This window comes from Shewanella morhuae, from assembly GCF_003028295.1.
In the GTDB taxonomy this organism is placed as follows: Bacteria; Pseudomonadota; Gammaproteobacteria; order Enterobacterales; family Shewanellaceae; genus Shewanella; species Shewanella morhuae.
On record NZ_PYSG01000003.1, the window covers coordinates 115,343 to 230,685 of the forward strand.

Annotated in this window: 97 protein-coding genes, 6 tRNA genes, 9 rRNA genes and 5 pseudogenes (2 of these 117 running past the window's edge); 23 read left to right on the forward strand and 94 right to left on the reverse strand. The window is 45.6% G+C overall.

The features are described from left to right. From aroB to C9I43_RS15125, 7 genes are all read right to left on the reverse strand, one after another. A protein-coding gene (aroB, locus tag C9I43_RS15095) for a 3-dehydroquinate synthase (RefSeq protein ID WP_107884303.1) crosses the window boundary here: on the reverse strand, window positions 1–19 show its 5' end (the start). 1,058 nt of this gene lie to the left of the window's left edge; 19 of the gene's 1,077 nt are visible here — the first part of the coding sequence; it begins with the start codon at window positions 17–19; its stop codon lies off the left edge, out of view. Between the two features lie 9 nt (window positions 20–28). Beyond that, complete coding sequence (gene aroK, locus C9I43_RS15100; protein WP_076500830.1) at window positions 29–544, reverse strand: shikimate kinase AroK; 516 nt, start codon at window positions 542–544, stop codon at window positions 29–31. 216 nt (window positions 545–760) lie between these two features. Further along, on the reverse strand, window positions 761–2,812 hold the full coding sequence (locus tag C9I43_RS15105; RefSeq protein WP_076500831.1) for a type IV pilus secretin PilQ: 2,052 nt from the start codon (window positions 2,810–2,812) through the stop codon (window positions 761–763). Between the two features lie 21 nt (window positions 2,813–2,833). Beyond that, a complete protein-coding gene (locus C9I43_RS15110) occupies window positions 2,834–3,361 on the reverse strand; it encodes a pilus assembly protein PilP (protein ID WP_076500832.1) in 528 nt (175 codons plus the stop codon). Beyond that, window positions 3,361–3,984 carry a type IV pilus inner membrane component PilO gene (locus tag C9I43_RS15115; protein ID WP_076500833.1) on the reverse strand — a complete coding sequence of 208 codons (624 nt, stop codon included), beginning with the start codon at window positions 3,982–3,984 and terminating at the stop codon, window positions 3,361–3,363. Before C9I43_RS15115 ends, C9I43_RS15110 begins: the two co-directional genes overlap by 1 nt. After that, window positions 3,981–4,565, reverse strand: a complete 585-nt coding sequence (locus tag C9I43_RS15120) for a PilN domain-containing protein (RefSeq protein WP_076500834.1) — start codon at window positions 4,563–4,565, stop codon at window positions 3,981–3,983. The genes C9I43_RS15115 and C9I43_RS15120 overlap by 4 nt, the downstream gene beginning before the upstream one ends. Further along, window positions 4,553–5,632, reverse strand: coding sequence for a pilus assembly protein PilM (locus C9I43_RS15125; RefSeq protein ID WP_076500836.1), 1,080 nt, complete (start codon window positions 5,630–5,632; stop codon window positions 4,553–4,555). Before C9I43_RS15125 ends, C9I43_RS15120 begins: the two co-directional genes overlap by 13 nt. 187 nt (window positions 5,633–5,819) lie before the next feature. Between C9I43_RS15125 and C9I43_RS15130 the strand changes: the two genes are divergently transcribed. Further along, on the forward strand, window positions 5,820–8,345 hold the full coding sequence (locus C9I43_RS15130; RefSeq protein WP_107884305.1) for a penicillin-binding protein 1A: 2,526 nt from the start codon (window positions 5,820–5,822) through the stop codon (window positions 8,343–8,345). Between the two features lie 112 nt (window positions 8,346–8,457). Here the strand turns inward: C9I43_RS15130 and argH are convergent, their stop codons facing one another. The 5 genes from argH to argC all read right to left on the reverse strand — a co-directional run bounded on the left by argH (window position 8,458) and on the right by argC (window position 13,956). Further along, complete coding sequence (argH, locus tag C9I43_RS15135; protein ID WP_107884307.1) at window positions 8,458–9,825, reverse strand: argininosuccinate lyase; 1,368 nt, start codon at window positions 9,823–9,825, stop codon at window positions 8,458–8,460. 120 nt (window positions 9,826–9,945) lie between these two features. Then, window positions 9,946–11,184, reverse strand: coding sequence for an argininosuccinate synthase (locus tag C9I43_RS15140; RefSeq protein WP_006083550.1), 1,239 nt, complete (start codon window positions 11,182–11,184; stop codon window positions 9,946–9,948). A 59-nt stretch (window positions 11,185–11,243) separates the two neighbouring features. Continuing rightward, a complete protein-coding gene (locus C9I43_RS15145; protein ID WP_107884309.1) occupies window positions 11,244–12,149 on the reverse strand; it encodes an ornithine carbamoyltransferase in 906 nt (301 codons plus the stop codon). A 12-nt stretch (window positions 12,150–12,161) separates the two neighbouring features. Further along, complete coding sequence (argB, locus tag C9I43_RS15150; protein ID WP_011848138.1) at window positions 12,162–12,944, reverse strand: acetylglutamate kinase; 783 nt, start codon at window positions 12,942–12,944, stop codon at window positions 12,162–12,164. A 31-nt stretch (window positions 12,945–12,975) separates the two neighbouring features. Continuing rightward, window positions 12,976–13,956 (reverse strand): N-acetyl-gamma-glutamyl-phosphate reductase, encoded by a 981-nt coding sequence (gene argC / locus C9I43_RS15155; protein WP_107884311.1) that lies wholly within the window; start codon window positions 13,954–13,956, stop codon window positions 12,976–12,978. Between the two features lie 614 nt (window positions 13,957–14,570). Here argC and ppc point away from each other — a divergent pair. After that, window positions 14,571–17,240 carry a phosphoenolpyruvate carboxylase gene (ppc, locus tag C9I43_RS15160; RefSeq protein ID WP_107884313.1) on the forward strand — a complete coding sequence of 890 codons (2,670 nt, stop codon included), beginning with the start codon at window positions 14,571–14,573 and terminating at the stop codon, window positions 17,238–17,240. Further along, window positions 17,240–17,782 carry a YceB family lipoprotein gene (locus tag C9I43_RS15165; RefSeq protein ID WP_107884315.1) on the forward strand — a complete coding sequence of 181 codons (543 nt, stop codon included), beginning with the start codon at window positions 17,240–17,242 and terminating at the stop codon, window positions 17,780–17,782. The genes ppc and C9I43_RS15165 overlap by 1 nt, the downstream gene beginning before the upstream one ends. A gap of 103 nt (window positions 17,783–17,885) precedes the next feature. Here C9I43_RS15165 and C9I43_RS15170 read toward each other — a convergent pair whose 3' ends face one another. The 8 genes from C9I43_RS15170 to C9I43_RS15205 form a co-directional block, all read right to left on the reverse strand. After that, complete coding sequence (locus C9I43_RS15170; RefSeq protein WP_107884317.1) at window positions 17,886–19,160, reverse strand: CinA family nicotinamide mononucleotide deamidase-related protein; 1,275 nt, start codon at window positions 19,158–19,160, stop codon at window positions 17,886–17,888. Between the two features lie 275 nt (window positions 19,161–19,435). Next, window positions 19,436–19,551: ribosomal RNA gene (gene rrf, locus C9I43_RS15175) — 5S ribosomal RNA — on the reverse strand. Between the two features lie 182 nt (window positions 19,552–19,733). Continuing rightward, a 23S ribosomal RNA gene (locus tag C9I43_RS15180) occupies window positions 19,734–22,637 on the reverse strand. A gap of 371 nt (window positions 22,638–23,008) precedes the next feature. Beyond that, window positions 23,009–24,551: ribosomal RNA gene (locus C9I43_RS15185) — 16S ribosomal RNA — on the reverse strand. Together the 16S, 23S and 5S rRNA genes form the textbook arrangement of a ribosomal RNA operon. 539 nt (window positions 24,552–25,090) lie before the next feature. Beyond that, complete coding sequence (locus tag C9I43_RS15190; RefSeq protein WP_107884320.1) at window positions 25,091–25,678, reverse strand: TlpA family protein disulfide reductase; 588 nt, start codon at window positions 25,676–25,678, stop codon at window positions 25,091–25,093. After that, a complete protein-coding gene (nrfF, locus tag C9I43_RS15195) occupies window positions 25,675–26,154 on the reverse strand; it encodes a heme lyase NrfEFG subunit NrfF (RefSeq protein ID WP_107884322.1) in 480 nt (159 codons plus the stop codon). The genes C9I43_RS15190 and nrfF overlap by 4 nt, the downstream gene beginning before the upstream one ends. Beyond that, a complete protein-coding gene (locus C9I43_RS15200; protein ID WP_076502284.1) occupies window positions 26,151–26,705 on the reverse strand; it encodes a DsbE family thiol:disulfide interchange protein in 555 nt (184 codons plus the stop codon). The genes nrfF and C9I43_RS15200 overlap by 4 nt, the downstream gene beginning before the upstream one ends. 11 nt (window positions 26,706–26,716) lie before the next feature. Beyond that, window positions 26,717–28,696 (reverse strand): heme lyase CcmF/NrfE family subunit, encoded by a 1,980-nt coding sequence (locus tag C9I43_RS15205; protein WP_107884324.1) that lies wholly within the window; start codon window positions 28,694–28,696, stop codon window positions 26,717–26,719. 404 nt (window positions 28,697–29,100) lie between these two features. Between C9I43_RS15205 and ccmI the strand changes: the two genes are divergently transcribed. Further along, complete coding sequence (ccmI, locus tag C9I43_RS15210; RefSeq protein WP_107884326.1) at window positions 29,101–30,351, forward strand: c-type cytochrome biogenesis protein CcmI; 1,251 nt, start codon at window positions 29,101–29,103, stop codon at window positions 30,349–30,351. A 67-nt stretch (window positions 30,352–30,418) separates the two neighbouring features. On the opposite strand, the gene C9I43_RS15215 is transcribed toward ccmI, so the two are convergent. Then, window positions 30,419–30,718: a c-type cytochrome gene (locus tag C9I43_RS15215; protein WP_076502291.1), complete on the reverse strand. Its 300-nt coding sequence runs from the start codon at window positions 30,716–30,718 to the stop codon at window positions 30,419–30,421. Window positions 30,719–31,035: 317 nt separating this feature from the next. Between C9I43_RS15215 and ccmA the strand changes: the two genes are divergently transcribed. The 8 genes and pseudogenes from ccmA to C9I43_RS15255 form a co-directional block, all read left to right on the forward strand. After that, window positions 31,036–31,683, forward strand: coding sequence for a cytochrome c biogenesis heme-transporting ATPase CcmA (gene ccmA, locus C9I43_RS15220; protein ID WP_076502293.1), 648 nt, complete (start codon window positions 31,036–31,038; stop codon window positions 31,681–31,683). A gap of 10 nt (window positions 31,684–31,693) precedes the next feature. After that, a complete protein-coding gene (ccmB, locus tag C9I43_RS15225) occupies window positions 31,694–32,380 on the forward strand; it encodes a heme exporter protein CcmB (RefSeq protein ID WP_006079706.1) in 687 nt (228 codons plus the stop codon). A gap of 1 nt (window position 32,381) precedes the next feature. Continuing rightward, a complete protein-coding gene (locus C9I43_RS15230) occupies window positions 32,382–33,128 on the forward strand; it encodes a heme ABC transporter permease (RefSeq protein WP_076502295.1) in 747 nt (248 codons plus the stop codon). Beyond that, window positions 33,128–33,325, forward strand: coding sequence for a heme exporter protein CcmD (gene ccmD, locus C9I43_RS15235; RefSeq protein WP_076502297.1), 198 nt, complete (start codon window positions 33,128–33,130; stop codon window positions 33,323–33,325). The genes C9I43_RS15230 and ccmD overlap by 1 nt, the downstream gene beginning before the upstream one ends. Further along, complete coding sequence (gene ccmE / locus C9I43_RS15240) at window positions 33,325–33,813, forward strand: cytochrome c maturation protein CcmE (RefSeq protein WP_107884328.1); 489 nt, start codon at window positions 33,325–33,327, stop codon at window positions 33,811–33,813. Before ccmD ends, ccmE begins: the two co-directional genes overlap by 1 nt. Window positions 33,814–33,980: 167 nt before the next feature. Continuing rightward, window positions 33,981–34,094: pseudogene (locus C9I43_RS15245) on the forward strand (IS630 family transposase); the annotation flags it as partial. Window positions 34,095–34,158: 64 nt separating this feature from the next. Next, window positions 34,159–35,361, forward strand: a pseudogene (locus C9I43_RS15250) (IS3 family transposase). 7 nt (window positions 35,362–35,368) lie between these two features. Next, window positions 35,369–35,820, forward strand: a pseudogene (locus tag C9I43_RS15255) (IS630 family transposase); the annotation flags it as partial. A gap of 92 nt (window positions 35,821–35,912) precedes the next feature. Here the strand turns inward: C9I43_RS15255 and C9I43_RS15260 are convergent. From C9I43_RS15260 to C9I43_RS15275, 4 genes are all read right to left on the reverse strand, one after another. After that, window positions 35,913–37,072 (reverse strand): IS3 family transposase gene (locus C9I43_RS15260; RefSeq protein WP_107884330.1). Its coding sequence is split into 2 segments (ribosomal slippage): window positions 35,913–36,811 and window positions 36,811–37,072, totalling 1,161 coding nucleotides; the frame shifts between segments, so codons are not numbered across the junction. A 339-nt stretch (window positions 37,073–37,411) separates the two neighbouring features. Beyond that, a 5S ribosomal RNA gene (gene rrf / locus C9I43_RS15265) occupies window positions 37,412–37,527 on the reverse strand. Between the two features lie 183 nt (window positions 37,528–37,710). Beyond that, window positions 37,711–40,615, reverse strand: a 23S ribosomal RNA gene (locus tag C9I43_RS15270). Between the two features lie 371 nt (window positions 40,616–40,986). Further along, a 16S ribosomal RNA gene (locus C9I43_RS15275) occupies window positions 40,987–42,529 on the reverse strand. 886 nt (window positions 42,530–43,415) lie between these two features. Here C9I43_RS15275 and C9I43_RS15280 point away from each other — a divergent pair. The 3 genes and pseudogenes from C9I43_RS15280 to C9I43_RS19265 form a co-directional block, all read left to right on the forward strand. Beyond that, window positions 43,416–43,924: pseudogene (locus C9I43_RS15280) on the forward strand (IS630 family transposase); the annotation flags it as partial. Between the two features lie 91 nt (window positions 43,925–44,015). Continuing rightward, window positions 44,016–44,711: an IS1595 family transposase gene (locus C9I43_RS15285; protein WP_107884332.1), complete on the forward strand. Its 696-nt coding sequence runs from the start codon at window positions 44,016–44,018 to the stop codon at window positions 44,709–44,711. A 72-nt stretch (window positions 44,712–44,783) separates the two neighbouring features. Beyond that, a pseudogene (locus C9I43_RS19265) lies at window positions 44,784–44,963 on the forward strand (IS1595 family transposase); the annotation flags it as partial. 98 nt (window positions 44,964–45,061) lie between these two features. Here the strand turns inward: C9I43_RS19265 and rplQ are convergent. From rplQ to C9I43_RS15515, 45 genes are all read right to left on the reverse strand, one after another. Next, window positions 45,062–45,454: a 50S ribosomal protein L17 gene (gene rplQ, locus C9I43_RS15295; protein WP_076502238.1), complete on the reverse strand. Its 393-nt coding sequence runs from the start codon at window positions 45,452–45,454 to the stop codon at window positions 45,062–45,064. A 40-nt stretch (window positions 45,455–45,494) separates the two neighbouring features. Then, complete coding sequence (locus C9I43_RS15300) at window positions 45,495–46,484, reverse strand: DNA-directed RNA polymerase subunit alpha (protein ID WP_107884336.1); 990 nt, start codon at window positions 46,482–46,484, stop codon at window positions 45,495–45,497. A gap of 24 nt (window positions 46,485–46,508) precedes the next feature. Next, window positions 46,509–47,129 (reverse strand): 30S ribosomal protein S4, encoded by a 621-nt coding sequence (gene rpsD, locus C9I43_RS15305; RefSeq protein ID WP_076502242.1) that lies wholly within the window; start codon window positions 47,127–47,129, stop codon window positions 46,509–46,511. Window positions 47,130–47,161: 32 nt separating this feature from the next. Beyond that, window positions 47,162–47,554 carry a 30S ribosomal protein S11 gene (gene rpsK / locus C9I43_RS15310; protein WP_006083577.1) on the reverse strand — a complete coding sequence of 131 codons (393 nt, stop codon included), beginning with the start codon at window positions 47,552–47,554 and terminating at the stop codon, window positions 47,162–47,164. 15 nt (window positions 47,555–47,569) lie between these two features. Next, the gene (rpsM, locus tag C9I43_RS15315; RefSeq protein ID WP_006083578.1) at window positions 47,570–47,926 is read right to left on the reverse strand and encodes a 30S ribosomal protein S13; all 357 of its coding nucleotides are present in this window, start codon (window positions 47,924–47,926) and stop codon (window positions 47,570–47,572) included. Between the two features lie 117 nt (window positions 47,927–48,043). Beyond that, on the reverse strand, window positions 48,044–48,157 hold the full coding sequence (gene rpmJ / locus C9I43_RS15320; protein ID WP_006083579.1) for a 50S ribosomal protein L36: 114 nt from the start codon (window positions 48,155–48,157) through the stop codon (window positions 48,044–48,046). Between the two features lie 21 nt (window positions 48,158–48,178). After that, window positions 48,179–49,519 carry a preprotein translocase subunit SecY gene (secY, locus tag C9I43_RS15325; protein WP_076502243.1) on the reverse strand — a complete coding sequence of 447 codons (1,341 nt, stop codon included), beginning with the start codon at window positions 49,517–49,519 and terminating at the stop codon, window positions 48,179–48,181. A gap of 7 nt (window positions 49,520–49,526) precedes the next feature. Further along, window positions 49,527–49,961: a 50S ribosomal protein L15 gene (gene rplO, locus C9I43_RS15330; protein ID WP_076502245.1), complete on the reverse strand. Its 435-nt coding sequence runs from the start codon at window positions 49,959–49,961 to the stop codon at window positions 49,527–49,529. A 3-nt stretch (window positions 49,962–49,964) separates the two neighbouring features. Beyond that, window positions 49,965–50,147, reverse strand: coding sequence for a 50S ribosomal protein L30 (gene rpmD, locus C9I43_RS15335; RefSeq protein ID WP_006083582.1), 183 nt, complete (start codon window positions 50,145–50,147; stop codon window positions 49,965–49,967). Window positions 50,148–50,153: 6 nt separating this feature from the next. Continuing rightward, window positions 50,154–50,657: a 30S ribosomal protein S5 gene (rpsE, locus tag C9I43_RS15340; RefSeq protein ID WP_076502247.1), complete on the reverse strand. Its 504-nt coding sequence runs from the start codon at window positions 50,655–50,657 to the stop codon at window positions 50,154–50,156. Between the two features lie 11 nt (window positions 50,658–50,668). Continuing rightward, complete coding sequence (rplR, locus tag C9I43_RS15345) at window positions 50,669–51,019, reverse strand: 50S ribosomal protein L18 (protein WP_006083584.1); 351 nt, start codon at window positions 51,017–51,019, stop codon at window positions 50,669–50,671. 10 nt (window positions 51,020–51,029) lie between these two features. Continuing rightward, complete coding sequence (gene rplF, locus C9I43_RS15350; protein ID WP_107884338.1) at window positions 51,030–51,563, reverse strand: 50S ribosomal protein L6; 534 nt, start codon at window positions 51,561–51,563, stop codon at window positions 51,030–51,032. Between the two features lie 10 nt (window positions 51,564–51,573). Then, a complete protein-coding gene (gene rpsH, locus C9I43_RS15355) occupies window positions 51,574–51,966 on the reverse strand; it encodes a 30S ribosomal protein S8 (RefSeq protein WP_076502251.1) in 393 nt (130 codons plus the stop codon). Between the two features lie 24 nt (window positions 51,967–51,990). Next, window positions 51,991–52,296, reverse strand: coding sequence for a 30S ribosomal protein S14 (rpsN, locus tag C9I43_RS15360; RefSeq protein WP_006083587.1), 306 nt, complete (start codon window positions 52,294–52,296; stop codon window positions 51,991–51,993). A 10-nt stretch (window positions 52,297–52,306) separates the two neighbouring features. Beyond that, window positions 52,307–52,846, reverse strand: coding sequence for a 50S ribosomal protein L5 (rplE, locus tag C9I43_RS15365; protein WP_076502255.1), 540 nt, complete (start codon window positions 52,844–52,846; stop codon window positions 52,307–52,309). Window positions 52,847–52,858: 12 nt separating this feature from the next. Next, the gene (gene rplX / locus C9I43_RS15370; RefSeq protein ID WP_076502257.1) at window positions 52,859–53,173 is read right to left on the reverse strand and encodes a 50S ribosomal protein L24; all 315 of its coding nucleotides are present in this window, start codon (window positions 53,171–53,173) and stop codon (window positions 52,859–52,861) included. A gap of 11 nt (window positions 53,174–53,184) precedes the next feature. Continuing rightward, window positions 53,185–53,553, reverse strand: coding sequence for a 50S ribosomal protein L14 (rplN, locus tag C9I43_RS15375; RefSeq protein ID WP_076502259.1), 369 nt, complete (start codon window positions 53,551–53,553; stop codon window positions 53,185–53,187). Between the two features lie 180 nt (window positions 53,554–53,733). Next, entirely contained in the window at window positions 53,734–53,982 is a 249-nt protein-coding gene (gene rpsQ, locus C9I43_RS15380) for a 30S ribosomal protein S17 (RefSeq protein WP_006083591.1), read from the reverse strand. Continuing rightward, the gene (gene rpmC / locus C9I43_RS15385) at window positions 53,982–54,173 is read right to left on the reverse strand and encodes a 50S ribosomal protein L29 (RefSeq protein ID WP_006083592.1); all 192 of its coding nucleotides are present in this window, start codon (window positions 54,171–54,173) and stop codon (window positions 53,982–53,984) included. Before rpmC ends, rpsQ begins: the two co-directional genes overlap by 1 nt. Further along, window positions 54,173–54,583: a 50S ribosomal protein L16 gene (gene rplP / locus C9I43_RS15390; RefSeq protein ID WP_076502261.1), complete on the reverse strand. Its 411-nt coding sequence runs from the start codon at window positions 54,581–54,583 to the stop codon at window positions 54,173–54,175. Before rplP ends, rpmC begins: the two co-directional genes overlap by 1 nt. Before the next feature lie 11 nt (window positions 54,584–54,594). Continuing rightward, on the reverse strand, window positions 54,595–55,287 hold the full coding sequence (gene rpsC / locus C9I43_RS15395) for a 30S ribosomal protein S3 (protein ID WP_011787574.1): 693 nt from the start codon (window positions 55,285–55,287) through the stop codon (window positions 54,595–54,597). A gap of 9 nt (window positions 55,288–55,296) precedes the next feature. Continuing rightward, window positions 55,297–55,629 carry a 50S ribosomal protein L22 gene (gene rplV, locus C9I43_RS15400; protein WP_006083595.1) on the reverse strand — a complete coding sequence of 111 codons (333 nt, stop codon included), beginning with the start codon at window positions 55,627–55,629 and terminating at the stop codon, window positions 55,297–55,299. A 15-nt stretch (window positions 55,630–55,644) separates the two neighbouring features. Next, window positions 55,645–55,923, reverse strand: coding sequence for a 30S ribosomal protein S19 (rpsS, locus tag C9I43_RS15405; protein ID WP_006083596.1), 279 nt, complete (start codon window positions 55,921–55,923; stop codon window positions 55,645–55,647). Window positions 55,924–55,937: 14 nt separating this feature from the next. Further along, entirely contained in the window at window positions 55,938–56,762 is an 825-nt protein-coding gene (gene rplB / locus C9I43_RS15410; RefSeq protein WP_076502263.1) for a 50S ribosomal protein L2, read from the reverse strand. A gap of 16 nt (window positions 56,763–56,778) precedes the next feature. After that, on the reverse strand, window positions 56,779–57,081 hold the full coding sequence (gene rplW, locus C9I43_RS15415; RefSeq protein ID WP_076502267.1) for a 50S ribosomal protein L23: 303 nt from the start codon (window positions 57,079–57,081) through the stop codon (window positions 56,779–56,781). Continuing rightward, entirely contained in the window at window positions 57,081–57,686 is a 606-nt protein-coding gene (gene rplD / locus C9I43_RS15420) for a 50S ribosomal protein L4 (protein WP_076502265.1), read from the reverse strand. Before rplD ends, rplW begins: the two co-directional genes overlap by 1 nt. Window positions 57,687–57,703: 17 nt before the next feature. Next, entirely contained in the window at window positions 57,704–58,342 is a 639-nt protein-coding gene (gene rplC, locus C9I43_RS15425; protein ID WP_006083600.1) for a 50S ribosomal protein L3, read from the reverse strand. A gap of 30 nt (window positions 58,343–58,372) precedes the next feature. Beyond that, window positions 58,373–58,684 (reverse strand): 30S ribosomal protein S10, encoded by a 312-nt coding sequence (rpsJ, locus tag C9I43_RS15430; RefSeq protein WP_006083601.1) that lies wholly within the window; start codon window positions 58,682–58,684, stop codon window positions 58,373–58,375. A gap of 339 nt (window positions 58,685–59,023) precedes the next feature. After that, complete coding sequence (gene tuf / locus C9I43_RS15435) at window positions 59,024–60,208, reverse strand: elongation factor Tu (RefSeq protein WP_107884340.1); 1,185 nt, start codon at window positions 60,206–60,208, stop codon at window positions 59,024–59,026. Window positions 60,209–60,277: 69 nt separating this feature from the next. After that, window positions 60,278–62,374 carry an elongation factor G gene (gene fusA, locus C9I43_RS15440; RefSeq protein WP_107884342.1) on the reverse strand — a complete coding sequence of 699 codons (2,097 nt, stop codon included), beginning with the start codon at window positions 62,372–62,374 and terminating at the stop codon, window positions 60,278–60,280. A 78-nt stretch (window positions 62,375–62,452) separates the two neighbouring features. Then, window positions 62,453–62,923 (reverse strand): 30S ribosomal protein S7, encoded by a 471-nt coding sequence (rpsG, locus tag C9I43_RS15445; protein WP_076502219.1) that lies wholly within the window; start codon window positions 62,921–62,923, stop codon window positions 62,453–62,455. 81 nt (window positions 62,924–63,004) lie between these two features. After that, window positions 63,005–63,379, reverse strand: a complete 375-nt coding sequence (gene rpsL, locus C9I43_RS15450) for a 30S ribosomal protein S12 (RefSeq protein ID WP_006083605.1) — start codon at window positions 63,377–63,379, stop codon at window positions 63,005–63,007. Window positions 63,380–63,558: 179 nt separating this feature from the next. Beyond that, complete coding sequence (gene rpoC / locus C9I43_RS15455) at window positions 63,559–67,776, reverse strand: DNA-directed RNA polymerase subunit beta' (protein WP_076502221.1); 4,218 nt, start codon at window positions 67,774–67,776, stop codon at window positions 63,559–63,561. A gap of 82 nt (window positions 67,777–67,858) precedes the next feature. Then, window positions 67,859–71,890, reverse strand: coding sequence for a DNA-directed RNA polymerase subunit beta (gene rpoB / locus C9I43_RS15460; protein WP_107884344.1), 4,032 nt, complete (start codon window positions 71,888–71,890; stop codon window positions 67,859–67,861). A 242-nt stretch (window positions 71,891–72,132) separates the two neighbouring features. Next, a complete protein-coding gene (gene rplL / locus C9I43_RS15465; protein ID WP_076502225.1) occupies window positions 72,133–72,498 on the reverse strand; it encodes a 50S ribosomal protein L7/L12 in 366 nt (121 codons plus the stop codon). 54 nt (window positions 72,499–72,552) lie between these two features. Further along, complete coding sequence (gene rplJ / locus C9I43_RS15470) at window positions 72,553–73,053, reverse strand: 50S ribosomal protein L10 (protein ID WP_076502227.1); 501 nt, start codon at window positions 73,051–73,053, stop codon at window positions 72,553–72,555. A gap of 268 nt (window positions 73,054–73,321) precedes the next feature. Beyond that, window positions 73,322–74,023, reverse strand: coding sequence for a 50S ribosomal protein L1 (gene rplA, locus C9I43_RS15475; protein ID WP_076502229.1), 702 nt, complete (start codon window positions 74,021–74,023; stop codon window positions 73,322–73,324). A gap of 4 nt (window positions 74,024–74,027) precedes the next feature. Beyond that, window positions 74,028–74,456 (reverse strand): 50S ribosomal protein L11, encoded by a 429-nt coding sequence (rplK, locus tag C9I43_RS15480; RefSeq protein WP_076502231.1) that lies wholly within the window; start codon window positions 74,454–74,456, stop codon window positions 74,028–74,030. A 126-nt stretch (window positions 74,457–74,582) separates the two neighbouring features. Next, window positions 74,583–75,137, reverse strand: a complete 555-nt coding sequence (gene nusG, locus C9I43_RS15485) for a transcription termination/antitermination protein NusG (protein WP_076502234.1) — start codon at window positions 75,135–75,137, stop codon at window positions 74,583–74,585. 9 nt (window positions 75,138–75,146) lie between these two features. Continuing rightward, window positions 75,147–75,518 (reverse strand): preprotein translocase subunit SecE, encoded by a 372-nt coding sequence (gene secE / locus C9I43_RS15490; RefSeq protein ID WP_076502236.1) that lies wholly within the window; start codon window positions 75,516–75,518, stop codon window positions 75,147–75,149. 267 nt (window positions 75,519–75,785) lie between these two features. Next, window positions 75,786–76,970, reverse strand: a complete 1,185-nt coding sequence (gene tuf, locus C9I43_RS15495; protein WP_107884340.1) for an elongation factor Tu — start codon at window positions 76,968–76,970, stop codon at window positions 75,786–75,788. Between the two features lie 117 nt (window positions 76,971–77,087). Next, window positions 77,088–77,163 (reverse strand) — tRNA-Thr (locus C9I43_RS15500). Between the two features lie 8 nt (window positions 77,164–77,171). After that, window positions 77,172–77,245 (reverse strand) — tRNA-Gly (locus C9I43_RS15505). 37 nt (window positions 77,246–77,282) lie between these two features. Then, window positions 77,283–77,367, reverse strand: a tRNA-Tyr gene (locus C9I43_RS15510). 9 nt (window positions 77,368–77,376) lie between these two features. Then, window positions 77,377–77,452 (reverse strand) — tRNA-Thr (locus tag C9I43_RS15515). Between the two features lie 233 nt (window positions 77,453–77,685). Here C9I43_RS15515 and coaA point away from each other — a divergent pair. Beyond that, window positions 77,686–78,636: a type I pantothenate kinase gene (gene coaA / locus C9I43_RS15520; RefSeq protein WP_107884346.1), complete on the forward strand. Its 951-nt coding sequence runs from the start codon at window positions 77,686–77,688 to the stop codon at window positions 78,634–78,636. Window positions 78,637–78,646: 10 nt separating this feature from the next. Here the strand turns inward: coaA and birA are convergent, their stop codons facing one another. The 7 genes from birA to C9I43_RS15555 all read right to left on the reverse strand — a co-directional run bounded on the left by birA (window position 78,647) and on the right by C9I43_RS15555 (window position 86,381). Further along, the gene (gene birA, locus C9I43_RS15525; protein ID WP_107884348.1) at window positions 78,647–79,609 is read right to left on the reverse strand and encodes a bifunctional biotin--[acetyl-CoA-carboxylase] ligase/biotin operon repressor BirA; all 963 of its coding nucleotides are present in this window, start codon (window positions 79,607–79,609) and stop codon (window positions 78,647–78,649) included. After that, window positions 79,602–80,627, reverse strand: coding sequence for a UDP-N-acetylmuramate dehydrogenase (gene murB, locus C9I43_RS15530; RefSeq protein ID WP_107884350.1), 1,026 nt, complete (start codon window positions 80,625–80,627; stop codon window positions 79,602–79,604). Before murB ends, birA begins: the two co-directional genes overlap by 8 nt. Before the next feature lie 196 nt (window positions 80,628–80,823). Then, window positions 80,824–80,939: ribosomal RNA gene (rrf, locus tag C9I43_RS15535) — 5S ribosomal RNA — on the reverse strand. 183 nt (window positions 80,940–81,122) lie between these two features. Further along, window positions 81,123–84,027, reverse strand: a 23S ribosomal RNA gene (locus tag C9I43_RS15540). Window positions 84,028–84,400: 373 nt separating this feature from the next. Next, window positions 84,401–84,476 (reverse strand) — tRNA-Ala (locus C9I43_RS15545). Window positions 84,477–84,613: 137 nt separating this feature from the next. Next, a tRNA-Ile gene (locus C9I43_RS15550) sits at window positions 84,614–84,690 on the reverse strand. 148 nt (window positions 84,691–84,838) lie between these two features. Then, window positions 84,839–86,381, reverse strand: a 16S ribosomal RNA gene (locus C9I43_RS15555). 670 nt (window positions 86,382–87,051) lie between these two features. Between C9I43_RS15555 and C9I43_RS15560 the strand changes: the two genes are divergently transcribed. Further along, window positions 87,052–87,513: an RNA-binding protein gene (locus C9I43_RS15560; protein WP_076501317.1), complete on the forward strand. Its 462-nt coding sequence runs from the start codon at window positions 87,052–87,054 to the stop codon at window positions 87,511–87,513. A gap of 36 nt (window positions 87,514–87,549) precedes the next feature. On the opposite strand, the gene murI is transcribed toward C9I43_RS15560, so the two are convergent. Then, window positions 87,550–88,374 carry a glutamate racemase gene (gene murI, locus C9I43_RS15565; protein WP_076501318.1) on the reverse strand — a complete coding sequence of 275 codons (825 nt, stop codon included), beginning with the start codon at window positions 88,372–88,374 and terminating at the stop codon, window positions 87,550–87,552. A gap of 230 nt (window positions 88,375–88,604) precedes the next feature. Between murI and trmA the strand changes: the two genes are divergently transcribed. Beyond that, window positions 88,605–89,702, forward strand: coding sequence for a tRNA (uridine(54)-C5)-methyltransferase TrmA (trmA, locus tag C9I43_RS15570; RefSeq protein WP_107884353.1), 1,098 nt, complete (start codon window positions 88,605–88,607; stop codon window positions 89,700–89,702). Between the two features lie 114 nt (window positions 89,703–89,816). Here the strand turns inward: trmA and fabR are convergent, their stop codons facing one another. Continuing rightward, window positions 89,817–90,431 (reverse strand): HTH-type transcriptional repressor FabR, encoded by a 615-nt coding sequence (gene fabR, locus C9I43_RS15575; protein WP_076501320.1) that lies wholly within the window; start codon window positions 90,429–90,431, stop codon window positions 89,817–89,819. Between the two features lie 144 nt (window positions 90,432–90,575). On the opposite strand from fabR, the gene C9I43_RS15580 reads away from it, so the two are divergent. The 3 genes from C9I43_RS15580 to mnmH all read left to right on the forward strand — a co-directional run bounded on the left by C9I43_RS15580 (window position 90,576) and on the right by mnmH (window position 93,946). After that, entirely contained in the window at window positions 90,576–91,682 is a 1,107-nt protein-coding gene (locus C9I43_RS15580; RefSeq protein WP_107884355.1) for an acyl-CoA desaturase, read from the forward strand. A 96-nt stretch (window positions 91,683–91,778) separates the two neighbouring features. Beyond that, window positions 91,779–92,837 carry a selenide, water dikinase SelD gene (selD, locus tag C9I43_RS15585; RefSeq protein ID WP_107884357.1) on the forward strand — a complete coding sequence of 353 codons (1,059 nt, stop codon included), beginning with the start codon at window positions 91,779–91,781 and terminating at the stop codon, window positions 92,835–92,837. Next, window positions 92,837–93,946, forward strand: a complete 1,110-nt coding sequence (gene mnmH / locus C9I43_RS15590) for a tRNA 2-selenouridine(34) synthase MnmH (protein ID WP_076501451.1) — start codon at window positions 92,837–92,839, stop codon at window positions 93,944–93,946. Before selD ends, mnmH begins: the two co-directional genes overlap by 1 nt. A 102-nt stretch (window positions 93,947–94,048) precedes the next feature. On the opposite strand, the gene C9I43_RS15595 is transcribed toward mnmH, so the two are convergent. The 10 genes from C9I43_RS15595 to C9I43_RS15640 form a co-directional block, all read right to left on the reverse strand. Further along, window positions 94,049–95,908, reverse strand: a complete 1,860-nt coding sequence (locus tag C9I43_RS15595) for an MFS transporter (RefSeq protein ID WP_107884359.1) — start codon at window positions 95,906–95,908, stop codon at window positions 94,049–94,051. Between the two features lie 99 nt (window positions 95,909–96,007). Further along, on the reverse strand, window positions 96,008–96,451 hold the full coding sequence (locus C9I43_RS15600) for a GNAT family N-acetyltransferase (protein WP_076501454.1): 444 nt from the start codon (window positions 96,449–96,451) through the stop codon (window positions 96,008–96,010). 7 nt (window positions 96,452–96,458) lie between these two features. Beyond that, window positions 96,459–97,271: a 3'(2'),5'-bisphosphate nucleotidase CysQ gene (gene cysQ, locus C9I43_RS15605; RefSeq protein WP_076501330.1), complete on the reverse strand. Its 813-nt coding sequence runs from the start codon at window positions 97,269–97,271 to the stop codon at window positions 96,459–96,461. 67 nt (window positions 97,272–97,338) lie between these two features. Continuing rightward, entirely contained in the window at window positions 97,339–97,890 is a 552-nt protein-coding gene (nudE, locus tag C9I43_RS15610; RefSeq protein WP_107884361.1) for an ADP compounds hydrolase NudE, read from the reverse strand. Between the two features lie 235 nt (window positions 97,891–98,125). Next, window positions 98,126–105,511 carry an Ig-like domain-containing protein gene (locus tag C9I43_RS15615; protein WP_373455355.1) on the reverse strand — a complete coding sequence of 2,462 codons (7,386 nt, stop codon included), beginning with the start codon at window positions 105,509–105,511 and terminating at the stop codon, window positions 98,126–98,128. Further along, complete coding sequence (locus C9I43_RS15620; RefSeq protein WP_107884363.1) at window positions 105,508–106,617, reverse strand: TIGR03032 family protein; 1,110 nt, start codon at window positions 106,615–106,617, stop codon at window positions 105,508–105,510. The genes C9I43_RS15615 and C9I43_RS15620 overlap by 4 nt, the downstream gene beginning before the upstream one ends. A gap of 2 nt (window positions 106,618–106,619) precedes the next feature. Further along, window positions 106,620–107,843, reverse strand: coding sequence for a S8 family peptidase (locus C9I43_RS15625; protein WP_107884366.1), 1,224 nt, complete (start codon window positions 107,841–107,843; stop codon window positions 106,620–106,622). Between the two features lie 161 nt (window positions 107,844–108,004). Then, window positions 108,005–108,550 carry a phage tail protein gene (locus C9I43_RS15630; protein ID WP_107884368.1) on the reverse strand — a complete coding sequence of 182 codons (546 nt, stop codon included), beginning with the start codon at window positions 108,548–108,550 and terminating at the stop codon, window positions 108,005–108,007. A gap of 10 nt (window positions 108,551–108,560) precedes the next feature. Next, window positions 108,561–109,091, reverse strand: a complete 531-nt coding sequence (locus C9I43_RS15635; RefSeq protein ID WP_107884370.1) for a phage tail protein — start codon at window positions 109,089–109,091, stop codon at window positions 108,561–108,563. A 25-nt stretch (window positions 109,092–109,116) separates the two neighbouring features. Then, the gene (locus tag C9I43_RS15640) at window positions 109,117–109,668 is read right to left on the reverse strand and encodes a phage tail protein (RefSeq protein WP_107884372.1); all 552 of its coding nucleotides are present in this window, start codon (window positions 109,666–109,668) and stop codon (window positions 109,117–109,119) included. An 85-nt stretch (window positions 109,669–109,753) separates the two neighbouring features. On the opposite strand from C9I43_RS15640, the gene C9I43_RS15645 reads away from it, so the two are divergent. After that, window positions 109,754–110,260, forward strand: a complete 507-nt coding sequence (locus C9I43_RS15645; RefSeq protein ID WP_107884374.1) for a GNAT family N-acetyltransferase — start codon at window positions 109,754–109,756, stop codon at window positions 110,258–110,260. On the opposite strand, the gene C9I43_RS15650 is transcribed toward C9I43_RS15645, so the two are convergent. The 4 genes from C9I43_RS15650 to C9I43_RS15665 form a co-directional block, all read right to left on the reverse strand. Further along, window positions 110,238–110,528: a DUF6916 family protein gene (locus C9I43_RS15650; protein ID WP_107884376.1), complete on the reverse strand. Its 291-nt coding sequence runs from the start codon at window positions 110,526–110,528 to the stop codon at window positions 110,238–110,240. The genes C9I43_RS15645 and C9I43_RS15650 overlap by 23 nt on opposite strands. An 89-nt stretch (window positions 110,529–110,617) precedes the next feature. Continuing rightward, window positions 110,618–111,733, reverse strand: coding sequence for a sulfotransferase family protein (locus C9I43_RS15655; RefSeq protein ID WP_107884378.1), 1,116 nt, complete (start codon window positions 111,731–111,733; stop codon window positions 110,618–110,620). After that, the gene (locus C9I43_RS15660) at window positions 111,730–113,763 is read right to left on the reverse strand and encodes a phytanoyl-CoA dioxygenase family protein (RefSeq protein ID WP_107884380.1); all 2,034 of its coding nucleotides are present in this window, start codon (window positions 113,761–113,763) and stop codon (window positions 111,730–111,732) included. Before C9I43_RS15660 ends, C9I43_RS15655 begins: the two co-directional genes overlap by 4 nt. After that, window positions 113,741–114,340, reverse strand: a complete 600-nt coding sequence (locus tag C9I43_RS15665) for an aspartyl/asparaginyl beta-hydroxylase domain-containing protein (protein WP_107884382.1) — start codon at window positions 114,338–114,340, stop codon at window positions 113,741–113,743. Before C9I43_RS15665 ends, C9I43_RS15660 begins: the two co-directional genes overlap by 23 nt. A 156-nt stretch (window positions 114,341–114,496) precedes the next feature. On the opposite strand from C9I43_RS15665, the gene yrfG reads away from it, so the two are divergent. Further along, on the forward strand, window positions 114,497–115,159 hold the full coding sequence (gene yrfG, locus C9I43_RS15670) for a GMP/IMP nucleotidase (protein WP_107884384.1): 663 nt from the start codon (window positions 114,497–114,499) through the stop codon (window positions 115,157–115,159). Between the two features lie 76 nt (window positions 115,160–115,235). On the opposite strand, the gene C9I43_RS15675 is transcribed toward yrfG, so the two are convergent. Next, window positions 115,236–115,343: the end of a type II secretion system protein N gene (locus tag C9I43_RS15675; RefSeq protein WP_107884386.1), read on the reverse strand. It continues 654 nt past the right edge of the window; 108 of the gene's 762 nt are visible here — the last part of the coding sequence; the start codon falls outside the window, past its right edge; its stop codon occupies window positions 115,236–115,238.

The following is a 115,343-nucleotide window of genomic DNA, read 5'->3' on the forward strand; positions in this document are numbered from 1 at the left end:
CAACCTGAATTTGCTTCATAAAGTCTACCTAAAAACCTAATTGCTCAATGATTTGATTGGCGACAATCTTCGCGCTTTGATCATCGGTTTTGACAATCACATCAGCAATTTCTTCGTACAATGGATTACGGATCTCTGCAAGATTCTCCAACACTTCTCGAGGATCATCCACTTGCAATAATGGGCGTCGCTTGTCTCTTTGAGTACGAGCAACCTGTTTGTCGATAGTCGTTTCCAGATAAACCACAATGCCACGTGCAGACAGATGATTACGGATATCTTTGCTTTGTACTGAACCACCACCGGTGGCAAGGACGATACCTTGTTTTTCAGACAAATCAGCAATAACCTGAGCTTCACGAACACGGAAGCCTTCTTCACCTTCGACGTCAAACACCCAAGCAATATCAGCGCCCGTGCGTTGTTCAATCTCTTGATCTGAATCGTGGAATTCTAAATGCAGCATTTGCGCCAGATGACGACCAATTGTGCTTTTACCTGCGCCCATAGGGCCTACCAGAAAAATATTACGTTTTTCAGCCATTTCTTGTACGTCGGAATCTTATTGAAAAGTATGCCTATATCGACTTAATATCAAGCCGACCTATATGTTACCTTGCTCTTATGAGACTAGACCGTGGATTATCTCAGTTTAGGGTCTACTATGGCAAGTCATGTGCGCTATTTATGCAAAGAATTGTATAACTTCAAGAATAAAGCCAGCATCTATTGCTGGCTTTATTCAATACATAGCAAGTGCTTAGATCTTTTCCCCAACTATTTTAGGGGTAACAAAAATAAGTAACTCTTGGCGCTCATTTTTATCAGTAGTATTGCGAAACAGGAAACCGACTAATGGAATATCACCCAGAATAGGTACTTTACTCACACGGCTGATCAGGTTTTGTTGATAAATACCGCCAAGGACGATGGTCTCACCATTATCTACCAGCACTTGAGTACCGATTCGCTGGGTATCAATTGCAACCGCAGGACCCGTTGGTGTATCGACCGTCTTCCCTTGAGAATCTTGCGTAATTTCGAGATCTAAAATAACACGATTATCAGGGGTAATTTGCGGTGTGACTCGCAGCGATAGCACGGCTTTCTTGAAGGTAACCGAAGTTGCACCGCTTGACGTTGACTCGACATAAGGGATCTCAACACCTTGCTCAATATAAGCCGACTTCTGGTTAGACGTGGTAATACGAGGGCTGGCAATAATTTCACCTTTGTTTTCTTGCTCAAGTGCACTCAGCTCTAGATCAAGAATAGTGCCGTCAGCAAGCTTAGCCACGTGGAAAGCGATACTTGCAGGATTAGTCACTGCCGCAGGTAAGTTAACGTTTAAGCGTTGATCTGGTGTGGGAATAATGCCATTAGCAATATTTTGCGCCCCTTCCAAAGTCCCTGAAGTTCCTTTACTACCCTGTTGATCGGTTACGCCCCAACGAATACCTAAGTCTTCTGAAACGTCATCTTTCACCGTTACCATGCGCGATTCAATCAACACTTGGCGTATAGGGATATCAAGCACTTCGACTAATCGATGGATATTTTCAATCGTTTCTGCAGTATCTTTTATCAACACGGTGTTAGTACGTTCATCGACGGCGACAGAACCTCGCGGTGACAGTAGACTCGAGTCGGCACTTTTAAGTAACTCAGCGATATCGACGGCTTTGGCATAGTTAATTTGTAAATATTCAGAATATAGCGGTGCTAATTCTTTAACGTCTTGCTTATTCTTAAGGTTTTGACTCTCGCGGATTGCTAACTCTTCACTAGGCGCCACCATTAAGATGTTACCTTCGATACGCTTATCCAAGCCCTTGGTTTTAAGAATCAGGTCTAGCGCTTGATCCCAAGGCACATCATCTAATCTTAAAGTAATATTACCTTCCACTGTGTCACTGGTGACTAAGTTAAAGTTGTTATAGTCAGCAATAATCTGCAATACGGTACGTACTGGAATATTTTGAAAATTTAGCGACAAAGTACGACCATTGTATATTTTAACATCTTTCTTAGTGGCAGCTCTCACAACTTTATTCATTGAAAGCCTGAATAAATTGTCCTCTTGCTTATAGCTAAATTCATACTCACCAGTAATATCGACTAAAATACGTGCAGTTAAGCCTTCTTTATATGTCTCAAAGCTTTTTACCGGTGTTGAAAAGTCTTTCACATCCATCACATATAACAGGTCGTTATTAATGTCCGTGTTATAGAGTTTCACCTCGAGTTTAGCACCGACTTGCTCAACGTTTGCAGCGACCGAACGATTATTTAAATAGATTAATAACTCACCACCGCCATTGTCATTACGGCGAAAATCAATATTTTTAATACTATTAACAAATGGGTTTTCTGCCTGAGTTTGAGTGCCGACGACTTCATCATTAATGGTGAGACGATAAGTATTACCAATAACAGCACCTTGATAAGGTTTCACCTTGGATAAACCTAACGTCACTTTTAACTGCGTATCTTGTTGCTCTGTAGTAATGTCATTAACCCCAACCTGATTAATGGGTAAACGATCCTTAGCTAAGCTCGAAATGCTGTTATCAAAAGTAAGTACCAACTCTGCTGGTGAGGCGTGGGAGTCAATTACGGGTGCAATGGCTTCATCTTCAAAGACTAACTCTAGCTCCAATTGGTGGTCAACCAACGCATGATATTTGACATCTATTAATCTATTTGCCGCAAAACTTGACGGCAAAACTCCAAATACCAGTGCGAAACCAATAATAGACTTAATTAAACCTGAAGCTATTAATGGCATTTTTATCGCGGCAGAAGATCTCATTATTTCCTCATCCTTCGCTTGTTATTCTCCAGAAAGTTCTAAATTGCTTGTCCTTTCAGACCAACAACCTGAACCATCTGGAATTAGTTCTACTACTTCAACATTTAGTGAAGTAACCTTAGAGATCCGTCCATTGAAAAAACCTAAATATTCACCCGCTCCCATTCGATAAACGTTACCGTCATTGGTTTCAATTAACGCCCACGTTGTATCGCCTTGGCTTAAAGTGCCACGCATTTTTAAATTATCTAATGGATAGGTCTCTAACCGTCCTTTTCGACGTTTTAAATCTGGCTGCAAACAATCCTTACTGGTATCAACAACTTCTTCGGTTAACTCACGAGAAGGCGGTACAAATGGACTACGCAATAATTCGGCTTGATAAACAAAGTGTTCAAATTTTGGTGGTTCTTTTAAAGGTTTAATATGAGCCACATGCTCTGCTTTGGTTGTAGTAACAAATAGCTCTAAATCACTACGATCGCCAACACATCCCATTAAAAAAAGACTCAAGGTTAATACGGGTACAAATTTAAGTAGAAATTTCATTATTTCGCCCCCTGACTAACAGGTTTTTCGGGCGGAAGTTCAGCACCTTCTTTAAATCGATAGGTTTTAGCAAGAATATCCATCGCTAAGTTGCCGGCCTCATCTCGCTTAATGGTGAAATCATGAAGACTAACAATGCGCGGCAGTTTAGCGACACCACTTACCATATTACCAATTTGATGATAATCCCCGGTTACCGACATTTTAATGGGAAATTCAATGTAAAAATCCCGCTGAATCTCAGGCTCCCAATCTAAACTTTGTATCCTAAGACCGGCATCGGTAGCGACAAAAGTCAAATCATCGAGCAGCCCTGGCATTTCATTCTCAGAAGGTAACATTTTTAGCAGTTCTGCAAATTGGATTTCCATCGTTGCTAATTGCTCTCGATACAATTTTAAATTTGCAGCAAGCTGATATTTACTGTGGAAATCATCTCGAAGTTGAAGCTCTTTATCTTGCTCAGCAACATAAACATCTATCGCATCAGAAACAACGAGAAAATAACCCGCAATAAAAACACACAGCATCAATAGAATTGCGAAAAAAGTTTTAACTTGTTTAGGCCAACCACCGATATTTTCAAAATCGATATCATTAAACTGACTGAGATCGAGCTTCATTTACTCGCTCCTTTGGTCACTTTTTCAGGCTCATCTACATTCGAGCCTTTAATTGTAATTCTTAAACTAAATTGCTGTAGCTGACGTAACTCTTCATTCTTGGTCACAATTGACTGCATATTAGGATCGGTTAGCCATTCGGAAGTTTTAACCTTGCGCATCATATTCGCGACGTTATTGTTCGATTCACTACGCCCTTCAATTAACAACAAACTGCCTTTTTTCTCTAGGCTAGAAAGGTATATTCCAGGGGGAACGATGCGCACCAGCTCATCTAATACATGGGTGGGTAAATTACGAGATTGCTGCAAATTCAGAATAATATCTGTGCGCCGTTCAATATCTTTTTTACGCACATTAATCTTTTGAATTTCGGCAATTTGCGTTTCGAGTAAACTAATTTCCGATTGCAAATAAGCATTACGCGCTTGTTGCTCCTCCGTCATCATCTCCAACAAAGAGACCGCAACGTAGACCAGTATTGCAGACGCTAAAAAAACTGCTGCTAACACACCAATGTAATCGCGTTTTTGTTTTTCTCTGGCTTCTTCGCGCCAAGGGAGTAGGTTTATGTTCGCCATTGACCGTAACTCCTTAATGCTAAGCCACATGCAATCATATATTTACTTATGCTAGGTTGCAGAGCGCTTTTAACCGATTCTTCAGCATGCAAACATCCTTGAAAAGGATCGGCAATAATCGTATGAACACCTAATTCATTAGTCAGCAAATTAGCCATACCTTCTAACTTAGAGGTTCCACCACATAATACGAGGTAGTCGACCTTATCTTTACCACTCGAGGTGCAATAGATTTGTAAAGTACGCTTTATTTGTTGTAATAACTGAGTTTGGAAAGGTGACAATACTTCGAACATATAATTTCGAGGTAAATCACCTTCTATTTTAGATTTTTCGGCTTGCTCGTAGGTCATACCGTAAAAAGACGATATTGATTGTGTAAATTGCTCACCACCAAAGGCTTGTTCCCGAATAAAGGTTGTTTCACCCGATTCAACCACTGAAAATGTGGTCATATTCGCGCCAATATCAACCATGACAACAGCTTTGTACTTTGCTCCTTCGGGTAGCTGAGCCAAAATTAATTCAGCAGAACGACCCAAAGCATAACCCTCGACGTCAACAACCTTAGCTTCAAGCTCTACACTATCGAGCGCATCGACTCTGACATCAATATTGTCAGTACGGCAGGCACTCAGTAATACATTGACTTTGGTAGGGTCAGTGCCATTTGCACTTAGGGTTTCAAAGTCAATACTGACTTCATCAAGTGAATAGGGAATAAGATTATCTGCTTCGATTTCTATCTGTGCTTCCATCTCTTCTTCACTAAGAGAAGCGTCCATATAAATCACTTTGGTCATCACTGCAGAGCCTGAAACAGAGACTGCCGCATATTTAACTGATTTAGGTAAAGTACGTTTTATGTGTCTAAGGCATTCAACAACAGAATCTGCATCACGAATATCGTGATCGTTAACGGCACCTTTTTTAATCGGCACCGCTGCATGACTCAATATTTTATATCCATCAGCAGTCTTACTGAGCAAAATGGCTTTAACTTCATGGGAACCGATGTCAATTCCTACCATTTGCGGAGCCTGACGCTTCCATAAATTAGAAAGCATATCTATTGTCGCTTGTTATTAATATTTCAGTTATAGAGATTAGCACAAAATCAACTTGTTATACGTACTTGTATAGAATGTTTCGTCATTTTACAAATGCTATTTCATAAGTCGAACTTTTTTACTTCACCAAGACGTATGCGCCTTATATACTGTTGCACTTAACGGGACATTAGGATCAATTTTGGTGAAGTGGTTAAAACGTATTGTCATAGCAATATTCAGTCTAGCCTTTCTGGGAATAGGCGCCATTGTGGTAGCTTACTTTTATGTTTTGCCAGATCTTCCTGATGTTTCAACGCTTAAAAATGTGCAGTTACAAACTCCACTCCGCATATACAGTAGTGACGGCAAACTAATTTCTCAATTTGGCGAGAAACGTCGTATCCCATTAAAATTGGATGAGGTTCCAAAACCGCTACTACAAGCCTTCATTGCCACTGAAGATTCGCGCTTTTATGAGCATGGTGGCATCGATCCTATTGGTGTACTTCGTGCCGCATTAGTGATGTTAACAACAGGTGAGAAAAAGCAGGGTGCCAGTACTATTACCATGCAGGTCGCGCGCAACTTCTTTTTAACTCGCGATAAAACAATTATTCGTAAAGTGAAGGAGATTTTCATCTCTTATCATATCGAAGAATTACTTACTAAAGATGAGATTTTAGAACTCTACGTCAATCGTATTTACTTAGGTCAACGCGCCTATGGTGTGGGGGCTGCTGCCCAAGTCTATTTTGGCAAAGATGTTAAAGATCTTACATTGTCAGAAATGAGTATGATCGCAGGTTTACCTAAAGCGCCTTCTACACTCAATCCTGTGACTTCACCTTCTCGTGCTGTCGCTCGCCGTAATGTAGTCCTAATGCGAATGAATGAAGTAGGCTACATTAGCCAAGCGGAATACCAAGCGGCGCTACAAGAACCCTTAATCGCTAAATATCATGGCGCTGAAATAGATCTGTATGCTCCGTATATTTCTGAAATGGCACGGGATTATATGGTGCAAAAGTATGGCGAAGAAGAAGCCTATACAAACGGCTATAACGTCTACACCACCATTTCATCGGATATACAACTGAAAGCCCAGCAAGCGTTACGCAATAACGTTTACGCCTATGACGAGCGCCATGGTTATCGTGGCCCTGCCGCAGTATTGTGGACGGATAAAAAACTGGATCTCGTTGAAATAAAAACTGAACTGGCTAAGGTTATTCCAGTACAAGAGCTCTACCCAGCTGCAGTAATTGGCATTGCTGATCAACAAGTTAACGTAATTACAGCCAAAGGCGAGACCAAAGTTATTGCTTGGAATGGCTTGAAGTGGGCACGTAAATTTATTAATGATAAACGTCAAGGCAGCCCCCCTAAATCAGCTGCGGACATACTCAAAGTGGGTGAGCGCATTTGGATCCGTGATAACGGTGAATATTTGCAGTTATCACAAGTGCCTGAAGTTGCCAGTGCAACTGTGTCTCTTGATCCACAAAATGGAGCCATTCGCTCGTTAGTCGGCGGATATAGCTTTAGCCAAAGCCAGTACAATCGCATTACGCAAGCAAAACGCCAATTGGGTTCAAACATTAAACCGTTTATCTATGCTGCCGCATTAGAAAAGGGCTTTACCTTAGCAACGCTGATCAACAATGCCCCGATTAATCAACCCGATATCAGCCAAGGCACTGCATGGCGCCCCAAAAACTCACCAGATATATATGGTGGTCCAACTCGTTTACGAGTGGGCTTAGCCCAGTCTATTAACGTGATGTCGGTACGAGCCATGCGCCATGTTGGGCTCGACGCCACTATTGCGCAATTAATTAAGTTTGGTTTTAACCCGAACGATTTACCTCGTAATGAATCCATCGCCTTAGGTTCATCCTCTGTCACGCCACTGCAAGTAGTTACCGCATTTAACGTGTTTGCCAATGGTGGTTTTTTAGTAGAGCCTTTCTATATTGACCGAGTCGAAGACGCCTACGCAAATGTTATTGAAAAAGCCAATCCAACCTTAGCCTGCAAACCTAGCTCAAACGTTAGCCAAGCGCTGGTATCAAGTAATCCAATGACATTTGGCGAAACAAGTACACAACCTAACGAACCTGTTGCCCAGTGTTTTGAGCAAACGGGTCGCTACGCACCGCAGATTATTTCAGAACAAACAGCCTTTTTAATTACCGAAGCATTGAAAAGCGTAATCTGGGGCGGGGGTGATTGGAGCCACGGAACAGGTTGGCAAGGCACTGCTTGGCGTGCGGCAAAACTGATTAAACGCCATGATATTGCAGGTAAAACAGGTACAACCAACGAATCTCGCGATACTTGGTTCAGTGGTTTTAGCCCTATTATCACTAGCACCTTCTGGGTAGGCTTTGACGATCACGGTCGTCAACTTGGCCGCACCGCATGGAATGCCAACGGCGAACCAGATCAAATAACGGGTGCAGAGGCGGGCGCTAAAACAGCAGGTCCTGGTTGGAACGAGTTTATGAATAGTGTATTAAAAGGCACGCCTGAAATTATCTTAGCTCCACCACAGGGTATAGTTTCAGTTCGTATTGATTTAGCTACGGGTAAGTTAACCCGTAAAACAGACTATACCAGTGCGTTTGAATACTTTATCTCGGGTACCGAACCCAAGGAATACACCAGTGAAACACAGGATGAAAACAGCCTGTTCATTGATGCCCCCGCCGATGATTTATTTCAATAAATAACTATTGGGTTAAATTTGATGGTTTAAACAACATTGATAAAAACTCATAAAAAACGCGACCATTGGTCGCGTTTTTTTATTAAGTTTACTTTATTTTTAATGGTTTATTTTAGCGCACTTTTTTGGCAGCAATAGCCTGCAGAATTTGCGGTAGTGCGGTGCCACCAAGCACATCGCGTTTTGCTAAACAGGCTTCAATGGTGAGGTTAGGATAAACGTCATCTTCAATGATGACGGCAAAGGTTTTTAACTCGGCCAAAGAGAATTCCTCCAGCGGAATTTGCTTCGCTATCGCGGCAACCACCACCTCACCCACAACGTGGTGGGCTTCACGGAAAGGCATGCCCTTAGACACCAAATAATCGGCCAACTCAGTTGAATTTGCATAACCTTGCTGCGCAGCTAACAGCGTATTAGGACGATTCACTTTCAGACCCGATAACACTAACGCCGCCATATCAAGGCAAATTGCCCAGCTATCAACCACATCAAACAGGCCTTCCTTATCTTCCTGCATATCTTTATTGTACGCCAACGGCAGCGCTTTCATGGTGGTAAGAATGCCCACTAAACTGCCATAAACTCGGCCGGTTTTACCGCGGATAAGCTCTAGTGCATCAGGATTTTTCTTTTGTGGCATCAGCGATGAACCCGAAGTCACTTCATCACTCAGAGAGATAAAGTTCGCTTCACCCGAGTTAAAGAAAATCAAATCTTCGGCCATACGGCTTAAATGCATCATGCTGATCGATGCCGTTGAACACAGTTCTACCACGTGATCTCTGTCTGACACACTGTCTAAACTATTGAGCGTCGGCGAGGCAAAGTTTAGCGCTGCAGCCAGTGCATGCCGATCCATTTTATAGGCTGTGCCAGCAAGGGCACCTGAACCTAATGGACAGGTGTTAGCGCGGGTTAACGCATCGGCTAAACGGCTAATATCGCGCTCAGTCATTTCCACATACGCTAAACACCAGTGGCCAAATGTTATTGGTTGGGCGCGCTGCAAGTGAGTGTAACCTGGCATAACAGCATCAAACTCACGTTCAGCTAACGCTAATAATTCAGCATGTAAGCTTTCAAGGCGCGCAAGTAATGCTGCGCCTTCGGATTGACACCAAAGCTTTAAATCGGTGGCTACTTGATCGTTACGGCTACGACCGGTGTGCAGTTTTTTACCGAGATCGCCCACTTTAGCAATCAAAGCAGACTCAACGAAACTATGGATATCTTCAGCGCCCGAAGCGAGAATAATCGCTGGGTCACCATTCACTTCCACCAGCAATTCATTGAGCGCTGTTTTTAAGTCACTGCATTCCGTTGCCGTAATAATACCAACACTGGCAATCGCATCAGCCCAAGCAATAGAACCGACCACATCCTGTTCAAACAGGCGATAATCCACAGGTAGCGAATCGTTGAATAATTTGAATAGTGCGCTCGTTTCACCCTGAAATCTTCCACCCCATAAAGCCATGCTAACTCCCCTTACTACTGCTGATTTGAAATCGACTCATTTACATCAAAAACTAAGTCTAAAAACTGCATCAAAATCTAGAAACAAAAAAGGGCGCTAGGCGCCCTTTTAAACGACCGATTATTTAGACTTAACGTCATTAGCGTTGAGTGCGCGGATGCGGCTCGCTAATGAGTACAGGCGTATAAAGCCTTCTGCATGTTTTTGATCGTAAACTTGATCTTCACCGAAGGTGGCAAACGCTTCAGAATACAAGCTGTTGGGTGAACGTTTCTTCACTGCCGTTGCTTGTCCTTTGTAGAGTTTAACCACCACTTCACCGTTAACTGACTCAGCCAATGATTCAGATGCTGCCAGCAGTGACTTACACAATGGCGTGAACCAACGGCCGTCATACACTAAATGCGCCATTTGTGCGGCAACTTGCTCACGCCAGTTACGGCTAGTTTTGTCGAGGACAAGTTCTTCAATCGCACGCAGTGCAGCGAACATCACAGTGCCGCCCGGTGTTTCGTAACAGCCACGAGACTTCATGCCGACTAAACGGTTTTCAGTGATGTCGATACGACCTACACCGTGCGGAGCAGCAATCGCGTTTAATGTCATCAGTGCAGCATAAGGCGTTAGCGCTTCACCATTCACTTTAGTGATACGGCCATGTTCCACTTCTAGCGACACATATTCAGGCTTGTTCGGTGCATCTTCAGGATCAGCTGTCAGAGTCCATACGCCTTTGCTTGGCTCGTTCCATGGATCTTCTAACTCACCACCTTCATGGGAAATATGGAAAGCGTTGGCATCACGGCTATAGATTTTAGTCGCTGATGCTGACGTTTTAATGTCACGCTCGGCTAAATAGGCCAGCAGATCTTCACGGCTCTGCATCGTCCATTCACGCCATGGAGCAATCACTTTTAAATCAGGCGCTAATGCCGCAAAGCAACCTTCGAAACGCACTTGATCGTTTCCTTTACCAGTACAACCGTGGCACAAAGCATCGGCGCCCACTTTACGGGCAACTTCAACCTGTGCTTTGGCAATAATTGGCCGTGCCATTGAAGTACCGAGCAAATAAGTACCTTCGTAAATCGCACCACTGGCAATTGTTGGGTAGATATATTCTTTAACGAACTCTTCTTTTAAATCGACGATATGGCATTCAGATGCACCAGATGCTAAGGCTTTTTCGGTCAAGCCCACCAGCTCTTCTTCGCCTTGGCCGACGTCGGCACAGAATGCGATAATTTCACAGTTATCGTAGTTTTCTTTTAACCAAGGAATAATGGCCGAGGTATCTAAGCCACCTGAATAGGCTAAAACCACTTTTTTCACGCCAGTATTTTTAATTTCGATAGACATCTTATATTCCTATACTCGTTTCTCATCAAAGAGAAATCAGGCTACTAAACAGGGTTAATTTAACTAAATAAGCTTACCAGTACCGCATTTTGGGCATGCATCCGATTTTCAGCTTGCTGCAGAATTAAGGAACCAGCACCATCCATTACTTCATCTGTTACCTCTACACCACGGTGAGCAGGCAAACAATGCATAAAGAAGTTAGCACCCGCTTTCGCCATTAATGCTTTGTTCACTTGAAAAGGAGCAAACTTAGCTTTGATATCCGCCAGCGGCGTAGGGTCACCCATTGAAATCCAAGTATCGGTATAAATAGCATCATGGCCTTCAATTGCTTCGATATCTGAGGTCAACACTATCTTGCCACCATATTGTTTAGCGAGTTCTTGCACTTCTGCTACTACGTAGCCATCAGGAAAGTGACCCGCAGGGCAGATCACTGTCATGGTAGCACCGAGAATCGCAGCGCCATACATCAGCGAATGGGTAACATTATTACCATCACCAACATAAGCTAATTTGGCCTTGCTAACATCCTCAAATTGCTCTGCCAGTGTTAAAAAATCGGCTAACGCTTGGCAAGGATGATAAAGATCTGACAAAGCATTAATCACAGGCACTGTGCCAAACTCGGCTAATTGTTCGATGGTAGTGTGCGAATAGGTTCTGGCCACAATTGCATCGGCCCAGCAAGACAGGTTAGCAGCAAAATCAGCTACCGATTCCCGTTGACCTAACTCACCATTTTGCTGGTCTAAATATAAACAGTGGCCACCAAGCTTATTAATACCGATATCAAAGCTAACGCGTGTTCTCAGTGAAGGTTTTTCAAATAACATCACCACACTTTTGCCTGCCAGCGCGTGGCGGTACTCCGCTGGATTGGCTTTAATCGTCTTTGCCAAAGCAATCAGATCGAGTAACTGCTGCTGGGTTAACTCTTTTATCGATAGTAAATGCTTCATAACCTACTCCATTTATGGTTGGATTTGTGTTCCTACGGCTTCACCTTTTGCTAATGCGATTAATTGGCTTGCATCACGCCACGAGGCAACTTGAACCGCCTGCCCCATCCACTGTGCAACTTCGAGCGCAGCTTCAACTTTGACCTTCATTCCCTTTTCGATCACACCTTGTTTAACAAGGTCTGCTATCTGCTTGCCATTTAAACTGTGAATGAGCTGGCCTTTACCATCAAGCACACCAGACACATCCGACAGCAGCACTAACTTGCCGCCCACTAATTTGGCTAAGGCCGTCGCAGCTTGGTCAGCATTGACGTTAAGCATTTGGCCATCGTCCATCATGGCGATAGAGCTACAAATCGGCATCCAACCTTGGGCGAGGATAAACTTAAGATAAGCGCCATCTTTTGGCGTCACTTCACCCACTAAGCCTAAACGTTCATCTTTAATCTTTGCCGAGACAGTATTGCCATCTGCGAGGCTCATGCCCACGCTCACAATACCCGCCTTGGTGGCTGCGCCTTGGAGGATCTTGTTCGAAGTGCCCGCAAGTGCGCCGGCAATAATCGGCATTTGCTCAGGAGGAGTCACCCGTAAACCTTCTAACTTGACGGTTTCCATGCCGTTTGCCGCTAACTGTTCATCCACCAAACAGCCGCCGCCATGTACCATCAACACTTGCTGACCATTGGCTAACATAGCTGCAGCCGTATCCATTAACCGCGCCATCCCCATTTCACACTGCAGCAGCGCGCCACCAACTTTAAGAACTAATACTGAGTTGTTTGTAGACATCTTGACGACTCTCTTAAATAAGGATGAACAATTAAAGGTTAAAATGAATCTTTATGCATTGCAGCGCTTGGCTGGCAGCACCTTTCATCAAATTATCGATTGCACTGGCGACCACTAAGTAACCGCTATTCTCATCAAACTTCCAGCCTAAGTGGCAGTTAGGTGTCAATACCACATCGTCCACTTTCGGGAACTGATTGTGCTTCACGGTGACCAATGGCGCATTGTCATACACACTATAAGCCGCTGCGACATCGGCTGTACTTGTACCTGGTTTTAGCTGCACGGTAATGGTCGCTAAAATGCCACGCTTAAAGTTGCCAAGGTGCGGGGTAAATATCACTTCTTGGCCAAGTTGAGTAGCAATCTCGGGTTGATGTCTGTGGCCTAATACGCCATAAGGTGTCAGGCTCACTTCACAAAAACTGGTGTGTAACTGCGCCTTACGACCCGCCCCCGTTACCCCGCTCACGGCATTGATCACCGGATACGCGGCGGTCAGTAAACTTGCCAGCGGTTTTAATGCAGTGAGTGATGCGGTTGGATAACAACCTGGTACGGCAATCATCTTAGTTGCCGCAATGTCTTTAGCGTTCCATTCGGCTAGGCCGTATACCGCTTTGGCTAACACTTCTGGATATTCATGCTCAAAGCCATACCACTTTGGATATTGCGCCGTATCGCTGAAACGATAAGCTCCGCTTAAATCGAATACCGCTAACCCTTGGCTATAAAACCAAGCCGCTAAATGTAAGCTCACTGAATGTTCAGTTGCTAATACCACAGCATCAGCTTCGGCAACGATTTTTGCCTTAGCGTCATCAGACAATGGCGACAGCGTTAATGCGATATGGCTATAGCTAGGGTACAAATCCGCTAAAGGCTTACCTTTATCAAGACTGTTTTCAGAAACATACAAACCCTGAATCGTTAGCGCAGGTTCTGCATGGATTAAAGCGGTGAGCTGTGCGCCCGTGTAACCACTAGCACCAATAATGGCAATATTTTTCATGTGTTTTTAACCGAATCAAAGGATATTAAACAATAGGTAAGTAGCCTACACGCAGCAGCGCATATCTATGATGACAAGATTATCGTCGCAGGAAATTGTTATGGATCGTTATTTTATTCACTGTCTGGTATTTGCTCTGAATCATGATATTTACTCTACAGGTCACAGAAGATGACTCATCTCTACTGTTGGCTAGACTACCATGGATATCTAATTATGCAATATATGTGAATATATATTTTTAATTTATTTTATGATTTACCGCAAATAATCTTACCTAACCTTAGTGCGTTAATTAACCTAACTCGTTAATAACACTGTTATCTGTAGCAAACCCGCCTCAAGTAACACCCATTCCATTAACAAAAAGAAAGAATGTAATAAAATTACAAATAATGCACTCCATATTCACTTACGCTAATTATCATAAAATATTGCGCCACCTCGCATTTATATTGAATATTTCTCAATAATTATGGCAATTGGTTGAATATTAGATAAGTCAGTCGTATAAGTTATAGGTTCTCCTGTTGACCGCGGGCCTAAGTGATAGGTATTGTGCTAACGGGCTAAATATAATGCGGAATTTTAATGTTTTTTTATTCGGAGTAACTATGGTTGTAACTAAGGCTGACAATGTGACCGATATGTATGCGTCATTAAGATCAAACGTGAGTATGTTGGGGCAAATTCTCGGTGATACGATGCGCACTCACCTCGGAGATTCTTTTCTCGAGAAGGTCGAACAAATCCGTAAGCTTGCCAAAGATTCACGCCGGGGAGATCAAGCAGCAAGAGAGCAGATGCTTGAGTTACTCACAGCGTTACCCGATGAAGAACTCGTTCCATTTGCAAAAGCCTTCAATCAGTTTCTTAATTTGGCTAACTTATCAGAGCAATTTCATACCATTAGTCGCGACTGTGACGAGCTAGTGTGTGTGCCCGATCCCGTAGAGCAGCTATTAGGTCGCATGCTCAATGGCAGTGTTGACCAGACAAAAATACTCGATTGCCTTAAAACACTGGATATTGATCTGGTGCTGACTGCACACCCTACTGAGATTTCCCGCCGCACTCTCATTCAAAAATATGCTGCTATAGTCGATTGCCTCGCAGAGCAAGAGAACGACCAATTATTAGATAGAGAACGTCAGCAGGTTAATTTGCGCTTACGACAATTGATTGCTCAGATCTGGCATACCAATGAAATCCGCCGCGAACGTCCTACACCAGTCGATGAAGCCCGCTGGGGATTATCTACAATTGAAGAATCACTCTGGCATGCGGTGCCCGACTTTTTAAGACAACTCAACGACCAAGTACAACAACGTACTGGTCAGCAATTGCCGATTGATATCGCACCGGTGCGTTTTTCAAGTTGGATGGGCGGCGATCGCGACGGTAATCCGTTTGTCACGGCAAAAGTGACTCAAGAGGTGCTCGACCGCAACCGCCACGCCGCCGCCAGATTATTCTTAAAAGATATCGTCCTATTAGTGGGCGAATTATCAATGGAAGAAGCTAATGATGAGTTAAAGGCTTACGCCAACAACTGCTGCGAACCTTATCGTTACGTACTGCGCGATTTACGCCAAAAACTGCGTGATACCATAGATTATTTAAATGCACGTATTGAAGGCTATAACCCTGAGGTCGATAAATCGAGCCTGATCTGGCAAGAAGGTGATCTTAAAGTACCACTAGAAATGCTCTACAAGAGTTTGACCGACTGTGGTATGCGCTTAATTGCCAATGGCTTATTACTCGATATCCTCCGTCGTCTCGCCTGCTTTGGCATTCACATGCTCAGGCTCGATATTCGCCAAGATGCCAGCCGGCACAGCGACGTACTCGCCGAGTTAACTCGTTATCTCGGTATGGGTGATTTCAATCATTGGGACGAAACCGAAAAACAAGCATTCCTATTACGTGAACTCAGTAATCGTCGCCCACTGCTACCAAGTAATTGGCAACCTTCTGATGACGTGGCAGAAGTACTTAATACCTGCCGTTTAATCGCCAAACACCCTGCTAAGGCACTCGGTTCCTATGTGATTTCAATGGCAGGTAAACCATCAGATGTATTAACGGTTTTACTGTTACTTAAAGAAACAGGCTGCTCGTATCCTATGCGTGTAGTACCGTTATTTGAAACCCTAAGCGATTTAAATAATGCAGCAGCATGTATTACCGATTTACTCGATATAGACTGGTATCGTGGCTATACCAAAGGCATGCAAGAGGTAATGATCGGTTACTCTGACTCGGCTAAAGACGCCGGCGTTATGGCTGCAGCTTGGGCGCAGTATCGTGCTCAAGAGCAATTAGTCGCCGTCTGTAAACAAGCTGGCGTTAAGCTTACTTTGTTCCATGGGCGTGGTGGCAGTATTGGTCGCGGCGGTGGTCCAGCACACAAAGCGATTTTGTCGCAGCCTCCAGGATCCGTTGATGGTCGTATTCGCGTGACAGAACAGGGCGAAATGATCCGCTTTAAATTTGGCTTGCCAAAACTTGCGGTGCAAAGTCTAGCCTTATATACCTCTGCCGTATTAGAGGCAACACTGCTACCACCACCGGAGCCAAAGCAACAATGGCGTGACTGTTTGGAGCGCCTTGCTGAGGAATCGGTGAGTGCTTACCGCGGTATAGTGCGCGACGAACCTGATTTTGTGGCCTATTTTAGGGCGGCAACACCAGAAGTTGAGTTAGGAAAACTACCATTGGGTAGCCGTCCAGCCAAACGTCGTGTCGATGGTGGCATTGAAAGCCTACGCGCGATACCATGGATATTTGCCTGGTCACAAAACCGACTAATGCTGCCTGCATGGCTCGGCGCTGGTGAAGCGTTACAAGGCGCCAGTGAGCGCGGGGAAATGGGGTTACTGCAAGAGATGGAACAAGAATGGCCCTTCTTTAGTACCCGAATTTCAATGCTAGAGATGGTCTACGCCAAAGCAGAACCTAACTTAGCGCGCTACTATGAAACCTGCTTAGTACCGACAGAATTGCATCACCTAGGCGAAACCTTGCGCCAACGGTTAGATCTTGGAATTAAAGTCGTGCTCGAACTGACAAAATCAGATAGTTTAATGGCGCATACACCATGGAATCGCGAATCAGTGAAGCTGCGAAACCCGTATATTGATCCCTTAAACTTCTTACAAACCGAGCTATTAGCACGAACACGTAAGGAAACAACTGAAACACCCGCATCTGAACATGTGCAATTAGCATTAATGCTAACTATTGCCGGTGTGGCAGCGGGGATGAGAAACACTGGTTAATGAAAAAACTTTCCCGCACAATTTGCTTGGGACTAACTGTACTGCTTGGCGGCTGCGCCTCTCAGTACAGCATCACCGAGCGCGAAATGGAGCAGTATCTCAGCAAAGAGATCCATTTTGAGGTAAAACAAGGCAATCAACTCGTTGGCATTGATGTGCTTATTAACGATATCAGCGTCAAACTGGGTCAGAAGCCTGACACAATGAGCATAAGTGCTTCAACAAAAGTATCGATCAATAACCCGATATTTCCTTTAAGCGCAAAACTCACCACAACTTTTGAGGCAAAACCTTGGTATGACAGTGCAACGCACAGTATCTATCTGCGTCAGCTCGAATTAGTCAAAGTGGAATCAACGCCAAAAGACATTGAAAAGGCGATGAGTTCGGCGACACCACAGGTAATGGGTTATCTAAGGCAATTCTTAGAAAACCAACCCGTTTACGTACTTGATACGAAAGATAGTAATCAAGCACTGATGGCCAAGATGGCTGAAAGCATTCAAGTTGCTCCAGGCAAATTAGTGCTTAAATTTAAATAAGTCGCGTTTAAACTAAGTAATCGAGTCTCAATAAAAATGCTCCCTCGGGAGCATTTTTTGTTAATACATTTAAACTAACGCAAACCAGTAAGTCTTTAAAAAGTTACTTACTAAATCGCCCTATCGAAGGGTAATCAACAATAACGGCTTCACCAAGAAGCTCACGCCTCAACATGTCGTAAGCAACTGCAGCACTAAGGCTACGCACTAGATCTCGCGAACGTCTGGGCAATTTTATCATCTGACTATACATCCCGTTACGAGTCGCTAAAGCTATCGCTACTGTTCCAACGGGTTTCTCATCTGTGCCACCATCTGGCCCAGCTATTCCACTGGTGGCCAGTGCATAATCACTATCTAGGATTTGCCTTGCCCCCTTAGCCATTTCTTCTACTGTCGCAATGGAAACCGCACCGTGGTCATCTAACGTTGATGGATTAACGCCTAATACCCGCACCTTTGATTCGTTACTGTAAGTGACTAAGCCGTGTTGTAGGTAAGATGAACTACCGGCAAAATCGACTAATTGGCTCGTCACCATTCCACCCGTGCACGATTCTGCAATGCTTAACGTTAAGCCAGAATTAAGTAACTTATAATGAATCTCTTCTGCAAGAGTGGGCTTATCTTCAGCAACGATGGCAGTACCAAGCACCATCTTAATATGCCCAGCAACACGAGGTAATAATGCAATAGCCTCCTCGCCACGAGCAAAAATCTTAATTTCAATATGCGGCATAGAAGAGCGGTAACCAATCGTAATACCTTCTGGCAGCTCTAATGGCTCTAGCTTATCCGCCAAAGCCGACTCGCCTTGCCCTATGGTCAAGAATTTCTTTAAAGCGACCTTGGAATCAAGATTAAACTCTTCACGGATAAAAGGCACAAACTGCTCAGTCACCATATGTTTAAGCTCAAAAGGCACGCCAGGCGTAAAGAATAACCACGCGCGGTTAAGCTTTACCCTAAAACCACAAGCCGTTCCCACAGGATTATCAACCATTACAGCAGATGCTGGCAGCATAGCTTGCTTCAGATTACTGAGTGGCATTTCTCGGTTATTACGGGTAAACCAGTCTTCTAAACGTTCACGCCACTCTGCGTTCTCAACCAAAGACTCGCCTTTAGCCTTAGCCATAGCTAAAGCAGACATATCGTCACTTGTAGGCCCTAAACCACCATTAACCAAAATAACATCAGCATGTAAGCTACGTTCTTGGAATACCGCAATCAAATCCTCGAGACGATCACCAACTGTGACACGACGCTGTAGCTCGACACCATACTCCATCATAGTACTGGCAAACCAAGCGGCGTTGGTATCAACGATTTGACCCGCTAACACTTCTTCTCCAGTACAAATCATCTCTAACTTCATTTTAGATCCTTGTTTAGCGCAACAAATTATCCATAAGGTAAGTAACCGCTTAACTAATAGCAATAGCCAAGCATGATTCAAATCTCAGCACACTGTAGATAAATCGAAGTAAGCAAAGCATGATAGTGCGACTACACGCATGATGATCAATGTGAAGGGACAAGGAAGGATAAAACGTAACTATTGGCGTAAAAATATTGTTTATGCCAAATCACAGACGCAAAAAAGCCAGCTTATTAAGCTGGCTTCGTTACATCTCATCGAGATAATTAGGCGCTTGGCGATGACCTACTCTCACATGGGGAGACCCCACACTACCATCGGCGCGTTTGCGTTTCACTGCTGAGTTCGGGATGGGATCAGGTGGTTCCACAAGGCTATTGTCACCAAGCAAATTCTGTTTATTACCGTGTCCATCACTGGCTCACGTTAATAATAATTCGGAAAGCTGATTTCTTGCTTGAGTTCGACAAGTACAAGGATGTACTTATGTCATAAATGCAGGAGCATTTTATGACCACTTTATTAAGTGCCACTATTCGTCTAAGGCCATATAAAACCCATCTGGGTTGTATGGTTAAGCCTCTCGAGTCATTAGTACATGTTAGCTCAACGCCTCACAACGCTTACACACCATGCCTATCAACGTCCTAGTCTCGAACGGCTCTTTAGAGGAATTAAATTCCTAGGGATGACTCATCTCAGGGCTCGCTTCCCGCTTAGATGCTTTCAGCGGTTATCGATTCCGAACGTAGCTACCGGGCAATGCCATTGGCATGACAACCCGAACACCAGCGGTTCGTCCACTCCGGTCCTCTCGTACTAGGAGCAGCTCCCTTCAATCATCCAACGCCCACGGCAGATAGGGACCGAACTGTCTCACGACGTTCTGAACCCAGCTCGCGTACCACTTTAAATGGCGAACAGCCATACCCTTGGGACCGACTTCAGCCCCAGGATGTGATGAGCCGACATCGAGGTGCCAAACACCGCCGTCGATATGAACTCTTGGGCGGTATCAGCCTGTTATCCCCGGAGTACCTTTTATCCGTTGAGCGATGGCCCTTCCATTCAGAACCACCGGATCACTATGACCTACTTTCGTACCTGCTCGACGTGTATGTCTCGCAGTTAAGCTGGCTTATGCCATTGCACTAACCGTACGATGTCCGACCGTACTTAGCCAACCTTCGTGCTCCTCCGTTACTCTTTGGGAGGAGACCGCCCCAGTCAAACTACCCACCAGGCACTGTCCCGAACCCCGATAAGGGGCCGCGGTTAGAACATCAAAACTACAAGGGTGGTATTTCAAGGACGACTCCATCATGACTAGCGTCACAACTTCATAGTCTCCCACCTATCCTACACATGTAGGTTCAATGTTCAGTGCCAAGCTATAGTAAAGGTTCACGGGGTCTTTCCGTCTAGCCGCGGGTATACGGCATCTTCACCGCAATTTCAACTTCACTGAGTCTCGGCTGGAGACAGCGTGGCCATCATTACGCCATTCGTGCAGGTCGGAACTTACCCGACAAGGAATTTCGCTACCTTAGGACCGTTATAGTTACGGCCGCCGTTTACCGGGGCTTCGATCATGAGCTTCTCTTGCGATAACCCAATCAATTAACCTTCCGGCACCGGGCAGGCGTCACACCGTATACTTCCTCTTGCGAGTTTGCACAGTGCTGTGTTTTTGATAAACAGTTGCAGCCACCTGGTATCTGCGACTCCCGTCAGCTTAGAGAGCAAGTCTCATCACCAACAGGAGCGTACCTTCTCCCGAAGTTACGGTACCATTTTGCCTAGTTCCTTCAGCCGAGTTCTCTCAAGCGCCTTGGTATTCTCTACCCGACCACCTGTGTCGGTTTGGGGTACGATTCCCACTAACCTGAAGCTTAGAAGATTTTCCTGGAAGCATGGCATCAACTACTTCAGTCCCTTAGGACCTCGTCATCAGCTCTCAGTCTGCACACTAAAGTGCGATTCCCCGGATTTGCCTAAGAAATCAACCTACCACCTTAAACGCGGACTACCAACGCCGCGCTAGCCTAGCCTTCTCCGTCTCTCCATCGCAGTTAGCGGAAGTACAGAAATATTAATCTGTTTCCCATCGATTACGCCTTTCGGCCTCACCTTAGGGGTCGACTCACCCTGCCCCGATTAACGTTGGACAGGAACCCTTGGTCTTCCGGCGAGGGGGTTTTTCACCCCCTTTATCGTTACTCATGTCAGCATTCGCACTTCTGATACCTCCAGCGTGGGTTACCCCTTCACCTTCAACGGCTTACAGAACGCTCCTCTACCGCGCAGTCCTAATGGACCGCACCCGTAGCTTCGGTGACTAGCTTAGCCCCGTTACATCTTCCGCGCAGGCCGACTCGACTAGTGAGCTATTACGCTTTCTTTAAATGATGGCTGCTTCTAAGCCAACATCCTAGCTGTCTAAGCCTTCCCACATCGTTTCCCACTTAGCTAGTACTTTGGGACCTTAGCTGACGGTCTGGGTTGTTTCCCTTTTGACGACGGACGTTAGCACCCGCCGTCTGTCTCCCGAGTAGTACTCACTGGTATTCGGAGTTTGCAAAGGGTTGGTAAGTCGGGATGACCCCCTAGCCTTAACAGTGCTCTACCCCCAGTGGTATTCGCTCGAGGCGCTACCTAAATAGCTTTCGAGGAGAACCAGATATCTCCGAGTTTGATTGGCCTTTCACCCCCAGCCACAAGTCATCCGCTAATTTTTCAACATTAGTCGGTTCGGTCCTCCAGTTGATGTTACTCAACCTTCAACCTGCCCATGGCTAGATCACTCGGTTTCGGGTCTACACCTTGCAACTAAACGCGCAGTTAACACTCGGTTTCCCTACGGCTCCGCTATTCGCTTAACCTCGCTACAAAATGTAAGTCGCTGACCCATTATACAAAAGGTACGCAGTCACGGTCTCAAGAACCGCTCCCACTGCTTGTACGTATACGGTTTCAGGTTCTATTTCACTCCCCTCACAGGGTTCTTTTCGCCTTTCCCTCACGGTACTGGTTCACTATCGGTCAGTCAGGAGTATTTAGCCTTGGAGGATGGTCCCCCCATATTCAAACAGGATGTCACGTGTCCCGCCTTACTCGTTTTCATCTATGGTTAGTTTTCATGTACGGGGCTATCACCCTGTGCCGCTGAGCTTTCCAACTCATTCCACTAACACCCCATAGACTTAAGGGCTAATCCCCGTTCGCTCGCCGCTACTAGGGGAATCTCGGTTGATTTCTTTTCCTAAGGGTACTTAGATGTTTCAGTTCCCCTCGTTCGCCTCTACACACTATGTATTCATGTGCAGATAACAGCTTATGCTGCTGGGTTCCCCCATTCGGACATCGTTAGCTCAAATGCTTGTTACTAGCTCGCCAACGCTTTTCGCAAGTTACTACGTCCTTCATCGCCTCTGACTGCCAAGGCATCCACCGTATACGCTTAGTCGCTTAACCATACAACCCAAATGAGTTTCACTCATCTGCGCCGCATTGCGACCAGCTTGGTTTTACTTGTCTCACTCCCGACCAGGAAGTGGACGCGCCTTAGACGTGAAATACTCTGCCACCACAGCAAAATACTTCACTTTGAATATTCAAGACACTTAATAAAGTGTTTGAGAACTCATGATGCACGTGTTTCCACACTTACATCGGTTTGTAATTAACATAACGACAGACATCATCATGTTAATCACTATCAGCTTTCCAAATTGTTAAAGAACAACATCTACCTGCAAGAGGGATGTTTCGCTCTGCTTCTCCTAAGAGAAGTTAAACAAGCAATCTGTGTGAACACTCAACAAACATTAAGTTAGTCGTATAGGTAAGGAGGTGATCCAGCCCCAGGTTCCCCTAGGGCTACCTTGTTACGACTTCACCCCAGTCATGAACCACAAAGTGGTGAGCGCCCCCCCGAAGGTTAAGCTACCCACTTCTTTTGCAGCCCACTCCCATGGTGTGACGGGCGGTGTGTACAAGGCCCGGGAACGTATTCACCGTGACATTCTGATTCACGATTACTAGCGATTCCGACTTCATGGAGTCGAGTTGCAGACTCCAATCCGGACTACGACGAGCTTTGTGAGATTAGCTCCACCTCGCGGCTTTGCAACCCTCTGTACTCGCCATTGTAGCACGTGTGTAGCCCTACTCGTAAGGGCCATGATGACTTGACGTCGTCCCCACCTTCCTCCGGTTTATCACCGGCAGTCTCCCTAGAGTTCCCACCATTACGTGCTGGCAAATAAGGATAGGGGTTGCGCTCGTTGCGGGACTTAACCCAACATTTCACAACACGAGCTGACGACAGCCATGCAGCACCTGTCTCACAGTTCCCGAAGGCACAAGTCCATCTCTGGTCTCTTCTGTGGATGTCAAGAGTAGGTAAGGTTCTTCGCGTTGCATCGAATTAAACCACATGCTCCACCGCTTGTGCGGGCCCCCGTCAATTCATTTGAGTTTTAACCTTGCGGCCGTACTCCCCAGGCGGTCTACTTAATGCGTTAGCTTGAGAGCCCAGTGTTCAAGACACCAAACTCCGAGTAGACATCGTTTACGGCGTGGACTACCAGGGTATCTAATCCTGTTTGCTCCCCACGCTTTCGTGCCTGAGCGTCAGTCTTTGTCCAGGGGGCCGCCTTCGCCACCGGTATTCCTCCAGATCTCTACGCATTTCACCGCTACACCTGGAATTCTACCCCCCTCTACAAGACTCTAGTTCGCCAGTTCAAAATGCAATTCCCAGGTTGAGCCCGGGGCTTTCACATCTTGCTTAACAAACCGCCTGCGCACGCTTTACGCCCAGTAATTCCGATTAACGCTCGGACCCTCCGTATTACCGCGGCTGCTGGCACGGAGTTAGCCGGTCCTTCTTCTGTAGGTAACGTCACAGTAACGCGCTATTAACACGCTACCTTTCCTCCCTACTGAAAGTGCTTTACAACCCGAAGGCCTTCTTCACACACGCGGCATGGCTGGATCAGGGTTGCCCCCATTGTCCAATATTCCCCACTGCTGCCTCCCGTAGGAGTCTGGGCCGTGTCTCAGTCCCAGTGTGGCTGATCATCCTCTCAGAACAGCTAGGGATCGTCGCCTTGGTGAGCCATTACCTCACCAACTAGCTAATCCCACCTAGGTTCATCCAATCGCGAAAGGCCCGAAGGTCCCCTTCTTTCCCCCGTAGGGCGTATGCGGTATTAGCAGTCGTTTCCAACTGTTATCCCCCTCGACTGGGCAGATCCCTAGGTATTACTCACCCGTCCGCCGCTCGCCGCCTCAGAAGTAAACTCCCTTGCGCTGCCGCTCGACTTGCATGTGTTAGGCCTGCCGCCAGCGTTCAATCTGAGCCATGATCAAACTCTTCAATTAAAGTTTTTTGCTTCTCAACTTCTTATAAATAAGAAGCCAATCAGCGGCTCAATGAATTCTGATTTTTTTGTTTCCACACTCCTATAAAGGAAGCAGAAACAAACTGTACATATTGCTATGAACACTCATTGTTACATTGATTTAAATTTTTGACTGCCAACCCGAAGGCTAAGCAGTTTCGATTAACTCAACACCTGTGAGTGTCCACACAGATTTCTTGTTTTATATTGTTAAAGAGCAACTCAATCTCATCAGAGAATGTGAGTACCACGCTGAGCATCAAATGCTTCCAGGTGGCTAGGGCTGCGTATTCTACGCATTTCCCATTGTGCGTCAAGGAGTTTTTACAAACTTTCTCAACACTCATCAATCAGTAAACTTATTGATGAACTGTCACATCAGGCGGCTTAACGCTGTCTGCCGTGTCAGTGGATGCGCATTATAGGCAGCGCGAGATTTTGTGCAAGAGCTTTTTAATGAAAAAAGATCGCATGGCGATCTTTTACACAGTGACGATTATTTTACGCACGAAGTGGCGATTAATCAGGCCTTTTAGGGCCTTTATCAATAAAACCTTGGATTAGTGAAGCAGCCTTGGCGTCATCCCAATCAACATAAGTTCGAACAAAGGCAATCAATTGACCCTGTTGATCTAAGATAAAAGTCGCAGGAATAGTATCGAGTGGAAAAACGTCCCCAAGACTTTGTGGCTGATCGTAGTAAGAGTTGAAATTTGCCATGCCCAACGAACTTAAGAAAGGCTGCACCTGCTGTTTGCCTTCAGCATCAATAGAAATAGGCAATACTACAAAGTCTTCAGCTTTGAACTTAGTCGCGAGTCTTTCGATTGCGGGTAGCTCTCTTACGCATGGCGGGCACCAGGTCGCCCACATATTTACCATAATGATCTTGCCTTTAAATTGACTGAAGTCGATGGCTTTACCATCGACATCATTAAAAGGAACAGGCTCAATAGGAAATGTCTTTGGTAATACATTGATCAGATCAACGGTAGATTCGACCGGTTTAGCCGCTTGCTGCATGCCGGGATAAGCATGGGCTATCCCGCCGCCAACAAACGAAAACGCAGATGATAAGATTAATATTACTGCGACTTTATGCTTCATTTAGGATTACGCTTCAGTAAAGTGTCTAACTCATGTTGGTCTTCAGCACTTATTTCATTAGGCACATTACCGACAATACGCTGCTTACGAATGAAGATAAAACCAATGATTAACCCCATGAGTAATAAACCTATAGGGCCTAACCAGAGAACATAGGTTTTGGTTTCCATTTTAGGTTTATACAATACAAACTCACCATAACGGCTAGTCATAAACTCAATAATTTCATTATCCCCTTTGCCCTCATCAACCATCTTGAAGACTTCAAGACGCAGATCTCGAGCAACTGGTGAATTGGAGTCGATCAAATTCTGGTTTTGGCACTGTGGACAACGTAACTCATGGGCCAAAGACAAACCACGCTTTTGATTTTCAGGTGTTTTGAATTCATAAGTATCAACAGGTGTTGCCATGACGGTGGTCGTCATGCTGAATAACAGCACTAAACCACCGATAAGTTTTGTCAGCATTCTCATGATGCTCCATCCTTTGTCGCTTCAGCTTGTAATTGTTGGATCATAGGATAAAGCGTTTCGCTCCAGACACGTTGGTCGATTGGACCTGCATAACGAAAACGGATAATACCGTTGTGATCAACAATAAAGCTTTCTGGTGCGCCATAGACGCCAAGATCTAAGCCTAAACGACCATCTTTATCATAAATATTGACATTATAGGGGTCGCCCTGGCGTGTTAACTCTTCTAATGCAGGAACACGCTCGTCGCGATAGTTGATCCCATATATTGGCAGAAGATTTTTACGCTTTAACATCACTAAGAAAGGATGCTCATATTTACAAGATGGGCACCAAGTCGCCCATACGTTAAATAGCGCGACCTTACCTTTTAATTGTTCATTCGTAATAATCTCAGCTGGTGTTTCTAAGCTTTCCAGTTGAAAAGCCGGCATCGGCTTTCCTTCCAGCGCAGAATCTAATTGCTGCGGATTCAAAAATAGCCCTTTATAGAGAAACACCCCCATGGCGAGAAATATAACCAATGGGATAAACAGAACCAACTTCTTCATACATTCCCCAATTAGTGAGCCGTTGCTAATTTCACTTTGTCACCCAGAGGGGCAACAGTAGCAGTGACTTTTGCACGATAACGCTTATCCGATGCGGCTAAAAAACCGCCAACCATCATAAAAATGGCTCCAAACCATAACCAGCGAACAAATGGTTTGTAGTTCAAACGAACTGCAAATTCAGTGCTGGTAATCGGGTCGCCCATAGTGACGTACAAGTCACGGAACAGACCCCAGTCGATACCCGCTTCTGTCATGTCCATAGTACGCACATTATATTGACGGCGATCTGGCTTGAGTAATGTCAGTAGTTTGTCATCTTTATAGATCTCGATTTGTCCCTGTTGCGCAGTGTAGTTAGGACCCACGACGTTTTTGGTCTCAAGATACTTAAAAGTATAACCTGCAAGTTCTTGGCTTACGCCAGGCCCCATGCGGACACTCTTTTCAATCGAGTAATTCGATACCATAGTGGCGCCGATCACTGAGACTGCTATACCAATATGCGCGCAGATCATACCGAGTTGGCTACGGCCTATACGGTTAATACTAATATCGCCTTCTTTCGACTTAACCATATTGTAAGCCGCTCTTGCTGTTGCCAGTACAATCCAAGTTGCCGCTGCAACACCCAAGGCAACCCAAATATTGAACACACCATCAACGATAAAAGGAGTGACCACACCGATTGCCACAGCAACCATTGCAGGAATCAATAACTGACGTCTCAACTCGCCCGTTTTGGATTTTTTCCAACGGATAATTGGACCTATACCCATAAAGCCGAATAAGACCAATACGATAGGCACAAACACAGCGTTAAAGTATGGTGGCCCTACGGAAATTTTCCCCATTCCAAGTGCGTCGATAAGCAATGGATATAGCGTACCCAACAATACTGTACCGGCAGCAACCGTCAGTAGAACGTTGCAGACCAGTAGCATCGTTTCTTTAGATTTCAGCTCGAAACGGGCTGGACTGCTCATTTCACTGGCGCGGAATGCAAACAGAGTTAATGAGCCACCAATCGCTAAACCAAGTAACAACAGAATAAACATGCCACGGCTTGGATCCGCTGCGAATGAATGCACTGAAGTTAATACGCCAGAACGAACAATAAAGGTACCTAGCAAACTTAATGAGAAAGCAAAAATCGATAGCAATACAGTCCAGTTACGGAAAGCGCCACGTTTTTCAGTCACGATAAGAGAATGAACCAGCGCGGTACCCACTAACCAAGGCATAAAAGAGGCATTCTCAACGGGATCCCAGAACCACCATCCTCCCCAACCTAATTCATAATATGCCCACCAAGATCCGAGTGCGATCCCCCCAGTAAGGAATGTCCAAGCTGCTAACGTCCAAGGACGCGACCAACGAGCCCAAGCAGAATCGAGACGACCACTCATCAGTGCGGCAATCGCGAACGCAAAACTCACTGAAAAGCCCACATAGCCTAAATACAGCATCGGTGGATGGAAGATTAAACCCACATCCTGCAGCATTGGGTTTAAATCGCGACCTTCAGCAGGCATTGGGAATAAACGTTCAAATGGGCTAGAAGTGAGTAACATAAATAGGCCAAAGCCAATAACAATCAGTGCCAGCACTGCCAATACACGGGCAGTAAACACTTCCTCTAAACCTTTACTAAATAAAGCGACTGAGGCAGCCCAAGTCGATAAAGCAAATACCCAAAATAACAGTGACCCTTCGTGACCGCCCCATACGGCCGCAATCTTGAAGAAGATAGGTAACTGAGAGTTAGAGTGATGCGCGACATAAGCGACTGAGAAATCATCGACGGCAAAGCTATAGCCCAGCACAACAACGGACACAGTGATAAAAAAGAACATTCCGTAGGTTAATGGCCAAGCATACCTAACAAGGTATTGATCTTTTCGGGCAACACCTATTAGGGGGACGCTGATCAATAAGAAAGCAAATGCCATTCCTATTATCAACGCAAAGTGTCCAAGTTCTGGGATCATGGGTTTTCCTCAGTCTTCAATAATATGTTGATTTAGAAAGACTCTATATCAACGCACAACATGCTATTATCACGCAAATGCACAAAAATTTGCTCATTTTAGTATTTGCTATTGTTCCTGTCTGCCTCTTTCGTACAAAACTGGGTCACTTGTCTCATTCTCAATTGTTAATGTGGATAAATGTCCCGAAAGAGTGACGGTTCTGCATGTGACCTACAAATGACACTATAAGTTTCATGCAGTATTTATCAGAAGAATTAATTTGTGAACCAGTGCCCAACTATAAGCTTTCGGTACAGGGATTACCTTATATTACTGTTCAATGAACCATCTTTACGTATAATCTTGCTCCCAAGCCTAGCGGTTACCCCGCTTTCTGCAAACTAAAGTGAATATAGAAACATATGACAACATTTTGGATTTTTATTGCGCTTGTTTTATTCGTCGGTCTGCTGCTGATTTGGATCCCGCACTTCAGACAGCAAAAGTTGCTGGTAGCAGAAGAAGCCGGTGTACGTAGGCAGACTAACCTTGAATTGTTCAATGAACGACTAGCCGTGCTTGAAAAAGAGTTACATGAGGAGTTACTAGATGAAGCAGAATTTAATGCTTTAAAAAAAGAACTAGAAATCAGCCTCCTTCAAGATATCAAACAAGCAAGCGATGACTCACTGGTTAACCCAATAAAGCCAAAGACCATTCTATGGCCATCAATGATGTCTATCTGTTTAGTTGTCATTTCAGGCTATATGTATCAACACTTAGGTGACTTTCAAAATATAGATAATGTCCAATCAGCAAATCCACACGCTGGTATGGATGCGGCACAAATCATGGCGCAGCGCGTACAAATGATGGAAGCTCAAGTAAAGGCAGAGCCCGAAAATAGCCAAGCTTGGTTTACCTTAGGCCATGCTTATGTGTCGGCCAATCAATATGACAAAGCCATTGCCGCCTTTGATAAAGTAATAGCCTTAGTTGGCAAGCAAGCTGAATTGCTAGGGCCAAAAGCGACTGCTATGTATTACAAAGCAGGCCAACAGATGACACCGCAAATCCAAGCTATTATCGATGAATCATTAGCAATGGATGCTCAGGACCCTTCAACATTATTACTCGTGGGTATGGATGCTTTCTTTGCAGCAGATTACAAGAAAGCGATTGCCTCTTGGCAAGCCATTTTGAATAGCGAACGCGCCGATATTGATCGTACTGCATTGATGAATGCTATTGAAACCGCAAACTTGCGTCTACAGTCTGAAACTGCAGGAATGCCAGATGATGACGCTCATAAGCAAGTGAAGGCCAGCGGCGTTAAATCAGTTAATATCACTATATCTATCGCTGCTGAGTTGGCTGCCAAAGCTAGCCCAGAGGACACTATCTTTATCTTTGCTCGTGCAACTGAAGGGCCAAAAGTGCCATTAGCGGCAACGAAAGTCAGCGCGACATCTTTCCCGATTACTGTGACGTTAGATGATAGTAGCGGTATGGGCGGGGACAAAAAGTTAAGTGACGCGGCAAATGTCGAAGTGATTGCAGTGCTTTCTAAACACGGCAATATCAAACCGCAAACGGGTGATATTCAAGGAAAGATTAATACTGTTGCAGTGGGCGACAGTGCTAGTTTAGTGCTCGATACTCAAGTGCAATAGTTTGCTGTGAAGAACAAACTTTAGCTATAAAAAAACCGGCAAAAGCCGGTTTTTTTATAGCTAAAAATTACTGGGCTTTCGACATAAATCCGATAGCGGCTTTGTAATCTTCATCAGTACAATCAGTACACATACCACCTGGTGGCATAGCATTTAAACCAGTTTTCACACTGTGCAGTAGAGTATCCATACCTTTAGCTAGGCGTGGCTCCCAATCTGCAACATTATGTACTTTTGGTGCTCCAGCAACACCCATGCTGTGGCATACGGTACATGCCTTGTTGTAAATCGCTTCAGCTTCTTGAGCTGACACGTTGACAGACATAGTCAAAGCAGCGATTGCAGTTATTGCTAACAGTTTTTTCATCTTCGAGTTCCTAATGCAAATACGTACAAAGCTCGGCGCTGCCCTTACTAAGGCAGACTCATTATAACCATCTAAGATTACTACAAACTTCAAGAAATCTCATCTTTTTGTGATTAGAATCTCAACACAGAATGAATCAAGCGACAAGGAGTGTGAATTCGTTAATATATTAGCAAATCTTAAAAAAGTTCGATAAATATTGCGGTTATTGGAACCACATCAAATTGCTGACATCTAGTACAAACCAAAGGTAAACGTCCAATAACGTTTGTGTTAGAATAACTTGTGTTTCCTTCCGGCTTTAGATAGAGGGTTCAGTGGCAAATATAACAATAAAAACATTACTTTCGGCAAATAAGCTGACCTGTATTCGCGAAGAACGTATTCTTTTTGATGAATTAAGTTTTGAGATCCATGCTGGTGATATCGTCCAAATCGAAGGCCCTAACGGTGCTGGCAAAACCAGTTTATTACGTATATTAGCGGGCCTTTCCCGTCCATACGCGGGACACACTTTTTATATCGATGAAGACATTAATCGCTGCCGCGACGAATACAATCAAGACCTGTTATATTTAGGCCACTTAGCAGGCGTAAAATGCGAGCTGACCGCCGAAGAAAACCTTAATTTCAATTTAAGGATCAGTGGTTATGATGACTTTGATACTTCAGCTATTTTAGCAAAAGTGAATTTAACAGGCTTTGAAGAGGCGCTCGCGGGGCATTTATCCGCTGGCCAACATCGCAGAACAGCATTGTCGAGACTGTGGCATAGCAACTGTAAAATTTGGATCCTTGATGAACCTTTTACTGCAATTGATAAAAAAGGTGTCGAGGAACTGGAGCAATTATTTATCCAGCACGCTGATAATGGGGGCTGCGTGATCCTCACGACTCACCAAGATATGGGCATTATCAAAGATGATAGGCTTCGTAAAATCCGCCTAGATTATCGCTTCATATAGGGTCAGAAAAATGAAAAGAGGCATCAGTTTTACACAAGCATTTTTCACCTTGCTACAGCGAGATCTTAAAATAGCTATTCGCCATCGTGGCGATATTTTTAACCCGCTTTTATTCTTCATTATGGTTGTAACCTTGTTTCCACTTGGAATAGGTCCTGAGCCACAAATGCTGGCTCGTGTAGCACCGGGAATAATTTGGGTAGCGGCATTATTAGCATCAATGCTATCGCTTGAAAGGCTCTTTAAAGCGGACTTCAGTGATGGCAGCTTAGAGCAAATGTTGTTGAGCCCACAGCCTCTAGCCATTTTGGTATTAGCTAAAGTGTTAGCCCATTGGATTTTAACCGGCGTACCATTAATTATTATTGCGCCATTATTAGCGGTATTACTTAATTTAGATGGTAATAGCTATGGTGCGTTAATATCGACCCTAGCATTAGGTACCCCTGTATTATCCCTATTAGGAGCCATAGGTGTGGCATTAACTGTCGGCCTTAGAAAAGGCGGCGTGTTACTCAGCTTACTTATCTTGCCTTTATATATCCCAGTTCTCATTTTTGCAACGAGTGCAATCGATGCGGCTGGAATGAATTTACCCTATGACGGTCAGCTCGCTATAATAGGCGCCATGCTGGTCGGATCGTTAACATTGGCACCTTTTGCAATTGGTGCATCTCTGCGAGTGAGTACTAACTAAAATGTGGAAATGGTTACACCCTTACGCGGATCCTGAACGCGCTTATAAATTGTCAGGAACATTATTTCCATGGTTTGCAACTTTAGCGGCTGTGCTTATTACTGTTGGCACTACATGGGGGTTAGCCTTCGCACCAACCGATTATCAGCAGGGTGATAGCTACCGTATTATCTTTATCCATGTCCCTGCGGCTTCCATGTCAATGGCGGCGTATATGGGTATGGCGACAGCAGCCTTTATTGGTCTAGTTTGGCAAATAAAACTTGCTGACTGGGCTGCCGCATCAATTGCGCCTATTGGTGCAGTGATTACCTTTATTGCCCTATTCACTGGTGCAGCATGGGGTAAACCTATGTGGGGCGCATGGTGGGTATGGGATGCACGCTTAACTTCTGAACTGGTGTTACTGTTTTTATACCTTGGTGTTATCTCACTCTATGCTTCATTTGAAGATAAAGTGCTGGCAGCTCGCGCTGCAGGGATCTTAGCGATCGTAGGCGTTATTAATATCCCTATCATCAAATACTCCGTTGAATGGTGGAGCTCATTACATCAGCCATCTACAATTCGTATTACCGAGAAATCGACCATGTCGACAGAAATGCTCTATCCGTTATTAATCAATATCGCTGGATTCGGCCTTATGATCGGCGCAATTACGATTATTCGATTTAGAGCGGAAATTTTAGCAAGGAATGGCATGCGCCCTTGGGTGCGCGAACTTGCTAAAGCTGAGGAGATCAAATAATGCAATTCGATTCTATCAGTGACTTTTTTAACATGGGCGGCTATGCATTTTATGTATGGCTATCCTACGGAGTGACTTTCTTCTGTTTCTCTACACTTATCATTAGCAGTGCACGCCAAAAACGTAAAGTACTAATTGAAATAGCGAAGAAGATGGATAGAGAAGAACGCCTAAAAGAAACCAGGAGTACTAAATAGTGAATCCCAGACGCAAAAAAAGACTGACATTGGCAGTAGCATTAATCGGTGGCGTAGCCGCAATTACTTCACTTTTGCTCTATGCACTAAGCTCCAACTTAAACTTATTCTATACACCATCTGAAATTGTTCATGGCAAAACAGATACCGGTGTTAAACCTGAAGTCGGTCAACGGATTCGTGTCGGCGGTATGGTAACTGTTGGCTCTATGGTACGCGATCCCAAAAGTCTTCATGTTCAGTTTGCAGTGCATGACTCTCTAGGCGGGGAAGTCCTCGTTACCTATGATGATCTACTACCAGATCTCTTTCGTGAAGGGCAAGGTATTGTAGCGCAGGGCGTGCTATCTGCAGATGGTAAATTAGAAGCGACTGAAGTGCTGGCAAAGCATGATGAAAATTACATGCCGCCTGAAGTTGCTGAAGCGATGGGTCAAACCCATGAAAAATTAGATTACAGCCAGCAAAAAGCACCGGACACTCAATAAGCTTTAATAAAGCCAGAAACAGCAAAAAAGCCTCATATTTAATAATAATGAGGCTTTTTTATTGCTCAATCTACATCATTAAGGGTGAGGCTATGTTTAGGTTGGTATCATACCAATTACTTTAATTATATGATCTAATAAGTCGTCACTTTCTCACCTTACAAAGTATGAACAAGCCCAATATCCTAGCCTTAGTTAAATCAGAGAAAAGCGCACGTAAACGTATGCGCTATCTTGTCTTACTGCATTTCACCGAAGGGCATTCTCGTACTGTAGTGGCATAGTGAATTTGGCCACCTAATAAGAAATGTTATGATCTCATTCATAGCAAATTTAGGTGACAAAATGAATAAAAGTAAACGTGCTCGATATAGCGCAGCGATTAAACTCGAAACTGCCCAATTAGTCATTGACCAAGGCTATACACAAGAAGCGGCTGCCAAAGCCATGAACGTAGGTAAATCAACGGTCAGTAAGTGGGTAACGCAACTTCAGGTTGAACGCAAAGGGCTTACTCCTAAAGCCTCACCCATGACGCCTGAGCAGATTGAGATTAGGGCACTTAAACGAGAAATTGAGCGGATTAACCTCGAGAAAGAAATCCTAAAAATACCCAAGGGGCACGCCGAGGCTACCGCTCTCTTGATGTCGGACTCGCTGAACAATTCTCGATAATCGAGAAGCTCAATGAGAGCAATAAATATCCTATTTCAGTGTTATGCCATGCATTTAACGTGAACCGCAGTAGTTACCGTTATTGGGTGAGTCATGAGCATATTGTGACGTCAGAGCAGCGACGTTTAGAATGTGAAATCAAAGCGATACATGCACAAAGTAACCAGTCCGCTGGAGCGAGAAATATTGCCACTATTGCTTCTGAACGGGGTTTTGCACTAAGTCGTTATCGGGCCACTAGGCTAATGAAAAAGCTAGGATTAGTCAGTTGCCAACAACCCAAACATCACTACAAGAAGACTGGGAAGGAACATGTCACTATCCCCAATATACTCGAACGACAATTTGCAGTGGTTGAACCAAACACCGTTTGGTGTGGCGATGTCACTTACATTTTGGCGGGTAATCGCTGGTGCTATTTAGCGGTAGTACTGGACTTATTTTCCAGAAAAGCGGTGGGTTGGGCAATGTCATTTTCACCAGATATTGAGTTAACAGCAAAAGCACTGGAAATGGCATTTGAATCACGGGGTAAGCCTAAAAACCTGATATTTCACTCAGACCAAGGCAGTCATTACACTAGCCTTAAATACCGTCAACGGCTGTGGAAATATCAAATAACTCAGAGCATGAGTCGCCGAGGTAACTGCTGGGATAATGCGCCAATGGAGCGATTTTTCAGGAGTTTAAAAACGGAATGGGTGCCAATACAAGGCTATAAGGGTTTTTTTGAAGCTAAACAAGATGTGACTGATTATATTATTGGCTATTACAGCCAAGTCAGGCCACATCATTATAATGCAGGGATTAAGCCAAAATGAATCAGAGCGAAGATTTTGGGAAGATTCTAAAGCCGTGGCCAAATTTAGTTGACCACTTCACTACCACCCGTATTTGGGCCAAGAAAGGGCACGTCCACGCGCAGTAAGGCAGCAACAGTTTGAATCGGCGTATTTATATGGCGTAGTGTGTCCTGCAACTGGCGCAACAGAAGCGATTATTGCCCCGCATGCTAACAGCGAATACATGTACCAACATTTGAAGTTAATTTCTGCTGCAACGACATTTGGGTGCCACGCCCTCATCATGGACGGCGCTGGCTGGCATCAACAAGCGTTAGCCGACGACGTTGATAATCTGACCGTCCTCAAGCTGCCTCCTTACTCACCCGAACTCAACCCCATAGAGCAAGTCTGGCAATGGCTACGCCAAAATGTGTTGGCCAATCGCTGCTTTAGCGGCTATGACGACATTGTTGAGTAGTGCTCCATCGCATAGAATAGCTTCATTGAGAAGAAAGAAAGGGTGAGCAAATTGTGTTCTCGACGATGAACAATGTTGACCAGTTAATTAATATAAATGGTATTAGTGGTTATGACGATATTGTTGAGCAATTGTAATGGTCAAGTTTTTCTGGAGGGATGTTAAGCCGCTTTTTTTAACTCATTATATTTTTGATGTGGCGTCTTATAATCTATTGCTGAATGCCTACGTTTGTAATTGTAAAACTGGATATATTGCTCAACCACGCTCACTACAGAGCTGTGATTGATAAAGGCTAAATGGTTTAATCGTTCAGTCTTTAAGCTCCTAAAAAATCGTTCCATCACCGCATTATCCCAACAATTTCCTCTACGACTCATACTTTGTTCAATACCTAAGCCCCTTAGCTTTTCTCTGAACACCTTAGCCGAGTACTGGCAACCTTGGTCAGAGTGAAACATCAACGCCTGTGTATTTGGCCTCTGGCGTTGTAGCGCGTTATTTAAGGCCGCTGTCGCTAACGCTGCATTGGGTTGGCTTGATAAGGCATACCCAACAATTTCTTTGGTGCCTAAATCAAGCACACAAGCTAAATAACTCCACCCTTGATGGGATTTTATGTAGGTAATATCACCCACCCAATGAGTATTATACGTCGTAGGGTTAAACTGCCGCTTGAGCAAATTAGGTGCGTAAACTTGCTCATCACCTGAGTTAGGATAGTAATGCTTTTTCTTTGGCCTAATCGCTATTAACCCCATACTTTTCATTATGCTAGCAATAGCGTAAACCCCTACCTTACAATCTAAATCGACTAAGTCTACCTGTATTCGACGTTTACCATACGTCGAATTTGAGTCAGAGAACGCTTGTTCTACTAATTGTATCCGTGCCTGCTTTTCAGCGCTTTGGGGGATCGGTTTGTAATATAAACTACTGCAACTGAGCTCGAATACTCGGCACAACTCACTCATTCTAAAGCCTAGATTTGCTTTCTTTACTTCGCGGATCATTTTAAGTTTTGATTGTCTCGAATGAAGAAAGCTGCAGCCTTTTTTAGGATGTCATTATCCCTCATTGCTTGTTTTAGTTGAGCTTCTAAGAGTTGAATTTTTCGTTGTTCTTCAGTGAATGCTTTGGCATTTTCTGGGGTTTTACCCGCTAATTCAGCCTGGTACTGGATTTTCCATCGAGACACCGCAGATTTACCTGCACCAGACATATCTTCAATTTGCTTGTTGGTGTAACCCTGTTCGACCATCAGCTTGGCATATTCTAATTTTTGCAGCGGGCTGACAGTGACTTTCGATTTTCTAATCATAATAAATACCTTTAAGATTTGGCTTATTTTAAGCTATAAATCTCTACAGTTTCATTAGACCATTACAAATGCTCCATCGCATGGAATAGCTTCATTGAGAAGAAAGAAAGGGTGAGCAAATTGTGCTTAAGACAATGGGCAATGTTGAGCAGTTAATTAACATAAATGGTATTATCATGGAATTTTAAAAAGTAGGTGTAGTTGCCTAGACGCTTACGATGACGTCGCAACAAAGATAGCGTCTTTAATGCACAAAAAATATTGTTTATGCCAAATCACAGACGCAAAAAAGCCAGCTTATTAAGCTGGCTTCGTTACATCTCATCGAGATAATTAGGCGCTTGGCGATGACCTACTCTCACATGGGGAGACCCCACACTACCATCGGCGCGTTTGCGTTTCACTGCTGAGTTCGGGATGGGATCAGGTGGTTCCACAAGGCTATTGTCACCAAGCAAATTCTGTTTATTACCGTGTCCATCACTGGCTCACGTTAATAATAATTCGGAAAGCTGATTTCTTACTTGAGTTCGACAAGTACAACGATGTACTTGATGTCATAAATGCAGGAGCATTTTATGACCACTTTATTAAGTGCCACTATTCGTCTAAGGCCATATAAAACCCATCTGGGTTGTATGGTTAAGCCTCTCGAGTCATTAGTACATGTTAGCTCAACGCCTCACAACGCTTACACACCATGCCTATCAACGTCCTAGTCTCGAACGGCTCTTTAGAGGAATTAAATTCCTAGGGATGACTCATCTCAGGGCTCGCTTCCCGCTTAGATGCTTTCAGCGGTTATCGATTCCGAACGTAGCTACCGGGCAATGCCATTGGCATGACAACCCGAACACCAGCGGTTCGTCCACTCCGGTCCTCTCGTACTAGGAGCAGCTCCCTTCAATCATCCAACGCCCACGGCAGATAGGGACCGAACTGTCTCACGACGTTCTGAACCCAGCTCGCGTACCACTTTAAATGGCGAACAGCCATACCCTTGGGACCGACTTCAGCCCCAGGATGTGATGAGCCGACATCGAGGTGCCAAACACCGCCGTCGATATGAACTCTTGGGCGGTATCAGCCTGTTATCCCCGGAGTACCTTTTATCCGTTGAGCGATGGCCCTTCCATTCAGAACCACCGGATCACTATGACCTACTTTCGTACCTGCTCGACGTGTATGTCTCGCAGTTAAGCTGGCTTATGCCATTGCACTAACCGTACGATGTCCGACCGTACTTAGCCAACCTTCGTGCTCCTCCGTTACTCTTTGGGAGGAGACCGCCCCAGTCAAACTACCCACCAGGCACTGTCCCGAACCCCGATAAGGGGCCGCGGTTAGAACATCAAAACTACAAGGGTGGTATTTCAAGGACGACTCCATCATGACTAGCGTCACAACTTCATAGTCTCCCACCTATCCTACACATGTAGGTTCAATGTTCAGTGCCAAGCTATAGTAAAGGTTCACGGGGTCTTTCCGTCTAGCCGCGGGTATACGGCATCTTCACCGCAATTTCAACTTCACTGAGTCTCGGCTGGAGACAGCGTGGCCATCATTACGCCATTCGTGCAGGTCGGAACTTACCCGACAAGGAATTTCGCTACCTTAGGACCGTTATAGTTACGGCCGCCGTTTACCGGGGCTTCGATCATGAGCTTCTCTTGCGATAACCCAATCAATTAACCTTCCGGCACCGGGCAGGCGTCACACCGTATACTTCCTCTTGCGAGTTTGCACAGTGCTGTGTTTTTGATAAACAGTTGCAGCCACCTGGTATCTGCGACTCCCGTCAGCTTAGAGAGCAAGTCTCATCACCAACAGGAGCGTACCTTCTCCCGAAGTTACGGTACCATTTTGCCTAGTTCCTTCAGCCGAGTTCTCTCAAGCGCCTTGGTATTCTCTACCCGACCACCTGTGTCGGTTTGGGGTACGATTCCCACTAACCTGAAGCTTAGAAGATTTTCCTGGAAGCATGGCATCAACTACTTCAGTCCCTTAGGACCTCGTCATCAGCTCTCAGTCTGCACACTAAAGTGCGATTCCCCGGATTTGCCTAAGAAATCAACCTACCACCTTAAACGCGGACTACCAACGCCGCGCTAGCCTAGCCTTCTCCGTCTCTCCATCGCAGTTAGCGGAAGTACAGAAATATTAATCTGTTTCCCATCGATTACGCCTTTCGGCCTCACCTTAGGGGTCGACTCACCCTGCCCCGATTAACGTTGGACAGGAACCCTTGGTCTTCCGGCGAGGGGGTTTTTCACCCCCTTTATCGTTACTCATGTCAGCATTCGCACTTCTGATACCTCCAGCGTGGGTTACCCCTTCACCTTCAACGGCTTACAGAACGCTCCTCTACCGCGCAGTCCTAATGGACCGCACCCGTAGCTTCGGTGACTAGCTTAGCCCCGTTACATCTTCCGCGCAGGCCGACTCGACTAGTGAGCTATTACGCTTTCTTTAAATGATGGCTGCTTCTAAGCCAACATCCTAGCTGTCTAAGCCTTCCCACATCGTTTCCCACTTAGCTAGTACTTTGGGACCTTAGCTGACGGTCTGGGTTGTTTCCCTTTTGACGACGGACGTTAGCACCCGCCGTCTGTCTCCCGAGTAGTACTCACTGGTATTCGGAGTTTGCAAAGGGTTGGTAAGTCGGGATGACCCCCTAGCCTTAACAGTGCTCTACCCCCAGTGGTATTCGCTCGAGGCGCTACCTAAATAGCTTTCGAGGAGAACCAGATATCTCCGAGTTTGATTGGCCTTTCACCCCCAGCCACAAGTCATCCGCTAATTTTTCAACATTAGTCGGTTCGGTCCTCCAGTTGATGTTACTCAACCTTCAACCTGCCCATGGCTAGATCACTCGGTTTCGGGTCTACACCTTGCAACTAAACGCGCAGTTAACACTCGGTTTCCCTACGGCTCCGCTATTCGCTTAACCTCGCTACAAAATGTAAGTCGCTGACCCATTATACAAAAGGTACGCAGTCACGGTCTCAAGAACCGCTCCCACTGCTTGTACGTATACGGTTTCAGGTTCTATTTCACTCCCCTCACAGGGGTTCTTTTCGCCTTTCCCTCACGGTACTGGTTCACTATCGGTCAGTCAGGAGTATTTAGCCTTGGAGGATGGTCCCCCCATATTCAAACAGGATGTCACGTGTCCCGCCTTACTCGTTTTCATCTATGGTTAGTTTTCATGTACGGGGCTATCACCCTGTGCCGCTGAGCTTTCCAACTCATTCCACTAACACCCCATAGACTTAAGGGCTAATCCCCGTTCGCTCGCCGCTACTAGGGGAATCTCGGTTGATTTCTTTTCCTAAGGGTACTTAGATGTTTCAGTTCCCCTCGTTCGCCTCTACACACTATGTATTCATGTGCAGATAACAGCTTATGCTGCTGGGTTCCCCCATTCGGACATCGTTAGCTCAAATGCTTGTTACTAGCTCGCCAACGCTTTTCGCAAGTTACTACGTCCTTCATCGCCTCTGACTGCCAAGGCATCCACCGTATACGCTTAGTCGCTTAACCATACAACCCAAATGAGTTTCACTCATCTGCGCCGCATTGCGACCAGCTTGGTTTTACTTGTCTCACTCCCGACCAGGAAGTGGACGCGCCTTAGACGTGAAATACTCTGCCACCACAGCAAAATACTTCACTTTGAATATTCAAGACACTTAATAAAGTGTTTGAGAACTCATGATGCAAGTGTTTCCACACTTACATCGGTTTGTAATTAACATAACGACAGACATCATCATGTTAATCACTATCAGCTTTCCAAATTGTTAAAGAACAACATCTACCTGCAAGAGGGATGTTTCGCTCTGCTTCTCCTAAGAGAAGTTAAACAAGCAATCTGTGTGAACACTCAACAAACATTAAGTTAGTCGTATAGGTAAGGAGGTGATCCAGCCCCAGGTTCCCCTAGGGCTACCTTGTTACGACTTCACCCCAGTCATGAACCACAAAGTGGTGAGCGCCCCCCCGAAGGTTAAGCTACCCACTTCTTTTGCAGCCCACTCCCATGGTGTGACGGGCGGTGTGTACAAGGCCCGGGAACGTATTCACCGTGACATTCTGATTCACGATTACTAGCGATTCCGACTTCATGGAGTCGAGTTGCAGACTCCAATCCGGACTACGACGAGCTTTGTGAGATTAGCTCCACCTCGCGGCTTTGCAACCCTCTGTACTCGCCATTGTAGCACGTGTGTAGCCCTACTCGTAAGGGCCATGATGACTTGACGTCGTCCCCACCTTCCTCCGGTTTATCACCGGCAGTCTCCCTAGAGTTCCCACCATTACGTGCTGGCAAATAAGGATAGGGGTTGCGCTCGTTGCGGGACTTAACCCAACATTTCACAACACGAGCTGACGACAGCCATGCAGCACCTGTCTCACAGTTCCCGAAGGCACAAGTCCATCTCTGGTCTCTTCTGTGGATGTCAAGAGTAGGTAAGGTTCTTCGCGTTGCATCGAATTAAACCACATGCTCCACCGCTTGTGCGGGCCCCCGTCAATTCATTTGAGTTTTAACCTTGCGGCCGTACTCCCCAGGCGGTCTACTTAATGCGTTAGCTTGAGAGCCCAGTGTTCAAGACACCAAACTCCGAGTAGACATCGTTTACGGCGTGGACTACCAGGGTATCTAATCCTGTTTGCTCCCCACGCTTTCGTGCCTGAGCGTCAGTCTTTGTCCAGGGGGCCGCCTTCGCCACCGGTATTCCTCCAGATCTCTACGCATTTCACCGCTACACCTGGAATTCTACCCCCCTCTACAAGACTCTAGTTCGCCAGTTCAAAATGCAATTCCCAGGTTGAGCCCGGGGCTTTCACATCTTGCTTAACAAACCGCCTGCGCACGCTTTACGCCCAGTAATTCCGATTAACGCTCGGACCCTCCGTATTACCGCGGCTGCTGGCACGGAGTTAGCCGGTCCTTCTTCTGTAGGTAACGTCACAGTAACGCGCTATTAACACGCTACCTTTCCTCCCTACTGAAAGTGCTTTACAACCCGAAGGCCTTCTTCACACACGCGGCATGGCTGGATCAGGGTTGCCCCCATTGTCCAATATTCCCCACTGCTGCCTCCCGTAGGAGTCTGGGCCGTGTCTCAGTCCCAGTGTGGCTGATCATCCTCTCAGAACAGCTAGGGATCGTCGCCTTGGTGAGCCATTACCTCACCAACTAGCTAATCCCACCTAGGTTCATCCAATCGCGAAAGGCCCGAAGGTCCCCTTCTTTCCCCCGTAGGGCGTATGCGGTATTAGCAGTCGTTTCCAACTGTTATCCCCCTCGACTGGGCAGATCCCTAGGTATTACTCACCCGTCCGCCGCTCGCCGCCTCAGAAGTAAACTCCCTTGCGCTGCCGCTCGACTTGCATGTGTTAGGCCTGCCGCCAGCGTTCAATCTGAGCCATGATCAAACTCTTCAATTAAAGTTTTTTGCTTCTCAACTTCTTATAAATAAGAAGCCAATCAGCGGCTCAATGAATTCTGATTTTTTTGTTTCCACACTCCTATAAAGGAAGCAGAAACAAACTGTACATATTGCTATGAACACTCATTGTTACATTGATTTAAATTTTTGACTGCCAACCCGAAGGCTAAGCAGTTTCGATTAACTCAACACCTGTGAGTGTCCACACAGATTTCTTGTTTTATATTGTTAAAGAGCAACTCAATCTCATCAGAGAATGTGAGTACCACGCTGAGCATCAAATGCTTCCAGGTGGCTAGGGCTGCGTATTCTACGCATTTCCCATTGTGCGTCAAGGAGTTTTTACAAACTTTCTCAACACTCATCAATCAGTAAACTTATCGATGAACTGTCACATCAGGCGGCTTAACGCTGTCTGCCGTGTCAGTGGATGCGCATTATAGGCAGCGCGAGATTTTGTGCAACCCTTTTTTCGCTAAATTAGCCATTAATTACCAATATCTACACTAGCCACACCCTACCCACCGCTTACCCCCAGACTTATCCACAATTATATTTCGAGATTACTCTTTGCGGGTACAATTTCATAAACCTAACACCATTAAACCTATAAATTCTAAATCACATATCAAAGGCTATAACAGTGAACTGCTGAGAAATTATTTAATCGCGTATTATTAAGATGCTGTAGTTCTAACGCCAACAAAGGAAATAGTCTTTATACAGCAAGAAATCTTTCTGCTCAGAGTACCGGTGTCCTTAGCACAGTCTTTATAGCTAACCACGCACTCTCTACACTCAATGTGACTCAAGCCACTTTGAAAAAGCAGCTTAACATCCCTCCAGAAATACTTGACCATTACATGGGCCGCGAACACATTAATATGTCGTTTCAAGATGAAGCCAAATTTGGTCAACAAAATATCACCGCCCGCACTTAGGCTAAGAAAGGGGTACGTCCACCCAGTAAGGCAGCAACAGTTTGAATCGGCGTATTTATATGACGCCATTCCCTGCATGTGGCGCGACCAAAGTCATTATTGCCCCACATGCAAACAGCGGATATACGTACCAATATTTGAAGTTTACTTCGGCTGCGACGGCATTTGGGATTTACGCACTGGTCATCATGGACGGCGCTCGCTGGCATCAACAAGCGTTAGCCGACGACTTTGATAATCTGACCGTCCTCAAGCCGCCTCCTTACTCACCCGAACTCAATCCGATAGAGCAAGTTTGGCAATGGCTACGCCAACATGTGTTGGCCAATCGCTGTTTTAGTGGTTATGACGACATTATTGAACAATGTTCCATCGCATGGAATGCCTTCATTGAGGATAAAGAAAGGGTGAGCAAATTGTGTCCTAGACAATGGATAGCGCCGACCACTTAATGAATAGAAATATCATTAATGGAATTGGCTATGTTTTAGTTAAGTGTTGCTACACTATAATTATGTGCAGCTCTCTATAGGAGTTCCAGACATGACTTCATGTTTGTTAGACCTCGAGCAACAAGCGGCAGAATTACCCTTTGAACAGCAACGTTTACTCATTTCTTTTTTGCAGCAACAACTTGATAGTGGTTCATGCATTAATATGCTTGAGGCGAATTTCACCATCAAATCCCAGTGCCCTCATTGTCACGCCTGTCACATTAAACGTCATGGAAAACCTAATGGCCGTCAGCGATATCGCTGTCATGCTTGTCATAAAACGTTCATGTGCACCATTAACACACCCTTCTATCGAATGCGGTTCTTAGAAAAATGGCTGCCATACTTAACATGCATGCTAGACAGCCTTCCTATAAGAAAGAGCGCAAAGCGCTGTAATATATCAGTTAAAACAGCCTTTAAATGGCGCCACAAATTTCTTTCCTTACCCAATAAAGTCAAAGCGCAAAGGTTATCTGGTATCGTTGAAATCGATGAGACCTTATTTCGCTATTCAGAGAAAGGCAGTCGTACACTCTCACGTAAAGCCCATAAAAGAGGTGGAGATTGTGCTGGTCGCGGACGCAAAAAAGGCGATTGGGTCGCGGTCCTTGTGGCCAGAGATAGAAATAAACAGGTATTCGATGAATGCCTCGATAGCGCCGATAGTGTCACATTATTAGGGTTGCTAGAAAATAAAATAGCTGCAGATTCAGTGGTGTGTAGCGATGGCTTTCTTTCCTAACTAAAAATGACTCAGGATATGAAAGTAGAGCCTAAGATACTCAATGCAAGTCATGGCAGGCGAGTCAAAGAGGGTGTTTTTCATATTCAAAATGTCAATGCTTACCATAGCCGACTGCATTTATGGATAAATACCTTTCGGGGCGTAGCAACTAAATATCTTCCGAACTACTTAGGCTGGTTTAGATTCTTTGAAGCCCATGATAATCCAAATGAAAATAGCATATTGGCCATGCAGACACAGTTAACGTGAACATAGCCAATGGAATTGATATAGTTTGGGATTAAGTCATGAAAAGAAGGCATAAAAAAGCCGGGCTATGCCCGGCTTTTTAAAAGTGTAACCTTAACTTACTCAGCTTCAACATCAACAGCTTGAGCAGCTTCTGGGCGACCAACTAGCTCGATGTAAGCCATAGGGGCTTTATCACCAGCACGTAAACCGCACTTAAGGATACGGGTATAGCCACCAGGACGTTCCTGGTAACGTGGACCCAACTCAGTAAATAACTTACCGACGACTTCAGCGTCGCGAGTACGTGCAAACGCTAAACGACGGTTTGCAACGCTGTCACTCTTAGCAAGTGTTATCAGAGGCTCAACTACGCGACGCAGTTCTTTCGCTTTGGCCACAGTTGTCTTGATGATCTCATGACGAACTAGTGAACCGGCCATGTTGCGAAACATGGCTTGGCGATGACTGCTGTTACGGTTTAGTTGACGACCACTCTTACGATGGCGCATGACCTAATCCTTATAACCTAAATCTGTACAAACCTGAGACTTATAGGTCATCTGCTAAACTAGCTGGAGGCCAGTTTTCCAGACGCATACCTAACGACAGTCCGCGAGAAGCTAAAACATCCTTAATTTCAGTAAGAGATTTCTTACCTAAGTTAGGGGTCTTCAGCAACTCAACTTCAGTACGCTGTACCAGATCTCCGATGTAATGAATCGCTTCGGCTTTCAAGCAGTTAGCCGAACGTACAGTTAGCTCTAAATCGTCGACAGGACGCAGCAGAATCGGATCGAACTCCGGTTTCTCTTCTTTCAACTCTGGCTCAGACACGTCACGTAGCTCAACAAATGCATCTAGCTGTTCAGCCAGAATAGTTGCAGAACGACGGATAGCTTCCTCAGGATCAATAGTACCGTTTGTGGTCATATCGATAACGAGTTTATCTAAGTCAGTACGCTGTTCTACACGTGCTGCTTCTACATTGTAGGCAATTCGTGCAACTGGCGAGAAAGAAGCATCAACCAGCAAACGGCCGATTGGGCGATCATCGTCTTCGGTCTGTGCACGAGCAGATGCAGGTACATAACCACGACCACGCTCAACGCGAATACGCATGCTGATATCATTGTTACCTGTCAGATGACAGATAATATGATCAGAATTCACGATAGTGACATCACCATCATGCGTGATATCTGCTGCGATGACAGGGCCTGCGCCGGACTTGCTCAACGTAAGCATAGCCTCGTCTTTACCCTCGATAGTCACTGCTAACCCTTTCAGGTTTAACAGTATTTCAAGGATATCTTCTTGAACGCCTTCCTTACTGCTGTATTCGTGCAGTACACCGTCAATCTCGACTTCGGTAACCGCGCAGCCGGGCATAGACGACAATAGGATGCGACGCAACGCGTTACCTAAAGTGTGGCCGAAACCACGCTCAAGTGGTTCCAATGTAACCTTGGCACGTGTTGAGTTAACCTGCTCGATATCAACGAGACGCGGTTTAAGAAATTCTGTAACAGAACCCTGCATTGTGTCCTCTCTTGTTTGTTAGCTTTACTTAGAGTAAAGCTCGACGATCAGCTGTTCGTTAATATCCGCAGACAAATCGCTACGTTCTGGAACGCGCTTGAAAGCACCTTCCATTTTCGTATTGTCTACTTCAACCCATGTAGGCTTCTCGCGTTGAGCTGCCACTTCTAAAGCCGCTTTGATACGAGCTTGAGTGCGTGACTTCTCGCGGATGCTTACAACATCATTCGCAGACACTTTGAATGATGGAATGTTAACAACACGACCGTTAACCATAATTGATTTATGGCTTACTAGCTGACGTGATTCTGCACGAGTTGCACCGAAGCCCATACGATAAACGACGTTATCGAGACGGATTTCTAAAAGCTGAAGCAGGTTTTGACCTGTGTTGCCTTTAGTACGTGCAGCATCTTTGTAGTAGTTACGGAATTGTTTTTCTAACACGCCATAAATACGACGAACTTTTTGTTTTTCGCGCAACTGAGTGCCGTACTCTGATAAACGTGGCTTACGAGCGCCATGTTGTCCAGGTGCAGTTTCCAGTTTACACTTTGAATCGATTGCTCTCACACCGCTTTTTAAGAAAAGGTCTGTACCTTCTCGGCGGCTGAGCTTGAGCTTGGGACCCAAGTATCTTGCCATGATCTTTCTCCAACTATCCTAACGAAACGGCGTTATACACGACGCTTTTTAGGAGGACGACAACCATTATGAGGGATCGGCGTCACATCGGTAATGTTAGTTATTTTATAACCAACAGCGTTCAGCGCACGAATGGCTGACTCACGACCTGGACCTGGACCCTTCACAAACACTTCAAGGTTTTTTAAACCGTAGTCTTGAGCAGCAGCACCTGCACGCTCAGCAGCCACCTGTGCAGCAAATGGAGTAGATTTACGTGAACCACGGAAACCTGAACCACCTGAAGTAGCCCATGACAACGCATTACCTTGACGATCTGTAATGGTGACAATAGTGTTGTTGAAAGATGCATGGATATGAGCCATGCCATCTGCAACCTGTTTACGTACGCGCTTACGCGGAGAACGTGACGGAACTTTAGCCATTGCTTTACCTTCCCGTTACTTTCTAATGGGTTTACGTGGACCTTTACGCGTACGCGCATTGGTCTTAGTACGTTGCCCACGGAGAGGCAGGCTACGACGATGGCGGAGACCACGATAACAACCAAGATCCATAAGACGCTTGATGTTCATTGAAATCTCACGACGCAAGTCACCTTCTACAATGTATTTGGCGACTTCTTCGCGTAGTATATCTATTTGAGCTTCGCTCAATTCCTTGATCTTAGCAGTTTCAGCGATTGCTGTAGCCGCGCATATTGCTCTAGCGCGAGTACGGCCGATGCCGAAAATTGCAGTCAATGCGATGACTGTATGCTTTTGATCAGGAATGTTAATGCCAGCGATACGGGCCACTATGCACTCCTTAAAGTTAAAGGCCAACTGCGAAAAGCCCGAAAGGATACTCGACAGTCAACAGATTTGCAAACAAAATTTTGTTCAGCCCAATTCATGGGCTGAACAAATTACTTTTTAGCCTTGACGCTGTTTGTGTTTTGGTTCAACACATATAACGCGTACAACACCACTACGCTTGACGATCTTGCAATTACGGCAGATCTTCTTCACGGAAGCTCGAACTTTCATTTCATCACTCCGTAAAGCTACTTAGCGACCAAAGCGATCTAAATTCGCTTTGTTTACTAGGTTAGCTTTCTTCATCACAGACTCATATTGATGAGACATCATATGCGTCTGAACCTGAGCCATGAAGTCCATGATTACGACTACCATAATTAGTAGCGAAGTACCGCCAAAATAGAACTGTACTTTCCACGCAATTAACATGAACTCCGGAATTAAGCAGATAAAGGTTATGTATAACGCGCCTGCTAATGTCAAACGGGTCATAACTTTATCAATGTAACGCGAAGTCTGTTCTCCAGGACGGATCCCAGGGATGAATGCACCACTCTTCTTCAGATTATCTGCTGTTTCGCGTGGGTTAAACACCAACGCAGTATAGAAGAAACAGAAAAAGATAATCGCTGTTGCATATAATAATGAGTAAAGCGGTTGTCCAGGTGACACAGCAAGTGAGAAATCACTTAACCATGACATAGACTCATTTTGACCGAACCACTGAGCCAGTGTTCCAGGAAACAAAATGATGCTTGACGCAAAAATTGGCGGAATAACACCTGCCATGTTTATTTTAAGCGGTAGATGGGTACTTTGCGCAGCGAACACCTTACGGCCTTGCTGACGCTTAGCATAGTTAACGACGATTCGACGCTGACCACGTTCCACAAATACTACAAAATAAGTCACTGCAAACACAATTACCGCGAGCAACAACAATACTAACACATTCAAGTCACCTTGACGCGCCTGCTCAGCCGTTTGGCCGATAGCGGAAGGTAATCCAGCAACAATACCTGCGAAAATCAATATCGAGATACCATTACCTATACCACGTTCGGTAATTTGTTCACCTAGCCACATAAGGAACATAGTTCCAGTAACCAAACTCACAACTGCAACAAAGTAAAACCCAAATCCAATGTTGACCACAAGGCCTGGCACTAAGTTTGGTAACCCGGTTGCAATACCAATCGACTGGAATGTACCCAGCACTAAGGTACCCCATCTCGTATATTGACTGATCTTCTTACGTCCTGATTCGCCTTCTTTTTTCAATTCAGCGAGTGCAGGATGTACCACAGTCAACAGTTGCATAATAATCGATGCCGAAATATACGGCATGATTCCTAATGCAAAGATAGAGGCACGCGAAAGGGCGCCACCCGAGAACATGTTAAACATGCCTAGAATGGTCCCTTTCTGCTGAGCAAACAGCTCTGCTAATACAGCTGCGTCAATACCAGGAATTGGCACAAACGAACCGGCCCTAAAGACGATAATCGCACCAATCACGAACAGGAGGCGAGCTTTCAATTCAGAAAATCCACCTTTCGCGCTTTTTAAATCAAGTCCTGGTTTTGCCATCGACGTATTATTCCTCGATCTTACCGCCGGCAGCTTCAATAGCTGCACGTGCACCTTTGGTTACCTTCAGACCTTTTACAGTCACAGGGCGCTCAATGGTACCTGAAAGAACAATTTTCGCAAACTGGATGTTGCGAGTAATAACGTTCGCATCTTTCAGAGCGTTTAAGTCGATAACATCACCGTTAACTTTTGCTAGTTCGAGTACACGAACTTCAGCTGTTACCATAGCGCGACGCGAGGTAAAACCAAATTTAGGTAAACGGATCTTCAGTGGCATTTGACCACCTTCAAATCCTGGGCGTACACCGCCACCAGAACGAGACTTTTGGCCTTTATGGCCACGACCCGCTGTTTTACCTAGACCTGAGCCTATACCACGGCCTACACGCTTTGGCGCATGCTTAGAGCCTGCAGCTGGAGATAGAGTATTTAAACGCATCTATTAATCCTCCACTTTAACCATGTAGTAGACCTTATTGATCATACCGCGAACTGAAGGAGTATCTTCTAGCTCAACAGTGTGACCAATGCGACGCAGACCAAGACCTGTTAGGGTTGCACGGTGCTTCGGTAAACGACCGATTCCGCTTTTAGTCTGAGTAACTTTTACAGTTTTAGTTGCCATGGTGCATTACCCCCGAATTTCGTCAACATTCAGGCCACGCTTTGCTGCGATTTGCGCAGGTGACTTCATGTGCACCAGTGCATCTACAGTCGCGCGAACGATGTTGATCGGGTTAGTAGAACCGTATGCTTTTGACAGAACGTTATGCACGCCTGCTACTTCCAATACGGCACGCATTGCGCCACCGGCAATAATACCAGTACCTTGTGATGCAGGTTGCATGTACACAAGAGAACCTGTATGACGACCTTTAACTGGGTGATGCAGGGTACCTGCATTCAACTCAACGGTCACAATGTTACGACGAGCTTTTTCCATAGCTTTTTGAATCGCTGCTGGAACTTCACGTGCTTTACCATAGCCGTAGCCAATCTTACCGTTACCGTCACCCACTACTGTCAGTGCTGTGAAGCTAAAGATACGACCGCCTTTAACTACTTTAGAAACACGATTAACTGCAATCAATTTCTCTTGCAGATCGTCTTTTTGCTGAGCTTCTAATTTAGCCATTTTATAACCCCTTAGAACTTCAGGCCAGCTTCACGAGCGGCATCTGCTAAAGCAGCTACACGACCATGATACTTGAAACCAGAACGATCGAACGCAACTGAAGTCACGCCTTTTTCGATCGCGCGCTCAGCAACAAATTTACCTACTGCTTTCGCTGCGTCTACGTTACCGGTACTCTTCAGTAGCTCTTTAACCGCTTTTTCAACGGTTGAAGCAGCTGCCAACACCTGAGCTTCAGGATTAATCACCTGAGCATAAATGTGACGCGGTGTACGATGTACAACCAGACGATTCACGCCCAGCTCTTGGATCTTCTTACGAGCGCGAGTAGCGCGACGTAAGCGAGATGTTTTCTTATCCATATCGCGTTACCTACTTCTTCTTAGCCTCTTTACGGCGTACTACTTCGTCGTCATAGCGAACACCTTTGCCTTTATATGGCTCTGGTGGACGATATCCGCGAATCTCAGCAGCGACTTGGCCAATTACCTGTTTATCAACGCCACGTAGGACGATGTCAGTTTGGCTCGGACACTCTGCAGTTACGCCTGCGGGCAGTTTGTGTACTAACGGATGAGAGAAACCTAAAGTAAGGTCAATATCAGTACCGACGATCTTCGCACGGTAACCAACGCCAACTAACTTTAATTTACGCTCAAAACCTTGAGATACACCAACAACCATATTGTTTACTAATGCACGAGTTGTACCAGCCTGTGCCCAAGCGTTTACAACGCCTTCAACAGGGAGGAACTTAACTACGTCAGCTTCAATAACAACATTGACCGCATTGTTGATTACTCGAGTCAGACTACCTTTTCCGCCTTTGACGGTAAGTGTCTGTTCGTTCAAGGTCACCTCTACGCCAGCTGGAATAGATACTGGTGCTTTTGCTACACGAGACATTCCTAGCTCCTTAAGCTACGTAGCAGATAACCTCGCCACCCATGCCTGCAAGGCGGGCGGCACGATCAGTCATCAAGCCTTTAGAAGTGGACACAATTGCGACACCCAGACCGCCCATCACCTTTGGAAGTTCGTTTTTACCTTTGTAAATACGAAGACCAGGGCGACTTACACGCTGGATAGTCTCAACGACTGGTTGGCCTTGGAAATACTTTAAAGTAACTTCCAGTTCAGGCTTGGCTTGATCTGCTACGGCGTAATCAGCGATATAACCTTCATCTTTAAGTAGTTTCGCAATTGCGACTTTTAACTTAGCAGAAGGCATCGTCACCGATACGTGGTTAGCAGCTTGGCCGTTACGAATACGGGTTAACATATCCGCAATAGGATCTTGCATGCTCATATTAGCTTACTCCGTGACAAGTGCTTACCAGCTGGCCTTACGCAGGCCAGGAACTTCACCACGCATGGTTGCTTCACGTAATTTGATACGGCTTAAGCCGAATTTACGTAAGAAGCCATGAGGGCGACCAGTTTGATTACAACGATTGCGTTGACGCGCAGCGCTGGAATCACGTGGTAGAGCTTGCAACTTAAGTACTGCATCCCAACGGTCTTCGTCAGAAGAAGCTGGACTTGCAATGATAGTCTTAAGAGCAGCACGCTTTTCAGCGTACTTAGCTACGAGCTGTGCACGTTTAGCTTCACGTGCTTTCATTGATGTTTTTGCCATTACGCTACCCTTATTTCTTGAATGGGAAGTTAAAAGCGTCTAACAAAGCACGACCTTCTTCATCATTCTTCGCAGTAGTAGTGATAACAATATCCATACCACGAATCTTATCGATTTTATCGTAATCGATTTCTGGGAAGATGATCTGCTCACGCACGCCCATTGCGTAGTTACCACGGCCGTCAAACGCTTTAGCGCTTAAGCCACGGAAGTCACGAATACGTGGGATTGCGATATCGACTAAACGCTCTAAGAATTCCCACATACGCTCACCGCGTAGGGTCACTTTACAGCCAATAGGGTAGCCTTCACGGATTTTAAAACCAGCAACTGACTTACGAGCAACAGTCACTACTGGCTTTTGACCAGCAATTGCAGTCATATCACGGACAGCATGGTCCATAACTTTTTTGTCTGCAACAGCTTCGCCAACACCCATATTCAGGGTGATTTTCTCAATCCGAGGGACTTGCATGACACTGGAATAACCAAACTTTTTAGCAAGTTCAGCGATAACAGTCTCTTTGTATTTATCATGCAGTTTCGCCATCGTTTACTCCAATTACTTAATGAGTTCACTATTCGATTTGAAGAAACGCACTTTTTTGCCATCTTCAAAGCGGAAACCAACGCGATCAGCTTTGCCAGTGGCAGAGTTGAAAATCGCTACATTTGATGCTTGTATCGGTGCTTCTTTCTCAACAATACCGCCAGCTACGCCCAGTTGTGGGTTTGGCTTTTGGTGTTTTTTGACAAGATTGATGCCTTCAACAATTAATTTACCAGTAGGAAGGACTTGAGAAACTTTTGCGCGTTTACCCTTGTCTTTACCTGCTAATACAATTATTTCGTCTTCGCGACGTATTTTTGCTGCCATTTTGAAGCTCCTTACAGTACTTCTGGTGCCAGCGAGACAATTTTCATAAATTGCTCATTGCGCAATTCACGTGTCACTGGTCCAAAGATACGAGTACCAATCGGCTGCAGGTTGCCGTTAAGCAATACCGCTGCATTCCGATCGAAGCGAATGACAGAACCGTCTGGACGACGTACGCCTTTCTTAGTACGGACTACCACCGCGTTATACACATCGCCTTTCTTCGCTTTAGCGCGAGGAATCGCTTCTTTAACAGAAACTTTGATGATGTCGCCGATACCGGCATAACGACGATGAGAGCCACCCAAGACCTTAATACACTGAACTCTGCGTGCGCCGCTGTTACAAGCAACGTCAAGAGTCGATTGCATTTGGATCATTTTAAGTGCTCCGCTATCGTTACTACACAAATCCCACTATGGGACAATAAACACACTCATTTTTGCTACTAATTTAGTCAAAAATGGCGCGCAAATATAACACCATAAAACTGGAATGTATAGTATTAAAAAACAAACGGCTCCATGAACTGGAGCCGTTTACCTAAATACCTAATTAACTTAGGCCTTTGATACTACTTCAACCAGGGTCCAAGACTTAGTCTTAGACAAAGGACGACATTCGCGAATCGCTACTAAATCGCCTTCATTGCACTGATTAGTTTCGTCATGTGCATGGATCTTAGTCGTACGCTTAATGTATTTCCCATAAATTGGGTGTTTCACTTGGCGTTCGATAGCAACAGTAATGGACTTGTCCATTTTGTTACTCGTTACACGACCCTGCAAAGTACGGATTTTATCAGACATTACGCACCCGCCTTAGAAGTAATAATGGTCTTAACGCGCGCAATATTACGGCGCACTAATTTCAGTTGATTAGTCTGAGTCAACTGACCAGTGGCGTGTTGCATACGCAGGTTGAACTGCTCACGCAGCAGACCAAGTAGTTCAGCGTTCAGTTCTTCAACGCTCTTTTCTCTCAGTTCGCTCGCTTTCATTACATCACCGTCTTAGTTACGAAGGTAGTCTTGATTGGAAGCTTGGCAGCAGCTAAAGCAAACGCTTCACGAGCGATTACTTCAGATACACCATTCATCTCATACAGTACCTTACCAGGTTGAACCTGACATACCCAGTATTCAACGTTACCTTTACCTTTACCCATACGCACTTCAAGAGGCTTAGAGGTAATCGGCTTGTCCGGGAAAACTCGAATCCAAATTTGTCCCTGACGCTTAATATGACGTGTCATGGCACGACGTGCAGATTCGATCTGACGTGCAGTTAAACGGCCACGGCCGACTGCTTTCAGACCAAAAGTACCAAAGCTAACTTCGGTACCGTTCGCTAGACCGCGGTTACGGCCTTTGAACATCTTGCGAAACTTCATACGTTTAGGTTGCAGCATTGCCGGCTCTCCTATTTACCACGAGGCTTGCGCTTAGGTTGCTGCTGCTTCGGCTCTTCAATCTGTGGCAGCATTCCGTCCAGAACTTCACCTTTGAAGATCCAAACTTTAACGCCGATCACACCATATTGGGTGTGACTTTCAGATGTTGAATAGTCGATATCAGCACGCAAAGTATGTAAAGGTACGCGACCTTCACGATACCACTCATCACGCGCAATCTCAGCTCCGCCTAAACGGCCACTAACTTGTACTTTGATACCTTGAGCACCAATACGCATTGCGTTTTGAACTGCGCGCTTCATAGCACGACGGAACATTACGCGACGCTCTAATTGCTGTGCAATAGAGTCAGCAACTAACTTGGCATCTAGCTCAGGTTTACGGATCTCAGCGATGTTAATTTGAGCAGGAGTGCCAGCAAGTTTTGACACTGCAGCACGCAATACTTCAACGTCTTCACCTTTCTTACCAATCACAACGCCTGGACGGGCAGTGTGAATCGTAACGCGGATGCTTTTCGCTGGACGCTCGATAACAATCTTAGATACTGAAGCAGCTTGTAATTTCTCTACAAGAAACTTACGCACTTCCCAGTCGCTGTTCAGATTATTTGCGTAATCTGATTTATCTGCGTACCAGGTAGAGATCCAAGGCTTAGTGATACCCAGACGGATACCATTAGGATGTACTTTCTGTCCCATTGCTCTCTCCTAGCGATCTGATACAACCACAGTAATGTGGCTGGTACGCTTCATGATACGATCAGCGCGGCCTTTGGCACGTGGCATGATACGCTTCATTGTTGGGCCTTCATCTACGAAGACGGCTCCAACTTTAAGCTCATCAATATCCGCACCTTCGTTGTGTTCGGCGTTTGCGATAGCTGAGTCAAGTACTTTTTTAACCAGTACGGCGGCTTTCTTGGGGCTGAAAGTCAAAATTTCGAGGGCCTTAGCAACAGGCAATCCACGAATTTGATCAGCAACCAGACGGGCCTTCTGCGCAGACGTACGGGCAAAACGATGTTTAGCTAAAACTTCCATCTTATTCCTCCCGTATTAACGCTTCTTCGCTTTCTTATCAGCGGCATGGCCACGATAAGTGCGAGTTGGTGAAAATTCACCAAGTTTATGGCCAATCATTTCGTCAGTTACGAACACAGGAACGTGCTGACGACCATTATGGACAGCGATGGTCAAACCAATCATATTTGGAATGATCATAGAGCGACGTGACCAAGTCTTAATAGGCTTTTTGTCACCGGCTTCCATCGCTTTCTCTACCTTCTTCAGCAAGTGCAGGTCAATGAAGGGACCTTTCTTGAGAGAACGTGGCATGGCGAATCCTCTTACTATTTATTACGACGACGTACGATGTACTTGTCAGTGCGCTTGTTACTACGAGTCTTATAACCCTTAGTTGGCACACCCCATGGAGTCACTGGGTGACGACCACCAGAAGTACGGCCTTCACCACCACCGTGTGGATGGTCTACTGGGTTCATTGCAACACCACGCACTGTTGGGCGTATGCCTCTCCAGCGGTTAGCACCTGCTTTGCCTAACTGGCGTAGCATGTGTTCGGCATTACCAACTTCACCAAATGTCGCGCGGCAATCAACTGGCACTTTACGCATTTCGCCAGAGCGAAGACGTAGAGTGGCATATGCGCCATCACGAGCAACAACTTGTGCATAAGCACCTGCTGAACGAGCGATTTGAGCACCTTTACCAGGCTTCATTTCAACTGCGTGTACAACAGAACCTACTGGGACGTTGCGCAGCGGCATTGCGTTACCGGTTTTGATTTCTGCATCAACACCAGACTGGATCTTATCGCCAGCTTGCATGCCTTTGGCAGCAAGAATATAACGACGTTCACCATCCGCATACAATACTAACGCGATGTTAGCTGTACGGTTTGGATCATATTCCAGACGCTCAATCTTTGCAGGGATACCATCTTTATCGCGTTTGAAGTCGATTAGACGATAATGCTGCTTATGACCACCACCTACGTGACGGACAGTGATACGGCCAGTATTGTTACGGCCACCACTTTTAGATTTTTTCGCCAACAGGCCAGCAAAGGGTTTACCCTTATGCAGGTCAGTGTTCACCACTTTAACTACGTGGCGACGACCTGGAGAGGTTGGCTTACACTTAATAACTGCCATGATAATTCTCCTTTGCTTACTCAGCGCCGCCGACGAAATCGATGTCAGCACCAGCAGCTAGAGTCACATAGGCTTTTTTCCAATCGCTACGACGACCAGTACGGCCACCTGTGCGTTTAGTTTTGCCTTTGCTGACTAAAGTGCGAACTGAATCAACTTCAACTTCAAATAGCATAGCAACAGCAGCTTTAACTTCAGCTTTAGTTGCATCGATAGCTACGCGGAAAACAACAGTGTTGTGCTTCTCAGCGTTCACAGTGCTCTTTTCAGAGATGTGTGGAGCGAGAATGACTTTTAGCAAACGTTCTTCGCGGATCATCATGCTAGCATCTCCTCGATTTGCTTCACTGCGTCAGCAGTCACAAGCACAGTGTTAAACGCAATCAGACTAACTGGGTCTAGACCCGCTACGTCACGAACGTCAACCTTGTACAGGTTACGAGCTGCTAAGAATAAGTTCTCATCAACTTCTGCAGTCACAATTAGAACGTCTTCTAAGTTCATTGCCTTTAATTTAGCTTTCAGCTCTTTAGTTTTAGGAGCTTCAACACCAAATGATTCAACAACAACCAGACGCTCTTGACGTACCAATTCAGACAGAATGCTTCTCAGCGCGCCGCGGTACATCTTTTTGTTAACTTTTTGGCTATGATCTTGGGTTTTAGCAGCGAATGTTACGCCACCGCCACGCCAGATTGGGCCTTTAACAGAACCAGCACGAGCACGGCCAGTTCCTTTTTGGCGCCAAGGCTTTTTGCCTGAGCCAGTTACTTCCGCACGAGTCTTTTGAGCACGAGTGCCCTGACGCGCGTTTGCAGCGTACGCTACAACTACCTGATGAACCAGTGCCTCGTTAAAGTCACGGCCGAAGGTAGTTTCGGAAACTTCAAGAGCGCTTTGCGCGTCTTTCAATACCAATTCCATTACTATCTCCTCAGACCTTAAGCTTTAACGGCCGGCTTGATAATCAAGTCGCCATTGGTAGCGCCAGGAACAGCGCCACGGACTAGTAGCAGGTTACGCTCAACATCTACACGAACAACGACTAGATTTTGAGTTGTAACACGCTCAGCACCCATATGGCCTGACATTTTTTTGCCTTTGAATACGCGACCTGGCGTTTGGTTCTGACCGATAGAACCATTCGAGCGGTGCGACAAAGAGTTACCGTGAGTCATATCTTGAGTACGGAAGTTCCAACGCTTAACGCCGCCTTGGAAGCCTTTACCTTTTGATTGACCAGTAACGTCTACTTTCGCTACATCAGCGAAAATATCAACATTTAGCTCAGCACCAACTTCAATGCCCTCGCCTTCACCGTCTACCAAACGCATTTCCCACAAACCACGACCGGCTTCAACGCCGCTCTTAGCAAAGTGTCCTGCTTCTGGTTTAGTGATGCGATTGGCTTTTTTGGTGCCAGTTGTAACTTGAAGTGCACGGTAACCGTCAGTTTCTAAAGTTTTCACTTGAGTAACACGGTTGCCTGCAACTTCAATTACAGTAACTGGTATTGAAACGCCATCTTCGGTGAAGATGCGAGTCATACCAACTTTACGACCAATAAGACCGATAGCCATCTCTCAAACCTCTTCTTACTAGGATCTCAATTAACCCAAGCTAATCTGTACGTCGACACCAGCCGCAAGATCTAAACGCATTAACGCGTCTACAGTCTTTTCAGTTGGCTCTACGATGTCAACCAGGCGCTTGTGTGTACGTAATTCGTACTGGTCACGAGCATCTTTATTAACGTGCGGAGAGATCAAAATGGTATAACGTTCTTTACGCGTAGGTAGTGGAATTGGACCACGTACTTGAGCGCCTGTACGTTTAGCAGTTTCAACGATTTCCGCTGTAGACTGATCAATTAAACGATGATCAAATCCCTTTAAGCGGATACGGATTCTTTGGTTCTGCATTGACCAGAGCTCCTAAAATGGACATATAAAAAATCACCCTCTAGCTTCTTCCAAATGGAAAAGCAGAGCGAGATGATTTAACCGTTCGACTCCCAATCGGAGCCGCTATGATAATGATTAACTTAAGTGACTAATCATTTAATTCGTCAACCTAGGTCGACGAGGGGGCCATTATACCTATGTAAATCTGGATATCAAGCCCGCTGTGTAAATAGTCATCAAATAACTATTTAACTTCAGAGTGAGGCGCATTCTACACATTTTTACTTATAACGCCAGCCCTGTAATAAAAAAAGGAAGCCTTAGCTTCCTTTTTTAGTGTGTCGCTAAATTTTGCTATTAAGCAAAAATTTTCGCTACTACACCAGCACCAACTGTACGGCCACCTTCACGAATTGCGAAGCGTAAACCTTCGTCCATCGCGATTGGACAAATCAAGGTCACTTTCATCTTGATGTTGTCACCAGGCATTACCATCTCTACGCCTTCTGGCAATTCGATAGTACCTGTCACGTCCGTTGTACGGAAGTAGAACTGTGGACGGTAACCTTTGAAGAATGGAGTGTGACGTCCGCCTTCTTCTTTTGACAGAACATAGATTTCTGATTCAAAAGTTGTGTGTGGGTTGATTGAACCTGGTTTAGCCAACACTTGACCACGTTCTACGTCATCACGCTTAGTACCACGTAATAACACACCACAGTTCTCGCCTGCACGACCTTCGTCAAGCAGTTTACGGAACATTTCGACACCAGTACAGGTGGTCTTAGTCGTGTCGCGGATACCAACGATTTCTACTTCGTCACCAACGCGAACAATACCACGCTCAACACGACCAGTTACTACTGTACCACGGCCAGAAATTGAGAAGACGTCTTCGATTGGCAGTAGGAACGGCTTATCGATATCACGTTGTGGTTCTGGAATGTAAGAATCTAGTGCTGCTGCCAGCTCAAGAATTTTTGCTTCCCACTCTGGCTGACCTTCTAGGGCCTTCAGAGCTGAACCTTGAATAACAGGTAAATCATCACCTGGGAAATCGTATTCTGACAGAAGTTCACGCACTTCCATCTCTACTAATTCCAGTAATTCTTCGTCATCAACCATGTCACACTTGTTCATGAACACGATGATGTATGGTACACCAACTTGACGAGAAAGCAGGATGTGCTCACGTGTCTGTGGCATTGGGCCGTCTGTTGAAGCCACAACCAAAATAGCGCCGTCCATCTGTGCAGCACCAGTGATCATGTTTTTAACATAGTCGGCGTGACCTGGGCAGTCTACGTGTGCGTAGTGACGTGCTGGTGTGTCATATTCGATGTGAGAAGTATTAATAGTAATACCGCGCTCACGCTCTTCTGGAGCGTTATCGATTTGAGCAAAGTTTTTCACTTCGCCACCATAAGTCTTAGCCAGAACTGCTGAAATAGCTGCAGTTAGAGTGGTTTTACCATGGTCAACGTGACCAATGGTGCCCACGTTTACGTGAGGCTTAATACGTTCAAATTTAGCTTTTGCCACGATATATTCCTTTCTTTCAGAATAGTCCAGTCAGTGCTGGACCATAATAACATTTATGTCGTAACTGAATTAGCTACGAGATTCAATAATCGCTTTCGCAATGTTTTGCGGTGCATCAGAGTACTTCAAAAACTCCATAGAGTATGAAGCGCGCCCCTGAGTCGCAGATCGCAAATCAGTTGCATAACCAAACATTTCAGCGAGAGGAACTACAGCATGGACTATTTTAATGCCACCAAAGCCATCATCCATCCCTTCAATTAAGCCACGACGACGGTTTAAATCACCGACGACATCACCCATATAATTTTCAGGGGTAGTTACTTCTACTTTCATGCAAGGCTCGAGCAACGCAGGATTTGCTTCAAGCGCACCCTTTTTGAAGCCCATAGAACCTGCAATTTTGAACGCCATCTCATTCGAGTCCACATCATGATATGAACCGTCGAACAGAGTGACCTTCACGTCCAACACAGGGAAGCCAGCGAGAACGCCATTCTTCATCTGTTCTTGGATACCTTTATCAACCGCGGGAATGAATTCACGAGGAATCGCTCCACCCACAACAGCATTGACAAATTCGTAACCAGCGCCTTCTTCATTAGGCTCTAGTTTTAACCAAACATGGCCGAATTGTCCACGACCACCTGATTGGCGTATAAATTTACCTTCAGCTTCGACTGTAGCTCGGATAGTTTCACGGTAGGCCACTTGTGGCTTACCAACGTTACATTCAACACCAAATTCGCGACGCATACGGTCAACGATAATGTCTAAGTGTAACTCACCCATACCCGAAATCAGAATCTGTGATGACTCTTCGTCAGTTTCAACTCGGAATGATGGATCTTCAGCTGCAAGTTTTTGCAACGCAATACCCATTTTATCTTGGTCGGCTTTTGACTTAGGTTCAACGGCAATGGTAATTACTGGCTCTGGGAACTCCATGCGTTCCAAGATCACTCTATGATCGTTATCACAAAGTGTATCACCCGTAGTCACTTCTTTTAAACCAATAGCCGCGGCGATATCACCAGCACGGACTTCTTTCAGCTCAGTTCGATCGTTAGCATGCATTTGCACCATGCGACCTACTCGCTCACGTTTCTGTTTCACAGAGTTGTAAACGCCTGAACCTGATTCGAGTACGCCTGAATACACACGAATAAAGGTTAAAGTTCCTACGAATGGGTCCGTAGCTATCTTAAATGCCAATGCAGCAAAAGGTGCATTGTCATCTGATGGGCGCTCTACTTCTTGCTCATTTTCATCGATACCCTTAATTGGAGGCACATCGACTGGCGCTGGCAAAAATTCAATCACCGCATCAAGTACCGCTTGAACGCCTTTGTTCTTAAATGCAGAACCACAGGTCGCTAAAACGATTTCATTATTTATAGTCCGCTGACGTAGTGCCTTTTTAATCTCGTCTTCTGACAACGTGCCTTCTTCAAGGTACTTATTCATCAGTTCATCCGAAGATTCGGCTGCTACTTCAACCAGATACTCATGCATTTCAGCCGCTTTAGCCGCTAAGTCTGCTGGGATTGCCTCATAAGTGAAAGTCATTCCCTGGTCCGCTTCGTCCCAGTTAATCGCTTTCATCTTAATTAAGTCAATAACCCCCTTGAAGTGCTCTTCTGCACCAATATTCAATTGAATAGGTACACAAGTGGCTCCTAGGCGAGTTCCGATTTGCTTCACTACACGTTCAAAGTCTGCACCTGCACGGTCCATTTTATTGACAAATACTATGCGTGGAACGCGATATTTATCAGCTTGACGCCATACTGTTTCGGACTGAGGTTCAACACCAGAAGAACCACAGAAAACGACAACGGCACCATCAAGAACACGCAGAGATCGTTCAACTTCAATAGTAAAGTCAACGTGACCAGGGGTATCGATGATATTGATACGGTGTTCAGTGAATTGAGCATCCATACCACGCCAGAAAGTAGTTACTGCAGCTGAGGTGATAGTAATACCACGCTCTTGCTCTTGAACCATCCAGTCTGTGGTAGCAGCGCCGTCATGCACCTCACCGATTTTATGAGATAAACCGGTATAGAACAGAACACGTTCTGTTGTGGTAGTTTTACCTGCATCAACATGAGCACAAATACCGATATTACGATAACGCTCAATTGGGGTTGTACGAGCCACGATTATACCCTCTCCACCAAGACCGAAGTCTTGGCAATATCAACAACTATGGTGTGGGCCTAAGCCCACACCATCATATTACCAACGGTAATGAGCAAAGGCCTTGTTAGCTTCAGCCATGCGATGCACGTCTTCACGCTTCTTAACAGCAGTACCTTTGTTTTCAGACGCATCCAGCATTTCACCTGCCAGACGTAAAGCCATAGATTTTTCACCACGCTTACGAGCAGCTTCAACCAACCAGCGCATCGCCAGTGCATTACGACGCACAGGACGAACTTCACATGGTACCTGGTACGTAGAACCACCAACGCGACGAGATTTAACTTCGACTGATGGGCGAACGTTGTCCAGGGCTGCTTCAAGGATTGTCAGATGTGCTTCGCTTTTCTTTTCAGCAACAACATCTAATGCCTTGTAGATAATTTTTTCTGCAGTCGACTTTTTGCCGTCCTGCATAATGACGTTGATGAACTTAGCCAACAACTCACTGTGAAACTTTGGATCTGGTAGGATTTTACGTTGTCCTACAACGCGACGTCTTGGCATAACAATTCTCCGTATGCTTCAGGGACTTCCAAAACTGGAATTCTCAAAATAAAACTAGCTTGGCCTTACTTAACGGATAAGTTAAGACTTAGGACGCTTAGCACCGTATTTAGAACGGCTTTGGCGGCGTGAAGTCACACCTGCACAGTCTAATGCGCCACGAATAGTGTGATAACGCACACCTGGTAAGTCTTTAACACGACCACCACGGATTAAGATCACGCTATGTTCCTGCAGGTTGTGGCCTTCACCGCCGATGTACGAAGTAACTTCGAAACCGTTAGTTAGACGCACACGAGCTACTTTACGTAGTGCAGAGTTAGGTTTTTTAGGGGTAGTTGTGTACACACGTGTACAAACACCACGTTTTTGCGGGCACGCATTCAACGCAGGCACGTTAGTCTTGTCGACTTTTGGCGCGCGTGGCTTACGTACCAACTGGTTTACAGTTGCCATGTATAGCTCCGAGTCAGTTGAATCAAACTCAACGATAAGGTGTGAAAAATCTATATCCCACAATGGTGGGACGCGGAATTTTAGAAAGGTAATGCCTAACTGTCAAGAAATAGCCAACTTTTGCGGCATATTCCAAGAAAAAAGGCGCCTAGGGCGCCTTTTTATAACAAACTGATTACTTAATCTTGGCTACCAGCCAGGTTTAAGAGATCGGCCAAGTTCTGTTCGGCTTCACTTGCAGTGATTTTATTCACTACTACAGGTTCGTTTTTCTTCGCACGCGCTTCATTACGAGTCTTGTGATAAGCGTAACCTGTACCGGCTGGGATCAGTCGGCCAACGATAACGTTTTCTTTCAGACCACGTAATTGATCGCTCTTACCACCTACGGCGGCTTCGGTCAGTACGCGCGTTGTCTCTTGGAACGATGCTGCTGAGATAAAGGATTCTGTTGCCAGAGATGCTTTAGTAATACCCAGTAGTTCACGCTCAAACGTTGCAGGTACTTTACCTTGGGCGATCAGTTCGCGGTTAGCGATCTTCACACGTGATACTTCAGCTTGTTCCCCTTCGAGGAAATCAGCATCACCGGCAGAAGTGATCAGACACTTACGCAGCATTTGACGGATGATCACTTCGATATGCTTATCGTTGATCTTCACGCCTTGCAGACGGTAGACGTCCTGTACTTCGTTCACAATGTAGTTTGCAACATTGTGGATACCACGAAGACGCAGAATGTCATGTGCCGCTTCTGGACCGTCAGCGATAACTTCACCACGTTCGACTTTTTCACCTTCGAACACGTTTAAGTTACGCCATTTAGGGATCATCTCTTCGTAATGTTCACCGCCATCAGCAGGTGTAATCACCAAGCGACGCTTACCTTTGGTCTCTTTACCAAACGAGATGGTACCTGAGATTTCCGCAAGAATAGCCGGCTCTTTTGGCTTACGTGCTTCGAATAAGTCAGCAACGCGTGGCAGACCACCGGTGATGTCGCGTGTTTTAGACGATTCCTGAGGAATACGAGCTAACGCGTCACCCACGTTGATTTGTGCGTTATCTTCCAAGTTAACAATCGCACTACCTGGTAAGAAGTACTGTGCTGGCACTTCAGTACCTGGGATCATCAAATCGTTACCATTAGCGCCAAGCAGGCGGATCATTGGGCGCATTTCTTTACCCGCAGTACCACGCTGACCAACGTCAAGGATCACGATGGATGACAGACCCGTCAGTTCGTCTGTTTGACGTGTCATAGTGACACCGTCAATCATGTGTTCGAACTTGATACTACCCGCCACTTCAGAAATGATTGGGTGAGTATGTGGATCCCAGTTAGCGATAACATCGCCAGCTTCAACAGCAGCTTCTTCTAGCTTCTCAAGCACAGTACCGTATGGCACTTTATAACGCTCTTTCTCGCGGCCCAGCTCATCGATGATGGCAAGCTCAGAAGAACGAGAAACGATAACCAGTTTGCCGTCACTGTTAGTTACATGCTTAGCATTATGCAGTTTCAATGAACCCGAGTTTTTCACTTGGACATTGTTTTCTGCAGAAGCTCGAGACGCCGCACCACCAATGTGGAATGTACGCATCGTTAGCTGTGTACCCGGTTCACCGATAGATTGTGCTGCCACAACACCGATTGCTTCACCGTGGTTAATAATATGACCACGAGCCAAGTCACGACCGTAACAAGCTGCACAAACACCGAAATCGGTATCACAAGAGATAACAGAACGTACAATCACTTCGTCGATTGAATGCTCTTCTAACTTGTCACACCAAGCTTCGTCGAGGAGTGTGTTACGCGGAGCTAGCACATCTTCAGTGCCTGGATAGAACACATCAATTGCAACCACACGACCCAGTACGCGCTCACGTAACGGTTCAACCACATCACCACCTTCAATCAGCGGTTTCATGGTTAGACCTTCGTAAGTACCACAATCGTCTTCGATAACCACTAAATCTTGCGCAACGTCAACAAGACGACGAGTCAGGTAACCCGAGTTCGCTGTCTTCAATGCCGTATCGGCTAGACCTTTACGCGCACCGTGAGTAGAAATAAAGTACTGCAGTACGTTTAGACCTTCACGGAAGTTAGCGGTAATTGGCGTTTCGATGATTGAGCCATCTGGCTTAGCCATCAGACCACGCATACCCGCCAACTGACGGATCTGTGCGGCACTACCACGAGCACCTGAGTCAGCCATCATATAGATGCTGTTAAACGAGGCTTGTTTCTCTTCAACGCCATCACGGTTAATCACTGTCTCAGTTGACAGGTTTTCCATCATCGCTTTAGAAACTTTTTCGTTGGCGCTTGCCCAGATATCGATAACTTTGTTGTAACGCTCACCTGCAGTTACCAGACCAGATTGGAACTGCTCTTGAATTTCAAGAACTTCCGCTTCTGCATCCGCAACTAAGGTGTATTTCTCGTCAGGAATAACCATGTCATCGATACCTACAGAGGCACCAGAGATGGTTGCAAAACGGAAACCGGTATACATCAATTGGTCAGCGAAGATAACAGTATCTTTCAGACCCAGTTGACGATAACACGTGTTCAACAGTTTAGAGATCTGCTTTTTGCCCATGTTCTGGTTAACCAGATCAAATGACAAACCTGCTGGCAAAATAAGTGACAGCAAGGCACGACCCACAGTCGTATCAACGATACGGCGTTGTTCTGTACGTTCACCAGTGTCACCAATAATGGTTTCAGTGATACGTACTTTAACGCGGGCATGCAGTTCAGCAGCGCCAGTTGCGTAAGCTTTTTCAACTTCAGCAACAGACATAAATGCCATACCTTCACCACGGCCGTTAATACGCTCACGGCTGGTGTAGTACAGACCTAAAACTACGTCTTGAGACGGAGTGATAACAGGCTCGCCGTTTGCAGGTGACAGGATGTTGTTGGTAGACATCATCAGTGCACGAGCTTCAAGCTGCGCTTCCAGTGTTAACGGTACGTGTACCGCCATTTGGTCACCGTCGAAGTCGGCGTTGTATGCCGCACAAACGAGTGGGTGTAACTGGATTGCTTTACCTTCGATCAGTACTGGCTCGAACGCTTGGATACCCAGTCTGTGCAGTGTTGGCGCACGGTTGAGCATCACTGGATGTTCGCGGATCACTTCATCCAGAACGTCCCATACTTCCGCCACTTCACGCTCAACCATCTTCTTAGCCGCTTTGATAGTAGTAGCTAAGCCACGACCTTCTAGCTTGCCATAGATGAATGGCTTGAACAGTTCCAATGCCATCTTCTTAGGAAGACCACATTGATGCAGACGTAGAGTAGGACCTACGGTAATAACCGAACGACCAGAATAGTCGACGCGCTTACCCAATAAGTTCTGACGGAAACGACCTTGCTTACCTTTGATCATATCGGCCAAAGATTTCAGAGGACGCTTGTTAGAACCGGTAATAGCACGACCACGACGACCGTTATCTAATAGCGCATCAACAGACTCTTGTAACATACGCTTTTCGTTGCGTACGATAATGTCTGGCGCAGCTAAATCTAACAGACGCTTCAAACGGTTGTTACGGTTGATCACGCGGCGATACAGATCGTTAAGATCTGATGTCGCGAAGCGGCCGCCATCTAGCGGTACCAACGGACGTAAGTCAGGTGGTAACACAGGCAGTACTTTTAAGATCATCCATTCAGGCTTGTTGCCTGATGTGTAGAATGCTTCCATTAACTTAAGACGCTTAGTCACTTTCTTGCGACGAGTCTCAGAGTTGATTGAAGGTAATTCTTCACGCATTTGTTCGATTTCTTTCGCTAAATCGATAGCCCGTAACAGTTCAAGAACTGCTTCAGCACCCATTTTAGCTTCGAATTCATCACCGTATTCTTCTAACGCATCAAGATACGTTTCTTCTGTCAGCATTTGGCCACGTTCAAGGCTGGTCATGCCAGGCTCGATCACGACAAATGATTCAAAATACAGTACGCGTTCGATATCACGCAGCGTCATATCCAGCATTAAGCCAATACGTGACGGCAGTGATTTTAAGAACCAAATGTGCGCAACTGGGCTAGCCAGTTCGATGTGACCCATACGCTCACGACGTACTTTAGTCTGGGTTACTTCAACGCCACATTTTTCACAAATAACACCACGGTGCTTCAAACGTTTGTACTTACCGCACAAACATTCGTAATCTTTGACTGGGCCAAAGATACGCGCACAGAACAGACCTTCACGCTCAGGCTTGAAGGTACGGTAGTTAATGGTTTCTGGCTTCTTAACTTCACCAAAAGACCAAGAACGGATCAGATCAGGCGATGCCAGACCAATTTTGATGCCGTTAAATTCTTCAGTCTTGCTTTGCTGTTTCAGAAACTTTAATAAGTCTTTCACGTTTCTCTCCTGAAGGAGTTAAACCGGGTGCTCCGTATTCACGGAGCACCATTCTGTTGCTAAACGCGGCTAAAGCCTGCGTTTATGCCTGATCCAACTCGATATTAATACCGAGTGAACGGATCTCCTTCAGTAACACGTTGAAGGACTCTGGCATGCCAGGTTGCATCTGATAATTACCGTCGACGATGTTTTTATACATCTGAGTACGACCGTTAACGTCATCCGATTTAACAGTGAGCATTTCTTGAAGCGTATAAGCAGCACCGTATGCTTCTAGTGCCCACACTTCCATCTCACCGAAACGCTGACCACCGAATTGAGCTTTACCGCCCAATGGTTGTTGAGTCACTAAGCTGTACGAACCAGTAGAACGGGCGTGCATCTTGTCATCAACTAAGTGGTTCAGTTTGAGCATGTACATGTAACCCACGGTTACTTGACGCTCAAATTCGTTACCGGTACGACCATCAAACAACTTCAACTGACCAGAGGTTGGCAAACCTGCAAGTTCAAGCATCTGCTTGATCTCTTTTTCTTTAGCACCATCGAATGCAGGAGTTGCAATCGGGATACCGCCTTTCAGATTAGTCGCAAGACGTAATACTTCATCATCAGTGAATGAATCGATATCGACGCGCTGTTGCACTTCGTCACCTAATTCATAAACTTGCTTGATGTAACCACGCACTTCAGCCAGCTCACGCTGTTCTTCAAGCATCGCGGTGATCTTGTTACCAATGCCTTTGGCAGCGGCGCCCATATGGACTTCAAGTACCTGACCAATGTTCATACGTGATGGAACACCTAGTGGGTTCAATACGATGTCTACTGGGTTACCTTGTTCGTCATATGGCATATCTTCGATTGGACAAATCTTAGAGATAACACCCTTGTTACCGTGACGACCCGCCATTTTGTCACCAGGTTGGATAGTACGCTTAACCGCTAAGTAAACCTTAACAATCTTGAGTACGCCTGGCGCCAAATCATCACCTTGAGTGATCTTACGGCGTTTGATTTCAAACTTCTTATCGAAGTCAGCTTTCAGTTCGTCATGCTGCTCGGCTAATTGCTCAAGTTCAGTTTGTTTAGCTTCATCGTCAATGACTTGAATCAAAACATCTTTACGTGGCAATGCTGCGATTTGCGCATCGGTAAAACCAGCACCGGTTAACAAGTTACGCGCACGGCTCAATACACCTTCTTCAAGGATCTTGAACTCTTCGCCTAAGTCTTTACGCGCTTGGGCAATGTGCATCTCTTCAATTTCAACTGCACGCTTGTCTTTCTCAACGCCGTCACGGGTAAATACCTGTACGTCGATGATAGTGCCCTTAACAGAGTTAGGTACACGCAATGAGCTGTCTTTAACGTCAGACGCTTTTTCACCGAAGATAGCACGGAGTAGCTTCTCTTCTGGAGTCAGCTGGGTTTCGCCTTTTGGCGTCACTTTACCTACCAGAATGTCGCCACCCTTCACTTCTGCACCAATGTAAACAATACCTGACTCGTCGAGTTTCGACAGGGCAGATTCACCTACGTTTGGAATATCAGCAGTGATTTCTTCGCTACCCAACTTAGTATCACGAGCAATACAAGATAGCTCCTGAATGTGGATAGTGGTGAAACGGTCTTCTTGCGCTACGCGCTCAGAAATTAAGATCGAGTCTTCGAAGTTATAACCGTTCCATGGCATGAACGCGATACGCATGTTCTGGCCAAGGGCTAAGTCACCTAAGTCAGTAGACGGACCGTCTGCTAACACGTCACCACGAACCACTGGCTCGCCAACAGCACAACAAGGGCGTTGGTTAATACAGGTGTTTTGGTTAGAACGGGTGTATTTAGTCAGGTTATAAATGTCGATACCCGCTTCGCCTGCGCGCAGCTCATCTTCATTTACTTTAACAACGATACGGCTTGCATCGACGTAGTCAACAAAACCACCACGCTTAGCTACAACCACAACACCTGAGTCAACAGCAAGAGTTCGCTCAATACCTGTACCTACTAGCGGCTTTTCAGAACGCAGTGTTGGTACGGCTTGACGTTGCATGTTTGCACCCATCAATGCACGGTTAGCATCGTCGTGTTCTAAGAACGGGATCAGTGAAGCTGCAACAGAAATAATCTGCTGTGGCGAAACGTCCATATACTGGATGTCTGCCGCACGCATAAAGGTTGATTCACCCTTATGACGACAAGCAATCTGCTCTTCAACCATACGGCCGTTAGCATCAACTTCAATGTTCGCCTGTGCAATCACATAACGACCTTCTTCGATTGCTGACAAGTATTCCACTTCGTCAGTAATCACGCTGTCGATAACCTTGCGGTATGGCGTTTCAAGGAAGCCGTAAGAGTTAGTACGGGCAAAACTAGCTAATGAGTTGATTAGACCAATGTTTGGACCTTCAGGGGTCTCAATTGGACATAAACGACCATAGTGAGTTGCGTGTACGTCTCGTACTTCAAAGCCTGCACGTTCACGGGTCAAACCACCAGGGCCAAGTGCAGAAATACGACGCTTATGCGTTACTTCTGATAGCGGGTTGTTTTGATCCATAAATTGTGACAGCTGAGAAGAACCGAAGAACTCTTTCACTGCAGCAGAAATTGGCTTAGCGTTGATTAAATCTTGTGGCATCAGCTCGTTCAGATCGCCTAAAGATAGACGTTCACGCACGGCGCGCTCAACACGGACTAAACCTACGCGGAACTGGTTTTCAGCCATTTCACCGACGCTACGAATACGACGGTTACCTAAGTGATCGATATCATCGACTTCGTCAAAGCCATTACGGATATGAATAATGTTCTTCATTACCGCAACGATGTCTTCTTTAGACAATACGCCACTACCTTCATCATCAGCAATGCTGAGACGACGGTTGAACTTCATACGACCTACTTTAGATAAGTCATAACGTTCTTCACTGAAGAACAAGTTCTGGAATAGTGCTTCGGCAGCATCTTTGGTTGGTGGCTCGCCAGGACGCATCATGCGATAGATCTCAACCAACGCTTCTAAGCGGTTAGTGGTTGAATCGATACGCAGCGTATCTGAAATATAAGCACCATGATCTAGCTCGTTAATAAATAACGTGCTGATATCTTTAATACCGGCCAATGATAATTTAGCCAGATCTTCTAGGCTGATTTCACTATTAGCTGATACTAAGACTTCACCCGTGTCCGGATCGATATAATCTTGAGCAGCATATTTGCCCACGATATATTCAACTGGTACTTCGAGTTCAGTGGTATTGGTTTTTTCTAACTGACGAATGTGGCGCGCAGTAATACGACGACCCGCTTCAACCAGAATAGAACCTTCAGCATCCTTGATGTCATAGCTGGCAGTTTCGCCACGCAGACGATCCGGTACCAAAGCCATAACCAGAGTTTCTTTCTTAATCTTGAACTCAACGCGTTCAAAGAACAGGTCGAGGATCTCTTGAGTAGAATATTCTAATGCACGTAACATGATGGTCGCAGGCAGTTTGCGGCGACGGTCAATACGTACAAATAGTGCATCTTTAGGATCGAATTCAAAGTCAAGCCATGAACCACGGTAAGGAATAATACGTGCGTTATACAGCACCTTACCTGATGAGTGGGTTTTACCACGGTCATGATCAAAGAACACGCCTGGGCTGCGGTGTAATTGAGATACGATTACACGCTCAGTACCGTTGATGACAAAAGTACCGTTATCCGTCATCAATGGGATATCACCCATGTAGACTTCTTGTTCTTTAATATCTTTTACTGTGCCCGCCGCTGCTTCACGGTCATACAACACCATGCGTAATTTAACGCGTAGTGGTGCTGAGTACGTAACACCGCGGATCTGACACTCTTTCACATCAAAAACAGGCTCGCCAAGCTTATAGCTGACGTATTGCAGTTCTGAATTACCAGAAAAGCTCTTGATGGGAAAAACGCTACGGAAGGCGGCTTCTAAACCGCGCTCACCGGTAGGATCTTGATCGGTGAACTTCTTAAAAGAGTCTAGCTGGATAGACAATAAATAAGGGATATCCAAAACTTTTGGACGCTTACCAAAGTCTTTGCGAATACGCTTCTTTTCAGAATAGGAGTAAACCATGGGTTTCCTCTGCTTACGAGATGTGACCAAGACTGAATAAATAACTTAAGTTATTGAATTCAGCACGTTTGCCCATCACCGTTGATGGCAAGAACCTAACCAGTAATCTCTGCTAGGGACTGCAATATATGGCGACAAACGGTGAAAAAAAATCGCCAACGCATATAGCGCAAAAAAGGCCGACGGTTAAAAAACCGCCAGCCTTCACCCAAGTGGCTTGGGTGAGCAAGCTAAATAATAGCTTACTTAATTTCTACAGAAGCACCAGCTTCAGTAAGTTCTTTCTTCAGCGCTTCAGCTTCTTCTTTAGAAACGCCTTCTTTTACTGCTACTGGAGAAGCTTCTGACATAGCTTTAGCTTCTTTCAGGCCTAAACCAGTTGCGCCACGGATGGCTTTAATTACTGCAACTTTGTTTTCGCCGTGAGCAGTCAGAATTACGTTGAATTCTGTTTGTTCTTCAACAGCAGCAGCTTCAGCGCCACCAGAAACAACAGCAGCAGCGGCAGAAACGCCGAACTTCTCTTCCATTGCTTCGATTAGTTCAACAACTTCCATTACAGACATAGCTGCAAAGGCTTCTAAGATTTGGTCTTTAGTGATAGACATAACAAATGTTTCCTATTGTTCTGAATTCAATTTCAATAAGTTGCCAGCTTAAAATTAAGCGGCTTCTTGTTTTTGATCGCGCAGGGCGGCCAGTGTACGAACGAACTTGCCAGCAGATGCTTCTTTCATAGTCATCATTAACTGAGCTAGTGCTTCGTCGTATGTTGGCAGTTTCGCCAAACGATCAATTTCAGCTGCAGGGATGAAATTCCCTTCAAAGGCTGCGCCTTTAACTTCGAAGTTAGCTTGTTCTTTAGCAAAGTCTTTTAACAGACGTGCTGCAGCACCTGGGTGCTCTAAAGAAAAAGCAATCAAAGTTGGGCCAGTGAACGTCTCTGCTAGGCACTCAAAAGCAGTACCTTCAACAGCACGACGAACTAATGTATTACGTACTACACGTACATAAACACCAGCTTCGCGCGCTTTTTTACGCAGACCGGTCATAGCACCTACAGTTACACCGCGAGAATCAGCGGCCACTGCAGATAGCGCACCTTTGGCAGCTTCGTTGACTTCAGCAACAATCGCTTTTTTGTCTTCGAGTCTTAATGCCATTGGCTTTACTCCTGGATTCTACCTAGGGTATTCCCTAGTATTTACCATACTAAATACTCATGTATTTAGTGACTTACGGTGCAGATGATCCAGTAAAAAAATTTAGCTGGGGCCTGACACCGTCTACGCAGGAAATTAAGTTATTTTTACAAAAAACACCTGCGGTCTTGGACGGAAACCCGAGTTAAACACCATCGAAACGGAGTCTAAAACAGGCTTCAACCCACAAAGTGCGCGCATTATAGACTAACACGAACACTTTGTAAAATTAGTTGATTGTTTCAAGCGTCGCTTGATCAACCGAAACACCTGCACCCATAGTGGTAGAGATGCTTACTTTTTTCACGTAGATGCCTTTAGCGACTGCAGGCTTAGCCTTTTTCAGTGCTGACACTAACGCTTCTAAGTTTTCTTTCAACTGAACTGGTGTGAAATCCACTTTACCGATAGTAGTGTGGATAATACCGTTCTTGTCGTTACGGTAACGAACTTGACCCGCTTTGGCATTCTTAACAGCTTCAGCAACGTTTGGCGTTACTGTACCTGTTTTAGGGTTAGGCATTAAACCACGTGGGCCTAAGATTTGACCTAACATACCAACAACGCGCATTGCATCTGGAGATGCGATAACCACGTCAAAGTTCATTTCACCAGCTTTGATTTGCTCAGCCAGATCTTCCATACCAACGAGCTCAGCGCCAGCAGCTTTAGCCGCTTCAGCATTCGCACCTTGTGTAAATACTGCAACGCGAACGTCACGACCTGTTCCGTGTGGCAACACTGTTGCACCACGAACGTTTTGGTCAGATTTACGTGGGTCGATGCCCAAGTTAACCGCTACGTCTACACTTTCAACGAATTTAGCTGTCGCTAATTCTTTTAACAAAGCGATAGCTTCATTAATGTCGTAGTTTTTAGTAACGTCAGTTTTCTCGCGGATTACGCGCATGCGTTTAGTTAGTTTTGCCATTATATTAATCCTCTACAACCAAACCCATTGAACGCGCAGTACCTTCAATTGAGCGAGTCATCGCTTCAATGTCAGCACCAGTCATATCGGCAGCTTTAAGTTCAGCAATTTCTTGAACTTTAGCGCGAGCGATAGTACCCACTTTCTGAGTGTTAGGACGTGGAGAACCTGATTTCAGGCCTGCAGCAGTCTTTAACAAATAAGCCGCTGGAGAGGTCTTAGTTTCAAAAGTGAATGAACGGTCACTGTAGACAGTGATCACGACTGGAATAGGCATGCCTTTTTCCATTTTATCTGTACGGGCGTTAAACGCTTTACAAAATTCCATGATGTTCACACCTTTTTGACCCAAAGCTGGACCAACTGGTGGTGATGGGTTCGCAGAACCGGATTTTACTTGCAGCTTAATATAAGCATCAATCTTCTTTGCCATCTGACATTTCCTCAGTTTGGGTTCAAACGCGCATCAGCGACATGCTGACAGGCTCCCCCGAAAACAACGGCGCGAATTATATAGAATTTCGCCGCCGTTGCCAAACGGATTTTGTGGTTTATTTAATCAGCCTTTTTCAACTTGACTGAAATCAAGTTCAACAGGCGTAGAACGACCAAAGATCATTACTGATACTTTTACGCGGCTCTTGTCATAATCGACTTCTTCAACAGTACCGTTAAAGTCAGCAAATGGACCATCACACACACGTACAAGTTCACCTGGCTCAAAAATCGTTCTATGAGTCGGTGACGCAGTCGTCTCTTGTAAGCGACGCAAAATTGCATCAGCTTCTTTATCTGAAATTGGCGCAGGACGATCAGACGTTCCGCCAATAAAGCCTAAAACACGCGGGATGCTTTTGACCAAATGCCAGCTGTCATCGTTCATTTCCATCTGCACTAATACATAGCCAGGGAAAAACTTACGTTCGCTCTTGCGACGCTGACCTGCACGCATTTCAATAACTTCTTCAGTCGGAACTAAAATCTCACCGAAGTAGTCTTCCATGCCGTGCATTTTAATGTATTCAATCAGTGACTTACAAACTCGGCCTTCATAGCCAGAGAATGCTTGCACGACATACCATCTTTTTTTAGCTTCTTTAGCTTCTTCAGTCATTCGAGGTGCCTATACGCCAGTAATAAGATTGACAATTCGCATTAACACAGCATCCATACCCCAAAGGATAAGAGCTAAGATACCTGTTGCAGCAAGGACAATAAACGTCGTGTTTAGCGCTTCTTGACGCGTTGGCCAAACAACCTTACGCACTTCGATATGCGATTCGCGAGCAAAAGCTAACGCTTTTTTACCCTTTACAGTCTGAAGCGCAATAAAACCAGCAATAGCGAATGCAACGATAACACTAAGCGCACGTATCACGGCACTGGCTTCGCTATACATTTGATTGCCAATAACAGCAGCGGCTAGCAATATAATTACTAAACCCCACTTCACGATATCCAGAGAGTTGTTCTGGTTTTCAGTATTTGTTGTCATCGGTTTTTCCGTTACTCAATACGGCCTGAGCTTAGAGCATATAAATTTAGGGCACTATTCCCGCATCATACTCTGCATTTCCGAACACCCTTAGAAACGCAAAATAGCATAAACTCAGGGTAAAAAATCGGCCATAGATTGTATTCTTATTCGACTTCGTAAGCAAGGTTGCCAATCCCGCGCAAACCACAAAACCTATGAAATAATCCACTTAAATAAAAAAGGAAGCCTTAGCTTCCTTTTTTAGTGTGTCGCTAAATTTTGCTATTAAGCAAAAATTTTCGCTACTACACCAGCACCAACTGTACGGCCACCTTCACGAATTGCGAAGCGTAAACCTTCGTCCATCGCGATTGGACAAATCAAGGTCACTTTCATCTTGATGTTGTCACCAGGCATTACCATCTCTACGCCTTCTGGCAATTCGATAGTACCTGTCACGTCCGTTGTACGGAAGTAGAACTGTGGACGGTAACCTTTGAAGAATGGAGTGTGACGTCCGCCTTCTTCTTTTGACAGAACATAGATTTCTGATTCAAAAGTTGTGTGTGGGTTGATTGAACCTGGTTTAGCCAACACTTGACCACGTTCTACGTCATCACGCTTAGTACCACGTAATAACACACCACAGTTCTCGCCTGCACGACCTTCGTCAAGCAGTTTACGGAACATTTCAACACCAGTACAGGTTGTCTTAGTCGTGTCACGGATACCAACGATTTCTACTTCGTCACCAACGCGAACAATACCACGCTCAACACGACCAGTTACTACTGTACCACGGCCAGAAATTGAGAATACGTCTTCGATTGGCAGTAGGAACGGCTTATCGATATCACGTTGTGGTTCTGGAATGTAAGAATCTAGTGCTGCTGCCAGCTCAAGAATTTTTGCTTCCCACTCTGGCTGACCTTCTAGGGCCTTCAGAGCTGAACCTTGAATAACAGGTAAATCATCACCTGGGAAATCGTATTCTGACAGAAGTTCACGCACTTCCATCTCTACTAATTCCAGTAATTCTTCGTCATCAACCATGTCACACTTGTTCATGAACACAATGATGTATGGTACGCCAACTTGACGAGAAAGCAGGATGTGCTCACGTGTCTGTGGCATTGGGCCGTCTGTTGAAGCCACAACCAAAATAGCGCCGTCCATCTGTGCAGCACCAGTGATCATGTTTTTAACATAGTCGGCGTGACCTGGGCAGTCTACGTGTGCGTAGTGACGTGCTGGTGTGTCATATTCGATGTGAGAAGTATTAATAGTAATACCGCGCTCACGCTCTTCTGGAGCGTTATCGATTTGAGCAAAGTTTTTCACTTCGCCACCATAAGTCTTAGCCAGAACTGCTGAAATAGCTGCAGTTAGAGTGGTTTTACCATGGTCAACGTGACCAATGGTGCCCACGTTTACATGGGGCTTAATACGTTCAAATTTAGCTTTAGCCATGGTAATGCCTCAGTCCAAGAATATTGGTGATGAAAACTAACATATAGAAAAAATCCGATGCATTAAAATGACATCGAACCGTTTATGTTTAGGCGTAGGAGCTAACTTTAGAGAGGCTGGTGCTGATAGGCAGATTCGAACTGCCGACCTCACCCTTACCAAGGGTGTGCTCTACCAACTGAGCCATATCAGCAACTAATTTGGAGCGGACAGCGGGAATCGAACCCGCGTTATCAGCTTGGAAGGCTGGAGTAATACCATTATACGATGTCCGCGCAACCTAACTTAGGCTACCTAACTACCTAGAAAAAGTGGTGGAGGGAGAAGGATTCGAACCTTCGAAGGCTGAGCCGTCAGATTTACAGTCTGATCCCTTTGGCCACTCGGGAACCCCTCCACAGAAATATGGTGCCGGCACCAAGAGTCGAACTCGGGACCTACTGATTACAAGTCAGTTGCTCTACCAACTGAGCTATGCCGGCACATCATTTCGGAACGGGATATTAGGTAAATGTGCTGTCAAGTGCAAGCAAAAAAAGCGTAATTATATAAAAAAGTGCTCAAACGTTGTTTTTTTACACGCAATTTATCTTCCTGGAGCAATTAAACAGCAAATGCAGCTAATGATGGCATAAACACACAGGCTACCCTCTATTTAGTATTGTTCCGAATAATCTCATAGTGTACTGTGCCTTTCCTAAGCTGAGGAAAGCCAATGACTTCTAAAAATTCAATTCAAAAAGCACTCTATCTTGCCTTTGAGCGGTTTCAATGGTCTGAACTGCGAAATTCAGTGCCGCTTACATTAAGTGAGCAAGACTTGGAGAACCTTAGAGGCATTAATGAGAAAATCTCATTATCGGAAGTTACCGATATTTATCTACCGCTGAGTCGGTTACTTAATTTAATCGTCAAAGCCAAACAGCAACGCGGTTTAGTTGTTGATGAGTTCCTAGGCCAAAAGCCGTCAAATAGCCCTTATATCATTAGTATTGCAGGTAGTGTCGCTGTAGGGAAAAGTACCACAGCACGTATACTACAAGCACTACTTCGACACTGGCCAGAGCACTCGAAAGTAGAACTAGTTACCACGGACGGCTTTCTTTATCCACTGGCGGACTTAAAACGCAAAGGACTATTACAGCGAAAAGGGTTTCCAGAAAGCTACGATATGAAAATGCTGGTAGAGTTTATTTCAGCAGTTAAATCTGGCCGGCCACATGTTAAAGCCCCGATTTATTCACACGTGACCTATGATCGTGTTAAAAATCAACAACAGATAGTCTCTCAGCCAGATATCTTAATTCTAGAAGGCTTAAATGTATTACAAACAGGACTAGATTCACCTGTCGATACACGCCGTCCTTTTGTATCTGACTTTGTTGATTTTTCTATCTATGTAGATGCTGAAGAACCACTTTTAAAACAGTGGTATAAAGAACGTTTCTTGCAGTTTCGCTCTGGCGCTTTTAGCGATAAAAAATCTTATTTCCACCATTACTCGACGCTCACAGATGATGAAGCAAATACCATAGCCGCCAATATTTGGGATACGATCAACGGACCAAACCTGCAACTCAATATTCAACCCACCCGTGAGCGGGCTCATTTAATTCTAAAGAAAGGCCAAGATCATTTAATGTCACATGTACTAATGCGAAAATAGCTCTACATCGTTATTCTCGAGCCCTTAAGCTAATTTCTCCGCCGATAAACGCTTTAGTACCTTCGGCGGTTTCAAGCAATACAGCACCCTGCTCATCAACACCACGACAAACTCCCTCGACCGTGTTTTCACCTATCAGTAAGCGTATTTCACGCCCATAAAATAAATCAGCGGCTTGCCAACGTATCTTGAAAGCGCTTAGCCCTTCACGCTCAAATAACTGAATATCACGTTTTAGTTGCTTCTGTAGCTCAATAACAAGGTCTGTCTTGTTTGGCATAGTCGCCAATGCCGATAAGTCACTCCAAGGCTGATCGATACCTTTGCCTTGCTCTTCTGACATTGCCATATTAATACCAACACCGATGATCAGCTGGCACTCACTATCAACTTGTCCTGACATCTCAATCAAGATCCCCGCAAGTTTCTTATGATCCAAATAGATATCATTCGGCCACTTAACGCCAATATTTTCCACTCCAAAGGATTTAAGCACCTCCACCAAAGTACAAGCCACGACTAAACTTAATCCCATAGCCTGCGTCATGCCCTGTGGAAATGACCAGAAAAGTGAAAAATATAAATGATGCCCGTAGGGTGATACCCAAGTTCGACCACGGCGACCACGCCCTGCAGATTGATACTCTGCCACACACACATCGCCATTTTTTAACTCGGTTGTGTGCCCCAACATAAAGCCATTAGTGCTGGCGATTTCATCAAAATAAAAACACCGATTATCAATGGATTGCACTAAATTTGATGCATCAATCAACGAGATAGGACTCGCCAATTTATATCCTCGACCTTTCACGCTATAAATTGCCACACCGTAGTTTTCTAAGGTATCAACATGCTTATTTACTGCGGCGCGCGAAATACCGAGTTCACAGGCTAACTGCTCACCTGAAACAAATTGCCCACTAGATAATAAAGCTAATATCTGCCGTTTTCTTCCCCAATGCTCAGACATATAGATCTCCTTCCCCATCGGCACCTATGATTCTAGGTTCAGCTTCTAGCACAACGCCAAATTTGTCCTGCACTTGCGCAATAACATGCAAAGCTAAACGACAAATATCTTGACCCGTTGCACCACCACGATTGACAAGCACTAACGCCTGTTTATCGTGTACAGCCGCATTACCTAGTTCAAACCCCTTCAATCCAGCTTGTTCAATCAACCATCCTGCAGCGAGTTTCACTGCCCCATTTGTTTGTGCATATCCCACTATGGTAGGAAATCGCTGCGCTAAATCCATATAATAAGCGGCACTAACAAGCGGATTTTTAAAGAAACTACCCGCATTACCCAGCACTGTCGGATCAGGGAGCTTCTCACTTCGCACCTGACAAACTCGATCAAAAATCTCACGAGCCGAAACCGTCGCAGAATCAAATGATTGCAATGGACCATAGGCTAAACGTGGTTGCCAGTTTTTGGTTAAACGAAATCCCACTGCCGTAACCACGGCAAGATTACGTAATGTATCTTTGAAAACAGATTCTCGATAGGCAAACTGGCATTCAGCTGCACTGATGCGCACAAAATCTCCCGAAACTAAATCAAGATATTCAACCCAGTGGCATACATCACACAGTTCAACTCCATAAGCACCAATATTCTGGATCGGTGCAGCACCAACCGTACCAGGAATCAACGCCATGTTTTCCAATCCAAACATGCCATGTTCAAGTGTAAACTGAATGAGTTCATGCCAATTTTCACCCGCTTCAACCTCGAGGTAAAACGCCTCTTCATCTTCAGATACTTTTATCCCTTTAGATAAAACTCTGACAACGGTGCCGTAAAAGTCCTGTGTAAAGACCAAATTGCTACCGCCCCCCAAGATCAGCATAGACGTTTGTTGTTGCCATAGTGGCAGACAAACTGCCTTTATAGCCTCTTTTGAGTGAACCTCAATAAGATCTGCGCAATATTGTGCTAAACCAAAGGAATTTAATGACTTAAGACTATGAAGGAGAGACATATATTTGATCAATGACAATAAAAATACATTGTAACCGCTAAAAGTGATGATTGCAGCAAATGAGGAAATGTACAGATGAAGTCGCAACAAAGACAGCGGCTTTAATGCACAAAAAACATTGTTTATACCAAATCACAGATGCAAAAAAGCCAGCTTATTCAGCTGGCTTCGTTACATCTCATCGAGATAATTAGGCGCTTGGCGATGACCTACTCTCACATGGGGAGACCCCACACTACCATCGGCGCGTTTGCGTTTCACTGCTGAGTTCGGGATGGGATCAGGTGGTGCCACAAGGCTATTGTCACCAAGCAAATTCTGTTTATTACCGTGTCCATCACTGGCTCACGCTAATAATAATTCGGAAAGCTGATTTCTTGCTTGAGTTCGACAAGTACAAGCATGTACTTGATGTCATAAATGCAGGAGCATTATATGACCACTTTATTAAGTGTCACTATTCGTCTAAGGCCATATAAAACCCATCTGGGTTGTATGGTTAAGCCTCTCGAGTCATTAGTACATGTTAGCTCAACGCCTCACAACGCTTACACACCATGCCTATCAACGTCCTAGTCTCGAACGGCTCTTTAGAGGAATTAAATTCCTAGGGATGACTCATCTCAGGGCTCGCTTCCCGCTTAGATGCTTTCAGCGGTTATCGATTCCGAACGTAGCTACCGGGCAATGCCATTGGCATGACAACCCGAACACCAGCGGTTCGTCCACTCCGGTCCTCTCGTACTAGGAGCAGCTCCCTTCAATCATCCAACGCCCACGGCAGATAGGGACCGAACTGTCTCACGACGTTCTGAACCCAGCTCGCGTACCACTTTAAATGGCGAACAGCCATACCCTTGGGACCGACTTCAGCCCCAGGATGTGATGAGCCGACATCGAGGTGCCAAACACCGCCGTCGATATGAACTCTTGGGCGGTATCAGCCTGTTATCCCCGGAGTACCTTTTATCCGTTGAGCGATGGCCCTTCCATTCAGAACCACCGGATCACTATGACCTACTTTCGTACCTGCTCGACGTGTATGTCTCGCAGTTAAGCTGGCTTATGCCATTGCACTAACCGTACGATGTCCGACCGTACTTAGCCAACCTTCGTGCTCCTCCGTTACTCTTTGGGAGGAGACCGCCCCAGTCAAACTACCCACCAGGCACTGTCCCGAACCCCGATAAGGGGCCGCGGTTAGAACATCAAAACTACAAGGGTGGTATTTCAAGGACGACTCCATCATGACTAGCGTCACAACTTCATAGTCTCCCACCTATCCTACACATGTAGGTTCAATGTTCAGTGCCAAGCTATAGTAAAGGTTCACGGGGTCTTTCCGTCTAGCCGCGGGTATACGGCATCTTCACCGCAATTTCAACTTCACTGAGTCTCGGCTGGAGACAGCGTGGCCATCATTACGCCATTCGTGCAGGTCGGAACTTACCCGACAAGGAATTTCGCTACCTTAGGACCGTTATAGTTACGGCCGCCGTTTACCGGGGCTTCGATCATGAGCTTCTCTTGCGATAACCCAATCAATTAACCTTCCGGCACCGGGCAGGCGTCACACCGTATACTTCCTCTTGCGAGTTTGCACAGTGCTGTGTTTTTGATAAACAGTTGCAGCCACCTGGTATCTGCGACTCCCGTCAGCTTAGAGAGCAAGTCTCATCACCAACAGGAGCGTACCTTCTCCCGAAGTTACGGTACCATTTTGCCTAGTTCCTTCAGCCGAGTTCTCTCAAGCGCCTTGGTATTCTCTACCCGACCACCTGTGTCGGTTTGGGGTACGATTCCCACTAACCTGAAGCTTAGAAGATTTTCCTGGAAGCATGGCATCAACTACTTCAGTCCCTTAGGACCTCGTCATCAGCTCTCAGTCTGCACACTAAAGTGCGATTTCCCGGATTTGCCTAAGAAATCAACCTACCACCTTAAACGCGGACTACCAACGCCGCGCTAGCCTAGCCTTCTCCGTCTCTCCATCGCAGTTAGCGGAAGTACAGAAATATTAATCTGTTTCCCATCGATTACGCCTTTCGGCCTCACCTTAGGGGTCGACTCACCCTGCCCCGATTAACGTTGGACAGGAACCCTTGGTCTTCCGGCGAGGGGGTTTTTCACCCCCTTTATCGTTACTCATGTCAGCATTCGCACTTCTGATACCTCCAGCGTGGGTTACCCCTTCACCTTCAACGGCTTACAGAACGCTCCTCTACCGCGCAGTCCTAATGGACCGCACCCGTAGCTTCGGTGACTAGCTTAGCCCCGTTACATCTTCCGCGCAGGCCGACTCGACTAGTGAGCTATTACGCTTTCTTTAAATGATGGCTGCTTCTAAGCCAACATCCTAGCTGTCTAAGCCTTCCCACATCGTTTCCCACTTAGCTAGTACTTTGGGACCTTAGCTGACGGTCTGGGTTGTTTCCCTTTTGACGACGGACGTTAGCACCCGCCGTCTGTCTCCCGAGTAGTACTCACTGGTATTCGGAGTTTGCAAAGGGTTGGTAAGTCGGGATGACCCCCTAGCCTTAACAGTGCTCTACCCCCAGTGGTATTCGCTCGAGGCGCTACCTAAATAGCTTTCGAGGAGAACCAGATATCTCCGAGTTTGATTGGCCTTTCACCCCCAGCCACAAGTCATCCGCTAATTTTTCAACATTAGTCGGTTCGGTCCTCCAGTTGATGTTACTCAACCTTCAACCTGCCCATGGCTAGATCACTCGGTTTCGGGTCTACACCTTGCAACTAAACGCGCAGTTAACACTCGGTTTCCCTACGGCTCCGCTATTCGCTTAACCTCGCTACAAAATGTAAGTCGCTGACCCATTATACAAAAGGTACGCAGTCACGGTCTCAAGAACCGCTCCCACTGCTTGTACGTATACGGTTTCAGGTTCTATTTCACTCCCCTCACAGGGGTTCTTTTCGCCTTTCCCTCACGGTACTGGTTCACTATCGGTCAGTCAGGAGTATTTAGCCTTGGAGGATGGTCCCCCCATATTCAAACAGGATGTCACGTGTCCCGCCTTACTCGTTTTCATCTATGGTTAGTTTTCATGTACGGGGCTATCACCCTGTGCCGCTGAGCTTTCCAACTCATTCCACTAACACCCCATAGACTTAAGGGCTAATCCCCGTTCGCTCGCCGCTACTAGGGGAATCTCGGTTGATTTCTTTTCCTAAGGGTACTTAGATGTTTCAGTTCCCCTCGTTCGCCTCTACACACTATGTATTCATGTGCAGATAACAGCTTATGCTGCTGGGTTCCCCCATTCGGACATCGTTAGCTCAAATGCTTGTTACTAGCTCGCCAACGCTTTTCGCAAGTTACTACGTCCTTCATCGCCTCTGACTGCCAAGGCATCCACCGTATACGCTTAGTCGCTTAACCATACAACCCAAATGAGTTTCACTCATCTGCGCCGCATTGCGACCAGCTTGGTTTTACTTGTCTCACTCCCGACCAGGAAGTGGACGCGCCTTAGACGTGAAATACTCTGCCACCACAGCAAAATACTTCACTTTGAATATTCAAGACACTTAATAAAGTGTTTGAGAACTCATGATGCACGTGTTTCCACACTTACATCGGTTTGTAATTAACATAACGACAGACATCATCATGTTAATCACTATCAGCTTTCCAAATTGTTAAAGAGCGGGCTTAAAAAAGCCAAAGATAATTTTTCATTTTATCTTTGGCATCTCTATCCATAATGCATATCACTCGTTTTCGGTATAAACCAGTCAAAACAAGCAGTAAATGGTGGAGCTATGCGGGATCGAACCGCAGACCTCCTGCGTGCAAGGCAGGCGCTCTCCCAGCTGAGCTATAGCCCCATTTACATGCAGTGCGAGTAAGTAAGATGTTCCAAACCTCTAAAAGGATTGGTTTGCCAAATCAAGTTCCCACGGCAAATTAACGCGACGTTTAGTTCACTAAACGAGTGTTAATTTAACAAAGGAGAACAAAGATTTGGTGGGTCAGAGTGGACTTGAACCACCGACCTCACCCTTATCAGGGGTGCGCTCTAACCAGCTGAGCTACAGACCCATCTTTGATAAACCTATTTAACTAGGTTCATCTTTTACTCTTTCTTCTATCAAGCAAATCTGTGTGAACACTCAAAAGGTACGCGGATGTACCGAATGTCGAAAATGCAGGAGCATTTTTCGACCAAACATTAAGTTAGTCGCATAGGTAAGGAGGTGATCCAGCCCCAGGTTCCCCTAGGGCTACCTTGTTACGACTTCACCCCAGTCATGAACCACAAAGTGGTGAGCGCCCCCCCGAAGGTTAAGCTACCCACTTCTTTTGCAGCCCACTCCCATGGTGTGACGGGCGGTGTGTACAAGGCCCGGGAACGTATTCACCGTGACATTCTGATTCACGATTACTAGCGATTCCGACTTCATGGAGTCGAGTTGCAGACTCCAATCCGGACTACGACGAGCTTTGTGAGATTAGCTCCACCTCGCGGCTTTGCAACCCTCTGTACTCGCCATTGTAGCACGTGTGTAGCCCTACTCGTAAGGGCCATGATGACTTGACGTCGTCCCCACCTTCCTCCGGTTTATCACCGGCAGTCTCCCTAGAGTTCCCACCATTACGTGCTGGCAAATAAGGATAGGGGTTGCGCTCGTTGCGGGACTTAACCCAACATTTCACAACACGAGCTGACGACAGCCATGCAGCACCTGTCTCACAGTTCCCGAAGGCACAAGTCCATCTCTGGTCTCTTCTGTGGATGTCAAGAGTAGGTAAGGTTCTTCGCGTTGCATCGAATTAAACCACATGCTCCACCGCTTGTGCGGGCCCCCGTCAATTCATTTGAGTTTTAACCTTGCGGCCGTACTCCCCAGGCGGTCTACTTAATGCGTTAGCTTGAGAGCCCAGTGTTCAAGACACCAAACTCCGAGTAGACATCGTTTACGGCGTGGACTACCAGGGTATCTAATCCTGTTTGCTCCCCACGCTTTCGTGCCTGAGCGTCAGTCTTTGTCCAGGGGGCCGCCTTCGCCACCGGTATTCCTCCAGATCTCTACGCATTTCACCGCTACACCTGGAATTCTACCCCCCTCTACAAGACTCTAGTTCGCCAGTTCAAAATGCAATTCCCAGGTTGAGCCCGGGGCTTTCACATCTTGCTTAACAAACCGCCTGCGCACGCTTTACGCCCAGTAATTCCGATTAACGCTCGGACCCTCCGTATTACCGCGGCTGCTGGCACGGAGTTAGCCGGTCCTTCTTCTGTAGGTAACGTCACAGTAACGGGCTATTAACACGCTACCTTTCCTCCCTACTGAAAGTGCTTTACAACCCGAAGGCCTTCTTCACACACGCGGCATGGCTGGATCAGGGTTGCCCCCATTGTCCAATATTCCCCACTGCTGCCTCCCGTAGGAGTCTGGGCCGTGTCTCAGTCCCAGTGTGGCTGATCATCCTCTCAGAACAGCTAGGGATCGTCGCCTTGGTGAGCCATTACCTCACCAACTAGCTAATCCCACCTAGGTTCATCCAATCGCGAAAGGCCCGAAGGTCCCCTTCTTTCCCCCGTAGGGCGTATGCGGTATTAGCAGTCGTTTCCAACTGTTATCCCCCTCGACTGGGCAGATCCCTAGGTATTACTCACCCGTCCGCCGCTCGCCGCCTCAGGAGTAAACTCCCTTGCGCTGCCGCTCGACTTGCATGTGTTAGGCCTGCCGCCAGCGTTCAATCTGAGCCATGATCAAACTCTTCAATTAAAGTTTTTTGCTTCTCAACTTCTTATAAATAAGAAGCCAATCAGCGGCTCAATGAATTCTGATTTTTTGTTTCCACATCCCTATAAAGGAAGCAGAAACAAACTGTACATATTGCTATGAACACTCATTGTTACATTGATTTAAATTTTTGACTGCCAACCCGAAGGCTAAGCAGTTTCGATTAACTCAACACCTGTGAGTGTCCACACAGATTTGCTTGATAAATTGTTAAAGAGCGTTGACCACACACTGATTTCTCAGCGGGTCAGGGCTGCGTATTCTACGCATTCCCGTTAGTGCGTCAAGTAGTTTTTTCAACTTTCTCAACACCCATCGTTAGCTTGCTAACCGATGAACTGACTTAGTTTGATTTGCTTAACTTGCGTTACGCTCATCACCGTGTCAGTGGATGCGCATTATAGGGAGATTGAGAAAGTGCGCAAGCGCTTTTTGTAGTTCATTGAATTGTACGTTGATATTTTAAACGTTATGCCTGTTTTTTAGCTTAAATACCCCTTTCATAATGAATAGATGTGCTTTTTTAGCTAATAATTGATAATTCACGCTCAATATTTCAGCAATGCTCTAGTGTAAAAGTAAATAATTCATTACCATATGACTTGCTGTTAACAGTTATTTATCAATTTTCCATTCATCAGAGAGCATTCTTATGCAAAAGTCATTTCTTATTGTTTTGATAGTCGCCATTGTTGGCGCATTTGTGCTATTTCAGTTCGCACCGACCCTGCCGGCTTATATTGCCTTTGTTGCAGGTGTTATTGTGACTAGCCTTATTTTCAAACTTGTTCCAGAGACTTCATCATCTCATGTTACAGAAGAACAATATGTTGGTCCTACTATGACACTATATGTAGGTAACCTGCCTTATCGTGTACATGAAGGTGAAGTAAAAGTATTATTTGGTGAGTTTGGTCCGGTGAACTCTGTGCGTTTGGTCAGAGATCGTAAGACTGGTCGCCGTAAAGGGTTTGGTTTTGTCGAGATGTCAGAATCTGGTGCTCAGAAAGCTATGGTTAAACTGAACGACTATAGCTTCCAAGAAAGAACCTTAAAAGTAAGAGAAGCAAAAACACAAGATTCAGAAGCTGCTGATCGTACTACTGAAGAATAGCCTTACCGTTAATCGATTTTGTGTGACGTTATAAGTTTAGTTGGTTGTGGTGATTCGTTCGATAGTAGAAAAGCCACAATCAATTAATGTTCTTATTAAACCTTCACTGATTTCCGCTTTAGTATAGAACGCCTGCATTACTGACGGCCCTACAACCTCTCTTCCATCAGTTACTCTATTCCCTTCTACAATTAGATTTTGTTGTGTTAGAAGCGTAACAACTCGTTTTGCAATCGCGGCGCCAGAATCCAATAGCTTTACACCCGCTCCCAGCACTTGCTGTAATTCTGCTTTGATTATAGGGAAATGAGTACAGCCCAACACCAGAACATCCAAATTCGCAGCCACAATAGGGGTAAGTAACTCTGTTAGTCTTTGCGTGTTGATCACACCTGTCGCCACTTTTTGTTCCGCCATCATGACTAATTCAGAACAACCAAATAATTCAACATGGCAATCATCGGCAAATTGGCTAATGAGCTCGTGGGTATAATGACGCTTGACGGTACCAGGCGTAGCTAAGAGCCCAATACGTTTACTTTTTGATATTAGTGCGGCAGGTTTAATCGCCGGGACTACACCTACAACTGGGATCGTTAAATGTGTGCGTAATACCGGTAGTACAACTGTGCTTGCAGTATTGCAAGCCACAACAACTATCGCAGCATTGGTACGCTCGACGAGTTCACAGACTAATTTTACGCAACCAGCAATTAATGCCTGTTCCTCTAACTCCCCATAGGGCAATCTCGCATTATCAAAAAGATAACAATAATCACTATGGGGTAAAATGTTACGGATTTCTGCCAATACAGATAAGCCGCCAATACCAGAATCAAACACTAATATAGGTCGCGACAAGCGAGTCTCCCGTTTTAGATAACAACGAATAGGTAATACAGATTAAAACGACCATAACCTCAACCATTCGATAGCTTATTTACCGATTGAGTTCAAGAAAACCAATAGAGCCCACTCAAACTCGCGGATTTTCCCATAGCTTTGCGAAAAGCGCAAAAGCAAGATACTGGACATTCGTGTCACCTAGTATAATATTTGCGCCCCAATTTACAGCAACGGTGAATCAAACAATGAACTTAGCAGCAATGGACCCTCAGACCTATGATACGCAATTAGAAAACAAGCGTATTAAGCTAGAACAAGCCTTTGCCCAATTTGAAACACCGAATGTTGAAGTTTTTGCCTCAGAGCCGGCCAACTACCGTATGCGCGCCGAGTTTCGCATGTGGCATGACGGTGACGACTTATACTATTACATGTTCGACAAAGTATTGAATGAGAAGGTGCGGTGCGATCAATACTTGCCAGCGAGCGAGCTCATTAATCAGATGATGTCGGCTTTGATTGCCGAGCTAAAACCAAATCCAAGTTTAAGGCATAAGCTGTTCCAAGTGGATTTTTTGTCAACGTTAAGTGGCGAGATCCTCGTGTCACTGCTTTACCACAGACAGCTTGATGAGCAATGGTGCACTGATGCCACTGCACTAAAAGCTAAGTTAAGCAGTCAATTTAACGTCAACATTATCGGCCGAGCCCGTAAACAAAAAATTGATTTAGATAAAGATTTTGTAGTTGAGTCATTACAAGTCAATAATAAAACACTCTTATATAAACAAATTGAAAATAGCTTTACTCAGCCCAACGCTAAAGTTTCTGTAAAAATGCTCGAGTGGGCTATCGATGCAACTCACAACAGTGAAGGGGATTTACTGGAGCTTTACTGTGGTAATGGCAACTTCTCTATCGCACTGGCGCAAAATTTTAATCGCGTATTAGCCACCGAGCTTGCTAAGCCTTCTGTAGATGCGGCGCAATACAATATCGAAGTTAATGGTATTGAAAACTTGCAGATTATTCGTATGTCAGCTGAAGATTTTAGTGATGCAATGGCGAAGAAACGCAGCTTCAGACGTTTAGAAGGTATCGATCTTGATAGTTATGTTTGCAACACTATTTTTGTCGACCCACCACGAGCGGGTATCGATCCTGATACGCTAGCATTAGTGCAAGGTTACGAACGTATTTTATATATTTCCTGTAATCCTGAAACTTTAAAAGACAATCTGCAACAGCTGAACCAAACCCATAAAGTAACCCGTTTTGCCTTATTTGATCAGTTCCCTTACACGGACCACATGGAAACGGGGGTATTGCTAGAACGTCGTTAACCGCGTTAAATCTACTCAGTCGAATATCGAGAACTTTCGAATATAACAACAAAGGAGCCTAAGGCTCCTTTGTTGTTATGAAATAGTTTTTATCAGATAAGTGTGCCACCCAAACTAGCGGTGCTCTACCTTATGTTGTAATGCCTCTGCGCCTTTAGCAACCATGCGCAACTGCATAACTAATTGATCGGCCAATATTTTACGATCGACTCGTTTCATATCTAATGCTGCAGCGCCTGCGTTAAAAACTAAAATTACTAAAGCCTCAGCCTGTGCACGTGCTAGCAATGGAGTCCGTCCCGCTTTTGCTTCAACATAATGAGCAAGTTCAGAAATAAAATGTTCAATTTCGCGGGCAACTGCCGCACGAAATGCTGCCGAAATCCCCGAGCGTTCATGCAATAAAATGCGAAATACGTTTGGATTAGAATCCAGTACTTCCATAAAAGTATCAACTGAAATGCGGATCACACTGCCACCAACTTCGGCGCGCTGTCGCCCTTTGCGCATCATCTGCCGCAGCGTTAGCCCGCCCTCATCCACCATAGTCAGCCCAAGTTCATTCAGATCTTTAAAATGGCGATAAAAGGAGGTCGGAGCGATATTGGCTTCTCGAGCAACTTCTCGCAAACTTAAACTTGAGAAACTGCGCTCAGCACTTAACTGACTAAAAGCTGCATCGACTAACGCTCGGCGAGTTTTCTCTTTTTGCTGTGCTCGAATACCCATTATTAAATCCGCTAACTGAATGTAATGGCGCGATAATACCGCTTTTAAGTATTAAACACAGCCCTATCGTCCTTGACCAAACAATATAGCTAAGTTAAATTAGCTTACAGATGTACGCTCAAAAGCGAATTTTGGAAACCTATTATGAAAAAACCCCCAATCATTTGGCTCAATGTTTGTCTGTTTACTATCACTTTCCTCAGTGCAGTGATTTTAGTTCCGTGGCGCGGTATTGTTCACGGCTATGGCGCCAGTGAATGGATTGCATTTATTGTTTTAGCCTTCGCCAGTGGTTTATCGATCACAGCAGGTTACCACAGACTGTGGTCACACAAGGCTTACAAAGCCCATCCAGCAGTACGTTTTATATATGCACTTGGAGGCGCTTTAGCCTTACAAAACAGTGCATTGCACTGGGCATCAGATCATCGCGTACACCACAAACATGTCGACGATAACGACAAAGACCCGTACTCAGCCAAAATGGGATTTTGGTATAGCCACATAGGTTGGATGCTGCGAGAGTATCAATCACAACGCTACCACGATTATCAAAATGTGCGCGATCTACAAAATGACCGTATCGTAATGTGGCAACACAAGCATTACCTTGCACTGGTGTTACTAATGAACATTGGCCTACCCGCATTGCTCGGCTGGCTCAATGGTGACGTACTGTCCATGCTATTAATGGCGGGATTACTGCGTTTAGTGGTGGTGCATCACTGTACATTTTTTATCAACTCTTTAGCCCATGTATGGGGTAGTCAGCCTTATACCAATAAAAACACCGCGCGTGATAATGGTTTTATCGCCATGTTGACCTACGGTGAGGGCTACCATAATTTTCATCACATCTTTGAAAATGACTATCGCAATGGCATTAAATGGTGGCATTACGACCCCACTAAATGGCTAATTAAAGCCTTATCATGGGCCGGTTTAGCTAAAGACTTACGTACTAGCCCGCAAGAGCGTATTGAAAGTGCACGATTACAAATGCAGCTGTTACGTACTAAAAATAATGTCGTCCACTTGCCAAATGCCGATGAGATTATCGAAAAAATTCAATTTGAGTACGAATTAATGAAAGAGCACTTAATTGAATACTATCAAGCCCAAAAAATCTTATTGGAAGCGAAACGCAAGCAACTGGTAGATAAACAATTATTGCAACAGGTTGCTGAGTTAAAAACCCGTTTCTTAACTCAGAAAAAGAACTGGCAAAGCCTAACTGCAAGTTATAGCTAGGCCACAATTTTACGCTAAATTCGAACGGCCGCCTTGCATGGTGGCCGTATCGGATTATCATGATGCCTCAATCACTTTATACAGGATATTGAGTTCATGTCATCTTCCACTGCTACTCTCCCCGAAACGATAAAACTCACAGAATACAGTCACGGTGCAGGCTGCGGTTGCAAAATTTCACCCAAAGTACTGAGCACTATTCTTGCCTCGCAACTTCCTGTATTCACAGACCCCAATTTACTTGTGGGTAACCAGAGTCGCGACGATGCTGCGGTATACAAACTCAACGACGACGTAGGTATCATCAGCACGACCGATTTTTTTATGCCGATTGTTGACGACCCTTTTACCTTTGGCCGCATTGCAGCGACTAATGCTATCAGTGATATTTATGCCATGGGCGGCACGCCAATTATGGCGATTGCGATTTTGGGTTGGCCGATTAATAAACTGCCAGCCGAGATAGCTCAACAAGTTGTAGATGGTGGACGCCAAGCCTGTATGGAAGCGGGGATTATGTTAGCCGGTGGCCACAGTATCGATGCACCTGAACCTATTTTTGGTCTCGCGGTGACTGGCCAAATTGCATTAAGTGATTTAAAGCAAAATGATACCGCTAAGGCTGGCGATCGCTTATATCTGACTAAACCTATTGGTATTGGTATTCTCACTACCGCGCAAAAACAAAAAAAACTCAAAGATGAAGATAGCCTCATTGCAGTCAATGCGATGTGCCAACTCAACACTATCGGCGCAAAAATTGCCAAAATCAGCGGCGTAAATGCGCTGACCGACGTCACAGGTTTTGGATTGTCTGGGCACTTGCTCGAAATGTGTCAAGGCGCGAAACTAACGGCAAAACTCAAATTTGATGCTGTCCCATTACTGCCACGCGCTTTAGATTATTTAGCTTTAGGTTGTGTTCCTGGCGGCACCCACCGCAATTACGATAGTTATGGTGAGCACCTACCCGAACTGAGCGAATATCAGAAAGCAATCCTATGCGATCCGCAAACCAGTGGTGGCTTATTAGTTGCCGTTTCTAGTGCTGCCGAAGCTGAACTTATCGCGTTGCTCGAGGCGCACCAGATACCACCAATTTGCATTGGAACACTTGAAACACCCACCACTCAAGCTAGCGTGGTGTTGTGTTGATACCTAGTCCTATTATTACCGCTGATCAATATCGAGAGATTTTTCTCAATCAACATCCAATCATGGATGCGAGGGCGCCTATCGAATTTGCGCGAGGCGCTTTTCCCAACTCGACCAATTTACCGCTGATGCTTGATGAAGAAAGAGAAAGTGTCGGCACTTGCTTTAAAAAGTTAGGTCAGCAAGCTGCAATTGCATTAGGCCACTCACTGGTAAATGGCTCAATCAAGCAACAAAGAGTCGAGGCTTGGATAAGTTATTTTAAAGCGAATCCCAATGCTTACCTTTATTGTTTTCGTGGTGGCCTGCGCTCGCAACTGACGCAACAATGGCTCAAAGAAGCTGGCTTGGAGGTGCCCTATGTTCAAGGCGGCTATAAAGCCATGCGTCAATATTTAATGGGGGTGATTGAAACAACGCCAGCACAACAGCCTTTTTTAAGTTTGAGCGGGATGACGGGTAGCGGTAAAACCGATTTTTTATTACTGCGTAAAGAAGCGGTTGATCTTGAAGGAATCGCTAACCATAGAGGCTCAAGTTTTGGTAAGAACATTGACCCTCAGCCAACGCAAATTAACTTTGAAAACCAACTCGCTATCGCCTTACTGCAACATCAAAGCAGTGCTGTAGACTATTTATTACTTGAGGATGAAAGTTTTCTTATTGGTCGTTCAGCGTTGCCACAAACATTTTATAATGCCATGCAAACCGCGAGTGTCATCGTATTAGAAGAAACTGACGATGCTAGGCTAGAGCGCTTGCGTAATGAGTATGTGCATAAAATGCATAGCGGATTTTGTGAACGCTTTGGTCCTGAAGCGGGCTTTACCGCTTTTAGCGAATATTTGTTACAAGGATTAGGCAGTATTAGTAAGCGTTTAGGCGGTAAACAGCATCAAGAGCTGCAAGATTTAATTCAACAGGCCTTAGATCAACAGATCAGCACTAATGATACTTCCCTGCATTTCAACTGGATAAACCTCTTGCTGCATAAATATTACGATCCTATGTATCAGTACCAATTACAGAAAAAGTCCGAACGGGTGCTCTTTAAAGGTTCGCATCAAGCCGTGCACGAATGGTTAGATAGCTATCAGCCTCAATCATAATCTTCAACAGTAATAATCCTCCATAATAGCCATCTTTAGAGCAATCACCGCGAGGGTAAGATCCGCGGTGATGTCTTTATTGATATTGAATCTAACGGGTTATCACTTACCCAGCAGGCTCGCAATTTTAACTCTTAGCGAATCCTTATTTGCTACATGGCCATCAATAACCTCTGCGAGAGTCACCGATACCCTTGAGCGAAATCGTATGGGTATTGTCGTTAATGCCTGCCCATCTTTATGACTAAAATAAGTACCCCACAACCCTTTTAGTGCCATAGGGATCACTGGCACCGGATCTCTAGCTAAGATTTTATCGATATCCACATAAAACTCACCCAATGCACCGTCTGATGTAACTCGTCCCTCAGGGAAAATACACACCAACTCGTTATTGGATAGCGCCTCATGAATTGCCTCAAAGGCGTGGTTATAGGTTGTGTCACTCTGTTTAGGTGAACAGATGGGGATCACACCCGCGTGACAAAATACAGATTTAAGTAGAGGCCGCTCGCTCACGGATTGCTCCATCACAAAGCGGATTGGCCGTATTGAGGTACCCATAATAATCAATGTATCCACATCACTCACGTGGTTACAAACTATGATACCCGCCCCTAGCTTAGGGATTTTCTCGCGGCCTGTTACTGTCACGCGATATATAACATGACTTAGCAAGTAACTGATAAAGCGCAGGATAAATTCAGGCACTTGCGAATAAACGTAAAGAATCATTCCTAAGTTCATCACGGCAAGTAGCAGGAATAACTGTGGAATGCTCCACCCAGCAATACCAAGCAATAACATAGATAACAGTGCAGAAACCACCATAAATAAGGCATTCATAATGTTATTTGCCGCAATAGCCTGAGCACATTCCCCTTTGGCTGAGCGCGATTGTATAAAGGCATACAAAGGGACAATAAATAAACCGCCACTGACGCCAATCATAAAGAAATCTAACATGACTCTAAAATGCTGCGACTGGGTAATAAAAGCGTTAATACCGTAAACAACACTGGCATCAATAGGTACTGGCGGAATAGCCCACAACAAATCAATACCAAAAAGGGTCAACCCGAGTGCGCCAAATGGCAATAATCCTAACTCCACATGGCCGTAAGAAAATCGCTCACAAATAAAAGAGCCCACTGCAATTCCAATTGAAAACAGTCCTAATAGTAACGACACTACAGCGGCACCAGAGTGCAAATGCAGCTTGGTAAAATTGGGGAACTGCGTTAGATAAGTCGCACCTAAAAACCAAAACCAGCTAATAGCAATTATCGCCATCCAGATTGATGGTGTTTGGCGGGCTTTTTGAATACTGCGCCAAGTACCTGACAATGGTCTAAAACGAATTTTTTCGATGGTGCCTTGCGGGGGCAATGCAGGAATAGCACGACTGGCCAAATACCCCAGCAATGCTAGTAAAGCAACAATCATGGCCGACCACTGCGTACCATTGTCTTCAAAAATAAGTATACCGGCACTCAAGGTGCCGATTAAAATTGATAGAAATGTACCCATTTCAACCCAAGCATTGCCTGAAACTAACTCGTCCTCTTGTAATGCTTGGGGTAATAAAGAATATTTAACCGGACCAAAGTAGGCTGACTGGCTACCAGTTAAAAACAACAGTAATAACATCATCATGTAATTCCCGTTCAAGATTGCGATAGCGGCACTGAACATGATGATGACTTCGAGTAATTTTAATTGGCGGATAAGTTTGGCTTTATCCATATTATCGGCGACCACTCCCGCATGAGCCGAAAATAGAAAAAACGGTAAAATGAATAACCCTGCCGCTAAATTAACAAATAAATCGACACTTATAGGCAAATCCTGCACTTGGCTAAAAGTCACCAATAACAATAAAATATTTTTATAGAAATTATCGTTTAAGGCCCCCAGACACTGCGTGACAAAATAAGGCAAAAAACGTTTAGTTAACAACATGGTATTCCCTCTAATCGTCGATTGCCGTTAAGTTAATGCAGTATAAGAGTTTTCATGGTGACAAAATCGGTTGATATGTAGATGGCAACGTACTCACACTCAGGAGCGACGATACTGCATCACCATTCTATCCATGCCAATACCAAAGTAATCGGCTTCAAAATTTATGTCACGAAAACCCAGCTTTTGATACAAAAAATAAGCGGGATTATTAGGGTCAACGGTTAAATAAACTTGTTGTATCGATAGAGGTAACTCAGCTAAACATCGCTCGATTAAGCGCTTACCCAATCCTTGCCCTCGGGTATTCTCACTCACGGCAACGGATAAAATCCACATACATTGAGGATCGCCACTCTGAGCACAGAGCAAATAACCTCGTAGCTGATGACGATCATCTACAGCGACTAAAAATTGCTCTGGCCAGCAATCAAAGCCCTGACGGAAGAAGAAGTCAGGATAGCTATGCTCACCAAAAATGGCCTGCTCAAGTTGGTACACCGCCAGCAGCTCTGACTTTAATACCGGACGTATACATTGCATTGGTAGATTATTCACCAATTAAAATCTTATCCCATTCTAAGTTAGGGGCGCCTACAACGATAAAATTAGGGTTCTCTAAGGATTCACGCTCATTATATGTTAACGGTTGCAGCTCAGTATCCATTAGCTGCCCGCCCGCTTCCTCGACGATAATTTGCGCCGCTCCCGTATCCCACTCACCAGTTGGGCCAACACGCACATAACAATCGGCTCGACCTTCAGCCACTAAGCAGCTTTTCAATGCTGCGCCGCCCATGACCACTAACTCACAGTGCTTAGGATGATTGAGTAAGGTTAATACTGATTGCGGATCTTGACGGCGACTCACAGCCAACCGCAGCGAGACTTGGTCTCGATTGGCAATTTGACGACTACTGATGCGAACTTCTTGTTTATCAGTACGTTTGTAGGCACCTAAACCAGCAATGGCGTAATAACACACTTGGGTCATCGGTACATACACCACGCCCATAACCGGACGGTTGTGCTCCACCAGCGCAATGATCACAGAAAAATCACCACTGCCAGCGATAAACTCTCCCGTACCATCGAGCGGGTCAACTAGCCAATAACGCTTCCAAGATTCACGCACACTGAGCGGAATATCGGCAGCCTCCTCAGATAACACCGGAATATCAGGCGTGAGAGCGGTTAATCGTTCACAAATGATCTTATGCGCCGCTAAGTCAGCGGATGTGACGGGGGTATTGTCAGATTTAATTTCTCGTTCAAAATTACCTTTGAGATAGATATCACGGATAGTGATCCCCGCTTCAGTTGCTATTTCAATAATTTGATCGATCAACTCTTCTGGCTTCATAACAACTCCAATCGCAACCTTTGCGAATGTTTTGCAAGCATTCATCGAATACTTAAAAGGAAAAAGATTATTTATGTTGTAAATATTTTTGCGCTAAAAATAACGCACTAACACTACGGGACTCGGAAAAATCGACATTATCGAGTAAAGCTTCCCAATCGGCCAGCGCCCACGGCACCACATCGATTGGCTCAGGCTCATCACCTTCAAGGCGACTCTCATACAAGTCTTCTGCAATAAAAATTTGCATCTTACTGGAAAAATAACCGGGGGCTAAGCTCAACTCTTTTAAAAGCGTAAGCTTATTGGCCGCAAAACCAATTTCTTCCTGCAACTCACGGTTGGCAGCTTCAATAGGTAACTCACCAGGGTCGATAAGCCCTTTAGGGAAACCTAACTCATAATGATCGGTACCTGCGGCATATTCGCGCGCCAGTAGCATTTGTCCTTGATGAATCGGTACTATCATCACGGCGCCACGACTACCACCTTTCATACGTTCGTATTGACGCTCGACACCATTAGAAAATCGAAGGTGCACTTGCTCAATTTGAAATAATCGACTTTTTGCGACAACTTCGCTATGCAATATTTCCGGCTTATTGTGCCGCTGCGACATAACTGCCTCTGGATAAGAAATAATAAAATAAATAAGACAAGCGACAATCTTACTATCCTGTCTTTAATCTACAACCTGAATTTATTGCATATTCCTAAAGACAAGCCGTAAATGCTTTGCGAGATACATCACAAACCAAGCTCAGCGTAAGTGGGCTAGAGCAAAATATGCCTAAATATATTGCGACTCATAAATAGCAAAAAGGGGCAAAGCCCCTTTTAAATTTGGTTTACGTTTAGAATTGATAACGTAAATTGAGCTGGTAACTGAGAAAATCATTGGGCTCAATATCCACATATTGATACCCCAAGCCAACTGACCAAGCATCGCTCACTTGATAGCTAAACCGCACCCCCACATACCAATCAGTGCCATCGAGTTCTGTGGTTAAACGGCTATTGCCCATAGTGCTACTGATATCCGCTTGCCATCTAAACAATCCGATAGGCACTTCAAAGCGCCAAGCATCATGCTGCAGTAAGGTAAAACGCAATCCCAGCATCACGCCATCGGCCAATACGGGGGTCACTGCTTTTACCTGCTCGTGGTATTGTGCCGGAGTCAGACTCGCGCCTTCAATCCGCGCACTCCCATTACCAAAGTCGGCATAGCCTAATTCGATTGCAACCAAAGGAGTCCATTGGTAACCCACACTCACCCCAAAAGCGCTATCTTTGTCATCAATCGATGTCACTACGCCAGCGGCAGCTTTGGTTTGTAAATCTCGCCTGCTGCTATCAACCTGAGCTTGCCCGATAAAGCCCTCGACGTACCAGTTATCAACAGTCGCATTCGCTTGATTTATTGTGCCTGCAAGCAGTACAGCACCCAAGACCACTTTTTGTAACTCTCGCTGGCGGATTAAACCCGCAGTAATGATTAATCCTAATACCCACAAGGACATACTGCCTCCACCTGACTCGTTATCAATCACCACTTCTTGGTAGGCCTTAACGGTAATTAACACTTGTCCTGTTGCGTCACCGCCCACACCATCGCTAATTCGATAACTGACAGCATCGACTCCATCAAACCCCGTTTTAGGGATATAACGCAGCTTGTTAGATTCAACTGACACAACCCCTTGCTGCGCGGTAGCGCTGACTAAAGTTAAAATATTACCGTCTGGATCGCTGTCGTTACTCAGCACATCGAGTAGCAAGCTCGTTCTATCGTCGGTAGCAGCGCTATCGTCTACTGTCGTTGGCGCGGTATTGCCACTCACTACCACAGTCAACTCACTACTCGCAGTACCACCTTTACCATCGGTAATGCTATACACCAGCACATCCGTACCGATGAAATCAGTTGCTGGCGTGTAACTGAGCTGCTGATTAGCCAAAATAACCACGGTGCCGAACTCACTGGTCACTTGCGTAACGGTCAGCGTATCACCATCACTATCGGTATCATTAGCGAGCACATCAACATCAAGACTCTGATTCCAAGGTAAAGAGGCGGTATCTGGATTAGCGACAGGTAGATGGTTGCCATTGAGTATCACAGACACGCCACTTGGATCGACGATAGTACGGTTAGCGACGCCATCGTCATCGTTAGGACCGCCATCCTCTAGGGTTAACTGCACACACCAATGACCTTCAGTCAATCCAACAGTCCAACGACTATCTCCCGGTGGAGGACAGAAACCACGTTCACCTTCGCTACTGGCGACACTGTTGCGCGCATCAATCACAAAATCTTTCCAACCATTTTGTGCTTGATACTTACGGTAGACCGCATTTGCAGGGATCGGTGAGCGCTGTGGCATTACTAAACTGTAACTCTGCCCTTGTTGTGGTAATCCCGTTGCAATGAAGTCAAAAATACCACCGACATTAGCCGCAATATTATCTTCAGGTACTAAGCTCGGTAATAGTTGCATGCCTGTTTGCCCTTGTCTGAGAGCAATATTACCTAAACGCAAACATACGCCAGCCTGACCCTCGGCCAAGAAGTACACAGGCTGTAATTCACCTTCAGGCATAATGTTACAATCGTTAATTGCATCCAAATAATCAGGAATACCATCACCATCTGTATCGGTAAAGCCTTCTTGAACATCAGGAATCAAATCACCGTCTGTGTCTGCTCCTGTTAATATAGGTAAACTTGAACGCACCACAATATAGACTTCCTCAGTGGTAGACAGCGCTGGTAAACCATTATCAGTGACAGTTACACTCACAGGATAAATGCCCGGCAAGGCTGATACCGGAGAGAAGAACATACCCACATCATCGGATTGCAAGCTCAGCGTTCCACTTGCCCATGTTGACGTTAAGCTGTCCTGCATATTGGCGTCACTGATACCAGCATTAATACGAACATCACCGCCATTTTGCGCCACGATAAATTGGTATGCTCCCGCTTGAGTAACATCCAACGTCACCTTAGGCGCAATATTCGCTTCGGTAATCAACACCTGAGTTTGCTGCTTACTGCCCAAGTTCAAGCTAGGGTCTAGACTTATCAGCACATCCTCATCCGCTTCGACCTCACCATCTTCAAAGGTGCTAAAACGGATCTGAGCCTGTTGACCCGATGTCACCTCGACCACCCCATCAACCAAATCATGATCACTGCTACCTGCAGAGCCTGAAACGGTATAAGGCACAGAAAGTGGATATACGGGTGCGACGCCATTAAGGTACACACTCACCACTACCTCATTGCCCTCACCCACAAGCTGATCTTTACTCAAGGAAATCAGTGGATGTACTTTCACTTTTTGAGCCTTGATCGCCTTATTACCATCGCGATCTACAGCTTGCCAGTAAGCTAAGTAGCTGCCTGGCGCAAAGAACAGACTCTTATTCACTAAAGAAACCGGCAATGGATGACCGTTACGGTCAACCGCTTTAGCAATGCCAAGCTTAGCGCGAGTGAATAGCCCCGTGGCGTTCATATCGACATCGTCTGGCAAAGTGATCACTGGCTGATTTTCCGACTCCGCGCCTTCAATCAGTACATTCACTTTGGCACTTGCACGCCCCTTGTTGCCATCGCTAATGGTATAGCGAAGCGCCACAGGCCCGACATACGCTTCAGGCGCAGTAAAGCTCAAGCCATCACTGGTGATTTGCACACTACCGATATCCGCAGCCGCACCATCAATCGTTAAAGTATCCCCATCGACATCAACATCATTCGCAAGCACCGCAAGCGCATAAATATCGTTGGCGGTACTTGTTAAGGTGTAGTCGTCATCAACCGCCTGCGGATTATCATTCACTGGCGTGACGTTAATAGTGACAGTTGCAGGCTCTGAACTCAGCTCGGCATCTTTAGCAATAAAGCTAAACACGTCTGTTCCATTAAAATCCTTCTCAGGGGTATACAACCAAACAGTACCATGTTGCTCTAAGGTGCCGGATTCTGGCAGACTCACCACTTCATAGGTAAGAGGATCGTTATCCGCATCCTCTGCTGCAAGACTGATCATCACAGAACTATCTTCTTCTAAGGTCACTGTTGCACTTGTCGCTACAGGCGCATCGTTGACGTTCGTCACGGTAATGCTGAACGATTGGTCGACAGTTAGGCCATCTGTATCTGTTGCCCTTAACGTGACTGCATGGGAACCAACGTCTGCGTTCGTCGGTGTACCACTTAATACGCCTGTTGCCGCATTGAAGCTTAACCAACTCGGTTTAGTCACCGCGCTTAAGGTTACGGTATCACCCACATCGGTATCACTCGCTGCAAAGGTATAGCTATATACAGCATCTTGCGCAATGCTGGTGATGGCGGTAGACGTAATCGTCGGTGCATCGTTGACGCTCGTCACAATTAGATTAAATGCGGGTAAACTGGCTGATAACGTTCCGTCCGTCACGCTAATCATAATACTTGTGGTCGTACCTACATCTTGCTTTGAAGGGGTTCCTGAAAGTACGCCTGTTCCTGTATTAAATGTCGCCCACGTTGGCTTATTGGTAATACTAAAGGTGAGCGTATCCCCTGTACTATCGACAGCAGTTGGCGTAAACAGATATGCTGCATCTTGATTAACCGTTAATGCAGGCACGCCTGTAATAGTAGGGGCGCCATTGGGTGTAACGGAATTAGTCGCAACCGATGCAGCTCCTGTACCGGCCGTATTTGTGGCAGTAACAGTGAAGGTATAAGCCGTGCCATTCGCTAAACCAGCCACGGTGATTGGAGATGTTGTCCCAGAACCTGTTAATCCGCCAACGCTTGAGGTCACGGTATAACCAGTTATCGCAGCACCGCCAGTCAATGCTGGAGCGGTGAAACTGATTGATGCTGTTGCATCACCAGCCGTTGCCGTCGGCGCTGTTGGTGCGCCTGCCACAATTGCATTAACACTAAAGGATCGACTCACCTGCGCCGCGGCCAAATAACTCCCATTACCGACCTGATCCGCATTAATTGTACAGGTGCCTACAGACACAAATGTTAATTGACCAACACCTGTGATGCTACACACTCCTGTCGTCATTGAGGTAAAGGTCGGTGTTAAACCGGAATCAGATGTTGCCGTAAGCGTCGGGCTAGTGCCAAAGTTTTGCGCGCCCGGGTTGCTGAAGGTAATGACTTGCGCTGCAGCAGGAGTTATCGCTCCTGAAGCCGCAGACGCACCGCCAGTACCGGCAGCATTAGTTGCAGTCACGGTAAAGGTATAAGACACACCATTAGTCAACCCTGTCACCGCAATAGGTGAGGCCGCACCCGTCCCAGTTATCCCTCCCGGACTTGCGGTAACGGTATAACCCGTAATAACTGCGCCGCCAGTAAAAACTGGCGCACTAAAAGCAAGCGAAGCTTGGGTATCACCTGCCGTTGCAACCGCTGCCGTTGGAATTCCGGGCGTAACGGCATTTACAGTGAACGTCCGGGCAACTTCTGTTGCAGCCAAATAACTGCCATTACCCACTTGATTAGCATTAATCGTACAGCTACCCACCGCCACGAACGTCAACGATCCACCAGCAATAGTACAAACACCAGTGGTCGCCGACGTGAACATCACCGGCAAACCTGAATCTGAGGTAGCCGAGATAGTTGGAGCACTACCAAAGTCTTGCGCACCCGGGTTGGTGAAGGTAATCAATTGGGGTGATGCCGGTGTTACTGAATTGGAAGCCGCAGAACCCCCTCCTGTAAAGGTGGCCGAGTTGGTCGCGGTAACGATAAAGGTATAACTCACACCATTGGTCAAGCCAGTCACGGTAATCGGTGAATCGGCACCAGTCCCTGTCGCACCGCCGGGGCTAGCAGTCACGGTATAGCCAATCACATTGGCGCCGCCATTACTGGCTGGTGCGGTAAATGTAACGGTTGCTTTGGTATCACCGGCCGTTGCTGTTCCTATGGTAGGTGCACCGGGGGCTGTCGCATTGACAGTAAATGAACGAGTTACTGTTGTAGCAGCCAGATAACTACCATTCCCCGCCTGATCAGCGTCAATCGTACACGTACCCTCACTCACAAACGTCAGAACACCAACACTAGTAATAGTACAAACACCTGTTGTATCTGAGGTGAAAGCCACCGCCAAAGATGATGATGCACTTGCCGTTGCGCCCAAGTCAGGTGATGTACCAAAGGTTTGCGCTATAGGCTGCGGGAAGGTAGTTGTTTGAACGCCTTTGGGCGTTGCCGAGCCAGATGCCGCGGACGTCACACTGGTGCCGATGGCATTAGTTGCAGTGACGGTGAAGGTGTAGGCAGTGCCGTTAGTTAAACCCGTAATAACTATCGGTGAAGCCGCGCCAGTATTGGTGAAACCACCTGGATTAGAGGTCACGGTATATCCGGTGATCGCTGAACCACCATTACTCCCTGGGGCACTAAAGGCGACCGATACCTGACCATCGCCAGCAGTGGCTGCGCCAATGGTTGGGGCATCAGGCGCAACCGGGATAGCCACAGCGTGGGTCGAACCCGACGTAAATGCGGCAGCATAACCATTGGTGTTATTACCATTTCCCAGCGCATCGGTAATGTTGGTTGAACCATTCAAATTGACCTTGATCGTCCCGTTTCCGGTAATCCCATTCACGGTCACTGTCATGCTGGTGCCGGACGATGCGGACACACTCGCAATGGTACCTGTCGCGCTGCCTGTTGTTCCCAGCGCAAAATCGTCTGTGGAGATATTGTTCGCGGATTCATTAAACGTCACGGTGAAACCCACGCTGGTATCGGTAGCTAAGGCTCCGCCTACAGGCGCAGTACTGGTAACAGATGGGGCGACATTATCGACTACCGTAATCGCAAACGCTTCTTCATAAGTGCCACTAGCATTATCCGTAGTGCGCACACGCACGCTGTATGCACCTGCGGCCAAGGCAGCCGCATTCTTGGCGCGCAAAGATGAGCCGCTGATATTAAAGCTTAAGTTATCGGTATCGCCGACACCTGATTCCAAAGTGTAAGTATGCGTATTACCAACATCAGGATCGGTTGTGCTTAATGTTCCCACCACCGCATTAGTGCCGCCACTTTGGTTCACACTGGCATTGGCGAGGGCAATATCCGTTGGCGCGTTATTAAGCGCTACCGTATGGACGCTACCGCTGGTATAGGCACCGACATAGCCATTGGTATTATTACCATTATCGAGCGCATCTGTAATATTGGAAGAAGGTTTTACATCAAGGCGTAACGTACCATTGCCCGTGAGACTATTGACCGTGACATTGATACTGCTGCCAGAGGCAGCAGAAACACTGGCAATGGTTCCCGCTGCGCTACCAGTGGCGGTGAGGACGAAATCGTCCGTTGACACATTGGCAGCTGATTCACTAAAGGCAACAACATAAACGATACTGGTCGCTGCCGATGTCGGTGAGCCACTGAGGGTAATTGAACTGACGACCGGAGGAACGTTGTCCAAGGTAAAAAAACTTTTGTCACTTGCTCTGCTGTTGCATGGATCATCAGCGACGCACTCGTCTCTCACACGAGGCCATCCTGAACCGTCAACCTCCGTCCTTATACCGCTTGCTTGACCGGTAATATTGTGACTCTGTTGCAGTCCAATACTAACCGTGCCATTCAAACTTGCCAGATTACCGCTAGAAATGGTGACATCCCAAGTAGTTCCTCCGCCTGTGACAGAAGTCGCTGTCGCAGTCGATCCAGTGACAAGAAAATCTGATGTATCAACATTAATCATGTTCTCGTTAAAGGTGAATCGCCAAGTTACTGAGTCGGCATTGGTTGTTGCTGCGCTCGGTGCTTGACGGGTGATAGTTTCTACCCTGGCACAATCGGAATACGAGGCATTTGCCGGATTACAATACAAATAAACTGCACTGAATTTTTTGGAAAAATCCGTTTCCAGATTGCCACTGTTCGTGGTCGCTACCGTTTCATTAGCTTGGAGCAAATCGTTTTGCGCTAGAAAAGCCAGCACATTTTCATCACTTTGAAGAGTAGTGGATGGTGCGGCCACATCAGCCGCAGCACCAAACGACGCAAATGCTCCAGCCCCTTCCAATTCCTCCACCGTTTTTTGCTGTTCAACCACCACTTTTGCTGAGCGACTCACTAAGCGACTGGACGAGTGCGACAAAGCAGGTGCTGCCTGCAGTGGCGAAGCTAAGAATAACATTGGTAGGCTATGTTTAAGCCATGTTGCTTTAATCACTTTGTGACTCCTGCTTTAGCCAGCGCACTATCAGTTAATGGGGGGAAATTAAACACTGTCATCGATTGCTCATCATCAGGTAGAAATAATTCCGGGTACATGACACCGGGTAACACCGCCACATCGTAAATTTGATCAATATTGCCTTCAAAACGCACAAAACCAACCACAGTGTGATCGGTCAGGTTAACGCACCAAATACCGCTTTCACTTTCAGCAGACTCCTGCGCGATAGGCGCTGGCTCTGCAACCGAGCTATTGCGGGTTTTTGACAAGCCGACGAACATTAGCGGCCCAAAAAAGTCCATGCCACGGGTAAATCCCTGCAACTTAATCACATCAACCACATCGCCAGTACGAGGATCATAGCGACGCACAAGCCCATGGCCTGACTCGCAAAAATACACGTAGCCGTTATAGCAGCGCGGCGAATGAGGCATGACTAAATTAGATAACTTTAGCTCGCCCGTTTTGACGTCAATTAACGTGCCCAGATCCTTCACACCATCACGCCAAGACTTTGCTACATCACTCTGATTGAACGTCGTGACATAGGCAGGTTCACCATCAAGCATCGCCATACCATTCAGATGGCAGCGATCCTCGGGCAGTAAGTCGGAAATAAAAGAAGGCTTCCAGCGCGGCACAAAACTATAGTCAGGTTCTAGAGTCGCAAGGCACGAAAAGTTACTGTTAACAATCCAGAGGCCTTTATTGCCGTAGGCAATATCATGAATATTGACCAACCCAGTGGTATGGCAAGCGCTGGCAACATAACAAGCATCAGCCGCCGTTTTTTCCGCTAAGGTTTCTGATACTAAATCCAGTGCAGCATCGCTTCGCCTAAAACGCCAGACTTGATGCAATGTACCTAACGTAATTTGTTGCGGCGTAACAGCTAGCCCCATAGGGCGTGGAAAATCTTTGAAGTTTATATCGATTTTTTTGCCGTCTGAACGCACAAAAAACAGCTTATGTGCCTGATAACTCGTTACCGCTAACGATAACTTTAGCCCAGCTAATACTGCAGGGAAGTTACTACTAGTATGGCTGGTGAAATCCAGCTCCCCATCCATGGCATCATCTGTTGAAACGATAGCTTCCATACTTATTCCACTGTTAATTGTTTAAGTTGGCTTTGTAACTGTGCTGAGCTTAAAGAAGGATCGCGCTCAAGTAGTAAAGCGACATACCCCGTCGTTATTGCTGCAGCTAACGAGGTGCCAGAAAAATAACTATAGTCCTGATTATGAGCAGCGCTAATTACTGGCCCCCCAAAAGCCCAAAAATCAACAAAACCACCAAAATTACTGAATTTCAATGGCATTCCCTCCGTGTTATTGGCACCAACCACAATTGCGCTACTGATACTTGCCTCATGCATACGTGCTTCTATATGTTGGCCTTCATTACCTGCAGCAAATATGACTGCGGCTCCTTTACCACCACGGCCATAACGACTCAGTTCATCTACAACATCTTGTACGGGTTCGAGTAACCACTGCGTATGCCAGCTACAGTTGATCACATCTGCTTTGGCTAAGTAAGCGAGATAAAAACTTTGCAGCGTGTGGCTGGTCCAAGTATCCGCCTGACTAATACCGACAAAATCAGCATTTGGCACTAATCCTTCGGGCAATTTCCTGTTATGAGCGCCAAAAAGAATACCCGCAATCATGGTGCCGTGTTGCCCTACAACGCCATCAATAGAAACACCCGCGTTAACTATTTTCTTACTGGAAAAGTCATAATAAAAGCGAGTATGCAATTGGCTGAACTCTGGATGCTGTAAGGCAAAACCATCATCAATCACGGCCACGGTAACCCCTGCACCACCTCGTCCAGGCCATAGCCCTTTGTTTTGAGCTAAACGCAAATAAAAAGGTAAAGACAGATCTTGTTCTGTAACATCGCCAAGGAGGCTTGCTGCTTTCATACGTTGTTGCTGTAAGTCAGGTTGCACCAATGTAATGAGCGGCTGTTGCTGCAACTTATCCAATGCCTGAAGCGCTTGCGCATTCTCGGTAAAATGCAGCAAGACATAACGGTATTGCTGCATCAAAAACAAATCGGTAATTTGAGTCGCATCTGGCGCCCAAGTCATCAATTCTGCATTGGTGGTTTGGCGAGCAACTTTAACAATTAACCTTGGCGCCAATTGAACTTTCAGTGTCGCTCCCTGTAATTGATAAAAACCATTCAGCGCCTGTTCAAACACGACTTCTTCAGCAAAGTTCTTAAACGCTACTGAATAGCCTTGAGCATATAAAGATGCTGGCGCGCTCAACAAAAACAATAAGGCTACTAGCACTACTGGATGAATAATGAACATTTTGTTAACCACACGACAGCGTATTTATCGGGTTTAGTATCTGCGTCTCATTGGTAGAACAGAAATTTCTAAACTCGACGTTTTTATCTAAAAATGTCGTCATACAAAGATCTATTCGCATGAATGCACAATAAAGAAACACCAGCATCATCCACTGCAATCTAGTTCCTTGTTGGGTACTCACCGTTTAAGCAAATACAAAACCCCAGTGTTAAATAAGGTTGAGTGTTTGGGTGTGATTGCCCCTGACCAGAACTCATCAATGCATCTGAATACATAGCGACATTCGGCGATGTCGCACCGGGAACCATATAAAAAATATTTTCGGTTCCTGCAGTACCTGCATCAATTGCTGAGTACAGCGCCGAACCCGGAACTGATTGAGCGCCAACCAAAGTTCTACCACTCATCGAGTGAGAGTGGGCAGGCATAGTTGCACTGGTTAAGGTGACATCTGCCACACCATTGAAACCACCCACAGCCACAGGCGACAAACCGTTGCCGTGCCCCGCACCGATGGGGGCTGCACCTTGAAAGTTCGGCAAATTGAAAGTGGTAGTACCGTTCCCACCGAATACCGTACCAACAATTGAAAACAACACTGAGTTTTGTGAAATGGGAAGACTCTGCCCGTTGCAATACGCCCAACCACGAGGTGCGAAGTTATTTGCCATTATTCTGATTTCACCAACAAAAGGATCGGCCACAATACACTCCTTAATTTCTGGATGGGAAAATGCCATTAAGGCAAATAATATAATTCACGCCAAGGGAAGGCATGATGTTGTTATGCGCCACATTGCTTCCTGTGGAAGTAACAGAGGTTGGTGCCAACATCGCTGGCTGATTAGTGCCATTAGCCTCAACATAAATTTGGTCGCCATCAGACTGAGCTGCGAACAAAGCATTCGTCGGCAATTCTGTTGTTGCATTGGCTTTTGTGGCAGTAAATATATGGTTATGTTCAGGTAATTGCGCCGCAGTTAAGGTGACACTCTCCGTCCCAAAGCTTTGCCCTATCGTGTGCGCCGTTAATCCTGGCCCCTGCCCTTGTCCAACAGGTACGCGACTACGTAAATCAGGCAATGCAAAGGTATTTACCCCATCGCCTCCATACGTGGTGCCTATCAGAGCAAACAACACCTGTTCATTGCTAATCGATAAAAAACTGCCATCACAGATACGCCAATTAACCGGAGCATAACTACCTCCAAATATTCTGATCTCACCAACAAATGCTTCACTCATTGTAATCTCCTAACTCTGATAGCCATTAGTTGCGTGATGGGAATATGCCCTGAGTGGCAATGCAGAAATTCATCGTCAACGAAGGCTGACAATTTTGGTGTGGAGCACCAGTGCCTGCCAACCCGATAATATCCGGCGCCATCGCGACCTGATTAGCCGCATCATAGGCAGCATAAATTGGTGTAGGTTGGCTATTTTGTTTATTCATTGCCGCAGCAAGAACGTTACCGATAAGAGGTTTGAGTGTTGCTTGCGTGGTCGATGCAGCAATGGTATGCGTATGGGTCGGCATTTGATTTAGCGTCAACGCCACGGTTTCAGAGCCGCCAGCGGTGCCCAGATTAGCCGTTGAATAGGATGGAGAGTTTCGACTGGAAACGCCGATATGCACAGGAACGCGGCCACGCAAATCCGGTAAACCAAATGTTGAGGTACCATTGCCACCAAAATTCACTCCCAACAATGCAAACAGTGCCTGATTTTGTTGAATGGGTAGTAAGGCACCATTACATAAAGCCCAACCCCGAGGTGCCCAATCAAAGCTAAACATTCTAATTTCACTGACAAATGGTTCCATTACACTCTCCTTTGTATCTTTTTACGACGCGGGTTAGGATTCACTTCCACATTACACAGCCCGCATCATCAACTAGGATCAATCCATGACTGACTTGCAAACTAGGGTGCAACTTCGACCTTATCAACAGAACGATTTACCTTTCCTATTACAACTTTACACCTCAAGCAGAAGCCATGAGCTAGAACAAGCTCCTTTTTCCTCAGAACAAAAAACTGCTTTTTTAGCACAACAGTTTGCGGCGCAGTTCCATCATTACAGCACGTACTACAGCACTGAACGGTTTGATATTATTCTGATAGATAAAATCGCCGTAGGTCGTTTATTTGTTGATCATTGGACGAGCGAAATTCGTGTTGTCGATATCAGCCTGTTACCTGAATATCAACAACAGAAAATAGGTACTTATTTATTTCAGTTACTTTTCATCCAATCACAACAACTACAAAAACCTATTACCATTCATGTTGAACAACACAATCCGGCTCGACTATGGTATGAGAAACTTGGTTTTACATACAAAAGTACGACAAATGAGGTTTATCTCCTTATGGAGCGGCAACCTAGTCTTAGCCCGCTATGCGCTTGTTAATGACAACTTCATATTGCAGCTGGTTTTTGGGGCTGATAAACAATGTTTCAGCGCCCAGTGCTGGGTGCTCAAATACATAACATCCTTGAGGAATACGTAAGTTATCCTGCCCAAGCAGATAAACAGCAAAAGCTTCCCAATCTGGGCCGTATTGTTCATTTTTTTCAACATGTTCGATAACTAACTGAGCTTGCACTCCCTGTGCATCAGTCATTGTAATACGCTCACCGAGCAGTGCAGTTAGGTGCCCATATGTATAAAGCTGCATAAAGCCTCGTACGAAAATCCACAAATTAACATGTGAAACAAGGTGGTTGCATTATAGTTACAAGTATTCAACTAAGTAAATATAAAGACCTATTTAAATAAACTGTAAAGTTGCTCACAACTATTTAAAATTTGCTGTTTTTGTTGTGCAGAAAAAAAATGTTGCTTCTCTTGTGTATCAGGCACAAAAATCTGGTTTAAGCCCTTAGAATGGAGCTTTTGGGATTGAGTCAATATCTGTATTTCCTCAAGGGATAAATTCAGCGAAAACCAAGCTGCCACATCGACACTGATAGCAGGGAGAAGGTTTTTATAATCCAAGATCATCACCCCGCTCTGGCCACTGACATTAACACTGTGCTGCAGTAATAATCGTAAAACAGCACATTGGTAACTGAATATAGACGTGTTGGCACTCAGCATCTGTAACTCTGGAAACCACCCTGACATCAGGTGACGAACCATATGAAAACCCGTCAGTTTTTGCTGTGAAGCCATTATTTCTACGGGATTTCGTATTAATAAAAGCACTGGTACCTCAGGGTAGAGCATCCTTATTTGCGGCCAAAACTGTAAATCCCAAGCATTCCATTTAATAATCAAATGCTGCTCTTCCCCATAAAGCCGGCCTTGTAAATTGATACATAATTTTAATGCCACTGACTTCTGTTCCACATCCAAAGTTGGATCCAATAACAGCTGGGTCAATAATGGAGATTCTGATAACACGCGACAACGTTCAAGCCTTGCATAGCTTCTAGACACTAATGTAGAGCCACAGCGTGACAAGTGAAAAATAAAGCCTGAAGGTTGCACTTTAGGAAGTTGCTTTGAAAAACTGACAATGTCAGAGAGTAAAGTCTTGGGCTGGATCAGTGCTGCAAGTAATTGTCCGCGCAGCATACAAATATGCTCAGAATAAAAGGGGAGCAACGGCTTATCCTTCCCTGGAATCCAAGTCAGTACTCTTTGTTTGCTGTCATACTCCGCTGGTGACCAAAATGCACAAAATATAGTCAAATCAGGCCAAATATATTGACTGTTACCTAAGTGTAAAATCTTTAATAGTCGTTCATTACTTATATCAGGCTGCTGCCAAAAAATGCGTAACTGCTGACAAAAATCCTCAAGCGTTAGCGTATTTCTGAGATGAGCCAAAACGGTATGGCTATGTACTAATTGCCAATATAGAGTTGCTTCCATCATAAAGGATACATGTTAATGTACTGCACCATTCGCGGCAGTGTTCCGCGATTAGGGCTAGCGCCATGAGGTAAAGCATGGTGCCAAATAATGAGATCGCCCGCGTTAGCCGCTATTGCTTTAACCGGCCACTTTTGCCAATCCTGTTGCTGCAGCTCGACATCGGTTTTGTTTTGCTCACGCAGCCAATCTTCTATCTTAAGATGAAATCCAGGGACGCACGAAAATGCACCTTGCTCAGCACTAGTGTCGGTTAAATAAATTAACCCTTGAGTCGAAAATTCGACAGGCAACTGTAGTGGCATATCCCAGTGCATATCAGGCCCAGGGAAATGCCAAGTGGGCGTTTCGGGCGGGTTAAAACTGACCCTATCGGTTGTCATCACCAGATCCGTTCGCTGCCACAGTTGTTCAAACACTTGGCGAATTTGGGGGACTTGTCGATTGGCATCAAGCTGCGGATGGCGAAATAATTGCAGCATAATTTTTTGCATAAATTCATGAGATTGATACCAAGTACTGGGATCTTGTTCAGTCGCATCTAACTGCTGCCAAATAAAATCTCGCGTCGCAGCGCATTGCTTAACCGAGAGCACTTGCGGGACCACTAAGTAGCCTTCATTATGCCAAAAATCCAGTTGTGATTCGCTTAACACAAACGCTGGGCCAGCGTCTTCAGCCGCTGCCGAATTTGAGCCATAGACCGCTGACCCTGAAAGAGTTAATCCATAGGCAATAGTGCGTAATTGCTGATTAATGCTGGCAATGTCCGCCACCGTCATCTTGGTCGTTTGCTGAATAAAATCGATAAAGACAGACTGTTGATCATTTTGATATAACGCCCGCAAGCCCGGCTCTAAACCAATACCACAGAGGTCTAATAAGGCTTTATCTAAGCTCCATTCATTCGCCAATTCAGTGAAAGACTCTCCCCGTTTTCGTAACTGGATTTTTTGCCAGAGCCGCTGCAAGTGATAAATACCTAAACAGCTCAAATCGTCACTCACCACTAACACGGGGTTTTGCTCGATAAAATCGAGCACAAAATCGGGATTAGTCCCCTGATCATAACGAAAAGTGAGACTTGAAAGAGGCTTAAGCCAGTGCTCACGTCGATATCGAGGCAACGTGAGTTGGGATTGATTTTCGCCCAAGGTAGACTCAGCATAAACGTGAATCGCTGTGGTGAACTTAAGAGTTACTGCACTCAGGCTAAAATCGGGCAATAGTAATGAACCAGCTAAGAAACTGCGGTCGCCACTGGAATGTAAGTGCGCAGTTTGCCGATTGAGTGCAAATAATGGACCTAAATAATGTGTCTCAGCTAAATCCGGTGCAGTCGTGCACTCAAGCCAAGCGTCTAGCTCAATGTTTTGCGGAATAAGCACGCCATCATCCGCAAGATACGACTGTAAGTGGCTAAAGATCTGCAATTGAGGCTCCTGTTGCAACAGATGCTTCATGGTTTCAGAGACTATTATATCGAACTTTACTGCTGCTTCTGGTTGCCAAACTGTGGCGTCGGCGCAGACATACGTTGCCACGCGATCTGCTAAATCAAAGTGTTCAATAAGCTTAGTGACTTTATCTAACGAGGCAGGGTGAATGTCGAGCAAGGTGACTTGAATCTGACTTGCAGAAAACAGCGGCAGTAATGGCAATAATAACCAGGCAAAAGGTCCTGTACCCGCATACAAAATCTGTATTGGCCGTTGCGGATTTAGCGCCAACTTATCCTGTATGGCCTGATAAATTCCCTGAATGAATACTCGGCCACGTTCAGGATCTTCAGCACACTGCGCCGCAGTAGTGAGCGATACTGCCTTACCAAAAGGCGTGATACTCGCCTCGGTATCCAAAAAATACTCAGGATGCAATTCCACCGCGGTTATTTGGCATAATTGTGCCAACATGGGATCGATAAGCCGTTTCGCCTCCCCTGCGGAGGTTGACAGCAATAGCGCGTTAGCAAACTGAGTTAACGCTGCGACATCCACACTTTGCCCTAATTTAAGCTCTAAATTTTGCAGCATCTATCAACTCCATTAACCAAGTATTCACTTCGCAATCAATCACTAAGTTGATCCGCGCATCCTGCCCTTTATTTTCAACCGAGTGGATTTGGTCGGCATTGATATACCAAAGATCGCCAGCCTGCATAGGTACACGTTTATCGTCCACGTAAAAATTGAGCTGTTCATTCGTTTGCAGTGACAAATGTAATCTTGCCTCACCTTGCTCTAGGCAGAGTCCTTGATCTCTATGGGGTTTGATTTCTGCACCCGCGTGTAAGCGCATCAAACGCACGGATTTCACTGGGCAGGCTAGGGATTGCAGAAAACGGTATAACGCTGGGCTCGATTCGAGACTAGGCAGATCATGCCAGTGATCCGGTGTAGAGATTGAGAAGGCTTGCAAGATAGGATGTGCTGTTTGATACTCAGCGGCGCAGCGCAAAGGCAACACATCCCAACCGCCCAGATCCCCTTGACGATAATCACGTTGATTTACGTGGGGTAGCCAGTCTTGCAACAGCAAAGCATTCAGCTCTTGCTGTAAACTAAGGGAGTTTGGAACTTGAGCTAATAGGGCAAAAGAACAGATATCCATATCTAAGCGCTTTATTTTTAGACAAAACATTAAGTCAACCAAGCCTAGCACAAAGATGTACGCACACAAGGCGCTCAAATTTCAATCATGCCGACTACACGGTTCATGCACCAACTGCAGGTGTCGCTCAAACATATAAAGAATAGGAAATATCCAATGTTTAACTGGAAGACTATCGATACGGTTCTGCTCGACATGGATGGCACCCTGCTCGACTTGCACTTCGATAATCATTTTTGGCTGAGTTTAGTGCCACAGGAATTAAGCAAGCAACGGGGTCTGAGCACGGACGAAGCGCAGCAGTTAGTCGTAAATGCCTATGAGAAAGTTGTCGGTACGCTCGATTGGTACTGTCTCGATTATTGGCAGGCGCAGCTACAACTCGACATTATGGGCTTACACCGCACTTTGGTGGATCGCATTCAACTGCGCCAAGACAGCATGCCGTTTTTAGCAGCCTTAGCCTCTGCGGGTAAACAGCGCATTCTGGTGACTAATGCCCATCCAAAGAGCCTCGCCCTCAAGCTTGAACATACCGAACTCGCTTTAGGACTAGATAACATGATCTCGAGCCACGAGACAGGTTACCCAAAAGAGCACCCGCAATTTTGGCTAGGCTTGTTTGAAAGGTTTCAACTTGAGCCAAGTCGCTGTCTCTTTATCGACGACAGCGAGCCCATACTCACGGCCGCTAAACTTGCTGGCGTTGGCCATCAATTGGGGATAGCTAACCCTGACAGTAAAAAGCCAGTAAAAGTCTTTCACGATTTCCCAGCGATTACCGATTATCGTTCGCTGCTGAATGATCTCACCCAATAAAAAGGCCGTTAAAAAAGGCACCCTAAGGTGCCTTTTTCTTCACAAACATCAGCTCTATCATCGAGCGAAAATAGCCTTATAGCCCAGGAATTCGCCCCTGATAAACCACAGGAAAATAGCCATCACTACCGCGTTTACCTAAAATATCCAGCGACTTACGCATATCTTCTGGTTGCTCAGCGGT

Excerpts from the sequence above, each read along its gene's own strand:
- aroK (WP_076500830.1), bottom strand. The coding sequence starts at position 544 with ATGGCTGAAAAACGTAATATTTTTCTGGTAGGCCCTATGGGCGCAGGT.
- C9I43_RS15105 (WP_076500831.1), bottom strand. The coding sequence starts at position 2,812 with ATGAGATCTTCTGCCGCGATAAAAATGCCATTAATAGCTTCAGGTTTA.
- C9I43_RS15110 (WP_076500832.1), bottom strand. The coding sequence starts at position 3,361 with ATGAAATTTCTACTTAAATTTGTACCCGTATTAACCTTGAGTCTTTTT.
- C9I43_RS15115 (WP_076500833.1), bottom strand. The coding sequence starts at position 3,984 with ATGAAGCTCGATCTCAGTCAGTTTAATGATATCGATTTTGAAAATATC.
- C9I43_RS15120 (WP_076500834.1), bottom strand. The coding sequence starts at position 4,565 with ATGGCGAACATAAACCTACTCCCTTGGCGCGAAGAAGCCAGAGAAAAA.
- C9I43_RS15125 (WP_076500836.1), bottom strand. The coding sequence starts at position 5,632 with ATGCTTTCTAATTTATGGAAGCGTCAGGCTCCGCAAATGGTAGGAATT.
- argH (WP_107884307.1), bottom strand. The coding sequence starts at position 9,825 with ATGGCTTTATGGGGTGGAAGATTTCAGGGTGAAACGAGCGCACTATTC.
- C9I43_RS15140 (WP_006083550.1), bottom strand. The coding sequence starts at position 11,184 with ATGTCTATCGAAATTAAAAATACTGGCGTGAAAAAAGTGGTTTTAGCC.
- C9I43_RS15145 (WP_107884309.1), bottom strand. The coding sequence starts at position 12,149 with ATGAAGCATTTACTATCGATAAAAGAGTTAACCCAGCAGCAGTTACTC.
- argB (WP_011848138.1), bottom strand. The coding sequence starts at position 12,944 with ATGTCTACAAACAACTCAGTATTAGTTCTTAAAGTTGGTGGCGCGCTG.
- argC (WP_107884311.1), bottom strand. The coding sequence starts at position 13,956 with ATGAAAAATATTGCCATTATTGGTGCTAGTGGTTACACGGGCGCACAG.
- ppc (WP_107884313.1), top strand. The coding sequence starts at position 14,571 with ATGGTTGTAACTAAGGCTGACAATGTGACCGATATGTATGCGTCATTA.
- C9I43_RS15165 (WP_107884315.1), top strand. The coding sequence starts at position 17,240 with ATGAAAAAACTTTCCCGCACAATTTGCTTGGGACTAACTGTACTGCTT.
- C9I43_RS15170 (WP_107884317.1), bottom strand. The coding sequence starts at position 19,160 with ATGAAGTTAGAGATGATTTGTACTGGAGAAGAAGTGTTAGCGGGTCAA.
- C9I43_RS15190 (WP_107884320.1), bottom strand. The coding sequence starts at position 25,678 with ATGAAGCATAAAGTCGCAGTAATATTAATCTTATCATCTGCGTTTTCG.
- nrfF (WP_107884322.1), bottom strand. The coding sequence starts at position 26,154 with ATGAGAATGCTGACAAAACTTATCGGTGGTTTAGTGCTGTTATTCAGC.
- C9I43_RS15200 (WP_076502284.1), bottom strand. The coding sequence starts at position 26,705 with ATGAAGAAGTTGGTTCTGTTTATCCCATTGGTTATATTTCTCGCCATG.
- C9I43_RS15205 (WP_107884324.1), bottom strand. The coding sequence starts at position 28,696 with ATGATCCCAGAACTTGGACACTTTGCGTTGATAATAGGAATGGCATTT.
- ccmI (WP_107884326.1), top strand. The coding sequence starts at position 29,101 with ATGACAACATTTTGGATTTTTATTGCGCTTGTTTTATTCGTCGGTCTG.
- C9I43_RS15215 (WP_076502291.1), bottom strand. The coding sequence starts at position 30,718 with ATGAAAAAACTGTTAGCAATAACTGCAATCGCTGCTTTGACTATGTCT.
- ccmB (WP_006079706.1), top strand. The coding sequence starts at position 31,694 with ATGAAAAGAGGCATCAGTTTTACACAAGCATTTTTCACCTTGCTACAG.
- C9I43_RS15230 (WP_076502295.1), top strand. The coding sequence starts at position 32,382 with ATGTGGAAATGGTTACACCCTTACGCGGATCCTGAACGCGCTTATAAA.
- ccmD (WP_076502297.1), top strand. The coding sequence starts at position 33,128 with ATGCAATTCGATTCTATCAGTGACTTTTTTAACATGGGCGGCTATGCA.
- C9I43_RS15285 (WP_107884332.1), top strand. The coding sequence starts at position 44,016 with ATGACTTCATGTTTGTTAGACCTCGAGCAACAAGCGGCAGAATTACCC.
- rplQ (WP_076502238.1), bottom strand. The coding sequence starts at position 45,454 with ATGCGCCATCGTAAGAGTGGTCGTCAACTAAACCGTAACAGCAGTCAT.
- C9I43_RS15300 (WP_107884336.1), bottom strand. The coding sequence starts at position 46,484 with ATGCAGGGTTCTGTTACAGAATTTCTTAAACCGCGTCTCGTTGATATC.
- rpsD (WP_076502242.1), bottom strand. The coding sequence starts at position 47,129 with ATGGCAAGATACTTGGGTCCCAAGCTCAAGCTCAGCCGCCGAGAAGGT.
- rpsK (WP_006083577.1), bottom strand. The coding sequence starts at position 47,554 with ATGGCTAAAGTTCCGTCACGTTCTCCGCGTAAGCGCGTACGTAAACAG.
- rpmJ (WP_006083579.1), bottom strand. The coding sequence starts at position 48,157 with ATGAAAGTTCGAGCTTCCGTGAAGAAGATCTGCCGTAATTGCAAGATC.
- secY (WP_076502243.1), bottom strand. The coding sequence starts at position 49,519 with ATGGCAAAACCAGGACTTGATTTAAAAAGCGCGAAAGGTGGATTTTCT.
- rplO (WP_076502245.1), bottom strand. The coding sequence starts at position 49,961 with ATGCGTTTAAATACTCTATCTCCAGCTGCAGGCTCTAAGCATGCGCCA.
- rpmD (WP_006083582.1), bottom strand. The coding sequence starts at position 50,147 with ATGGCAACTAAAACTGTAAAAGTTACTCAGACTAAAAGCGGAATCGGT.
- rpsE (WP_076502247.1), bottom strand. The coding sequence starts at position 50,657 with ATGGCTAAATTAGAAGCTCAGCAAAAAGACGATCTGCAAGAGAAATTG.
- rplR (WP_006083584.1), bottom strand. The coding sequence starts at position 51,019 with ATGGATAAGAAAACATCTCGCTTACGTCGCGCTACTCGCGCTCGTAAG.
- rplF (WP_107884338.1), bottom strand. The coding sequence starts at position 51,563 with ATGTCTCGTGTAGCAAAAGCACCAGTATCTATTCCAGCTGGCGTAGAG.
- rpsH (WP_076502251.1), bottom strand. The coding sequence starts at position 51,966 with ATGAGCATGCAAGATCCTATTGCGGATATGTTAACCCGTATTCGTAAC.
- rpsN (WP_006083587.1), bottom strand. The coding sequence starts at position 52,296 with ATGGCAAAAACATCAATGAAAGCACGTGAAGCTAAACGTGCACAGCTC.
- rplE (WP_076502255.1), bottom strand. The coding sequence starts at position 52,846 with ATGGCGAAACTGCATGATAAATACAAAGAGACTGTTATCGCTGAACTT.
- rplX (WP_076502257.1), bottom strand. The coding sequence starts at position 53,173 with ATGGCAGCAAAAATACGTCGCGAAGACGAAATAATTGTATTAGCAGGT.
- rplN (WP_076502259.1), bottom strand. The coding sequence starts at position 53,553 with ATGATCCAAATGCAATCGACTCTTGACGTTGCTTGTAACAGCGGCGCA.
- rpsQ (WP_006083591.1), bottom strand. The coding sequence starts at position 53,982 with ATGTCTGATAAAATCCGTACTTTGCAGGGTCGTGTAACGAGTAACAAA.
- rpmC (WP_006083592.1), bottom strand. The coding sequence starts at position 54,173 with ATGAAAGCGAGCGAACTGAGAGAAAAGAGCGTTGAAGAACTGAACGCT.
- rplP (WP_076502261.1), bottom strand. The coding sequence starts at position 54,583 with ATGCTGCAACCTAAACGTATGAAGTTTCGCAAGATGTTCAAAGGCCGT.
- rpsC (WP_011787574.1), bottom strand. The coding sequence starts at position 55,287 with ATGGGACAGAAAGTACATCCTAATGGTATCCGTCTGGGTATCACTAAG.
- rplV (WP_006083595.1), bottom strand. The coding sequence starts at position 55,629 with ATGGAAGTTTTAGCTAAACATCGTTTTGCCCGTACGTCTGCGCAGAAG.
- rpsS (WP_006083596.1), bottom strand. The coding sequence starts at position 55,923 with ATGCCACGTTCTCTCAAGAAAGGTCCCTTCATTGACCTGCACTTGCTG.
- rplB (WP_076502263.1), bottom strand. The coding sequence starts at position 56,762 with ATGGCAGTTATTAAGTGTAAGCCAACCTCTCCAGGTCGTCGCCACGTA.
- rplW (WP_076502267.1), bottom strand. The coding sequence starts at position 57,081 with ATGATCCGCGAAGAACGTTTGCTAAAAGTCATTCTCGCTCCACACATC.
- rplD (WP_076502265.1), bottom strand. The coding sequence starts at position 57,686 with ATGGAATTGGTATTGAAAGACGCGCAAAGCGCTCTTGAAGTTTCCGAA.
- rplC (WP_006083600.1), bottom strand. The coding sequence starts at position 58,342 with ATGGCTATCGGTCTTATTGGTCGTAAAGTTGGTATGACTCGCATCTTC.
- rpsJ (WP_006083601.1), bottom strand. The coding sequence starts at position 58,684 with ATGCAGAACCAAAGAATCCGTATCCGCTTAAAGGGATTTGATCATCGT.
- rpsG (WP_076502219.1), bottom strand. The coding sequence starts at position 62,923 with ATGCCAAGACGTCGCGTTGTAGGACAACGTAAAATCCTACCAGATCCA.
- rpsL (WP_006083605.1), bottom strand. The coding sequence starts at position 63,379 with ATGGCAACTGTAAACCAGTTGGTACGTAAGCCACGCGCGCCAAAAGTC.
- rpoB (WP_107884344.1), bottom strand. The coding sequence starts at position 71,890 with ATGGTTTACTCCTATTCTGAAAAGAAGCGTATTCGCAAAGACTTTGGT.
- rplL (WP_076502225.1), bottom strand. The coding sequence starts at position 72,498 with ATGTCTATCACTAAAGACCAAATCTTAGAAGCCTTTGCAGCTATGTCT.
- rplJ (WP_076502227.1), bottom strand. The coding sequence starts at position 73,053 with ATGGCATTAAGACTCGAAGACAAAAAAGCGATTGTTGCTGAAGTCAAC.
- rplA (WP_076502229.1), bottom strand. The coding sequence starts at position 74,023 with ATGGCAAAACTAACTAAACGCATGCGCGTAATCCGCGAGAAAACTGAC.
- rplK (WP_076502231.1), bottom strand. The coding sequence starts at position 74,456 with ATGGCAAAGAAGATTGATGCTTATATTAAGCTGCAAGTAAAATCCGGT.
- nusG (WP_076502234.1), bottom strand. The coding sequence starts at position 75,137 with ATGACTGAAGAAGCTAAAGAAGCTAAAAAAAGATGGTATGTCGTGCAA.
- secE (WP_076502236.1), bottom strand. The coding sequence starts at position 75,518 with ATGACAACAAATACTGAAAACCAGAACAACTCTCTGGATATCGTGAAG.
- tuf (WP_107884340.1), bottom strand. The coding sequence starts at position 76,970 with ATGGCTAAAGCTAAATTTGAACGTATTAAGCCCCATGTAAACGTGGGC.
- coaA (WP_107884346.1), top strand. The coding sequence starts at position 77,686 with ATGACTTCTAAAAATTCAATTCAAAAAGCACTCTATCTTGCCTTTGAG.
- birA (WP_107884348.1), bottom strand. The coding sequence starts at position 79,609 with ATGTCTGAGCATTGGGGAAGAAAACGGCAGATATTAGCTTTATTATCT.
- murB (WP_107884350.1), bottom strand. The coding sequence starts at position 80,627 with ATGTCTCTCCTTCATAGTCTTAAGTCATTAAATTCCTTTGGTTTAGCA.
- C9I43_RS15560 (WP_076501317.1), top strand. The coding sequence starts at position 87,052 with ATGCAAAAGTCATTTCTTATTGTTTTGATAGTCGCCATTGTTGGCGCA.
- trmA (WP_107884353.1), top strand. The coding sequence starts at position 88,605 with ATGAACTTAGCAGCAATGGACCCTCAGACCTATGATACGCAATTAGAA.
- fabR (WP_076501320.1), bottom strand. The coding sequence starts at position 90,431 with ATGGGTATTCGAGCACAGCAAAAAGAGAAAACTCGCCGAGCGTTAGTC.
- C9I43_RS15580 (WP_107884355.1), top strand. The coding sequence starts at position 90,576 with ATGAAAAAACCCCCAATCATTTGGCTCAATGTTTGTCTGTTTACTATC.
- selD (WP_107884357.1), top strand. The coding sequence starts at position 91,779 with ATGTCATCTTCCACTGCTACTCTCCCCGAAACGATAAAACTCACAGAA.
- C9I43_RS15595 (WP_107884359.1), bottom strand. The coding sequence starts at position 95,908 with ATGTTGTTAACTAAACGTTTTTTGCCTTATTTTGTCACGCAGTGTCTG.
- C9I43_RS15600 (WP_076501454.1), bottom strand. The coding sequence starts at position 96,451 with ATGCAATGTATACGTCCGGTATTAAAGTCAGAGCTGCTGGCGGTGTAC.
- cysQ (WP_076501330.1), bottom strand. The coding sequence starts at position 97,271 with ATGAAGCCAGAAGAGTTGATCGATCAAATTATTGAAATAGCAACTGAA.
- nudE (WP_107884361.1), bottom strand. The coding sequence starts at position 97,890 with ATGTCGCAGCGGCACAATAAGCCGGAAATATTGCATAGCGAAGTTGTC.
- C9I43_RS15620 (WP_107884363.1), bottom strand. The coding sequence starts at position 106,617 with ATGGAAGCTATCGTTTCAACAGATGATGCCATGGATGGGGAGCTGGAT.
- C9I43_RS15625 (WP_107884366.1), bottom strand. The coding sequence starts at position 107,843 with ATGTTCATTATTCATCCAGTAGTGCTAGTAGCCTTATTGTTTTTGTTG.
- C9I43_RS15635 (WP_107884370.1), bottom strand. The coding sequence starts at position 109,091 with ATGAGTGAAGCATTTGTTGGTGAGATCAGAATATTTGGAGGTAGTTAT.
- C9I43_RS15640 (WP_107884372.1), bottom strand. The coding sequence starts at position 109,668 with ATGGAACCATTTGTCAGTGAAATTAGAATGTTTAGCTTTGATTGGGCA.
- C9I43_RS15645 (WP_107884374.1), top strand. The coding sequence starts at position 109,754 with ATGACTGACTTGCAAACTAGGGTGCAACTTCGACCTTATCAACAGAAC.
- C9I43_RS15650 (WP_107884376.1), bottom strand. The coding sequence starts at position 110,528 with ATGCAGCTTTATACATATGGGCACCTAACTGCACTGCTCGGTGAGCGT.
- C9I43_RS15655 (WP_107884378.1), bottom strand. The coding sequence starts at position 111,733 with ATGATGGAAGCAACTCTATATTGGCAATTAGTACATAGCCATACCGTT.
- C9I43_RS15660 (WP_107884380.1), bottom strand. The coding sequence starts at position 113,763 with ATGCTGCAAAATTTAGAGCTTAAATTAGGGCAAAGTGTGGATGTCGCA.
- C9I43_RS15665 (WP_107884382.1), bottom strand. The coding sequence starts at position 114,340 with ATGGATATCTGTTCTTTTGCCCTATTAGCTCAAGTTCCAAACTCCCTT.
- yrfG (WP_107884384.1), top strand. The coding sequence starts at position 114,497 with ATGTTTAACTGGAAGACTATCGATACGGTTCTGCTCGACATGGATGGC.